The sequence below is a fragment of the Mesonia aquimarina genome (assembly GCF_003667275.1).
Classification (GTDB): domain Bacteria; phylum Bacteroidota; class Bacteroidia; order Flavobacteriales; family Flavobacteriaceae; genus Mesonia; species Mesonia aquimarina.
In genome coordinates, this window is record NZ_RCNV01000004.1 from 1 (window position 1) to 115,343 (window position 115,343).

A 115,343-nucleotide genomic window follows, 5' to 3' on the forward strand; every position below is an offset into this window, starting at 1 on the left:
CCAGAAGAAGACATTCTTATTTAGGAAACAGAACCATTAAAGAATTTGAAATAGATATGTATAATCAAAAACTAGCAGCATAGTCACTCAACTTAAAGTCCAGTTTTTTGTTGCAAGTCCAAGGTTCAGCTCTTGACATGCTTGGGAAAACCAATGAGTCTATTAAATTATTTGAAAGAGCAATTAAAAAAACTGATGGACATTACTTACTCTATTACAATTTAGGACTGAACTATTACAAGATAAATGATTTTGAAAACGCTGAAGAAAATGTAATTAAAGGGATTGAATTAAATCCAAATCATTCAAGTAGTCATTTGATGTTAGCCAACATTCATAACCAAAAAGGAAATGCGGTTCAAACTTTACTTTCTTCACATTATTTTCTCTTTTTAGAGCCAAATTCGCAAAGGTCATTAGATGCTTATTCAATGTTGCAGCAAAACTTTGGCGGAAATGTTTCAAAAGACAATGACAAGCCGAATACTATAAACATTTTACTTTCACCCAATAACGATAGTCAATTCGGAGCAGCAGAATTAATGGTTTCAATGCTTGAGGCTTCTAAATCTTTAGAAGAAAATGAGGGTAAAAGTGACGATGAGATGTTTGTTGAAAATACCGAGAAATTTTTCAAAGTCCTTGGAGAGTTGAAAAATGAGAAAAACAAGGAAATTTGGTGGACTTTTTATACCGTATTCTTTTATGAGTTGGCTAAAAGCGAACATTTAGAAGTATACTGTAAGTACATAACACAAATCGGAAATGAAAATTCTAAAAAATGGCTTGAAGAAAATACTGACGCACTGAGTAAATTCGATAAATGGCTGAGAGATAATTAGAAACGTTAACCAACAATGCTATAAATAATTACTTGTTCTTGCCTATTTCTGAAAATCTGCGAGAATTTTAAGCTTGGTGTGTACTTGAAATATTTACCTTTAATCCACGGAACTCTTGATAGTTGAAACTCTTAGCTGCAAGTTAAAAAAAACGACTGTTAAAAATATAATAATGAGTTAATTATGAGGAAAAGGGTTTATCTGAATTTAATTCTTATCATAAAATATCTCTTATCATAATATTAAGTTTTGGACTGATTTTGATTATAAAAAACAGGCGAATAATAAATAAACGGAAGTATATAATTGATTGCTAGTGCAAACTTACTTAAGAAAATCCTTGCAGATTTTCTATTCAGTTTTTATTTGCTAACTTTCGTGCAAAACACACGCAACAAACAAAAAAAACACTTTGTCACACATATAAAAAACGATGAAGAAGATTATAAAAATTGTTATTTGGATTTTAGGAATCTCATTGATTTTATATGTTGGTTTTATTAGCATTGGGTTTTATGTATATCACAGATTACACGGAGAAGCCACTGGAGCGTATGACAAAGCCTACTCTGAGTATGTTGAAAATGGTGACATTATTTTTCAGACTTCAAAATCCAATCAAAGTAAAGCCATTCAATTAGCGACTGGCTCGAAGTACAGCCATATGGGAATTATTTATGAAAATGAAGGAGAGTTTTTCGTTTACGAAGCGGTTCAACCCGTAAAGCTAACTCCTCTAAATGACTGGATAAGTCGCGGAAAGAAAAGGCACTATGTTATTAAGCGCCTTGAAAACGCTGACCAAGTATTGACAAATTCTACTTTGATTAAAATGAAAGAAATTGGTGAGCAATTTAAAGGGAAACCGTATGATATTTACTTTGAATGGTCAGACGAAAAAATCTATTGCTCTGAACTTGTTTGGAAAATCTACAAACAAGCAACAAACATTGAAATCGGACAGCTTGAACAGCTTTCTGATTTTGACTTGAGCAATGAAATTGTGAAAGCAACAATGAAAGAACGTTACGGAAGCGATATTCCAATGGATGAGAAAGTAATTTCTCCAGCGGCAATGTTTAATTCGGAAAAATTGATAACAATAGAGGAAAAATAAAAAAATAGTTGTAGCAATATCTCGTAAAATACATGGCCTGCGGGACACTCAACATACACAATCTCACATATTAAAAAAAGATGTATAACTTAAAAAAGTGATTGTTATCTCGAACGAATAATCATGAATTTCTAATTTTCAAATTACTTCTATGATAAAATTGAAAGATATAATAATTGACAGAATAAAAGATGTAATACCTCTTATTTTAATTTTATCACTCCCCTATTATTTTGAAATTATAAATTTGACATTGAGTCCTTTATTTATATTTTTTTTCTTCTTACTCCTTACGTTCTTTCAATTAATAACGTCTGAAAATTATTTAATAGATTATCAAGTGATTAATACCAAAATAACCTTCACTTATAAGATTACTCTTTCCAAAAAGATCCAGAAAAAAGAAATTGATTTAAACTCAGTAAAGAAAGTTGAATTTCAATCAAAATCTAATCTACTAGAAAACTTTAATGGAATTACTGTTAAATATGAAAATATTGATAAAAATCAAGAAAGGTTTAGTCTGAAAATAAAATCTGATACGATATGGCTACAAATTTTAAATAAATTAAAAGTTTGAAAAATCTCAATTAAAATATATAATTGAAAGTATATAGTAAAAAATAAATAAAAACTATAGACCACAACTCAGATAAAAAATAGCTACGTTTTATCTAAATTGAAAATTAACTAATAATTATACATTACTAGTCATATAAGAAATCGTAGCTTCCATTTTGAACAAACATCGATGAAAAATATTTATTACATTGTTATTTTATTAATCTTTATTCAATCTTGTCAAGATGAATCAAAAAATAACGTGATAATCGATAATTTGAAATTAAAAGAAAAGAAGTGCCAGAAATACATTGATAAAAATGGCTTCATTAAAATATCTGAACTTAATTTGTCAGAATTATTATCGGAATTGAGGGTTAGAAATGAACAAAAAAATGAATTGAACATACTAACGACTATTGGACAGACCAAAGCTAATTGGCTAACTGACAAAGACCTTGTATATCTGATTTCAAAAATTGAATCAAAAGAAAGATCAAAATGTATTATGAGAGTCTTATCATCTTTTATTCCTGATTCAAAAAATATGACGATTGGAAATCAAGTAATTTCAATAATTGAAGCTTATCGCAAAAAAGAACCATATCCGAACAATCTTTATATTTGTGAGATTTATGATAAAGAAAAGGTGACTGAAATATTGGAATGGTGGAAAGAAAAGAACTGTAGGGAACAAAGGTAGCGGTTGATCAAAACCCTAAATTTTAAAAATACTTCATCAATATAAACCGCGTTTAGGTTTTTTCATTCTTAGATTTCCTATAATAAATAAAAATTGAATTACTTATGTAGTCCCGTTACCAATCAGAATAAATATATTTGTTAGGATGTAACCAGTGGGTAAAAATTTGAATCAAGTCTATGAAATATATTTTTTTATGCTGTCTATTTTTTCATTTTACAAATACATTTAGTCAAATCAATGAAAAAGAAAAAAATGAAAGCTTCATTAAAATTTGGGGGTTATTAAAATATTACCACCCAGAAATAAGTGATGGAGAGTTTAATTTCAATAAGGAGTTTATCAAAGAATATCAAAAGTTAGAATTAATTGAGACAAAGGAAGCTTTTGATAAAGAAATGAGTGATTGGATAGAAAGTTATGGGATAGATGATTTTGTTACAAAAGAAAATAATACACAGGATAATCTTTTTACCGAAAATTATCATTTTGAATGGATTAATGAATCAAATTATAATTCCAAACTTATTAGTTTGCTAAATAGGTTGAGAAACAATACTAATTACAATAGCTACTATGCAAAGGTTAAAAAATTAAGTAGTTCAGTAGATTTCAGTAATGAAATTCCATTAGAGAATTTTGATTATTCTAAAAAAGAACACCGACTATTATTTCTTGCTTCATTTTGGAATGCCATGAAATATTGGAATGTAAATATTTACTTGACTGACACCCCTTGGGAAAAAGTGTTATATCAATTAATACCAGTTTTTACTGCAAAAGGAAAAGAAAATTTTGAAAAAGCTAAAGAAAATTTGTTTAGCAAGCTAAATGACTCTCATTCAGATTATAAATACAGTTATACACTTAATTTATTAAATAAGTTTCCAAACTTTGGAGGGAAAATAATAAATGATTCGTTAGTTATAACTTCCGTGTTTAACGAAAAAAAGTTTCAGGAGGATTCTTTATCTAAAGGAGATATCATTTACGCAATAAATGATATCTCCTTAAAAGAATATTATCAGAATAAGTTTTCTGAGGTTATAAGTGTTTCAAATCAAAATTACTTAAAAAGAGCTATTGAAAAAACGTATTTATTAGCCTCGGCTAAGGATTCAATTCTTGTTAATATATTAAAAACTAATGGAGAGCATATAAAGAAATATATTCAATTGAGTCCTTTAAAGTATGTTGCCGAAAAATATATGCGTTTACGACCTTCAAAGACTGAAAACTGGAAAAAGTTAAATACAGCAATTGGATATATAAACTTAAACTATATTGACAAGAAGCAGTTAAAGAAAGCATTCAAACATTTTAATCTTTTTAAAGGTATAATTATAGATTTAAGAAACTATCCTAGAAATATTGGTACATCAGATATAGCGAAACACCTTTACCCGGAAAAAACTACATTTGTAAAAGCACTTACATCAATAAAACCTTCTTATGGCGAATATGACTCAACTACAGCTTTAAGTTTCATAAACAATCCTTTTAAAGCAGGAAGGAGAAATAAAGCCTATTTTAAAGGAGAGGTAGTCCTACTAGTCGATAGAAAAACGGCCAGTAAAGCAGAGTGGATAGGAATGGCAATTCAAGCATCGCCAAACTGTACAACTATTGGAGAACAAACTTTTGGCGCGGTGATGAATAGAAATCAAATACCGCTCATCGATGGTACCACAATCGACTTTACAGGAGTTGGAGCATTTTATCCAAATGATGAAGGCGTTCAACGAAGAGGATTAAAGTTAGATTATGAAATCAAAGAGAGTGCATTACACTACAACAAAAATTTATATATAGAAAAAGCAATAGAATTAATTAATCAAGAATAAAAACTTTTGCTGACTTAAGACGTATACCAAAGATTTCGGCTGCATGCCCTGCAGACAAAACCACGCAAGTATAAAAGTCGGTAATTTTAGCTATCTTAGTTTTTAATCAATCGGTAAAGGACTGTTATGAATTAAAAAAAACAGGCATGAAGCAATTATTTATTTTTTTATTAGTTCTTGCGATTTACTTTCCTGCCGGATTAATAGCGCAAGAAGAGAGCATATATATTAAAGCGGGAAAATTATACGATAGTAAAAATAATAAGCTATTAAAAAACAAGATCATACACATCAAAGGATCGAAAATTATTGAGATTGGAGAATTTGAATCTCTACCTAAAAATATTCAAGCAATAGATTTAACAGGTTACACCGTTCTTCCAGGATTAATAGATGCACATACCCATGTACTTTTCTCTCAAGAGGCGAACGAAGATTTTGCGGAACATAGCATTCATTCACTTACAATGGAAAGTGACGCCTTAAGAATACTCCGAGGTTCTAAAAGAGCCAAAAGTTATTTATATCAAGGAATAACAAGTATTAAGGATCTTGGAAACTCCGGATTATATCTTGATGTAGCCCTGAGAGATGCTATAAACGAAGGAACAGTTGAAGGACCACGTATTTTTGCTTCGGGACCTATTTTAGCTGCAAAGGGTGGACAAATTTATGGAGTACTTCCTGAACATCAAAACATAATAAATTTAGAATACCGAATAATAACTGGTCCTGAAGATGCAAAAAATGCTGTTCGTGAACATGTAAACCAGAATGTAGATATCATTAAAATTTGTGCTGACAATCTTCCGAATAAAACCTATTTAACAATTGACGAAATAAAAGCTATTGTCAAAACAGCACACGCATACCAATTAAAAGTGACAGCTCATTGTGTCACAAATCAGTCAGCTTGGAACGCTATCGAAGCTGGTGTTGATGGTATTGAGCATGGGTTTAATTTAGCAGATAGCACCTTAACTAAAATGGCAGAAAACCAAATTTATCTAGTCCCTACAGAAAACAGCAAAGAGTACATGAACACCTATGTTAAACTCGCGGGATATAAAGAAAATGAAATTGGTTGGATTGATAAATATCTAAACAAAATGAGAAACAGACTTAATAAGGCCATTGATAAAGGAGTCCCAATAGTAGCAGGGTCTGATAATTATACAGATATAAAAGTGTCTAGAGGAGAATCGTCTTTTGATATGTTTCAATACTATTTTGATGCAGGGATGAAGCCATTAGATATTTTACAATCTAGTACATACATTTCAGCCAAGCATTTAAATAAAGAAAATGAAATTGGATATATAATTCCTCAAGCAAATGCAGACATCATTGCCGTTAAAGGAGATTTAATTAATGATTTTATCCCTACGATAGAAAATGTTGTATTCATAATGAAGAATGGAAAGGTTTATAAAAATAAAAGCGATTAAAATTTATATTAAAAAACATATATCAACAACGGCCATAATGCATTGAGGTATGATTTTCGGTAGAAAATTCCTTAATTTTATTAATGGCAAGCTTATGGCGGAAAAATTCAGCTGATTTTTTTCTGCAACGAAACCATAGTTAAAAACATAAGTCATTTGAACAAGACGAATGAAAAAATCAATTTTAAAATTAACACTACTATTTTTAATGCTCTGTAGCTGTCAAACCGAAAAAAAAGACAGCGAAAAAAAAGAATATTTACGTTGGGTTGGAGACATTGAGCAAAATGATAAAATAGATGAAACAGAATTTAAAGTTTGCAACGGAGATGCAAACATTCTTCAATATTTCAATTTGGGTAAAGGACCTATTTATAGCGGAGAAAAATCTAAAATTTTAAACACATTTAAAACAAAATATCAACCAATATCAGATAAAAATCAGAATGGACTAATCAGAATAAGGTTTATCGTAAACTGTAAAGGGAATGCAGGAAGATTTCGAGTTTTGCAATCAGATTACGATTATCAAGAAAAAGAGTTTGATAACGAAATTGTTTCTCAGTTTTTAAACATAACGAAAGGAATTGATAATTGGGTAGTTTTAGAAAGAGATGAAGTGCCCGTTGATTATTATATGTATTTAATATTCAAAATTACAGACGGAGAACTAATAGAAATTTTACCTTAATGAAATATTTTAATCTTTTAATAGTACTGTTTCCATTTTCAAGTGTGTTTGCGCAACCAAATTGCGAAGCTTATAAATATTACGGAGATACCTTAAAATATGAAGCTTGTAAAAAAGCAATGGAAATTAAAGGTCATTACCAATTCAGTAAAGAATACCAAACCGTTTTAGACCAATCAATCGAGATAGACCCAACATTCGATTACGCTTATTGGGCAAAATCCATTGCCTATTTAAAAAGTGGAGACTTTGTGACTTGGAAAAAACTAATTGACAAAGCGGTTGCATACAATCCAAAAGGACATTTAGGCTATAGAGGTTGGTGTCGCTATCAATTCTTCAGAGATTATAAAGGAGCAATCAAAGACATTGAAAAATTGGATAGTTTGGTAGGTTATGATATTGGTCAATCTCAAAACGGAACTTATCATTTAAATATCGCCAAAGGCCTGTGTTACAAAGCCATCGAAAAACAAGAAAAAGCAATTGAAATTATAGAAAAACAAATCAAATTAAACGAAGAGGAAGATTTTGTAGGAGCATATGATTATCTACACCTTGGAGTTCTTTATTTAGAAACTAAAAAATTTGAAAAGGCAGTTGAGACATTCAACAAACAATCGCAAAACAATGAAATAGCAGAAAATCAATATTATTTGGCGTTGACTTATCAAGAGTTAGACAAACCTGCCAAGTATAAATCTTGTTTGGAAAAAGTAAAGGAACTTTACATACAGGGAAGAAAAATGTACGATCCATATTCAAATCCTATGGACAAAATATATTTAGAAAATATTGAAAACGAACTAAAAAAGGATTACAAGTAATTGCTGTGCTAAATTAACTGTTAAAGCACCCAATTAAATCGTACAAAAGCCATTTATTAATCATTTGACAAGCATCAATGAAAAACCTTTATTACATTGTTATTTTATTAATCTTTATTCAATCTTGCCAAGATGAATCAAAAAATAATGTGATCTTCGATAATTTGAAATTAAAAGAAAAGAAGTGCCAGAAATACATTGATAAAAATGGCTTCATTAAAATATCTGAACTTAATTTGTCAGAATTATTATCCGAATTGAAGGTTAAAAATGAACAAAAAAATGAATTGAACTTACTAACGACTATTGGACAGACCAAAGCTGATTGGTTAACTGAAAAAGACCTTGTAATCTGATTTCAAAAATTGAATCAAAAGAAAAATCAAAATGTATTATAAGAACCATATCATCTGTTATTCCTGATTCAAAAAATATGACGATTGGAAATCAAGTAATTTCAATAATTGAAGCTTACCGCAAAAAAGAACCATATCCGAACAAGCTTTATATTTGTGAGATTTATGACAAAGAAAAAGTAAATGAAATATTGGAATAGTGGAAAGAAAAAAGCGGTATCGTAAATTAAAAATAATCGCTAACTCAATCCATAACTTAAATTATACCAAACAACTGACTAAAAAGTTTTAAGTTGTTTTCTCATTTTCCTTATGAATAGCACATGCTAAACTTTTATTGTCTTCTTCTAAATGAGTGGTAATATTTTTGATGTCTTTTTTTGAAAAGCCTTGATGATATTTTGCAATAGCTTCAATTTTTGTGGGTCTCAACCAAAAACCGGTGATTTGTCGAAAATTATTTTTAATGATTTTCTCAGGAATATCATCATACAAAAGTGGGCATTCCTTCTCTTTTTCAAAAGTATTTTATACCAAATAAAAATTTCATCGGTATTTTGTATGTATTAATTTTAATAGCGTTAAATATAAAAGCAAATTAGTTAGTCTTGGTAATAAAAGTTACCTATGTTAACAGACTAACTACCACCTATGCAACATATAACTTCTCATTCTATACCTTTAAAGGATGTTATAGATGATCTAGCTACTGAATTCCAAACTGAAGTCCAACAAAATTGTGATGAATACTCCCTTACTATTCCAGCACATTATGGCGAAGGTACAATCAAAGGAATTGACTTTAAGCAAGGGCTAGGCATTCTTATTTATGATTGTACTTTTAAAGAAGATATAGAAATACGATTTGTAATCGACAAAGTACACCCCTTAAAGTTTTTATTTTGTGAAAAAGGAAAATTCTCCCATCATTTTGAAAATGATACAGATCAACACTTGGTAAATTTACTCGAAAATATTATTGTTGCCAGTTGCGAAAATAACGGTCATTTTTTACAGTTTAAGGCAGGCTTGCATACGCGAATAAATAGCTTAGAAATAAATAGGGCTAAGTTTATAACCAATAAAGACTGTACTTTAAAAAGTTTAGGTAAAAATTTAGAAACGCTTTTTCGAGACATTCATGCTGTAGAAGTATTTTATCATCACGGTAATTATTGTATAAAAATGGCAGATCTTTTTATAGAAATAGATGGGTTTCCGGAAGAAAATTTTTTACGGCATATTTTTTTTGAGGGCAGCGCCTACAAAATACTGACACTTCAAATTTTACAATACCAAGATGATAAAGCCTCACCCCACAAAAAATCAGTATTAAGAAAATACGAAATCAAGCAGGTTCAAGAAGCTGCAGCCTTAATAAGTGAGGAAATGCTTAGATTTGAAACTGTACAGAAATTAGCTCTTCATGTGGGGCTTAACGTTAATAAACTTCAAGATGGATTTAAAGAGCTGTATGATTCTACAGTAAATGGGTATGTACACGACAGAAGGTTAGATATTGCCAACCACTATCTTAAAGAAACTGATTATAGTATTTCAGAAATTGTTGATAAGATAGGTCTTTCCAGTAAGAGTTATTTTTCCAGGATATTTAAAGATAAGTATGGAATTTCTCCTTCTGAATTAAGAAAAAATAAAAACAATAATCAAAAGGAAGAATAACTGGGTAAAGAACCAATAAACCTCATTATTTTTAATATCGAACTGCTCTAAATTTTTAAATAAATTTTCCCAATAACTTAGATATTCGTTATAATTATCGCATTTAACTTTAAAAGTGTCGGGGCTGTAACCTGAAGCTATTTTTTCTTTTTCATATGGTGCATAAAAAGCAGCATAAATTCTCCTTTAGAGCCAATTAATTCTTATTAGTCGAAAAAAGACTCTGCTTTAAATTGCTATTTGTTTAACGTATAATTGATTTATGTATGAAAGGTACATTTTCAATTTTTCTACTTCTCTCCCACTATACTAATTTGCTTCGTTTTTATCATTAAAATCTTCTACCATATGATTAATTACCACCCTGTTCTTTACTTTGTGATGGACATCCTTTATTCGTAATTTTTAAAATTGCCAACGTAAATTAAATACTAGAACAGGAAACTAACTTTTTCTTGTAATCGGACTATTATTGGGGTGTAAACCTCCAATATAAATAGATTTACTTCCCATACTAAAATTATCATTTGGATCTTTAGGATCTACACATACTGATGTATCTCATTTTTGTGTATCTATACTCATTATATATTACAAGAGAAAAAATAAATCATTCCTCAGAAAGCTTTCTGTTGTTGCTTTTTCAATCGGAAAAGTGATTATAATTCATTAGAATTATATTACTTTATATATTTTAATATTCAATCACATATCTAATTAACTCAGTATCACTACAACTTAACACTTTCCACATTTTAACTTTATATTATCATTTTTAGAATGAAAGCCTTTTTACCTTAGAAATAAAAATTTGCTATGAAGAAAGAAAAGAATATTCCGGAACAACATCAATCTTCACAACCTGGTAAAGAAGAAAAAATGCATCCGCAGCCCGAGTATATAAGAGAGAATTATAAAGGCTGCGGTAAACTAAAGGATAAAGTAGCGCTCATCACCGGTGGCGATAGTGGCATAGGAAGAAGTGTGGCGGTGCATTACGCCAAAGAAGGAGCTAAGATTGCTATAGTATATTTAGAAGAAGATGAGGATGCTCGTATTACCAAAGATTTAATTGAAAAAGCACATAGCACATGTCTATTATTAAAATTTGATATAACTGATAAAAAAAAGTGTAAACATATTATTGATGCGACAGTAGATCATTTTGGCTCACTCAATATTGTAGTGAACAATGCAGCCATGCAATTCCCGCAACAGCAAATTAAAGCTATCTCTCAAGGACAATTGGAAAAAACATTTAAAACTAATATTTTTTCTATGTTTTACATCGTTCAAGAAGCTATTCCACATTTAAAAGAGAACGATGTCATTATTAATACCGGATCTATTACGGCTTATTTAGGAAATGAAGTATTATTAGATTATTCAAGTACAAAAGGTGCGATCATCTCATTCACCAGAACATTATCTCAAATATTAGTAGAAAAAGGAATACGTGTAAATGCAGTAGCCCCGGGACCTATTTGGACACCTCTTATTCCTTCCAGCTTTGATTCGGTAAAAGATTTTGGAAAAAATACACCGATGAAAAGGCCTGGACAACCGGCTGAATTAGGTCCAGCTTATGTTTTTTTAGGTTGTGAAGATAGTAGTTATATGACCGGACAAGTTTTACACATAAATGGGGGGGAGTTAGTAGGAAGTTAGTGTGTGTATTAAGCTGTCTTCAACTTATAACATATTACTTTTATTACTCATCCAAACTTTTTAAAAGTGTTTGTAGCCCCACTCTAAGTTTTTTGCCCGATAAATGTTCTCCGTGCCCCATTATGGCTTTTTCAGGATTCACCTGCATTAGTTTTTCCAGAGATGCTTTTAAGTTTTCTCTATCAGAAGAAAAATAAGCAGGGGGCATATATACAGACGAATTAGTTTTTTTCTGAGTATTATAAAAGGCATCCAATGACATCGATACAAACGCATCTCCTGCTATTAATATTTTATCTTTTTCTCTATATAATGCTATATGTCCCGGGGAATGACCAGGAACATGGATCCATTTCCAACCTTTTAAAAAGGGAACTACGCCATTTTCAGGCAATTCTTTTAAAACGCATTTAATATTAATAGGTTCTTGATTAAAAATCATATTTTTATGTTCCTTAAAAACGGATTGATATGCTGTCTTTCCTGTTAAGTAATCAAACTCTTTTGGATGAGCATACACAGGAATGTTCCAAGCATTAATCAAATCTACTACCCCACCAACATGATCAAAATGTCCGTGAGTAAGAATAATGGCAGCAGGAGGATTATTTTTTCCAAATCTTCGATGGGCAACACTCATTATTTTATCTGCAGAATTTGGTAAACCAGTATCTATGAGCACCCAATTTTCAGTTTGTGATGTACCTATCATTACAGCATTTACAATATTATTTATATAATAAAGTATATCGTCCTTTACTTCAATTTCGTTTAAATACGTATTAGCCTTGAGTTGTTTTTTTAGTGAGTCCATATTGAAAAAATTTATTTCCCCGCTCTTCGACAAAGTAAGTTCTAGAAATAAGAAGAGATAGTTAATTTTATTGAAACTAGCATATTATCCGAACTTATGAACTATGCTTTTTTGTTGTATGATAATACACCTTTCCTAATTTAATCCATTCTCATAACAATTTATATAGCTTTACAATAAAAAACTAACAAAATTGACAATCCATAATTGTTAATTTTTTTAACAAGCGAACTATTCATATCGATTAAACGAACGTTTTAGTAGTAGATGAAATTTTTTATATTTTTCTTATTACTTATAAAAACTTAAATATCAGTTTTTAACTTAAACTTAGTTTTTAACTTTAATTTAATAAGTGTTTATAATCTTCTGTTAAGCTAGCTATAGGTAAGGTTTCTATTTTGTAAATTCATACCAATATTAAACTCTGAACTAACAAAATTCGCATAAAAATTGATACAATAAGTTGTAATCGCTCTACCTCCTATAAACAGTAAAAGAAATGAGTAATTTTGGAATAAAACCGCTATTGAAACGAATTACTATTACTTCAAATAATCAAGAAGATGTTATTAAAGAAATAGCTCATTCTTTAAGTACCACCTATGCGCAGAACTGTAGTGAATGTTTAGTTGAGATCCCATCGCACACCGGAAAAGGATTTATTAAATCTATAAATTTTGAGGGAGGATTGACAATGATGGATTACCAATGTATTTTTTTTGAGGATACTCAATTTATATTCAAAGGTTCGAAAAACGCTCCTTTAAAGTTTTTATTTAATTTAAAAAGTAATTTGCTTCATTTTTTAGAAGGCAAACCTAATCCGCAAAGTTTAGAGGGATATCAACGGGCGATTATCACGAGTGATGTTAACCATTCTCATGCCTTTTATTTCCCTAAAAAAGACTATATTAATTTTAACAGTTTAGAAATTGAACGTTATCTATTTAAAAATAAAATGAGTACTGAATTGCAAAATCTTTCTCCTGAATTAAATAAGATTTTTGGAGATATCAGTACAGAAAAGTTTTTTTATCATAAAGGCTATTATAATTTAAAAATAGCCGATCTCCTCCATGAAATAAGAAAATTTGAAGAAGAAGATTTTCTCAAAAAAATTTTTTTAGAAGGAAAAGCATATCAAATACTCGGTCATCATTTAAGATTGTTTCAGCAAGATTTACGAAAAAATAGTATCTCTACCTTGAGATCTTCTGAAGTTGAAAATATTAAAAGAATAGCACAACTCATTAAAAGTGATTTAACAAATATAAAAACCGTAAATCGTTACGCACAAGATGCAGGTTTAAATGTTAATAAGTTACAACTGGGATTTCAAGAATTATACGAACTCACGGTAAATCGTTATATACAAAAAGTGCGTTTAGAAAAAGCCCAGGAATTATTAGCAACCACTGATTGTAATATTTCTGAGATTGTGGATAAAATTGGTCTCTCGAGTAAAAGTTACTTTTCAAAACTTTTTAGAGAAAACTATCAAATGAGTCCTTCTGAATTTAGGAAAAAAAATCAGAATTTTTATGGGAAATAAAAAAAGTTGCAAGTTAATAATATACATTCATAATAAATCGTTAAAACATTTACTATATTTAATCTATTAAAAGATATGCGGATAAAGACAGTATTTTTGTTAACAAAATTTTAGCTTAGGAGAAATAAAATTTCTCTGTTATGAAAATATATGGTGCCACTATTCTTTTGCTATGTGTTGCATTTATCCTTAGTTATATTTACCTCCCTATACTTGCAGAAATTTTTTTATTCCTCAATCTTTTTTTATTAATTATTATTGAATTTTCAAGAATCACTATAGGACAAAGGTCTTATCTGCCTACCAAAAAAAATGTTCCTAATTCGTTACAGCCTAAAGTAAGTATTCATATTTCTATTTGTATGGACTCTCCAAAAATAGTATGTAATACAATTCGCTCTATTGTAAATCAAACCTATGAAAATTATGAAGTAATTATACTATGTCATCACACCCACGATCCTCGTCTGTGGTCTCCCCTAAAAAGTTACTGTAACAGCTTAGGTCATAAAGTAAAATTCATTCAAGTTAAAACAATCGACGGCAATAAAACAGGAGCACTTAACCTTTGTCGTAAATTCACGCATCCGAAAACAGAATATATATTTACGTTAAACGGAGATTATTGGCTAAAACATAATGCAATAGAAAAAATAGTTAAACAAATGCAAAGCCTCCAAGTTGATCTGCTACAATTTCCTCGAGATTATATTAACATGGGGAGTTCAACTATAGGACTGCAGGCAGAAATGGATCATCACTTCAAATGTTATACTGCACCTTTTAATTTTTCCTATTCCAGCATTCCTAATGGAAATCTTCTTCTAATTAAAAAGAAAACGCTTGACGCCGTTGGAGGCTGGCCGTATCATTATATAAATGAAGAAACACAATTAGGGATTCTCCTACTCGAGAAAGGATATACTACGTATCAATGTTCTGAAAAAATTGGAAAGGGAATGCTTCCATTTACCTATACCTCTTTACAAATACAACGGGCTAAATGGATTATAGGAAATCTTGAATCTCTTAAGTTTATATGGAAAGATAGTTTTTTCTCTCTTAGAAAAAAATGGGAAAGCTCTATTCAACTTACCGGTTGGATTAATTTATTAGGCTTACCTTTTTTAGCTCTTTTTACCAATTGTGCTTTATCTTTAATGCACTTACCGGTTTCCTCACATATTAGTACTATTGCTATCTCGAGTATTATTTTCCATCTATGTCTTCAGTACATTGTATTAGGAATTACTACTAAACTTGATTTTTTTCGCCATAATTTAGGCTACTACATCCATTTGGGTTATATCTATTTAGGAGCTTTTTGTTGGTGGTCTTATTTATTTAAAAAACCGAAAGCGTTTAAGAAAAATAATCACTCTCATTTTCAAAAGGACTATAGTATATGTGAACCTTTATTTTCGTTGCTGTTATTCGGGTGTGGAATCATAATCTCCTCCTCTTCTCTTCTGTCAGGCATTATTTTATGCGGTATTGCTTTTCTATTATTAACCGCTTATCTTTATCTAAAATTAGAATTAAAAAAATCACGAGAGAACACATACAATTCCTTGTATGAACCGGATATTCCAACTTAAATTTTTTAGCCAAAAAATTTTAAATAACTTACCCATCTTTTATTTCTCTCATAATCTCTTTTTCACTTTTTCCGGTTTTTTCTACGAGATTACCGATCATTTCTTCAAACCTTCCTTCTTGATAAGAAAGTTCCTTCTCTGTTAAATTGGCATATTTCTGCTTGAATTTTCCTTTTACTTTATGCCATTTGCTTTCTAATTTATGTTCTTTCATCATTGTACTTTCTATTTCATTTTACGATGAGGTCGTTTGGTAAACCAATTAACTGCTAATTGTAAAATACCCGTTAAAATAAATATTATAACTGTAGTCAAAAATAATTTTAATTCCCAATTCTGATTCTTATCTAAAAATACATGATCTGGTGCATTAATAAAGAATCCCACAAGTAATAAAGTATTAATTGCGTATAAAGCATAAATAATATAAAAGAACACAGTACTTCTTTTTTTCCATTTTATATAAATGGCCATAGTAATTTTAATGACCCAACAGATCCATAAAACTTTTACATAGCGTAGGGCGTGTTCAATTATTTTTTCAGGTTCAATACTTAGCGATGAAAAGAAAACGACAAGAGCATATCCCCACAATAGAATGTATATTAATAGAAAGTATTTTTTTAAATTCATAATAATTAGATTATGTTATTTTTTTGCATCCATTTGATGGCTTCTTCCAACCTGATCGGCAATTGTTCTGAATTTGTTTTTACTCTTTCAAAAGATTGGGCTTTTATTTGATAATAAGTTTTTGTAGAAAGAATTTTCATGTGTATTGTAGACCAGCTCGTTTTTATATTTAATTTTCTTATGATATCACCTAACCATCCTGCTATACTTAATAGGAATGAAGGAATCTTAATTAAGGTTGATTGTTGCTTAGTGACTTGTAAGCATAATTGAAAAAAATGCTTATAACTTAAATTTTCACCACTTATTAAATATGATTTTTTATTTTTTCCTTTTTCAAGAATTTTTATAATTGATTGACTTACTTGTCTTGCACTTACAAAATTTTTACCTCCCGATGGATAAGCTATTATTTTTTTTCTGTACATCCATTGAATAATTTTTCCTGAGCTAGGCTTGCTATCATACTTACCTATCATAAAAGTAGGATGAATACTATTTACATGTAAAAAGGAAGCATTTTTCATTACTATATTTTCGGCTTCGATTTTACTTTGAGAATAGTAGGTCTTTTCTATCAAACGCTGCACTTTACCTTTTGGATGTTTATTTCTATAATAAGTTGGTGCTGTACTAACAAAAAGAAAACGTTTAACCTTAGCTTGAATCGCTATTGTTAGAAGATATTGAGTACCCAATACATTTATTTGGTAATATTTTTCGTATAAAGGTTCATTTTGAGCAGTAAATGCAGCATTATGAATAATTGCATCCACATTTTTTACCGCAACAACTAAACTTGTTTTATCTTTTAAATCTCCTTTTACTATTTCAAGTTGTGCATGAGAAGAAACAATCATTTTATTCTTCTTTCTTACCATAGCGCGGACATTATAATTTTGCCGCAGTAAGTCTTTAACTAAATGCGTACCCAGCATACTATTAGCCCCTGTAACCAGTATTCTCATTTTGATCTATTTTTTAACTCTTTTCTTGCTATTCTACTCAATAACAAAACACTTATTGGGGTAGGTATAATTCTCATTAGGATATAGGCTAATCTTTGCCAACTATGGAGATAAATAATACTTTTTCTCTTAAATAACTTTCTTACTATAGCTTTAGCTGCATCATCTGGAGATAAAGTTAATTTTCTTGTTAAATAACCTCGATTTTTCAGTCTATTAGATATTTCATTATTAGTTCTCATCGGCCCCGGATGTACCACACTAATTAGAATATCCTTATTTTTAAATTCTTCTTGCAAGCTCAATGTAAATTGATGAATAAAACCTTTTGTTGCCGGGTATACAGATTTATAAGCAATGGGACTAAAAGCAGCTAGGCTAGAAATATTTAAAATATAAGAATTTTTATTCTTTAATAAAAGAGGAAATAAAGATCTAGTACAAAGTACTGCTGCTACTATGTTTACTTCTAGCATAGCATGCATTTCACTTAATTTTTCATTTAAAAAATATTCATTACCACCCATTCCTGCATTATTAATTAATCCTGACAATCTATATTCCTTCTTTACTAGTTGAAGAAAATCTTCACGTTCATCAGTATTTGAGATATCTAACTCTTTAAAGTCGACAATAATTTTTGAGTTGTTTAAATTTCCTGCTATTTTTTCTAAACCTTCATTAGGTAAAGCTACTAAGAGAAGATTTATATTTCTTTGTGCTAATTCAAAAGCAATAGCTTTTCCTAAACCTTTACTAGCGCCTGTAATTAAAGTATATTCCGTATCAAGCTTTTTCATTACAACTTATTCGCGTTCTTGTTCAGTCTTTATCCTAAAAGCATATAACCTAATCCCATTGTAATACCAAACACTGCATGGGCACCGATTAAATGTTTATAATAATGTTTCGGCTTTAAATTAGAAGGTTTTGTATTTAAGACAAACATTGTATTCCAGCCTATTATTCCTATGACACCTATTACAATACCATATAGAAGTGAATTCCAAACAGAAAACTCTAGTATATCATAAAATACAACTAGCTCAAAAGTTATTACAAATACAAGCCCAATAAAATAATGTACAAACCACCCCAACCAATTATTTTTAAAAGGTGATAAGGGAATACTAGAAGAATGCCGTATCAATGAATTTAATAAATGGGGTTCCTTAAACTTACCCGAGTTTATTTCTTCATATAAAAAACTAAATAACGTCATAGCACTAGTGGCTAATATTCCTATGAAAACAATGTTAAACATATTGTGTAAACTTTATGAGAAAAGGAGTTCCTTCTTTATTTAAATATACAGCCTACTTATGAGAGTTAGCATCTATTTATCAGTAACTTAACGAAGCTTGTTAAAACCAAGTTAAGTAACTTTTCTAGAACAAACGTTGATATTTTTTAGCAAACCTAATTAATAGCTTTTATGCTTTAAATCATAACACAAATCACACAATTCTACATCCTTATTTTCTTTTCTTTTAAAAAATTATTAATCTTAATGTGAAGAAAAAAGACTGTTATGAAAAAAAAAGATTCAGGGAAATATCGTTCAGATAAATCTGAAATTCATCGAAAAAAAAGAAAAATGAGAAATACAGAAATGATTGCCATTATTGTAGTCATATTAATCGTTCTATTTCTACTTGGTTTTTTATTTTTTTCAAGTTAATTTTTTGTTAGAGAAAGTTGATTTAATGATTTTTAAAAAGTGTCTGACCTATCCCTATACTCTTTAAAAGTAATAACAGTTATTTTTCGTTATTAATAAATTTTTAACCACAAAAACTAAAGCTATGAGTATTGTAAAAGTAATTGAGGTAATTGCCTCTTCAGAAAAAAGTTTTGATGATGCTGTTCAACAAGCCGTAAAAGAGGCAAGTAAAACCGTAAGTAATATCAAATCTGTTTACGTAAAAGAAATGCACGCAAATGTTGATGACAATAAAGTTACATCTTTTGCAATTAATGCAAAAGTTTCCTTCACCATTACTAACTAAGGGTAAAAAAAAACAGAAACATGTATTAAAAAAAGAGGCTGTCTAAAAAGTCTACTTTTATCAACCTGAACTTGATTTAGGTTCTCATACTGATTTGTATTTCAGTAATATGAGATTCTGAAATAAATTCAGAATGACACTTTTTTAATCTTTTTAGACAGCCTCTTCTTTATCTTACTATCCTAGACTTTCATACTACCTAATTATCTATAGAAACCCTTTCCTAATATATAGATAGAGAATCCTGTTCTTTTATATTTAAAATGCTTCCTATTTTTATCAAAAGTTAGAATAATGATAAAACTTAGGGTTTTCATGCTATAGCTGTGTTAATTACCTTCATTTTCAACCTACTTATATTTAATTTCATTGATGTCTAGTTAATTTCTAAAAAACCTTCTTCAATATGAGTCCAAAAAACAAAAAAAACGCTACCGCCATTGAGAATCAAGAATGGGTAGATTCTTTTCTTTGGATTATCCAAAATAAATCGACCAAACGAGCCAGTGAACTTTTAGAAATCCTTCACAAGGAAGCTAAAAAACATCAAATAAATTTACCACAAGAATTAAGCTCTCCTTACCAAAACACCATCCTCACACAAGAAGAAGTAGATTACCCGGGAGATGAAGAACTAGAAGAAAAAATACTGGCATATATTCGTTGGAATGCGATGGCTATGGTCGTAAAAGCCAATAAAGCAGATGCCGGTATTGGCGGGCATATCTCTACCTATGGCTCTATTGCCCAACTTTGGGAAGTCGGTTTTCAACATTTTTTCAAAATAAATAAAAATGAAATAGCAGATCAGGTGTATTTTCAGGGACATGCCTCTCCCGGGATCTATGCTAGAGCTTACTTAGAAGGAAGGTTAACTAAAAAGAACTTAGAAAATTTTCGGCATGAAGTTCAATCCAAAGACGGACTCACTTCTTACCCTCACCCGCGTTTAATGCCGGATTTTTGGAGCAATCCTACCGTATCTATGGGGTTGGGACCCATTCAAGCAATTTACCGAGCAAGATTTAATAAATATTTATATAATCGCGGACTTATAGAAGAAAATGACAGTAAAGTCTGGGCTTTTATAGGGGATGGAGAAATGGATGAAGTCGAAGCCCGAGGCGCGATAAATATTGCCTCCCGTGATAAGCTAGACAATCTTATTTTTGTAATAGATTGTAATTTACAACGACTTGATGGGCCCGTACGAGGTAACGGAAAAATAATTCAAGAGTTGGAACAACTTTTTAATGGTGCCAGCTGGAACGTCATAAAACTGCTTTGGGGAAAAAAATGGCAACAACTTATTGAAAAGGACAAAAGTGGGAAATTACTGGAAAAGCTCACTAAGCTTACCGATGGTCAACTTCAAAAATATGCCTATAGTGATGGTAAATTCCTGCGGAAAGATTTCTTCGGAAGTGATAAAGAACTAAAAAAACTGGTGGAAGATTATTCTGATGAAGAACTGAACAACTTCACCCGGGGTGGTCACGATTTCCATAAGATTTATAACGCTTATAAAGTTGCTTTAGAAACCAAAAACAAACCCACTATTATTTTAGCGCAAACCATTAAGGGCTATGGTCAAGGCAGCGCAGGAGAAGCTAGTAATGTTTCTCATAAAACTAAAAAATTCAACAAAAAACAATTACAACATTTTCGTGATTTTTTCAATATTCCGGTAGAAGATAAAGACCTAGAAAAAATCCCTTTTATCAAACCTAAAAAAGATAGTAAAGAAATCGAATACCTTCACCAACAAAGAAAAGAACTTGGGGGTTATCTTCTCCACCGAAAAGACAAAAGCACTAATCTGGATGCGCCGGACTCAACAATTTTTGAAAGTTTCTTAAAAGGTTCTGGTGATGATGAAGCTGCCACTACCATGGTAATGATCCAAATTCTTGGAAAACTTATGAAAGATGAAAGCATTGGAAAGTTAATCGTTCCCATTATTCCGGACGAATCCCGTACTTTCGGAATGGAGTCTTTATTTAGGCAAGTAGGAATTTATGCTCCCGATGGACAAAAGTATGATCCGGTAGACAAAGAAAGTTTGCTGTATTACAAAGAAGCAAAAGACGGAGCCATTTTAGAAGAAGGAATAACCGAATCGGGTTGTATGGCTGAATTTATAGCCGCCGGAACCACCCATCTCACCCACGGAATAAATACCATTCCTTTTTATTTCTTCTATTCTATGTTTGGTTTTCAAAGAACAGGAGATTTAATGTGGGCTGCAGCAGATGCAGGGGCTAAAGGCTTCTTAATGGGAGGTATTTCAGGAAGAACCAGTATTCCAGGAGAAGGTTTACAGCATCAGGACGGACAAAGTCATCTCTACGCGTTGGCTTTTCCAAATTTAAGAGCTTACGATCCTGCTTTCGCTTACGAGCTCGCCATTATTATCGAGGAAGGAATTAAAAAAATGTACGTAGAAAAAGAAGAGCTTTTCTATTATGTAACCATTAGCAATGATACTTTCCCGATGCCAGAAATACCCCAAAAAGAGATAAGCCGAGAAGACATCGTGAAAGGTTTATATAAATTCAAAAAATCCAACAAACGTAAACAGACCAAAAAAGCACATTTATTTGGAAGCGGCGCTATTATGATAGAAGTATTAGAAGCTGCCCAACTCTTAGAAGATAAATTTGATGTAGGTGCAGATATTTGGAGCATTACCAGTTATAAAGCACTTTACGACAACGCCATCGATACCGAGAGAAACAACCGCTTGAAAGCGCAGGTGAATAAAGAACCTACTTTTATAGAGCAACAATTAAAAGACGAAAAAGGAACTTTTATAGCCGCATCAGATTATGTAAAAGCCTTACCAGAAGCTATTGCCAGTTACTTTCCAGAAAAACTTATTAGCCTAGGAACCGATGGATTTGGCAGAAGTGATAATCGGGCCGCACTACGTGGTTTTTTTGAAGTTGATGCAGAACATATTGCTTACGCTGCATTATATGGCCTGGCGCAGCAAAATCAAATAAGTATGGAAGAACTGAAAAAAGCAGCAAAAAAATTAACTATAGATCCTAAAAAAATAAATCCCAGAACTGCATAAACAATTCATCATGGCAAAAGAAATTAAAATACCACAAATCTCAGAAGGTGTAGATACCGCGACTATTTCAGAAATATTGGTAGCTAAAGGGGATAAAATAGAAGAAGAGCAAGCAGTGGTATCGGTAGAAACCGATAAAGCAACAGCCGAAGTCCCAGCCACTTCTGGCGGAACAGTAAAAGAAATTAAGGTAAGTGAAGGCGACGAAGTAAAAGTTGGTGATGTGGTACTAATCCTAGAAGAAGGCGATGAAGAAGAGGATTCAGCAGAAGATAAGCAAGAAGAAGCTGCTTCTGAAGAAGAGGAACAACAGGAAAATAAAGATGAAAATGAAGTTGAAGATTCAGCAGAAGACACCAAGGAAGAATCAGATACTGAAGAAGAACAGCAACAGGAAGATGAAGATGAGGATTCCGAAGAAGATGTAAATAAAAAAACACAAGAAAAAAAGGAACAGGAAAACTCTTCAGATGAAGAAGATAAAACGGTAGAAAAAGACAACTCTTCAGAAGAAAAGAATGACTCTAGTGAAGTGCATGCTTCACCCGGAGTTCGCCGCTTAGCTCGGGAATTAAAGGTGGATCTTCAACAGATAAAAGGCAGTGGTGAAAGTGGTCGGATTACCGAAAAAGATGTCAAAAATCATCATAAAAATGGCGATAAAAAAAGTGGTTCTTCGTTAAGCAAATTACCCGATTTTAGTAAATGGGGCACAGTTGAAACGAAAAAACTAAACAGCATTAAAAAAACGACCGCCAAAAATGTGACCACTTCTTGGCAATCTATTCCGCATGTATTTCAGTTTGGTGAAGCCGATATTTCAGGGATTGAAGCTTATATAGAAAAACATCAGGATAAAGTAGAAGAAGCCGGAGGAAAGCTTACCCTAACTTCCATCCTTACCAAAATAGTAGCTACAGCCTTGCATCAATTTCCAATCTTCAATGCAAGTATAGATGTAGAAAAGGAAAAAATGATCCTCAAAAAATATGTGAATATAAGTATCGCCGTCGCTACGGAGAAAGGACTTCTTGTTCCGGTTATTAAAAATGCAGATCAAAAAAGCATTAAAGATCTTTCAGTAGAAATTGCAGAAATCGCTCAAAAAGCTCGTGATGGGGAACTTTCTAAAGAAGATATGGAAGGCGGAAACTTCTCTATTTCTAACTTAGGTGGTATTGGCGGCACTAACTTTACACCTATTGTATATTATCCTCAAGTTGCTATTTTGGGGGTTTCGAGAGTAAGTACAAAACCGGTTTTTGTTGAAGACAAGTTTGAACCCAAAAGCATTTTGCCGCTTAGTCTATCTTACGATCATCGGTTAATTGATGGTGCCGACGGCGCTGCCTTTATCAACTGGATTGAAAAAGCCTTGGAAGATCCTTACGAAGCTTTATTAAGCTAATTACAAAACAAAAAATATGGCAGATAAAAAGAAAGAACTTGTAATATTAGGAGCCGGACCGGGCGGCTATGCAGCAGCTTTTCATGCGGCAGATTTAGGATTGGAAGTCACTTTAATAGACCCTGAAGTAAATCCCGGTGGTGTATGCCTCTATCGGGGCTGTATTCCTTCCAAAGCTTTATTGCATTTAGCTAAAACTAAGGAAGAAGCACTAAATGCTGCCGAATGGGGTCTAAAATTCGAAGAGCCAATAATTGAGCTTAAAAAAATAAAAAAGTGGAAGGATAAAGTCATCCAGAAGTTAACGAATGGCTTAGGAGAATTAAGTAAATCTCGAAAAATTGAATACTTTCAAGGAAAAGCTAAATTTATTGATGAAAATAAAATAGAGATCACTACGAAAGATAAGGAAACTTCCACACTTTCTTTTAAAAACGCTATTATCGCTACAGGATCTTCTGCGGTGAGCTTGTCCAATATTAAAATAGACCATAAAAAAGTGTGGGATTCTACTGATGCGCTTCAACTAAAAGAAATCCCTAAAAAATTATTGGTCATTGGCGGTGGTTATATCGGCTTAGAATTAGGGAGTGTTTATGCCGCATTGGGTAGTAAAGTCTCGGTAGCAGAAATGACCAGCGGTTTTTTACCGGGAACCGATAAAGATTTGGTAAACGTGTTTGAAGAGAAACATCCTTTTAAAGAGGTCTTCTTCGACACTAAAGTTGAACATGTAAAAGTGAATAAACAGAGTATAAGTGTTTCTTTAAAAGGAAAAGACAAAGAACAAACCAAAAAATTTGACGCTGTTCTGGTGGCAGTGGGCAGAACACCCAACACGAAAGATTTAGGTTTGGAAAATATAAACATTTCTCCCAATGAAAAAGGTTTTTTAGAAGTAAATAGTCAACGAAAAACCACCTCAGAAAATATTTATGCCATAGGGGATATTACCGGAGAACCCTTATTGGCACACAAAGCTACTCATGAAGGGAGAGTGGCCGTAGAAGCAATAGCCAATAAAAAAGGAGCAGGTTATGATCCTAAAGTTATTCCTGGAGTAGTATTTACTCATCCTGAAATTGCTTGGTGTGGACTTACAGAAACACAGGCTAAAGGAAAAAATAAAAAGGTGAAAATCGTGAAGTTTCCCTGGTCTGCCTCGGGAAGAGCGATGGCGATTGGAGAAAATTCAGGAATCACCAAATTACTCATAGACCCCGAAAGTGAAGTGATTTTAGGAGGTGGTGTGGCCGGAAAAGATGCGGGAAGCTTAATTCCCGAAATCGGTTTAGCCATAGAAATGGGAACCACGGCAAGTGACTTATCCTTAACCATTCACCCCCATCCTACCCTTTCGGAAACCATTATGGAAAGTGCAGAACTCTTTTTTGGAAACGCTACTCATTTAAAATAACCGTATTTCTTTTAATTAAAAAAGTTTTTTATTTTTTGCCATAAATTTTTGGGTTTGGGATTTTCTCGATAAACGTCCTTTTTTTCTTTCTTTTGATATTTTTCTCGTTGACCCTCATCAACAGGGTAGGTTTCATTTGGTTTATCTGTCTTCATAACTTTAAACTTTGTGACAAATTAGTAATAAAGAGTTATTATTACTTTTTTTATATCTTAAATTTACTCTATTATTTTCAATTTAATTTCTTTTCCACCAATTCATTAACAGTTAAATATCAATATTTTACAGTATTTAACATATTGTGTTATTATTATACGAATTCACAAAAATTTAATTCTTTTTTTTTAGATAGTATGTAACTTTAAAGTGAACCAAAAAACAAAAACTATGAAAAAATTAATTCTAAGTGGAATCCTTGGTTTGTTAACCATAGGGTTTACTACGGCCCAAGAAATTAAGGATTTTCCGTCTGCGGCACAGGATGTAGTAAAAACACATTACTCTAAAGAAAGGATAAAGAAAGTAGATGTAGATAAACGAGATCAAGATGAAATGTATCAAGTAAAATTTGAAAATGGAACCAAAATAGATTTTAATTCTAAAGGTGATATCACTCAAATTAAAGGCAATGAAGAAATTCCAGCCGAATTGATTCCAAAAAAACTTAGGGATTATGTAAATTCTCATCACAAGAACAAAAAAATAACAGAGTGGGATTTTGATGGAGAAGAACATGAAATTGAATTAAATGACGGTACAGAATTAGAGTTCACCAAAAATGGGGAGTTTGATGAGGAATATAAATTTTTAGGATTGAATTGGTAGTTTATCATATTATTTCCCTATAAAAAAGCTGGCTTTTGCCGGCTTTTTTTATTTAACGATACTTATCATTAAGTAAAACAAACTGTTAACGTAATAAATATAAAAGATAACACAATCAATTTATTATCAAAATCTTAGCATTTTTTAAACCCTCATTTTTTATAATTCCTGTACCTTATATAAGCTTTATCAAAAATAACACTTATGGAAAAAAGTGATTATCAAAAAAAAGAGACTTTTCAAAAACAAAAGAACCAAGTGGAAATAAGAGCATAAAAAAAACCACTCATAAAGACCCTATTTTTGTTATTCAAAAACATGATGCCACTAACCTTCACTATGATTTTCGACTAGAAATAGCAGGTACTTTAAAGTCTTGGTCAATACCTAAAGGGCCTAGTCTTGATCCTCGTATTAAACGAATGGCGATTCCTACTGAAGATCATCCTATAGCATATGCTAAATTCGAGGGTGTCATCCCGCAAAATCAATACGGTGGTGGCACGGTTATGATATGGGATAAAGGCACTTTTGAAAATCTAAAAAAAGACCCTTCAATCAATCTTGAAAAAGCTTATAAAAAAGGACGCTTAAAATTTTTTTTAAGTGGAAAAAAATTGCAAGGTGGCTATACACTTATTAAAATGACTAGTGGAAATATGAAAAATAACTGGCTACTTACAAAGATAAATGATAAAAATGCTGATGCAAGGCGAAAGTCTCTAAGTACCCAAAATAAAAGTGTGATAAGCGACAGAACACTCGAAGAAATACGAGAAGATAAAAAAACCCAACTGAAGTAATAAAAGAAGAACCGCAATGAAAATTAATGCAGTAAAGATTACACATCCTGACAAGCTATGGTTTCCTAAAAATAACATTACCAAGTTAGCAGTAATTCAATATTATGAAAAAATAGCAGATCTCATGCTACCTTATCTTAAAAATCGCCCTTTAACACTACACCGTTTTCCGGATGGAATCGATTCTAAAGGTTTTTATCAAAAAAATGCAGCAGATTACTTTCCTGATTTTATTCATGTCATACAAATAAAAACCGAAAAGGCTTATAATTATCAACCAATGTGTAATAATAAAAAAAGCCTTTTATATCTTGTTAATCAAGGCACAGTAAGTTTTCATGTGTGGCTATCCCAAAAAGATAAACTTTACAAACCCAATAAAGTAGTTTTTGATTTAGACCCTCCTGAAAATCCCTTTAAAAAGGTAAAAGAAGCTACTAAAAAAACAGTTGAATTTTTCAAGAAAAAAGGAAAAAAACCTCAACTCATGACTACAGGAAAAAAAGGTTTTCATGTTTGGTATACTCAACGTAGAACAAAAACTTTTGAAGAGTTAAAACCAAATTTAAAAAACTTTGCTGTAGAATTAACTGCTCAAAACCCAAGTCTATTTTACAACCGCTGTTCGAAAAAACAAGCGGAAAGGAAAAGTTTTTATTGATTACCTACGAAATGCTTATGCCCAAACTTCGGTTTGCCCTTATTCATTAAGAGCTACTACAGAAATGGGAATTGCCACTCCTATTAAATATAATGAATTAGACAATGTAAAAAAAGCTAGCCAATATAATTTAAATACTATTGAAAAAAAGATTCAAGGATTAGTAATAAAAAACCGTTAGTTTTCTTCTTTATAGTGAATGGGATCTTTTTTCCATAGGGAACCCCATCCGCCTCCATAAGTTCCTTCGACTTTTCCTTTTACAGTGCTAAAAACAAATACAAGAACACCTACCGTTATATTATTGATTAATCCAATTTCTGAAGAATAATCAAAAAAAAGAAAATAAGCTAAAAGCCAAATAGCTAATGGATAATTCCATTTTCTTACTACACGAGTAGCTTCCCAATAAGCAATTACAGAAAAAGTAATAATTAAAGGTCCAACAATATAAGAATTGTTTGCTAAATCGTTATCATAATTTAATACGGCTGGCGCAATCATTAACCATAAACCTAAAATTGTATTTATAATTTGTGCCCACATAATTAATTTACTTTTTTAATTTCAGATTTTACTCCCCAAAAAACCTTCCACAATGAAAGCTTCTTTTTTTTTGCCCGTTGCATATACTGTAAACTTGCTAGCATTTCATCCATTGCAGGACCAATCATTAAAATAGAAATAACTGCTGAAGCTAAACAAAAAGTACACCATGCAGAAAACAAGACAGGTTGAAAAACCACCAGCATAATACTTACGAGACCTAATGGACCTACCGCCAAACCAAAGACAATAACTACCCAAGGTTTTGTTCTCCATCTATAGGTCCCGCCAATTACCCCGGTGACAGCGTCAACCAAATAGCCAAAAGCTCCTAATACCGCGTCTGGAACCGGTAAAACATTGGATACTTTCGAATTCAAAATTTTTATACTTCCTTTACCAAAAAAAGGCTCCCAAACTTCATCAATAATATTTAATTGATATAATGAAAGGTATACAGCGATACCAAATCCAATTATTGCTAAAATGACAATAGGGATACGTTGAGACCATTGTGCAGGATTATAACCCCAGCCTGGTGGTATGTGATTATCTGTTTTCATGAAAGATTATTTTTTTTGAACCATTTATTAGGATTTCCTTTCAGGTTTTTAATTATAGTAGGCAAGGTTTTCATTACAGAATGAGAGGGCGTCCAATCTAAATATTTTTTAGCTCTACTTATATCTAATTCATAATGATCATCTGCACGATCTATCATCCATGGCTTAATAAAAGGATCGCTCACTAAATCAAGGGCCCACGCTCCTGCTTTGGCAATTTCTGAAGGAATTTGTTGTGTTTCCCATTTTTCATCAAAAAGAAGTTCTCCTATTTTATCTTGTAAATCTTGATAACTCGGTGTGGCAGGTTCTCCTATATTAATAGCCAAATCGTCAGGGAGGTCTTTTCTTCTATCAACCGTTTTTTCTATAGCTTCTAATAAATCTTCTAAATGAATAAAAACATCTCCATGAGATGGGTTACCGGAATACAAATGACTTTTTAAATCTTTCTCATATATTCTTTTAATTTGCTGTGTAATAGGTATGGAATGTCCATAATCATTATATACTCCGGCAATACGTAAGAAAACCGTCTTTAAACCTTCGTTATGCTCTTTAATCATTTTTTCTGTATGTAATTTAGAATCAGGATAGCCCCAATTGGTTTCCATAGGACTATTTTCGGTAATTTTTTTTCCTGGTTTTGTTGGCTTATAAATTAGATTGGAGCTAGAATATATAAATTGGTCTACTTCAAAATCTTTTAGTTGATTTAACAGGTTTCTAGTACCTTTTAAATTAATTTCTTCATAAGCAGGACTATTTTTAGTATTAAAATTATAAAAAGCGGCTAAATGAATAACAGAGGCTATTTTACTTCCATAACCATATCTAATTCTTTCCATTGCATGGTCTATGGCTTTCTCGTCTTTAATATTAAAATTTACACATTCTGCTTCTAAGGGTGGGTATGGTGGCCCTACCCGATCTAGCCCTATTACTCTATATTTAGGAGCTAATTTTTTAATCAATGAAAAACCTATCAATCCGCTACTTCCTGTAATTATTATTACCTCTTTATCTTGGATTCGCGCTCCTTTCTCATCATGATCAATAATTTCATCCATAACTGTTTATTGTTTATTATAATTAGTACTTATTTAGTATTAAAAATTATAGTTGAATCTATTAATTTTTCACCTCTTCAATAATAAAGAAACCATCATCACCTTGTTTCTGATATAATGGCATAAAAATTCGTGCATTCCACTTGCTTTTTATTTCTTTACCATTTAGAATGGCTAAAAGTTCTCCCTTTTTTATTTCTTGAAAATTTTGATATCCTGGTTGCATTTCAAATTTATCTTCTGGTAAAATTCCTTTTCTATAAGATATTTCAAAAGTTTTTTGATTAGGTGCATTGATACTGGCAAAATTTTCCACACAAGCCGGATATATTGAAATGTCTTTTAAATTAAGTCGACAAGCCTTTTCTAAGGCTAGCCAAATCATTCCTTCATGATTTTCTATGGCATGCTTGCTAGTATGTTCTCCGGCTTCAAAAACGAAACCTGTAAAACCACTTCTACTTAGATAGTGATCTATATCTCCTGTAATAATATCACTAAAGCCTTTGACAATATAGGTAGGGAAATTATGTGCCCATTTATTATTATCATTTACGTCTTGAACAGACATATAAGGCAAACTATCTGAAGATGTAGTATGACAATCTATAAAATATCGTTTAGTATACTCTTCTTCTGGAAATTCATCTAGTACATTGATGATCTCATACATTTCTTTTTCTTCGTGACTTTCAATCTTTTTCTTTTCTAAATTTTCTATCGTCCATGTCCGGTTAAGATCTTCATCTATATATCTTTTATTTTTATTGAGTGCTTTTTTATTTCCTGCGAGACCTAAAATTGTACCTTTAATAACAGGTTTTGTTTTATTTAATTCTTTAAAAACATTTAATAGTGCCTGTACACCACTGGGTTCATTACCATGTACTCCCGCGGTAATTAAAAGCAAAGGGCCTTTTTTTTTACTATCATACGTCCCTATAATTCTAGGAATCTGTTTATTTAGTTGTGTATTCATAATTCTCTATTTCATTCCATGGTTGCTAAAACACGATTAGAAAGTTGTTTACCATATAGTCTTTTATAGTGTAATTTTTTTTCAATCGCATCTATTACTTCATCTGTGAAATCAGGATAGCCTATCTCGTGAAAATGATCAAGCCCGCCGGGGCTTAAAACATTAATTTCAATTAATTTATCTTTTACCACATCTAAGCCGACAAAAAATAACCCGTCCTGTATTAATTTTGGAGCGGTTAATTCTATTATTTTTTTCATTTCAGGAGTTAGTTCTACAGTTTCTGCTGTAGCGCCTTGTCTAAAATTACTTCTAAATTCTCCTTTACACATTTTTCTTCGAATCATCGCATGTTTACCATCTCTTTCTATAAGTCTCCCGTTCATTAATAAGATTCTTACATCTCCGTTTTTAATGTCTGGTAAATATTCTTGCGCTATTACATAGCCTTGCTCCGTAATAGTTTTGATAATTTGATTTACATTTTTTTCATGCTCATCTATCAAGTAAACATGTTCTCCGCCAGATCCTTCTAAAGGTTTTAAAACCATTTTTTTCTTCTGTTTTTCCCAAAACTCAAGAATATCTTCTTTTTTTCTTGTAATTATAGAAGCTGGTTTTATACATTGAGGTAGCTCTTCAAAATATAATTTGTCGATAAATGCATGAGATAAGGCATATGCATCATTTAATACTAACACCCCTGCTTGTTGCATCATTCTCCCAAATGCTATTCCGGCTTGTTCTGCCCATTTCCTTCCCGAAGCTTCTTCTGTAGGGTTATTTCTAATAAAAAGAACGTCAACCTCATCAGCCATTATCATTTTTTTCTTTCTTTTTTTGCTCTGTAAATGCTTTAAAAATTTTTTAGACGTAGTTAGTTTAGTTGTTTTTAAAACTTGTATACAGTTTAACCCAATGGGAGAATCATAGTGAAAACTAAACCCTCCAACACTCATTACCAATACAGTGTGACCTCTTTGATGAGCTTTAGTCATAATTGCTACGGATGTACCACAAGTTTCTGTGGCTATATCATTTAATACAAAGCATATTTTCATGTGGCTATCATTTTAGAAAGTGGTAAACCATCTCGAATTAATTTTAATCTATTCTTAAAGTTTTCATATGATATAAAACTTGGTTTTATAACATTCTGTTTTAATATTCTTCTTTCCGTAAGTTCTTTTATAATAGGTGTATGTTCTAACGAAAATTTACCTGCTAGAAGTGGTTCATACTCTCCCCCTTTTTCTAGGTGATTTTTAAGTTCAACCAATCCTTTCAAATAAATTATATCTTTTAAAAAACCACCACCTTGCATTATTCTAGAAGTTATATTAAAAGCTCTTTCTTTAGAAAATCCATAATCTTTACAAAGCAATCGGAAAATTTGAATGAAATCTGCTCCATCCATTAATGCACTTCCTGCGACTACTCTTCCTGCTAATGTACGCAACCGATTAGCCGTTAATCCTCCTACAAGATATTCAGCCATCACTGCTAGTCCTTCTTGAAGAGAATCGTAGCCTGCTAAACCTATACTTAATTGCTCTAAAGGTTGTTGTTTCCCATTAAAATAGGTAAGCACATGGGTTCCTACTTCATGTTGGATGAGTGCTTTTGCTTCATTTTCGTTCATTTTATAATCTTGCGGAATGTAAAGCGCTCCTTGAGAAACCATCATAATATTAACATCCTTACGAATATGTACTTTGCATTTAAAACTAGGATCTTGAGTAGAAAAAAAATTAAATTCATTCTCAGCTAAATATTTAAAATCCTTAGCATTAATCAGCTCTGCTGAAAACTCACTTGTGTCTTCGGACACTTCATTAAGAAGTTTTATTGCTTTATTTTTCAAGTCCTTTTCGACCCCCTTATAAAGCCGGATACTATTGTAAAAAAAATTGCGTGTTCCTCGTTCAGCTAGCATGCTAATCTGTTGATCTAACTCTTCTCTTTTTTGATGAAAAAGGAAAGACATTGTTGGGTCATCGATTTTTTCTAATCTTAGGTTATATAATTTTCTTTTTAAAACATCCGGATCTATTGGTAATAAGCGATAATGATAATTCAAAACGTTTTCATAGTTACTTTTAAAAAAAGTAGTTTTAATTTCATTAATATTTGCAGGAGAAACCAACCAAAGAAACTGATACGAACGTTCTATATTGGACAATTTCCTATCAATTTCAAAGACTTTATCTTTTAAGTTTTTTTTACCTAAAGAACTATAACTGCTTATTCCACTGGAAGTTTGTACCCGAATATATTCATAAATAGCTTTTTGCAATACTTTTATCAATGCATCTCTAAAACTTCTAAAAAAAACGGGGTATAATTTTCCTTTTTCAGTTCTAAAAACCGGGGGTATTTCTAGTCCTACTACTAATGCTCCGCATTTTTTTGCGTCTTCAACTTTAAGTAAAGGTTTATCATTTTCCTTTTGGCGATAAGGTGTATTTACTATTTCAACCTCTAAAAACTTTCCTGTATATACAGGGTTCATTTTATTTAATTCTTTTTGAAGGACTTTTAATGTAGTTGGTAATTTATCTGCAGGTCCTTTAATAAAAAAAGATTGACTTTGCGAACTTCCCGCATAAATCTCAAATACTAAATACGATTTAAACTTATTGGAAAGATGATCTGCAATGGAATATATTAATTGTTGGTATAACTTAAAATTTTCTGTTCCTACTATTAAATAAGAAGTTTGACTTTGAAGCATTCTAGAAATACCACCATCATCTTTTTTTTGTCTGTAAATAAGTAAATAGGGTAAACCTTTTTCTATATATAATATACCTCCATCAGAGAAGTTACAGAAAACTGTATTATTTTTCTTTAAAGAAACTAATAGATCTTTAATTAATTGTTTTGATAAAACTGAAAAAGTAGGCATCGAAAATTTCTTTTTTAACTATTTTTTAAACAACTGATTTTCTTATTTTTAAGAACTCATCTGTTTAGCTTTTTCTTCTACTTCCTGAAGATCAATAGAATAAGGAGCTTCTTTTAATGTTATAGCAAGATGAACTAAGTTTTGTAACATAATTAATAACATATTATTCGTAAATTCATGTTTGTCACCTTCTGCTTCAATATAACTTGGACCGGGTCCAGCTTTCCCTACATAATAGGAAAAAGCATTTACAGGCAATGTAAAACCATGCTCATTTAAATCAAACAAAATATTTGAAATAGCCTTCTTAGCACCATCCTCATTACCATCGACCATTACACCAGCTACTTTATTATATGTAGGGTATTGGCTATTATCTTTTTGGTTTTCCGTCATTATTCCCTCTAATCGTTCTGCAATCTTTTTAGCTATAGAACTTCGATCACCTCTCCATATAGGAGTGGCAATAATTAAAATATCTGTTTTTTTTATGAGTTGTAATATTTTTGGCCATTCATCATCATCCCCTTCATCTGAGGTTATACCATAAGCTATATTATAGTCGGCTATTCTAATTTTTTTAGAAGTGACACCAAGCTTATCAAAAAACTTCTGTGCTTGTCTTATAAAAGCTTCAGTATTTGAAGTTTTTGGTTTTTGCTTTAAAGTACAATTGAGAAATAAGGCATTTAGTTTCATAAAAAAATATTTTAATTATAAAAATGAATTAAGTAAAATGTTAGTATCTGAATATACAAATAGTAAAGGCAGGTTCTAGGATTTAGCTTTGTTATTAATCCTATTTTGAGCTATTTTTTTTAAGTTTTCATCTGTTCTTTTCTCTTCTTCTAAAGTTTGTTTAAGAATTTCTGCTTGACTATCTAAACCCAATTCTTCTGCATAAGAACAAACTGCCCAATAGCCGGCAATTTCATAATGCTCAATTCGTTGAGCTTCTGCAATAAGCCCAGCATTCTTTACATTTTCTGAAGTTTGTTCTTCTAAAAAACTTTTTGTTTCCTTTATAAGCCCTTGCATAGCTTTACAAGTTTTACCTCCTAATTGAAAATGTAAATGCTTGCTTATAATAATTAAGCGTTTTTTATGATCTTTAGTTTCTTCTAAATGATCTCTAAATGTATTTTCCAGATTTTTATCATTTGTACTTTCTGCCATAATTGGCAAAATTTTCAATAACTGATCTTCTGCGCTATACAAGTCTTTTAATTGATGTTCAAATAGGGCTCTTAGTGTTTTCATAGTTGAGGATCTCAATTAGTTTTTTCTTAAAGATAATTAAGAAAATTTTCTTTAAGCCTTATTTACCAATACATTAACGAAGCTTGTTAAGAGGAGGTTAACTATTGTTGAGAGAGCTGTTTTGGTATAAAAGTTTTGCTTTAATCATCATTGAAAATTCTATCTCTGATAATTTTTTTCTTAACTGTATAGCTTAATTTTGGAATTAAAATTTTTATATTTTAATAAGTTTTTGTAATAGGAATGTTGTATGATTGCTTCCATTATTCGACAGTAGTTTCATTCTAATTCTGAAGAAAATTTAACTCAAGAAAGGAGGTTCTATTTCAAATAAACCCAGGGCATCTTAAATTTTAAAACCAAGAAATAAGAGCATAATTGCAGTTGTAAAACTTGATATGTAATACTAATTATTAGTATAGTATAACCTGTATATAATTCTTTTATCCAGCCATGAACGCTATTATAATATTGATTAAGATTGGTGTAAGCTATACGAGACTAAGTGAGGTTGCGTTTGTTTTAATGCGCTTTTGAAAGAGTCCTCATTGCTAAAAGTAGCTATATTTACCAAACGCTGTTCTACAGATAAGCTTATTTTATTTTCTTTAAATAGCCAGGGTTCTACAGTTATTTGATTTTTTTTATTTTTAAATATATAATAGGTTTTATCTAAAATAGAGGTATTAATTTCTAATTTTCTATGGCCTGTCGGAATTTCATTCTTGCAGAGAATTAGAGATAAACGATCACAGAAGCGTAAAATATCATAAGCAGATTTTACCTCTTCAGATGTAAGCGAATAGATGCGTAAAACTTCTTGTTCAACTTTTTTTTGTTGGAGAAAAAAATCTTGAATAAGCTTACTTTTTTTTCGCAAATGACCATATAAAAAATTAAAATGATAAACTACTAATAATGCACTGTATAAAGACTTTGGGTACACTAGATGAAAAATTCTTTTCATTCTTTTTAGGATTTGCCAAACCGTATCAGAACTTTCTGTAAAATCTAACGGGATTCCATTTTTTGAAAGATATTTTTTTTCTGCAAAATTTAACTGTTGATCATCATGAGCACAAATCGCTAATACCAACTCCTCCCAATATTGTGTTCTTACAGAAAAATTTAATTCTTTAGCTATTTTGCTTGCTAAAAAGCCATGAGCAGTATGATAAATTAAGGCATAACCATTTTTTTTCTTATTGACAATCATCCCTTTTCTTGATTTTAATACTCCCTATATAATGTAATGGCGAGTATAAATTAAAATTAGATTATTTAATGATTACGAAGTTTTTTAATTAACTCCTCTTTATTCATCTCAGAATAGTTTTTTATTCCTATTTCTTTTGCTTTTTTATCAAGTTCTTTTTTTGTTCGCTTTTCATACTTTTCCGCCTTCCCTCCTTTTTTACCGGAATTACTAGTATTAGCAATACGAGCTGCCTTTTCCTTACTCATTCCTTTATCACGCAATTCTTCATATTGCTTATCATCCTTAATTTGGTTACCGTGATTCTTAGTCATTATATTAAAATTTAGAATTATCTTTAAAATTAATAGGTTAGTAAAAAAAATACAGCCTAAATAAAGTTAACAATCCTTAAAAAAAGTATAAAGTTAGAGTATTACTATAAGGTAGAGCAATCCTATTGTTTTCTATCTATTTTTTATAAAATTACACATATAATATTTTGATAATCATATCTTTATATAATTTTATAAAATCAATCCTAGAAGATTATTACTTTTTTTCTTTTAATATCCAATACAAGCCCTTAATATCTGTTTGAGGTTTATTCAATTTCTTTATTAAAATAATCTCTTCTAGTGTTTCCAGTACACTTATAATTAAGGTTATATAAAGCAACCATTGTAGTGGTTTAAAGAATATAATAACCGTAAAAAAAACACCTTGAATACCTGCTGCTAATTTGGCAGCATAAGTATGAAAACTACTGGAATTTCCATATTTCAAATAAGCAAAAGCTAATTGAAAAAAATAAAGAAAAACTACGGGTATAATACTGTATAGATGTTCTTTAATAAAGCTAGTTTCGAAATGCACAATTCCAAGAATAACAATTAAAGAAAGTATTGCGTCTCCTGCCGAATCCAACGAAGCACCCCGTGTTGTTACCTGATTATAATGTCGAGCAATATAACCATCTAAAAAATCACTTAAAAAGCCAGTAATCATCAAAATACCAAATATTATTTTTTCACCTTTAAATAATACTATTAATGCTAGTAGAATAGCTATTAAAATTCTTAATAAAGAAAGGTAATCTGGTATAGTAGGTTTATAGCGCATCCTTAGATTTAAATTTATTTTTTCAATTTAACATATTATAATCATTGTTATAAAATGAAACATGTGTTTCATACAAAAACATTATTTAAAAATATTTCTTAAATATTTAACATAAAAAGTATTTTTAATACAATGCAAATAATTATTAACACTCTTCCTTCTATTTTTTTATCTGAATTGCTATTATCTTTCTAAAAAAGTAATTTAGAATTAAAAATTCTTATGAAAAATTCAAGTTTATTAAACAGTCTTTCCAATTGTATTAATCATTGTAATTTTTGTGCTTCTAAATGTTTAGAAGAAGATGACGTAAAAAAAATGATCTCTTGTATACAGTTAGATCGGGCTTGTGCTTCTGTATGTACTACCACCGCTACCCTAATGGCAGCCGAGACTTCCATCAATTTAGTGCCAATCCTAAGCTATTGTCAACAACTTTGTGAAGAATGTGCAGAAGAATGTAAAAAGCATTCTACAACGCATTGTCAACAATGTGCTACAGCCTGCAAAGAGTGTGCTGCAAAGTGTAAAGAATACCTTTCTTAAAGCTTTAGCCTCTTTTTGAAGGCTATATAAATTTCTAAAGGGATTAAACTATTACAAATCAATTACCTTAAATATATTAGTTATGAATAAGAAAAAAGAAGAACATTCAAAAAAGTCAGAAAAGCATACGCCGTATAGCAGTAAGATTGTACATAGTGAAGAGGACAATTCTACGAAAGATGGATTGAAGATTAAAGATTCAACCCAAAAGAAAGGCAAATAATTTTTATAAACAACTTAAACTTTATTGTTATGAACCAAAACGAAACTGCAAAAAAAATTAATGATTTAATTGAAAAAAACAATGATGCTGTAAAAGGTTTTAAAGAAGCGGCTGACAATGCTGAATCACAAGAATTAAAATCATTTTTAATAAATCAATCAAGAGAACGAGCATCGTTTGCTCAAGACCTCTCGGAAAAGCTGAACGTGAATTATCCGGATGAAAAAATTGATACCGATGGAAGCACTACCGGAAAAATCCATAGAGGATGGATCAGTTTTAAATCTGCTTTATCGGTAGATGATGATGAGGCTATTTTAGAAGAATGCATTCGCGGAGATAAAGCAGCTAAAAAAGAATATGAAGAAGCCTTGTCTAATTTTTCTGATTTTCCTCAAAGTATAGCAAATTTGATCTCTACCCAAAAAAATAAAATAGAAAGAACTCTTAATGAGGTAAAAACCTTGGAAGATTTGCATTAATATACTGCTTCACCTTAGTTATAAAAACTCAAGTTTAAATTAAGCTTGAGTTTTTTATAGTATTAGATTTAGCATGTTTGTAAACACATATTTTTTTGGAGATAGTCTTCGAAGGTTGTACTCAATAAAATTGGTTTTTGTTTCTTTCCTTTAGGTATTGCTTTTCCGCTTGCAACCAAATCAGTCATTTTTATAAAGTCTTAGTTGTGTGATCTGATTATCGTTTCACGACATTTTTCTTTTAGGAATCCTTTGACTGATAACTTCTTTGTTAAAATACATTACTCATTATATTTCTTATATCTTCTCGGGAGTACTTTTTTGGCTCCACAGGCTCTATTAATTCTGAAATGTATAGGACTATCTGATCAAAAATTTTATCTTCCTCAAATTTCTGCCATAAAACGCCACAATCCTTAGAAGACTGGAAGACTGATTGTTTTGATGCATAGCCTTTTCTTTTAATATATACCAACTAGAGTAAAAAGCTTCTATTTTCTATTCTATAGTTTTCAATCTTACAATTACATAAAAAAAGGAAACTGTAAACGCATTTAATCTTTGAAATTATAATTAAACAAAACCAGAAAATGGTCATAAAAAAGCTAAGTTAATGACATCTTACCCCTCTATCAAGTGTATAAGTCGTGTATGGCTCCCCCAATACTAACACAAGGCTTAACCAATGCTAGCTCGAAGCTTAGCCGTATAAAGTCCCTATATACGGCTTAACCACGGTTCTGTCTCGAAGGAGTAATGATTTAGCTATACTTGAGCTATGGTTTATCCATACTTTTTCTATGGAAAAACCTGCTTACATGCCATGCGCATTCTAATATTTTTGAAGAAGATTTTTATGAAGCCAACAAACATTAACCATAAAACACTTCATAGCATATGGCACGACTACTCAACAATCCCTTTGGGAATATTAGCGGAAAAGCGGCAAGTATTGTTTTTAAACGAAACAAAAATGGCACATACATTAGCACGCTTCCTACGCCCACCTTAAAGCCCCCAAGTACAGCGCAAAGCTTACAGCAATCTAAGATGACCATAGTGATGCGTTTTTTACAAGCATTGAAGTTTTTATTCAAATCAAGTTACTTCCCTTTACATCCTAAAAAGTCAGCGTTTAATCACGCGAAATCTTATTATTTAAAAGAAGCCTTAACTCATACTCCCGATGGCTATGAAATTAATTACGCAAAAGCTATAGTCAGTTATGGAACTATACGGGTACCGGAGCAAGTGCACGCGCAGCGACCGGCAGCGGATCATTTAGAACTCCAATGGCTGGCACAAACCAGACAAGCTTTTGCATCTGCAAAAGATCAAGTGCTACTGGTTCTGTATCAGGAAAAAACGCAAGAAGTCTATTTTCAAACCCAAGCGGGATTTCGTGAAGATGCCTATATAAATTTTAGCATCCCCAAAAAATGGCAAGTCTTTACTTTTCATCTTTGGATGGCGTATATACAACCGGAAGCCAAACAAGCTTCGGTTAGTGTATATTTGGGGGAGTTTTAATGGAAATCACAAAAAAAGTATATACCAGTAATGCTTGAAAATAAAGAATTTTGAAGCACAAAATATGATACATGCTAATAGCATTTATATATATTCTTTGTTTGCTGTATTTTTATTCTTTTTTCATTTGTGAACCAATAAAAGGTATTCTCGGAGCTAAAAAATAACCTGTTAAACTTGCGAATAAGATAGGGATAAAGTGTCCGAACCCTGTCAAGGTAGCAAGTAAAATGGTAGTACTCATTGGTGTTCGAGTTACACACGCATTAATTGCTGCCATACAACTAACTATTGCTAAGGTCAAATTTACTGTCGGGAAAAGTTGATGGATAATCAATCCTAATGTTGCTCCTACAAAAAACAGCGGAATGATAAACCCACCCCTCCAACCTGAGGTAACGGTTATTGAAATTGCTATTATCTTGAAAACCAAAATTGCAAACAATAAAGTCAATGAAAAATTTCCTGATAGTAGTTCGTTTATCTCGTGATGTCCAAAGTATCTTGTTATTGGTAAATAAAATGCTATAATTCCAAGAAGAATCCCTCCTATGAGCGTTTTAATATAAATAGGTATTGGTCTTTTCTGGAAAATTGATTTGAAAAATTTGGTACAAAAAATAAATGCCCAACCAAAAGCAGCTCCAATTATTGCAAAGAGAACTGCATAACCAAAATCAAAGATTCCTGAATATTCATAAGCTGACAAATCCCAAATAGGACCAAGACCCAAATGAATTATTAAGGCGAAAACCAAGTAACTAAAGCAACTTGCTACAAATGCAGGGATAATTGCTTTATAATACTCGACTGCGTGTTTGTGATGAAGTATTTCTAAAGAAAATAAACTACCCCCTAACGGTGCTCCGAATAAGGCTGTAAAACCTGAAGCCATTCCTGCGATACTTACTGAGCGTAATTCTTCTCCTTTTAATCGGAATAATTTTCCTATCCAGGTTGCCGTAGAACCGGTTACTTGTACTAATGGCGCTTCAGGCCCGAGACTTCCACCTGAGGCAACACATAACAAAGAAGAGAGAACCATTGACGGATTGTTTTTGGGGTCAAGTTTTCCTTTATTAAATCGGATATTGTTTACAATTAAATGTATTTCTCCCGGATCTCCGATGAAATGAATTATTAAACCTGCTAAAAATCCGCAAATTGCCATTGCAGGTATTACTTGCCACCCGCTAAAAAAGCTTAATTGATGAGTTAGAAATTCAAGTCCAATCCAATAAACTCCCGCAATAATTCCGCCTATCAAACCTAGTAAAGCCCATAATAAAAAAGTTCGACTGAAAACGAATGGGTTAAATCGGACAGGTTGGTCTAAAATATTTAAATAGCTTATTAATTTTCTTCTTCGTTTTAATTTCACTGTTTCGTTTCTTTTTTAGTTCGTGTAAAACGGTATAATGCATGAATTTTAGTAAGTTTCACTCACAAAGCTTTCGATTTTATACTGATTTATGAATCATTCTTTCCAATTTTGAAGTCGATCTAGATATAGATAACTTTCCACAAACTCTTTATGTTCAGTACTTGTCATTTTTTCTAATAAATTCAATGCCGAAATATAACTTGCAAGATTTCCATTTGATGAACTAAATTTTCCGTCTTCAACAAACGTTATCAAGCTGTCATTCTGTACTTTTAAATTCGGGTAATCTTTTTGTAGTTGTTTACCACCACCAATCCAAGTAACTATTTTATGTCCATCTGCAATGCCTGATTTTCCAATTAATTGAGCTCCGGCACAATTACTCACAACATACTCAACTTCTTTATTTTTCTCTTTTATAAAATTAACTATTTTTTTGTTATGAATTTGAGCGTACATATCATAAGCACTTGGCACAAACAAAGCTGTTAAGTTAGGACAATTGTCAAAAGTATAATCGGGCACAAAGTGCATACCTTCTTCTGTTGTGATTGGTTTATTAGTTTCAGCTATGGTTATCACATTGAAAAGCTGTTTTCCATCTTCGGTAGGTTTTGCAAAAACATCGGAAGTTGCAATTACTTCACTTTGCAAAACTCCGTTGTACATCAAAAGGCCAATTGTTGGCAATTCAGAATTAAATGGTTTTAGGTGTTTTGTTAACGTATCTGATGACACTATATTTTTATTATTTTCTTTTTTGACAGTATCGTGTATGGTTTTGGTTTTTGAGTTGCAACTGTATAGAAATATGGCAGTACAAAGGATTAAAAAATTTTTCATTTTTTTATTTATTTAAAGATTTATGTGTATTGATTGCTATCCTATTCCAAGCATTTATTGTGGTAATGTTCATTATAATTTGAGCAATATAGCTGGAAGAAGTCTTTGTTTGTGTATCAATGTTATTTTTTCGTGTCATATTCGCAAATTGAGTTATCTAAACTTACTGCCTTAATTGTTTGGGATATCTACATATCTTCTATACAGTGTATACATTTGTATGTTAATTTTCGATGATTTCCAATACAAAATCCGCTCTTTCGCTTACAGATATTTTAGGTATTTCAACAATATTATATCCATATTTTTTGTAGGTTCCACACATTTTCTCAAATGTTAAAACGGCTTCTTTCCAATCTTGTTTACGTTCGTTATCTATTTGATAAATTTCTTGCCAAGGAGGAAGCATAAATATATTCTTATTGTACCTCCAATTCTCGGCAAAATGTTCCATTTCCTCGTCTATTTCTGATTGAATCAGTTTAGCATAACAAATTGTGTCTAAAAACCCACGATCAAAAAAAATAGGCTTTTCTCCATTTAATTTTTTTTCTGTCTGTTCAAAACTATGTAAAGAACGCTTAAACATTATTTCTTTATATAATTCTTTGTTTTTCCATGGTAATGCCTCTCCATTGCTTTCCTGTTGTTCTTTTATTAATTCACGTGCAATTTCAGGAATAATTACATGATTTCTACTTTTTAATTCTTCAAATAAAGTCGTTTTCCCTACTCCAGGCCCTCCTGTTATTACATAGAAATTATTATTATTTTTTAAATTCATAATCCCTTTCCACTTTTGCTATTCTTGTTTTATAGTGTTTATACCATTCAGTTCTTCCTTTATTTTGAGCAATTAAGTGATCGGATTGTTGTTTCCATTTTTTTATCGACTCAAGATCTTTCCAATATGACACGGTTATTCCAAGCTCATTTCTTGCACTTTCTACACCTATAAATCCTTCTTGCTTACTAGCTAGTTGTACCATTAAATCAGCCATTTCAGCATACCCCTCAATTTCTTCTGTTCTTAATGAACTAAAGATTACAGCATAATAAGGAGGTTCAGGAGTGTTTGCTATCATAAATTTCAAATTAATTATTATCTTAAATGATCGTATATAAATACATTAAAAATTTTTTTTCTTTTAGCGCCCTAGTTCTCTAGGAATAAATTAGCATAAAACTGATTTCTAAGGCTGGTTTTCCACTAGCAAATACCTTTAAAAACCTTTCGAATTGTATTTCTTCATAATTACTAATTAAAATTAAAAATAATTTCTATGTAATAACAGTATGATTTTCTCTTCCCTTAATTCTAGGAGGTGTAAATTTTACTCTACAAGGATGACATATTCTATTCGTTAAACTTCATCTATTTTTATAAAATCATTTTTTTAAAATTTACAGGCTATATTATATACTTAGAGACCTTTTAGGAATTTAATAATTTATAAGGCTTATTTTAATGTTATTTAATCTTCCATAGTTTAGAACTCCTGGTATGTCGATGCCATTATTAGCCTCAATCCTTAATACGTTATCGCAATCCTCAAAATCAAAATTGATATGATAATCGGGATATAATTGGTTAAGATCAAAAACTATTTGGTCGGCTAAATTTTGATTCTCTATATCAGTTTTAAATATCTCTACGGTATGTACATTAAATATATTAGACATAAACTTATTCGAGCTTATTTTTCGTTATATCCTTTACCTTTAAAAATATTTGGTATAGACTTTTCAATTCTTGATATTCGTGTCTTAGATTGTTTTGCTTGTGAAAAGTAAAGCAAATACCCTCTTTGCCTACCGGGTGTAAGCTTATTAAATGCTGTTTTTAATTCAGGATTGTTATCTAATGCTTCTTTAAGTTCTTGTGGAATTTTATAGGCTGAAGTCTTTTTCTTTTTAACTTTCAACCCTCTTTTTTCAACTTCAACCGCCTCAAAAATATAAGCTTTAATAGCCGATTTTAAATCAATGATTTCCTTTAGGTTGATAAAACGGATTTGACGAGCAGCCTGTACATTCTCGGTTTGTTGAATTAAAATTTGATGAGTATCATTCAACAATACTCCTTTATGGAAAAGCAAAGCACAATAGTCTTTAAAACCATGTATAAGCACTATGTTTTTACCTTGATAGGTATAACAAGGGTGCATCCATTTAAAATCTTCTTCTAAACCACATTCAAGACAAATTTCTCGCAATAGAATGGTTTCTTCTTTCCAGTTCTTTATCTTTTCGATGTATTGGTCAACTTTTTCCATTTAAGAATGTTTTAATTTTACAATGGGTTTAATGCTTCATTTAGTGAGCTTTTAAAATTAACTTGTGTACCCTTATTACTTTCAAAAATAAAGTCTTTTAGACTTGTACTTGAATAGCTTGAAAAATCTCCTACGATAATTAAAGGCATTTTATATTGAGTGAATTTTTGAAGTATCTCTCCCGCTAATTTGGTTTTTAAATCAAAGAAGTAGGGTGTGATATTTTGCTCGTGAACAATCATTTTCTCATATCCTTGATAATATAAGTTTCCCAGTAAATTAAGCGCATCATCTACAGTATGAATGATGATTTCATCCGAAATGACTTCAGCAGTATTTAATCCATTGATATTATGTTCTTCTATTTTCATCTTATTATCAATTATTGTTGGCTAAGCGCTTTTGAAACGGCATAACTATCTTCAAGCAAACGATATTTTGTGATTAGGTTATTTTCAATAATCATTTCAACACAAAATAAAGAGCTTACAATCTTGCCTGTTAGCAACATTTTAGTTGAAAATTCACCTGTAATTACTGCATTTTCATTATCAATAAGTATATTACTTATTTGTGCTGAAATAGGTTCTGTACTGCTCCACAGTAAATCGTAAAATTGCTCAACCTCTTTTCTATTACTTCTTTTTCCAAGCCATGGTGCTTTAGTTTCGTCACCTGGTATAAACCAATTTATATCATTAGCAAAAAGGTTAGTAATTTGGTTTAAATTTCTTTCTGTCAAGAATTTTAAAAAATTCTCAACAATTGTCTGGGTTTGAGATGTGATATTCGTCATACTTTTTAATTTATACCAATGTAAATTAAACTTCGTTTAGCTTTGCTTGTTGCTTAATCAGTTGCTTAAATTCTTCTGTAGGAATATCTTGGTCAAATTTTATCTGAATGGTCTTTTTACCTGTTTTATATCCCTTTTCTTCCAATATTTTACGCATTTCTTCAGTTAAAGAATCGATACCAAAGCTCACGTGTTTTTTAGCTAAAGAAAAACCAGCAAGAATTCCGTTGTATTTATAAATGGGCACATTCCAACTTATTCCACTTTCTGCATTTGGTGCTGTGGTTTCAATGAGCTTTTTGAGTTTGATCATAACTTCTTGCGCTTCTTCTGGTGAATTATCGATAAACTCATCAACTGTTTTTGGTTTTAACTCTTTCATTTATATTAATTTTCTATTAGCAGGTCTGAAATACCAAGAAATAAATGTTAGTACTAGAAGTAAACTTGGTCCGAACAGTGTTACTATTTCATCTCTAATTGCCAAATGCGAAACGATTGCACCTGACATTACAAAAAAGAAACCTGCGTACGCCCATTCTTTTAATAAAGGAAATTTAGGAATGAGTATTGCTATCACCCCTAGAATTTTCCATACTCCGAGAATACTCAACACATAAGAAGGATAACCTAATAGTTCCATGATTTTAAGATTTTCTTCTATTTGTATCAATTGTACAATACCTGTAGATAACATTCCTAGAGAAAGCCAAACTGTGGCTATCCAATAAATTATTTTGTCTCTTTTTTTCATATTATTCTTTTCGTTTGTAATGTAGTTGAGCTAAACCTGTTTCAAATGTTTTTACTTTCACAAATTCAAGCAGTTGCTCAGGTCTTTTATCTTTAAATAACCTTATTCCACTTCCTAATAATACAGGAACGATCGAAATGATAAACTCATCAATCAAGTCGTTTTTTAATAGTTCATTAATTACTTCAGCTCCACCATCACAATAGATGTTTTTTCCGTTTTCAGATTTTAATTGACTCACTAAATCGGTCAATTTACCTGTGTAAAAAGTAGTTCTACCTACACTTGGTCTTTGGGTTCTTGTAATTACATAAATATCTCTTTGTCCATTATCATAATGAGATGAACCAACTTCTTTAAGTACATAATCATAGGTTTTTCTGCCAATAATCAACGTGTCTATATTATCTGTAAATTCTGCATAACCATAGTCTTCACCCTCCTTTTCTACACGTTTTAAAAAGCTGGACTTCCTATATTAGACTAGACATAAAGATGAGAGAAAATGTTAGTTAGTTTTTATCTTAGCCATTATGAGAAAAAAATCTAAACATTACACCTTAGAATTTAAACAAAAAGCAGTCGAATTAAATTATGCCAAAGGCAATGTAAAACAAGTATGCGATGATCTAGATATATTTCCATCCGTACTTTACCGTTGGCGTAAGGAGTTAAAAGATTATGGTAAGAACAGTTTTCTAGGTCGTGGTAATCCTAAAATGACCGATGAAGAAAAAGAGATAGCTCGATTAAAAAAAGCTTTAAAAAATGCCGAAATGGAACGTGACATCTTAAAAAAGGCCATCAGCATCTTCTCCGCGAGCAACAAGAAAAATACAGGTTTATAAAGCAGCACCTTATGAGATTTCCTGTCGAGATGATTTGTCAAATATTAAAGGTAAGCAAAAGCGGTTATTACCATTGGTTACAATCAGGACCAAGTAAATTATGGTTAGAAAATCAAAAAGTGACAACGCTTATTAAATCTATATTTAAAGGTAGCTTTGAAAGCTATGGCTCACCTAGAATAAAAACAGAGTTGGAGTCATTAGGCTATAAAATATCAAAGCCCAGAGTGGCGCATTATGAATGCTAATTATTTGTTTGCAAAACGAAAACGTAAGTTTAAAGCAACCACAGATAGTAAGCATAATTACCCAATAGCACCTAATTTATTAAACCAAAACTTTGACGTAAGCCGGCAGAATCAAGTGTGGGTAAGTGATATTACCTATATCAAAACTAAACAAGGTTGGTTATATCTTACTGTAATTATTGATTTGTTTAACCGCAAAGTTATTGGATGGGCTTTAAGCAATAATCTAAGTACAGAAGACACTATTATTAAGGCTTGGCATATGGCAGTAAAGAAAACAACTTTAACCCAGCCTTTAATTTTTCATTCCGACCGAGGTGTACAATATGCCAGCCATAAGTTTACCTCTTTAATTAAAAGTTATAATGGCTTAGTAAACCAATCTATGAGTCGTAAAGGAAATTGCTGGGATAATGCTGTTGCAGAATCGTTCTTTAAATCATTAAAGGTAGAATGGGTTTATAGGCACAATTATAAGTTGAGATCTGAAGCGGAGTTATCCATCTTTGGATGGATAGAAACTTGGTGCAATAATAGAAGAAGACATTCCTTTTTAGGAAATAGAACTATAAGAGAATTTGAAATAGATATGTATAACCTTAAACTAGCGGCATAGTCATTCAACTATTTGTCCAGTTTTTTGTTGCAAGTCCAGATTTCGAAAGAGGCGGCTTATTGTCTAATTATTTAAAGTAAAGCTTGTGTTTCCTATCATACCAAGTGAGTCTAGCTCTATATAGTGTTTCTCTTCTTCTCGCGTAGTAAATTCTATTCGCTTTAACATTCCATTTGGGTGAGTTTCAATAACGGTCATGGTTTTAAGAGGTTCATTTATAACCAACTTATTTTCATTATAGATTGTAATATTTCCAACATCACCTTTTATATAACTAAAAATTATATTGCTTTTATCGGATATATAATATTGATTGTTTAGTATAATTTCAGGGTACTCATCGTAATATTCTTTTAAAGTAATACCTTCTCCCAATTTAGTCCTTACCTCATAATTATTAGGGTTTGGTATAGCATACATTATTTTTTTTAATTGTCTATTTTCGAAGTATTTTTGACTATAGTGGGTACCATCCTTAAAGTAAAAATCTATGATACCATCTTTAGTATTAAGTAAGGTGCCATTATTATCGGTAATAGGAGTACCTTGTTTGTCGTAGAAGTATACATTAAATAATTCCAACGTTGTTTTGCCATTATCTATTACCTGCTTTATATATTCCAGTTTTTTCCAAAATTGTGGGTCGTCACCAAACAGTTTTCTAAAAGATTTTTTAATTTGTTCTATGTCTTTACTATAGTCGGATTTTTTTTTGGAAGCTTTATAATATGCTGAATAAATTGCCAAACAATAATCTTCTTGAGTTTGATAAATATTTAGAAGCCGATTGTAAAGAATTTCTGAATAAGCATCACCCAAAATATTTTTCTTTTTTTCTGATGAAAAATCATTGAAAGCCATATCTGTGCTCATATATGAAACATATGGATTTATAGCTTTTTTTAAATTGTTTTTAAATTTTTCTAAATCTTTCTTTGAAGTTGAGGCTACAATTGCAGTCCTTGAATTGTATTTATTATAAGAATCAGACTCATAAGTAAGACCCAATTTCTTGCTTGCAGATAAACAAGCTTTATCCACCATCTTTATATAGCCATGAATAATCTGTGCTTTAATATCGGAGAGATAGAGTTTATTTTCATACTGCCCTGTCTTCCGACTCCTAATACTTGTTCTATAGGATACTTCCATTTTGAATACAATTTGGTTTGCATCTATGGTTATATTGTCAAGCATTTCATCATAAAAAATTACATTACTACTTGAATTGATAGCATCAAGTAATATTTTATCAACAGCCTTAAGCTTTTCACCAAGTCTATTAAAACTTTCTTCACGTTCTCTTCGGCCTCTTTCTTGTTGACGCTCAATTTCCTGCCATTTTCTTTCTTGTGTGTTTCGAATGTTTTGATATTGACTTTCAAAGGCACCACTGATATAATTGCTGGCTTGTTGTTTATTGGCCATCGTTTGTTCATATTGTCGCTGGTTTACTGCTACTCTTCGTTGTACTTCGGCTTCTCTTGATTTTCGTTGCGCTTCTCTTTCTCTTTCAGCTTGCTGGGCCTCACGTTGCCGTTTTTGGTATATGGATTCTTGTGATTGGTTATTTTCAGTATAACCATCACTCTGCCCGCTTGAGGTATGCGCTGTTTTATCTGATACGATACTTAGTGTGTGGGTTTTGGATTGTTCTTTTTCGTGTAATCGGTTAATTTCTGCTCGTTTATGAGCCACATCCTGTTCTGTAGCATTAACATTGTTGTTCATTCCAAAACGTTGATTCATTTCTTTTAGAAGCCCAATGACTTGTTCATTGTACCCTATGTATTCTTCCAAAAAGGCAATTTTAGCTTGCTTCTTTGTATCAAAATTGGAGTCGTCGTCAGTCAAACTTATTTGATACGCGTTTCGTTTGGCCTTATTAGCTTTGTCTATTAACGCATCTCTTTGCGCGTACATATTATCAATTTCTGCTTGCATTTTTCCTTTGCTAGTTTCCGTGGCTGAACTCTGCTTGCATTTGCATTTGGCATAGGCACTACCAGTTTCCTGAGCAACGTCGCACCAGCTTTTTCCATCTGGCAAGACAATACTTCCGTTTAGGTCAGAATCCAAGAGGTGCTCACACGGATCGCCTTGTGCAACCACTGAAGTGCCAAGAAATAATATCAGGACTATCGAGTAAATATTCTTATGGTTCATAATTTATGGTTTTTATTTCGAGCAATGCTTAGTTCGATTTCATACTATTTAAGTATATGATAAATAATTTATTATCGAAATACCCAATAATAAGTATTTTTCAGCTTGTTGCCAACGGCTGTCTGTCTTAAAACTACCTAATTAGTGGTTGAAAATAGTTATAATTTAGTTTCAAACCAAAAACTAGGATCAACCCGTTTTTTATCTTCCAGATTAGTCTCATCTGTATTTTGGGGCTTTATATACGCTAAACATATGCTTATAGTGACTGTTAAGTCAAGTTAATTATTTTCTCAATAATGGTGTCGCTTATTGGCGATTAACCCTTGTTGGCAACTGACGTTTGGAAATCTTAATTAACATAAATCATCTTATCTTGATTTTATTTCACAAAATAATGAATTAGCCTTTAAATTTATTCAATAGATATACTATCGATTTTATTAAATTAAATTATCTTACCTCATTACCCGTTTTATTAATATAGAATTCTCTACCGTTTAATCTAACTCGCGCGAATCCATCTTTAAAAATATGTACAAAATCGTATTTAATAGGTATAACTATTTTACCAGTTTTGTCTATAAACCCATACTTATCATTCAATTCAACTCTAACCAAACCATCTGAAATTGCCGAGAAATAATCATAACTTCTAAATGAAGATATTTTTCTACCATTTTTATCTATAAAACCCATTTTATCGTTTACTTTAACGAATGCTATTTCATCTTTAAATGGATGAGCATATTGATATTCAAATGGAATTATTGTATTACCATCTTTATCGATGAAACCGAATTTTTGATCAATTGCAACGGGTGCTAAACCTTCTGAAAATCCATTTGCTGCATCGTAAATTAATGGAATTACTATTTCTCCAAGTTTGTTTATAAAACCAAATTTCCAATCAAGTTTAACGAGTGCTAAACCTTGCGAAAATGATCCATTATGATGCCATCCAACATGATCATATCTAAAAGGAATTACTGTTTTTCCATTTTTATCTATAAAGCCATATTTGTCATCCGAGCCAACAACGGCCAAACCTTCTGAAAAGCTATCTGCAGAATCATAACTTACAGGTATCACTGTTTTTCCTGTTTTATCTACAAAACCATATTTGTTATTTAACATTACCAAGGCTAATCCTTCTGAAAAATCTTTAGCATAATCGTATTTAATTGGTATAACACTTTCACCAGTTTTATCAATAAAACCATATTTGTTATCTAATTTAACAAGGGCCAAACCTTCTGAAAATGAATTAGCTTCATCATACTTACTTGAAGTTAGAATTTTACCATTCTTATCCATAAATCCAAATTTATTACCCATTATAAACTTGAATAATTCGTCTTCAAATATTATTTTTTCGGAATTAGTATTACTACTTATGTCTGAGACAAGGTTTAGCATTTCCATATAATCCGAATGGCTTTCATCGGCCATTTCAAAATAATTATTAATATGATTTTTGGCATTAAAGAAGTTACCATTATTATGCCATATTTTTACATACATGCTTTCTATTTTTGCATTAGTGCTGCCAAGATGCTCTACTGTTTTATAAAGATTGTTTAGAGATGCAGCAGTGTTGCCTTCGCTATAGTTTTTCTGGGCTTTTAAAAAATAGGATTTTGCCATTACCTCTTCACTTTGGGCGTGGGTGGGCTTTGAAACACTAACGCATAGGAAGATTAAAATACCTATGACTTTTTTAAACGTGTGATTTTTTATATACATAACAAATTATTTAATCTCATTGCCCGTTTTATCAATATAGAACTCTCTACCATTTAATTTTACATAAGCCAATCCTTCTGAAAATGACCCCGCAAGGTCGTATTTAAAAGGAATAACTATATTGCCAATATTATCTATAAAACCGTATTTATTATCCAGCTTTACCGGCGCCAATCCTTGTCTATAGGGCCCGGCTCCATCGTATTTAAAAGTAATTATCGTTTTACCTGTATTATCTATAAAACCATACTTTTCTTTGTGTTTCACATTTGCCAAACCTTCTGAAAATGAGTCAGCATAATCATATTTAAAAGGGGTGATAGGTTTTCCATTTTTGTCTATAAAACCATATTTATCATCCAACATGACACAAGCCAATCCCTCTGAAAATGAATCAGCCTTTTTGTATTTAAACGGGATGATTGTTTTACCTGTTTTGTCTATAAAACCGTATGTATTATTTAGTTCAACTTTTGCCAAACCTTCTGAAAATGATCCAGCAAAACTGTACTTAATAGGAATCACAATTTTTCCAGTTGTGTCTATATAACCAAATTTATACTTCAATTTAACCCTTGCCAAGCCTTCTGAAAAGGCATCAGTATCGTCAAAGGTATAAGGGATTACTGTGTTACGATTTTTGTCAATAAAACCGTATTTACCTTTATATTTAGCGCTAGCCAAACCCTCTTGAAAATTCAATTGTTCATTATCTAATTGATTCAAAAAGAATTTTTCAGCTTCAATTCTTTTCCTTTCAGCTTCTTCTCTTTGTGCAACCTCTTGTTTGAATTCTTCTTTCCTTTTTTGCTTGGCATCTATTTGATTTTTGATATCTACCACGAGACTTAACATTTCCATATAATCTGAATGGTTATCATCGGCCATATCAAAATAATTGTTAAGGTGTTTTTTGGCATTTAGGTAATTATTACGAGCAATCCATATTTTTACGTACAGGCCTTCTATTTTGGCATTGGTGCCCTTTAGATATTCCACCGTTTTGTCAAGGTTGGTCATCGCGGTAGCAGTATTGCCCTCGCTATAGGCTTGTTGCGCCTTTAAAAAATAGGATTTCGCCATAACTTCATCGCTTTGGGCGTGGGTAGGCTTTGAAACACTAACGCATAGGAAGATTAAAATACCTATGACTTTTTTAAACGTGTGATTTTTTATATACATAACAAATTATTTAATCTCATTGCCCGTTTTATCAATATAGAACACCCTGTCATTTAGTTCTACTTTAGCCTTGCCTTCTGAAAATGACCAAGCATAATCGAATTTAATAGGGATTATTATTTGTCCAGTATTATTCAAATAACCCCATTTACCTTCTAACTGGACTAATGCTAAACCATCTGTAAATGATCGAGCACTCTTATATTTAAAGGGAATTACCGTTTTACCAGTTTTGTCTATAAAACCATATGTGCCATCCGATAAATTACCTAATTTGACTGGTGCCAAACCTTCTGAAAAACTATCAGCGTCGTTATATTTAATAGGTATTACTAGTTTACCGTTTTTGTTTATAAAACCACTTTTATAGTCTATAAGAACTTGTGCCAAGCCTTCTGAAAATGACCAAGCTACATCATATTCAAAAGGAATGACCGTTTGCCCCATTTTATCTATAAAACCGAATTTATGATCTAACATGACTAGTGCCAAGCCCTCTGAAAATGACCAAGCCTTATCAAATTTAAAAGGAATTATTGTGCTGCCGGCTTTGTCAATGAAGCCATATTTGTCTTTGTATTTGACTCTTGCCAGGTTTTCGGTAAAATTCAATTTTTCAATATCCAAGTTTTTTAGAAACGTTTTTTCAGCTTCTATTTCAGAATTTACATCCGCTACAAAGGCTAGCATTTCCATATAGTCCGAATGGTTTTCCTCGGCATTGTCAAAATAGTTGTTAAGGTGTTTTTTGGCATTTAGGTAATTATTATTGGCAACCCATATTTTTACGTACAAGCTTTCTATCTTGGCATTGGTGCCCTTTAGATATTCCACTGTTTTGTCAAGGTTGGTCATCGCGGTAGCAGTATTGCCCTCGCTATAGGCCTGTTGCGCTTTTAAAAAATAGGATTTTGCCATAACTTCATCGCTTTGGGCATAAGTAGGCTGAATACAATTGCCTAGTAGGCACATAAAGAGTAATACTTTGTTCATACTAATTTTTATTTAAATATCTGTTTTGCAGTTTTATATGGTATATCTTTTATATTAATCCCAGAAATCATCATCTTTTTTGGATTTTGCTTTTGTGTTAGTCTTTTGGCTACCCCAAAAGTCTTCGCTGTTACCGGTTTCGGTCTGCTTTTTACCAAAATCGATCTGTTTTTCTATGGTAACTTTTATGTAATTATTTTGAGCGGAGCTGTAAAGTTGGTCCACTTGGGTTTGTAACTGCTCATAACTACTATACACTCCGTGGGTACTGAGGTTATTTAAGCTTTTTTGCGTCTTTATTTTTTTTATCACCTCTATTTTATAGGGCAACTGATTATCTGTGTTTTTGTAAAGAGTTACAGGGATGATTTTTATGGTTTCGTTCCCCATTTTACTTACAAAAAGGACATAGGCTTGGGGATGTTCAAAAAACAAAGGGATTTTAACATCGGCTATACTGCTTAAAAAATTGCTTTTGGCGTTTTCAATCCTTTTTTCTTCTGCTGCCTGTCTTTTTCGTTCTTCTTCTTTAAGTCGACTTGCTTCACGTTCTCTTCGGTCTCTTTCTTGCTGACGTTCAATTTCCTGCCATTTTCTTTCTTGCTTGTTTCGAATGTTTTGATATTGACTTTCAAATACATCACTGATATAGTTGCTGGCTTGTTGCTTATTGGCCATCGTTTGTTCATATTGTCGCTGGCTTGCTGCTACTCTTCGTTGTACTTCGGCTTCTCTAGCTTTTCGTTGTGTTTCTCTTTCTCTTTCAGCTTGCTGGGCCTCACGTTGCCGTTTTTGGTATATGGATTCTTGTGATTGGTTATTTTCAGTATAACCATCACTCTGCCCGCTTGAGGTATGCGCTGTTTTATCTGATACGATACTTAGTGTGTGGGTTTTGGATTGTTCTTTTTCGTGTAATCGGTTAATTTCTGCTCGTTTATGAGCCACATCCTGTTCTGTAGCATTAACATTGTTGTTCATTCCAAAACGTTGATTCATTTCTTTTAGAAGCCCAATGACTTGTTCATTGTACCCTATGTATTCTTCCAAAAAGGCAATTTTAGCTTGCTTCTTTGTATCAAAATTGGAGTCGTCGTCAGTCAAACTTATTTGATATGCGTTTCTTTTGGCCTTATTAGCTTTGTCTATTAACGCATCTCTTTGCGCATACATATTATCAATTTCTGCTTGCATTTTTCCTTTGCTAGTTTCCATGGCTGAACTGTGTTTGCATTTGCATTTGGCATAGGCACTACCAGTTTCCTGAGCAACGTCGCACCAGCTTTTTCCATCTGGCAAAACAATACTTCCGTTTCGGTCAGGATCCAAGAGGTGCTCACATGGGTCGCCTTGACCAAACACTGAATAACCAAGTAATAGTAAGAGGATAATCGAAAAGATTTTTTTTTGATGCATAACTAATAGTTTTTTTGAACAAGATGTTTAAAGAACAAGCTGTCTCCAAATTGAAGTTGGTTAAAGGCTTCGTTGTAGTTTGATATTTACAAATTTATTGAAAAAAAACAGCTAAAATCAGTTCTTTTTAACCATGATGCCAATATTTTATATATGAGCTGTGGCGTGTCTCGGGAATTTTCGAGATAAACGATAGCCAAACTAAAATTGGCAAGATGCATCTTTGTGATTAAAATTTTCAAAAATATAATAAAGAACTGATTTTCGAAATACCCATAACGAGGTATTTTTTAGTTTGTTGCCAACGTGTTTCTTTAGTTTGTAATGAATAACTTTAACATAGAAAAAGAGGAGAACTACAACGTGTTTTAGAGTTACAGTTGCACGATACACCAGTCCTCTCTTTCTATATAGGTGCAAAGAACCATTCGGAATACCAGGATTTAATCCCCCGATAAAGGAAGTAGTTTTTGTATCTATTTATTCACTCTAATTGTAAAAATATGAAAAACTATCAAGAAACCGTAGGAATTGATGTTTCAAGCTCAATTATATAAAAAATTCGTTAATGATATAAAGCTTGTAAAATGGGTTTAAAAAGTTGTAAAATACCTCCGAAGTATTTTACTGTTTTGAGAATACAGGCTACTTGAAGACGTCCTTTATAGCTCACTTTTAAAGAAACCAATTTTTACCTAAGGCTATGGAATCTAAGAATAAAAATCGCTAAAAACGGCTTATTATAATGAAGTATTCTTAAAATTTAGAGCTTGTGCAACGGTTATCGTGTTAGGCAACGTTTCTAATACTGCCCTCCTGTCAATTTTTTATCGACTACTTTCAAAACGAACTTATTATTTTCGTTTAGGATTAATTTATGTGTTCGTGTTAATATATATCTATCTCCATTTTTTTTAGACCTCAATAGAAGCCCAGAATGAAACTCATTTTCTGCGTCTTTTAATATTCCAAAACCTTTATAATTTTCCAAGCTATCAGGGATTTTGTAATTTCCGTAATCCTTAATCACTTCATTTGCATTCTTATTTATAACATCTATTGAATAATAAGCGCCATACTGTATTCCAGAAGTTTCATCTAATCTAACATAGATAAAATCATTATTATTTACTTCGAAACATTCAATTTCTCCAATATACGCTCCGCTAGTTTCTAAATTAAAAATCTCATATTTTTTTCCGTTTTCTTTTATATAAAACCTTAAAATTTCTGGCAATATTTCGTTGAAATTGGTAAATTTTACATCATATGATATTTCTTTATTATTTATTGTACATAATTTCTGAATTGTTTCTTGATTATCAATTTCATTACATTTATTAAAATTTTGATTAATAAAAGAATTTGAATTAGATACACTAATTTTATTATGATTGAAACTACCGCTCATAGGCTTTTCCGAGAGAAATGCTAATTGTTCAAATTCCATTCCTTCACATTCTACTATTTTAGTGGTCTTATTTTTAGACTGACATTTATTAATTCTTTTCCAATCAAATAAGTAATTACCTTCTAAATATTTGCCAAAATCAATAAAGTAATCATTATCATAAGTCATATTAGTAATTGTCAAATTCATTGTGGATTTACTGACGATGTTTTTAAGTTGAATAACCAACTTTTGAATCCCACTATTTGTTGGTAATACCACTTTTAAAGTGTTTTTCGAAAATGCATTTTTCTTTAATAAACCTCCAGGATAATGAATGAAATTTGGTTTTTCAAGAAAGTTTAATTCATAGTTAGAATTACCATTAGAAAAATTCAAATCATCAAAATTTATTTGAATTTCAAATTTTCCACATAGACATTGTCCGTATGAATTAGGCAAGCTTAAAATAATTAAAAATATTATTAGAAGTATTTTTTTCATAATGTTGCCTAACGGCAGTCTGTCTTAAAACTACCTGATTAGTGATTAAAAATACTTATAATTTAGTTTCAAACCAAAAACAGGTGTTATCCAGTGGACTTATCCCATATTTTGAGGGTTTATATACTCTTATAGTATCTGTTAAGACTGCCTGTATAACTTTTTGGTGAGCTAAGCTAATACCTATTCCCTATAGATAGTTAACCGGAAATCCTAATGATTATAAGAACCGGTTTAGTCAGCAAGGCGTTTATGTTGGGGCGTACCGACCACACAAACGCTAGTTATTGTAGCACGTTTTTTATTTACCAATAAATTCAATTCCATCGATTAGAGATTTTAAACCTGAAGTTGAATGATTTTCATTATCATAAATTTTCATTCCTACTTTTTGATTTTCAGATTTGTGTTCAGACAAATATTTTTTTAGCCATTCCACATTTTCACGATAACCATTGGCATCATTTAATCCTGCTGTTAAAAACATAGAATTGAATATCAAATTGCCTTTTTTTTCGATTGTCTTAAAAATAAAATGTTGATCATACATTGTACTTGGACTTGCTGCAATATAATTATCAAATATCTCTGGTCGTAAAACAGCAAAAGATAAAGAACCTAAACCACCGAGAGAATGCCCAAATATTGTTTTTTGATTAAAGTTTATTTTATATTTTTCTTCAACTGACGGAATGAGTTCGTTATGAACGAAGTCAGCAAATTCATCGAATTTTCCAGTGCTCGAATATAAATCCTCAAAACCTTTTTCAATTTTAGTTGTATCTTTTGTTGGCGTATAGTAAGTCCATCTACTTTCTCTTGTGCTTGGAAGTGAAATAATTACTGTAGGGCTTATTTTATCACCAAATTCATAAAGTGAAGTAAGATTCTTTGCAATTCCAGAATAATCATCTCCGTCCAACAAAACCAATAAACTTAAACTATCTTTTTTTATTTCTAAATTTTCCGGCAGAATTATTTTATACTGTATATTTTTTTTGAGGCTTTTAGATTGAAAGGTTTCTAATTCAGATAATTTTATATTTTCTTTTTCAATCTCAGATTTTGTTGAATCATTACAAGATATTATTAAGATTGATAGTAAAAGAAATATTATTTTATTCATTGATTTTGCTTTTTTAAATGCACTACAACGGGAGTCTATCCCTAAAATTCTTGATTTGTGATTGAAAATACTCATAATTTAGTTTCAAACCAAAACCGTTTTATTTTCCTCTACTTTTTTGAGGTCCCTAAAAATCAGTAAATTTTAGCTTTCGGATAGCCCTTCTTCCTACTAAAATAGAATTTTACGTCTTATTTAACATATATTTTAACGCGTTATAAACGTACTTATTTAGGTTACTTTAGTAATTTTAATTGAAGAGAAATTACAACTATGTTGTGCTTTTATTGATTAAAGAGAGGTTCAGCATTCAACATAAAAGAATGAATAATGATAAAAGTAAAACAATACCCGCGCTATAAACGGAAAATTCTTCCACCAAAGAAGAGCAGCCTACTAAGCAAAGGGAAGGTAACGGCTCTTTAGCTATACACTTATGGCGAAAGTTTAAAAATATATTTTTTACTAGATAGACAATGGAACTAGAAATAGATATAATAGAATCTTTATTAAGAGGCGGTAGTGCTATTGTTTCCGGGATATGTATGGGGTTAGAACGGCAAATAAAAGGGAAAGCGGCCGGACTAAAAACAAATATTCTTGTTGCATTGGGAGCCACTACCTTTATTATTATTTCTAATTTATATGCACAGCACGAAAACACAGATCTTACTCGGGTATTAGGTCAGATAATTGTTGGAGTTGGTTTCTTGGGAGCGGGGGTTATTTTAAAACAAAAAAGTTCAGAAAAAATTTGGGGCCTTGCTACTGCGGCTACAATTTGGTGCAGTGCTGCAGCCGGATGTTTGGCAGGTCTAGGCATTTATGATACTTTACTTGCCTTTACCCTTATGGTGGTGTTTGTAAATCTACTTTTTGGGTATTTCGGAAAAAAAGTAAATGATATTTCTAAAAATGGAGATTAAACTTTTAACGTGCTCCCTGAAGTAAAAGCAAGGGTTTCAACAATACTGTTCGTTTAGGAGTAAGTTACTTTTAACTACTTTAGCTCATTTATGCTTAAAAATACTTATAATTTAGTTTCAAACCAAAAACCAAACCCCAAAGTTTTTTAAAACCTTACGGACCATTGGCTTAAGCTTAGCCGGAATCGGCGGCACAATTGTAGCAGCCCCCGTTGCCTTACCGAGTATTATAACCACCATAGCCGGTTATTTTACGGTTGCCGGAGGGGTGCTCAGCGGGGTAAGTCAACTGACGGTTGATGATAAAGCTAAAAAACCGAAAAAGCATGAAGAATAATCTTTTTATCTCAGGCACCGCGGGAGGAACACTTTGCAGTATTTTGCCGGTCTTGAGTTCTGAAGATATTCTGAAAACCATCATTCTTGCTGCAATTGGCTCAGTGGTTAGTTGTATGGTCAGTTTTCTTATCAAAACCTATTGGAAGAAAGACGAGTAAGTCGATTATAGACTGAAGTTAGTAAAAGGGCTGTCTCTTAGAGGCGGTCCTTTTTATCTTGTAGAATAAATTAGTTGCTGAACTTTATAATGCGATCCACAAAAACATTAATACTATCAACACTTTAACAAAAAGTTTATTTTTTTTAACAGTAGGATCTTTATAAATTTAATACAAACAATAATTAATTAGGTTATTTTTTAACAACTCGTATTATGAAAGACACTTCCTTAACTTTTCACCCGTATACAGAACCGGCTCAAGATTATTTACAAGAAGTTTGTGAACAGTTGGGTCATCCACAAGAACAGAAACGCGTGATGCGTATTTGGCGCTCTGTCATGCATACTTTTAGAGATCGGTTTCCATTAGAAGGTGCTTTTTTAATAATTTCTCCTTTACCGGTTATTTTTCGAGGAATATATACAGAAGATTGGGATATCCATAAACATCCCGCTTTAACTTACACCTCCATAAAAGAAATGAAAACCCAAGTAAAGGAATTGCAAGCAGAATATGGCGAAGAAGCGTTTTCTTGGAATATTGCTACTGAAAAAATAATTGCTATTACTTTTTTTTCTCTACAGAAATTTATGAAAGAAGAACACTTAGATCATCTTCTTACCCTTTTACCAAATGAAATAAAAGAGTATTTGGAATCGGAGAGAAATAGTAATCAGTAATTTATTTCTACCAAATGATTTTTAATAATAAAAATATATAGCTATGACACAATTTAAAACAGATGATTTTAATGATTTGGCTTCTTACAATTCAAGTCTTTGTATCTCAATATTTCTCCCCACCCATACAAAAGGAAAGGAAGTATTAGAAAAAGAAAATAAAACACACTTAAAATCCTTATGGATCGAAATAAAGAAAGATCTTGATTCGGAGAAAATTTCTAAAGAAGAATACGCTTCGATGGAAGCTAAAATTTCCGACTTATTAGAAGATCCTCAGTTCTGGAGGCATCAAGATGCTGGATTAGCTATATTTATTACTCACGATTTTTTTAATTATTACCAAGTTCCTGTTCATTTTAAACCGGATTATTACATTTTAAATAACTTTTATTTACTTCCGCTTATCCCGCTGTTATCTACTCAAAAAGAGTTTTATCTTTTAGACTTAAGTCTAAAGGATGTAGCTTTTTATAAAGCTTCAAAACAATATATAGAGGCAATTGAAATTGAAGATCTCACCCCTGATCGTTTAGAAGATCGTGTAGGTTTTGATTATAAAGAAAAAAGCTTACAAGCCAGAAGTTTATCTAGTGGAAATGAGGAAACGCAGTTTCATGGACACGGAGGAAGTAACAGAAATGAAAACGTAGAGATCAAACAGTTTTTTAGCGCTGTTAATGAAGGGCTGCAAACTTATATAAACTCAACACAAGAGATCCCGTTAGTGGTGGCTTGTGATAATCATTTATTTCCCATATACCAGGAAGCAAACACCTATACTTATTTATGGGAAAAACCTGCCCCGATGAGTTCTACACACAAGGAAAAAGAACTTTTAGAAAATGCATTAACAGTCATAACTCCTTATTTAAATGAAGAAGTAGAAACAGCCTTAACACAATATACCTCTTTACCTCCCAGCAATACCTCCAGTGCTATCCAAGATATTTTGCCGGCTGCACATCAAGGTAAAATAGAAACCTTTTTTATTACTAAAGGAAAAGAAATTTGGGGCAACTATGATTCCATGAAACAAAAAGTTGAAATTAGTGAACATTCAGTTGAAGAAGGAAACACTAACCACATTCCTTTATTAAATACTGCTGCCATAGAAGTTTTTAATAAAGGCGGAAAAGTTTTTTTGGTAGAAAGCTGGGATATTCAAGAGGATAATCAACCCGCTCATGCTATTTTCAGGTATTAAGATTACTGAAGACATTCATTTATTTTTCAAACTAATTATTAACTTCTTTTTAAATATACATTATGAGTAATTCAAATCAACCGCAGCCTTCCTCTACCAAATCTGATGATTTACAAAAAAACATCGAAGAAGGAAAAGACAAAACAATGACGACCAACCAGGGAGTTAAAGTTAACGACACTAATAACTCCTTAAAAGTTGGCGAACGTGGCGGAACGCTTTTAGAAGATTTTATTTTACGCGAGAAAATAACCCATTTTGATCACGAACGCATTCCTGAGCGGATTGTTCACGCTCGTGGTAGTGGCGCACACGGTTATTTCGAATTGTATAAAAGTCAAGAAAAATATACCAAAGCACGAATTTTTAATGATACCAACCGCAAAACACCGGTATTTGTACGTTTTTCTACGGTGGCAGGAAATAAAGGATCTGCCGATTTAGCGAGAGATGTACGTGGATTCTCAACCAAATTTTATACAGAAGAAGGTGTATTCGATTTAGTGGGAAATAACATGCCTATTTTCTTTATTCAAGATGCGATGAAATTTCCGGATTTAATACATGCTGTAAAACCAGAACCCGATCGTGATATTCCACAAGCTGCCTCGGCACATGATACGTTTTACGACTTTGTATCGTTAACCACGGAAACTTTACATAATCATATTTGGGTAATGAGCGACCGTGCCATTCCTCGAAGCTATAGAATGATGGAGGGTTTTGGAATTCATACGTTCCGGTTAATTAATAAAGATGGAAAATCTCACTTTGTTAAATTTCATTGGAAACCCTTATTAGGAGTTCATTCTGTAACTTGGGATGAAGCTGTAAAAATACACGGTGCCGATACCGATTTTCACCGACGCGATTTATGGGATGCTATTGAAGCTGGTCATTACCCAGAATGGGAACTTGGTTTTCAAATAGTACCCGAAGAAGATGAGCATAAATTTGATTTCGATTTATTAGATCCTACAAAATTAATTCCCGAAGAAATGGTGCCGGTGCAACGTATTGGTAAAATGACCTTAAATAGGAATCCTGATAATTTCTTTGCTGAAACCGAACAAGTAGCTTTCCATCCGGGACATTTAGTTCCAGGTTTAGACTTTACTAACGATCCTTTATTACAAGGACGCTTATTTTCATATACCGATACGCAGTTATCACGTTTAGGTAGTCCTAATTTTCACGAAATTCCAATTAATCGTCCTGTAAATGAAGTTCACAATAATCAACGTGATGCTCATATGCGAATGACGGTAAATAAAGGGAAAACTGCATACTTCCCTAATTCTATAGGAGGTGGTTGTCCACATTTGGCAAAAATGGCAGAAGGTGGCTTTACTTCTTATGAAGAACGTATCGATGCTAAAAAAGTTCGTGAACGAAGCGAAAGTTTCAGCGATCATTTTAGTCAACCTGCTTTATTTTACAGAAGTTTAGAAGAATGGGAAAAAAATCATATAGTAGATGCTTATACTTTTGAGATTGGAAAATGTACCTATGATCATATTAAAAAAAGAATGTTATATGTAATTGCTGAAATAGATAAAGACTTAGCAAAAGAAGTAGGTAAAGGTTTAGGTATGGAAATTCCTAAAGAAATAGAAGAACCCGTAAATCAAGCAATTGGCGCAGATGCTGATGTTAAGAAACATCAACCCGGGAAAAAGAAAAATTACTTAGAAAAATCGGATGCTTTAAGTCAAACACATCTTAAAAGCAATAGTATTGTGAGCAGAAAAATTGCTATTCTTGTTGGTGATGGCTTCGATGGTGAAGCTACTATGAATATGAAAAAAGGCTTAGAAGAAAAAGGAGCAATGCCACAAATAATTGCAACCCATGGAGGAACAGTTAAATGTGATAAAAATAAAGACCATAAAGTTGATGCGGCTATTCTTACCACAGAAAGCGTTTTGTTTGATGCCTTTTATGTACCGGGAGGAGAAAAAAGCGTACAAGCACTTTTAGATGAACCTAAAGCAAAAAAGTTTATTAATGAAGCTTTAAAGCATTGCAAAGCGATAGCCGTAAGTAAAGAAGGTGAACAATTATTGGAGACTACCCACGGTAAGGATTTTAAAGATGATGATGCTATTTTCATCAACAAAAGCCCAGATAAATTTGCCAGAGCGATAGCTCAGCATCGAAATTGGGCACGCGAAGAAAAAGCAAAGAAAATCCCGGCCTAATAGGTTAAGAATTTATTCTATATAAAAGCTATGCATTTTGCATAGCTTTTATATATTTAATTTTCACATGATAATTATGAATATAAAGAACGAAGTATATTATAAAATTATCTCCGGATCTCTATTAATAATAGGCGGGTATTTTCTAATATTAGGACTTATAAAAGTAAAAGCTTTTTTAGCTCCCCTAGTAATTGCAGGTATTTTAAGTTTAGTCATTTATCCTCTTTGTAAAAAAATAGAAAAAAAACTTTTTAAATCCCTAGCTTGTGTACTTTCTGCTTTGCTGCTTTTTATTCTTTCGCTTGGCGTAGTGCTAATCGTTTATTATCAACTTCAGGGGTTTATAGAAGAATGGCCTTCCATAAAAGAAAACATGGCCCCTAAGATAGAAAGTCTTAAAGCTTTTATAATAGCAGAAACGCCTATAACGTCTAAAGATATTTCAAATCAATCGCTGAGTAAAATTGGTTCTCAAATAAAAAAACCAACCGATAAAATATTTGTTTTTTTAACTTCAACCGGTTCTTTTATCGGGAGTTACCTGTTAGTTTTTATTTATATTTTTTTTCTGCTTCGTTATAGAAAGCGGTTCTTACAATTTTTAATCAAGTTATTTCCTGCAAGACACAAAAAAGAAATAGAACATACTGCCAATCAACTTACCAAAGTAATTTCTGAATATTTAGTCGGAAAGTTATTTCTCATGGGGATTCTTGTTATTCTATATAGTGTCGGTTTAGGAATCTCGGGAGTAGATAATTTTATCTTAATAAGTCTTATTGCTTCTCTTCTTACCTTAATTCCTTATATAGGAAATGTAATAGGCTTTTGTCTCGCATTTGGCTATGGTTATTTAGTTTCAGGAGAAGTTAGTGTCCTTATCGGTGTGGTTATCACTTTTACGCTTTCTCAATTTTTAGAAAGTTATGTTTTACAACCCTATGTAATAGGAGGTCGTGTAAACCTTCATCCTTTTTTGGTTATTTTAATGGTTATTGTTTGGAGCGCTATATGGGGAATTGCAGGAATGATTTTAGCCGTACCTCTAACAGCTATTCTTACTACAATTATGTTGCATATTCCTAAACTTAAAATTGTAGGAGAATTATTTCAAAATAAACCGATTGACTAAAAAGTTTTAAGTTGTTTTCTCATTTTCCTTCTGAATAGCACATGCTAAACTTTTATTGTCTTCTTCTAAATGAGTGGTAATATTTTTGATGTCTTTTTTTGAAAAGTCTTGATGATATTTTGCAATAGCTTCAATTTTTGTGGGTCTCAACCAAAAACCGGTGATTTGTTGAAAATTATTTTTAATAATTTTCTCAGGAATATCATCATACAAAAGTGGGCATTTCTTCTCCTGTTCAAAGACCTTTAAAAGATTTCGTAAAGAACCCTCTAATTCTTCGGAAGTTTGAATCTGTACATTAGCATGCATATGCACTGCACTATAATCCCAAGTACTGATGTCTTTATTTTCATACCAAGAGGAAGAAACGTAACCATGCGCACCTTGAAAAATTAAAAACACTTCTGCATCATTTTTTAGGTATTTCAACATTTCGTTATGATTAGCGATATGACCATATAACAATAAATCTTTTGAACCTGCTGAAATTAATATAGGAATATGCGTAGCTGAAAATTTGGACTCCTTTATAATTAAGGTAGCAAAAGGATTATTTTTTATGATATCTTTTTGATACTGCTGATCAGTTTTTCGGTATCTTAAAGGTTTATACATTTCTTTTTTTTACTGAAGATAAGGCTAATTTATAAATCTAAAAATTAAATGCTAATGATGTTATTTTTGACCAGTATAATTGCCACTATTATAATGACTGCCTTCAGCTATATTTATTCTGAATTAAAAAATGAAAAGTTTAAGGAACCACAATTAATAAATATATTAATCAATCGGTATCCAAATATCAAAAGATCCATCGGTAAACGACATTTATTAGGCTGGATACTACATTTTTTAATCGGCTTTATTTTTACTGCTCTATTTTTTTAGTATGGAATAATACAACTCTTGACATTTCTTGGGCAAGCGGTTGCTTGTTGGGATTTATCGCAGGGATTATAGGCGTTTTAGGATGGAAAACTGCATTTTATATTCACCCGAATCCGCCCAAAATTAAGTTTTCAAAATTTTATCTTCAACTTATTGTCGCTCATATTTTATTTGGATTAAGTTGTGTGGCGTTCATTAAATTTTTTTAGCAATAAGATCCTTAATTTTTTTAACCAATAATAAAAATTTCTTTTTTAAACCTTAAATAAAATTATTATGATTCAAAAATTATTTACCATTTCTACCGAGAGTTTTTTCTTTATCTTTTTCTGTGCTGTAGGTATTTATTTCGCTATTATTCTATTCACAAAAATAGCCGGTAAACGAAGCTTTTCTAAAATGTCGAGTTTCGATTTTGCGATGACCGTAGCTATAGGTTCGGTTGTTGCTACGGTTATTTTATCTTCAACTATTAATTTAACGCAAGGCTTATTGGGTTTAGGTATGCTGTATATTTTACAAATGTCAGTAGCTTTATTAAGACGTTTTAATTGGATACAAAAAATAGTGGACAATAAACCCTTATTACTGATGGATGGCGAAAATATATTAGAAGACAACTTGCGGAAAGCTCGAGTAACAAAATCTGATTTACGTGCAAAATTAAGAGAAGCTAATGTAATTGAGTTTAGTGAAATTAAGGCGGTAGTTTTTGAAACGACCGGTGATATTTCTGTACTACATACTACAGAACCCTCAAAAGATTTAAATGATTTTTTAATGAAAGATGTGGAAGTATAACAACTTTTTTTCATTCGTGTTAATGTTTTTATTAATAGAATTAACCTAAATAATAAGTTTTAAAGTTCTTTGCTTAAAAAATGGATAGATTCAGTAGAAATTCTCTTATAGGCGGTATTGCAGCTACTATTATTACTTCTACCGGAATGATTTTAATGGGCCATGTTTCTGGCTTGGAGGCCAAAGATTTAATTACTTCCTCCTTACCGCGTCTAAATACTTTTTTTAATACTGTAGTACTTGCTTCTGCAACTATTTTAACATTATTGCTTACAATTACCAATATAAGTCACGGTTCAAAATCTACTTTAAAAAAAACTTATTATATAAGAATTTTAAAAATAGCAAAGTTAGACGCTACGGTATTTATTATTAGTGTGATAACATTCTTACTTATGAATAATCCGCTTACAGAAGCTGAAAGTATTCATACAAGTTATTATAGCTATCTTTACTATATTTGGTCTTCAATTTCGAGTATTGTTTGTGGAGCAATTGTGGCGGTAATTATCATGCTTTATTATACCATTACTACACTCATTTCAATCGTAGGTCTAAATAAAGACGATCATCCTCTTATACATAATGAAGACCCTGGGGAAAATGTTTAATTTTTTATTTGGAATTTAAATAACTACTTGGGGCTATTTTGTATTTTTCTTTAAATATTTTAGAGAAATAGCTTCTACTGGATAGCCCTATTTCATACACAATTTCACTTATATTTTTTTCTCCTTTATCAAGTAATTTTAAAGATAATTCTAAGCGTTGATTTTTTATATACTCATTAATACTTTGCTGATGTTTTAATTGAAAGCCTTGTTGTAATTTTTGTTTATTTAATCCAAACTTTTTTGAAATTTCATCTATGGTATCAATATTCATTAAATGATCATTAATATAGTCTTCTACATCATTTACAACCTCAAATTCACTTTTACGAAGAATGTTTTGTTTCTTATCTTGTTTTATATCATCTTCATATTGAGCAAGCATTAAAGAAAGTGCTTCTAAGGCTTTTGCTCCCAAAAAATTTACTCTAATAAGGTTATCTTTTTCAAACTCTTGAATATCTTTAATTACTTGCGCTAAATGTAGACTGTAATTACTTCGATAGAAGACCTCTCTTATACCTTCTACATCAGCAAAAATCTTATAAAAGTAATAAGGAATCTCTTCAAGTTTGTAATTAATATGTTCCTTAAAAGCTTTTCTATCAATTTCTACAACTTGAAAATTGAATGCTTCATTAGTTGGAAATTTATAAATATGTCCGTAATGATAGTAGGTAGAAATAATAGCACTTTGATATTTCTGTATTTTTCTACGTTCGCTATCCGGTTTAATCGAGTGTATTAAACTCCCCTCTTGACAGTAGATAAATTTTAAAGGATGTACTTTTTTACTGGTAAAATTTAGCACCACCTGTTTTATGAATTTACCTTTAAATTCCAATAAGCCAACTCCATTAGGAAAATTTATGCCTTGTATAAATCCTTCTCCTAAGTGTTGTGGTATATCTAATTTATATTCAGAAAGATGTTCCGTTAAGGAAGTTTGAAACTGTACAGATAGTTCACTTAATATTTCTGAGACGCTAATTCCTTCAATAGTAAATACTATCATCCTTACAAGTATTTTGTATTTTTAAATTTACACAGAAAGCTGTTATAGCATTCTTTAAAAAAAGTTAAGGTTTATTTTTCTGAAGATGAAATAGTGTAATGAATAGGTTTAAAACTTCCATTGTTACTATCTTCTGCGGAACAAGCAGTAAGTCCCACTACTAAATCCATCAATGCTTCAAAACAAACATAATCGCCGGATTTACTGGTAGGAGGATCCACACTTAAGCTCCCAGTTGAAGAAAACTGAACATTCATGAAAATATTAAAAGCTGTAGGAATATCATCGGGTTCAATACCAAATTTTTCTAAATTTTTAGTAAGATTTTCAAAACAGCTAGGATGATAATACTCGTTCTTATACATAATCTGAAAAGTTTCAGGACTACAAGGTGCAAGTAAAAAATCATTTCTTCCGTTGGTATCTTCCAAAATCTTCATCATTTTTTGACTTCGATTACTCCATAGAAAATTACCTTTTGTAATGAGTAGATTTTCTTCAAAATCAAGTGTTTTACCAGAAGAAATTTTTTCTCTTAAATCCTTTGCGTTAAAAAGTACCATATCACTTACCTGTTCACCTTCCGGATCTATTACCTTTAATATATCTCCTTTTTTTAATCTAAAGGCTGTACCAGTCTGCTTTTCTATTATTTTCATGCGTATAAAATAAAATTATTAGTGAAATGGACATTTCCAATCTTTATCAACCTCTCTCCCACTATATTGCCTTGCCTCACTATTCTCTCCAAAATCTTCTAACATAGGATTAATATAGCCCTGAAGTTTTTCATCTCTCTTACGAATTCTATTTTTCACAGAAGTATATTTACCCATTTCTCTCAACTTTTCAAATTGTTGATGAAGGTTAAAAACTATAGTGGGATAAGGACTTTTTCTAGCTAATCTACTACTATTTGGAAACATTCCTACAATATAAAAAGCTCTGCCGCACAAACTAAAACTAAAATTTTCATGCTCAGGATCAGAGTTAACGCTGGGGTCCCAACTATAATGATCTAATTCTGAAAGCATCTTTAATTGTTTCCATAGAGATTTTTCAAATTCACTTTCCGAAAGGAATTCATCTTTTGAAAAAGTGGCTATAAAACTTTTAAAATTCTTAGAATTAAAATCATAATTCTTTATATATAATTCTAGATCATTCAATAACCCATTTGTGCTATGTATATTCAGCATAGCCTCATAATCATTTATAACAGCATTGTTTAAACTGAATACGCTTTGAGCCATTATGCAGGGATGATTATTTTCTAAAATAAATTTATCAAATTTACGTTTTAAGTCCATAGTTTCCATAGCTTTTTTTTTCAAAGTTCCCCTATTTACATTACATTAAATGCTATAATTGATTTTTTATTTGTCCCAAATGAACTAAAAATCTTAAATTATTATTAATTTATCAATCATTACACAAAATTTACTGTAATCAATTATAGAATTACAAATAATCAACTAAATAAAACCAACACTTACTAAGCGTAATAATATTAACTTTATAAAAATCTCAACAGAATTTAAAGGATTACAATCAGAGATTTTAATGTAACTGATAAAGAAAAAACTTACGCTAATCTAACACAACAATGATGCTTGATTAGATTAAATTTACCTTATAAATAGAAAGCCTAGCGTAATTATTTGATTGTACCTAGTTTACATAAAACTTTCTTACAACATCAAATAAAAGTTCCTTTTTCACATCATAAAAAAGATTTCAAAAAATTATAATAATCGCAAAGGAGCTATAAAACCGACTCGTACTTCATTTTTATTGTAATTGGACACTCCTAGATTTTGGATAGCATAGGCTGTATAATCATAATACCGACCGATATATGCTAAAAAAAAGCGAACATCAATATCCTTAAATGGGCTATAATAAATGGTAGGAATTGCGCCATAACTGGTTCGCGTATGTTTCAATTCATCTTGAATGGTACCATAAGCACTGCTAGTCATTAGCGTTAAAAGACCTTTAAACTTTGGGCTAAAACGATATTCGGCTCTTAACCAATTTTCAACATACAAAACATTTTCAGCTACTTTGTCATCCCCAAGAATAGCCGTCATTACTCCTTTTGTATCTACTTCCTCATAGCTATAATCAAAATCGTACATCAAAGTAAGCCTATCGTGTTGGTAATTATGACCTAAAGTAAAAAAATAAGTTCCTTTATTTTTCACCTGATTGGAATAACTCATACTATAAATAGTTTGAAATTTTCCGTCAAAAAAAGTTCCTCGCCAGTTTCCTACAACCGCTACCGGCCATACAGGCTCTTCAATACCTTCTGCAACTTCATCTCCATAAAGGTCATCATAATGCATGGTACGCGAATTCAATATTTGTAAACCAAAATTATGGTTTTCTGCAGCTTGATGAGTAACTCCAGCTCCGGTTACATAAGCCAACACATTGGATTGAATATCATTATACTCAAGAACATCCATAGCACTAAATTGGTATTGATTTCCTCCATAAAACGCAAACATTTTTCCTAATAAGAGATTAAACGACTCATTGACTTTAACGTTGATGTAAGCTAGTTCTATATTACTACCTAGTTGATCTAGCGTTTGAACATCAGTTCCTCTATTAAATCGGTTTCTAAAGCGAAAGTCTACTTTTTCATGTAATTTACCAGAAATTCCAAGAGCGGTAAACCCATTTTGAAATTGTACCCCATTATAATAATTGTCATCACCCCTAAACGTATACCCTCTTAACTCCATGCGCATATCAAATGTGATATTTATATTTTTTAAGAGTTCCGTCTTTTCAATGGGAATTATAGGGTCACTCAAACTGTCGCTCTGCTGAGAGAAACCTAATAATGGAATTAAAAAAAATACACTTATAAAAACTGACTTTAGCATGAATAACAGGAATTAAAACTTTTATTTGCTGCACTAAGTATAATAAGTAGGCACACTTTTTAAATTACGTAAGTAAACTTACTAAAATTTTATCACTAGTAGAGATACATCCAACAGATCGATTCAATACCCTTAAACTCCAAATTAATATCTTTTTTAAAGAATAATTTTTTCAACTGAAAAATAAATTGCTTTTATTTTATGCAATTTTATGAACCAATAAGTAAAAGTAATTGAGTGATATTACGCAAGTAGAAAGTGTGCAAGAAGGTTTAGAATGTAATATTTTTAAGCATTTACTAGGTTGGTACCACAGCAAAAATAACAGTAAAAGAAGTTGTAGAATACATAAAAGATTCTAATGAAACAAAATAAACCACTTACAAATGTTTTAAGTTCGTAGTGGTTTATTTATAACTGTATTAAAACAACTCTTCTGGAATTTATAATGACCAGTTTATTTTAATGTATCTCTCCTATTCCTATTTAGATGAAATAATTTATTCGAAATAAATAAGAAATTATAAATGTTTTTTTTTAATTCAACTTCATAATCGATTTCGCATTCACAAATTCTTTTACACCAAAACCACCGTGTTCTCTACCATAGCCAGAATTTTTTACGCCTCCAAAAGGCATATCAGGCTGAGCAAGACCAAATGAATTGATAAAAATCATTCCTGTATCAAAATGTTTTTTTGCGATCTCTAGAGCTTTATTTTCATCTTTAGTAAAAATTCCTCCTCCTAAACCAAAACGACTGTCATTTGCAATACTAATAGCGTCATCTGTATCTCTAGCTTTTATTAGAGAAGCTACTGGGCCAAAAAGTTCATCATCATAAGCGGGTTGGCCAGGTTTTACATTTGCCAAAACTGTGGAAGGGTAAAAATAGCCTGTTCCTTCAGGTAATTTTCCTCCACAAAGAATTTCTGCTCCATTTTTTACGCTTTTCTCAACTTGTTCGTGTAATTCTTCACGTAAATCTTTTCGAGCCATAGGTCCCATTTTGCTGTCTTTATCAGTTGGATCGCCGTAAGTGATTCCACTCATACTTTTTACAAAAGCTTCTTTAAAGTCCTCATAAATCTTTTCAGTTACAATAAATCGTTTTGCCGCAACGCAAACTTCCCCATTATTATAAATTCTTCCTTGGGTACACATTTTCACAGCTTTTTCAATATCGGCATCTTCTAGAACTAAATAAGCATCATTAGAACCTAGTTCCATAACGCTTTTCTTTAACTCTGCTCCTGCTTTTTTAGCCACAACCTTACCCGCGTCTGGACTTCCGGTAAGTGTTACGCCTCGTACCCGATCATTTTCAATTACTTTATCAGATTGATCATGGTTAATAATAAGTACGCTAAATAAATGTTCAGGTAAACCTGCTTCTTTAAAAATTTTCTCTAATAAAAGTGCGGTTCCGGTAACGCTTTCGGCATGTTTTAAAAGGACTCCATTTCCTGCCATTAAGTTTGCAATTGCATATCTTATTACTTGATATGACGGAAAATTCCATGGTTGAATTCCGTAAATAACTCCTAAAGGAGAATAGGTGATTGTACCACTACCGCCATTAATTAAACTACGTTTTTCATCTTTTAATTCTTTGGGTGCATTTTCTGCCGTCCAATCACAAATCCCAGCACAAAGATCAACTTCTTGCTTACTGTGTTTAATTAATTTACCCATTTCTTGGGTCATTAACTCAACCAAGTCATCCTTGTGATTTTTTAAATTTTCACCAACACTTTTTATAATCTTGGCACGCTCCTCAAGCGATTTGGTTTTCCAAGTTAGAAAAGCTTGATGACAATTTTCGATGCTCGTATTTACTTGGTCTTGACTCATATACTTATAAGTCTTAATTTCCTGCTCTGTGGCAGGATTAATCGTTTTAAATTCTTTTTCGTTAGCCATAATTTATTTTTTTCTGAATTTAAAAAAATAGTACATCAGTCTATCACAAAACAATGTTATACTTAACTTTATAAAATGTTATTTGAAAGAATAAAAAATAAGTCAATAAAAAAGAGGCTGTCTAAAAAAGTCTATTTTGTCAACCTGAACTTGATTCAGGTTCTCATACTGGTTTGTATTTCAGCAATATGAGATTCTGAAATAAATTCAGAATGACACTTTTTTACTTTTTTAAGCAGCCTCTTTAATTGTATATTATTACTATTAAGCGTGTTGTAAATCGTGTTTACCTTCTTTTATTTCTTCAATTAATTTTGAATTAAAAGCAGGTAAATCATCCGGAGTTCTACTGGTTACAAATGCCTCATCTACTACAACTTCTTTATCTACCCAAAGCGCACCGGCATTTTCTAAATCTCTTTTTATAGATTTATAAGAAGTCATCGTTCTACCTTCAACCACGTCAGCATTAATTAATGACCAAGGGCCATGGCAAATAGCGGCAACTGGTTTACTTTGTTTAAAGAAGTCTCTGATAAAAACTAGCGCATCTTCATTGATTCTTAATTGATCGGGATTAATTACTCCACCGGGTAAAACCAATGCATTATATTGTTTTGCGCTTACATCGGTAATAACTTTATCTACAGAATATTCATTGGACCAATTTCCATCTGACCAACTTTTAATCTTTCCAGATTTTAAACTTACAATTTCAACTGTAAATCCTTCTTTTTCCATCGCTTCTTTAGGCGATTTTAATTCACTTTCTTCAAATCCATCTGTCGCGAGAATTGCAATTTTCTTTTTCATAGCTTTTTTCTTTTTTTGTTTGCTTAAAATTACAATTCATTTAAAAATCAGTGTATTAAAAATTTTATAAAGCTTTTTTTAAAGCCGTTAAACCTTTATTAAATATCTTTTTCATCATCTGGCGCTAATTCATCCAGCACTTTTTTCTTTTCTTTTATGTGTATTTTTCTTGCTTCTAACTCTTCTAATTCTTGATAAATAGCAGGTTCACTAAATCGATTAGGTGAAATATCTTCATTAGTCATCAAAGCATATTGAACTGTAAATTCGGCTCCAAAAAACATAATTAGGCACGTATAGAAAACCCAAAGTAAAATTAGAACAACCGATGAAGCACCACCATAAACAGAAGTCGGTTCACTCTGACCAAAATAAAAACCTAAGGCATATTTTCCGATTAAAAAAAGCAATGTTGTTAACGAAGCACCAATAATTGTAACTTTCCAACGGACTTTTATATCAGGAAGAAGCTTAAATACCGCGGCAAATAAAGCACCTATAAAAATATATGAAAGCAAAAAATTTAAAGCTTCAATACTGATGGATGTTATTCCCGGAGCAAAATTTTCGAATTTTTCACTTAAAAAACTAATCCCAGTAGAAATTACTAAGGAAATTAAAAGCATAAAACCGATAACGAGAATCATTCCAAAAGAAATAACTCGATCAATTAATACACGCTTAAAAGATTCTTTTTTTACGCGTACACTCCAAATTCTATTCATTGCTTTTTTTAATTGAAAAAAGGCTCCGGTAGCACCAAATAACAAAATGGCAATCCCTATAATTATTGCTAAAACAGAGCCGCCATCTAGCATCGCATTATTAATCATGGTTTCTATAGCCTTTGCTGTATCTGCCCCGGTTAGTCCTCTAATTTCTGATGTTATTTTTGTGCGTACTTCTTGCTGATCGAAAAAATAACCTGCGATTCCAACTACAATTACTAATAAAGAAGGTAAAGAAAAAAATGTGTAATAAGCAATTACGGCACTTTGTTCAAATGGATTATTTTTCATCCATTGCTTGTAAGTTTCTTTAAAAAGTGAACTATATTTTTTAATAATTTTCATAGCTAAAAATAAAAAATCCCGACATAAAAATGACGGGATTTAATACATTCTTAATATTATTTTTCTAATTTTTTAAATTAGTCTTCCTCATGAAAATAAAGAGAATTAGCTCCGCTTAGTATATTATTGACAGATGGCGCTATATCGCCTCCTGCTTCATAATCAGAGTTAGAGAAACCTAATACTCTACCGCCGCCGTTAGCAACTTCAGCAATAAAAATAGTTCTTGTTTCCTCATCGTAAGCAACATCTACAGGGTTTCCTAAAAAAGTACTTGCACCTGCAATTCTGGTTTGTTCTCCAACAGCTAATATTTCACCATTTGCAGTAGCATTTAATTTTGAAGTAGCATTAGTAATTACGTGAAAACCACCATCTGAATCTGAACTCGCATCACCGATATCTGTCATTACCAATACATCATTATCATCGTCGTAGGCAATACCATGCGTTCTATTAATTCCTTCAATAGTTATTGTTTTAGTAGCCATTTCTGTTGTAGTTTCTGAAAAACTTGCTGCAAAATTTTCGAAAATTGCTAAGTCACTTGTTTTATCTACAACGGCTAGAAGATCATCGTCTTTAAAAGTAATTCCCCATACCGCGAAATCTACAGTGATTACGTTTCTAAGAGTTAAAGCATTTGCTGTTTTTGTGTAAACAAAAAATCTTCCGTCTGCAGTATTTTCATCTCCATCAACATCTGCGTTGTCGGCAATAACTACAATATTATCGTCTACTGCAATTTTTCTTGGGCTTTCTAAATCACTAGAAGAAGAAATTCCTTCTTCAACCTCCAGCGAAGAATCTTCTATGAAATTCATAATTCCTGTATAGGTATTTATTTGATTAGAGGATCTTGAAACTACATAAAGTTCATCAGAATCATCTTCATAGTAAACACCTTCATTAGAAGAACCTGACGTCTCAATTATTCGTTGCGTTGGTGTATCTGCAGAAAAGTCATATACATTTACATCTCCTGTATTACCGCTAGTTACATAAAGTTCTGCTCTTTCAGTTTCATCTGGAATATCGCTGGCAGAATTATCATCATCATCACTACAAGAAACGAAACTCGCTGCTGCTATTAAGCCTAAGTAAATAAATTTTGTCTTTTTCATAAATTTAAAATTAGTTTTTAATTTTTTTATTGATTTCAAACCTATGAAATATCTTTTCACTCTTAACTTAAAGTAAAGTTAAGGTTAATCTAAAGTTAAGCCAAAAAGCCCCTGCTATATATTGCAGAGGCTTTTATTAAATATCATATTAAAAAATATTAAGAAATACGCTTGGTGAACTGCCCGTCTCTACGCTGTTTTTCTTCTCGTAATAAAGCAAGTTCACGTCCCGTTTGTCCTTTAACCGAAGAATTTTCTTGTGCTCTTCTAATTAAGTAAGGTACTACATCTCTAATTGGACCAAATGGAACTAGTTTTGCCGCATTATAACTATTTAAAGCAAGATTAAAAGTAATGTGGTCACTCATTCCGTAAAGCTGACTAAACCAAATTCTATCGTCTCCTTTTTTTAGTTCTTTTTCATCCATTAATTGCATTGCTAAATAAGTACTTACCTCATTATGTGTACCTATATACAAAGAAATATCATCTAAATGTTGCATTGAATAATAAAGTACAGCGTTAAAATTCACGTCGCTTGCCTCTTTATCTTCACAAATTGGAGTTGGATAACCCATTTTATCAGCTCGCGCATTTTCCTTTTCCATATAAGCACCACGCACAATTTTAGCACCAACTTTAAAGCCTTTATTTTTTGCTCTTTTATGTAAATCTTTAATGTATTGTAATCTATCCCATCGGTAGCATTGTAAGGTATTGTAAACAATAACTTTTTCTTGGTTATATTTTTCCATCATTTCTTCCACCAAATTGTCTGCTGCGTCTTGCATCCATGATTCTTCGGCATCGGCTAAAATTCTGGTATCTAATTCTGCTGCTAAAGCACAAATCTTATCAACCCTATTCATTACTCGCTCCCACTCTTGTTGTTCTTCATTAGAAAGCTCTTCTTGGTTAGAAACTTTTTCCCAAATAGCAAATCTTCCTAATCCAGTAGGTTTAAAAACAGTAAATGGTATTTCCTTTTGTTGATTAGCAAAACGAACAATTTCCATCTTTGTTTTTAAGGCCGCATCAAACTGAGCTTCATCTTCTTTTCCTTCAGAAGAATAATCCAATACGCTATGCACATGCATATCATACATTTTTTTTATGGTAGGCAAGCAATCTTGTTGGCTTGTACCTCCACAAAACATTTTAAAAATCGTTTTTTTAATAATTCCCTCAACAGGTAAACGTAATGTTAATGCTAAATTTGTAAACCTTGTTCCGACAGCAACTAAAGTTGGTCTGTTCATCATGCTAAAAATGAAAAGAGAACGTTTTAAATCTTTATCATCTTTTAGGGCAAAAGCACGCTTAGTGTTGTTAAAAATCTTCCTTACCATAGTTCTTTTAAAAATTTGCGTAAATATAAGTGTAGAATTACTATTATTTTATTTATTCTACTTAATTTCGACTAAGATTTAACGTAAGTTTTAATGAATTCTATTGCATCTGTTAAGAATATTATACATTTTGGTGAATATCAATACGATACAGTAAATAACTTCATCAAAAAAAAATCGCCTTCAAAAATTTTTATTCTTTGCGATACTAATACGCAAGAACATTGTTTAGCCTATTTTTTGCAACACATAGAAACCAATATTACAATTGAAGTTATTGAAATTGAAGCTGGCGAGGAGCATAAAAACCTAGAAACTTGCACTGGAGTTTGGCAAAGTTTAACCGATTTAGATGCCGATAGAAAAGCATTATTAATAAATTTAGGAGGTGGTGTTGTAACTGATCTCGGCGGGTTTGTAGCAGCTACTTATAAAAGAGGAATAGACTTTATAAATATCCCTACCTCGCTCCTAGCGATGGTTGATGCCTCTGTTGGCGGTAAAACTGGCGTTGATTTAGGCAATTTAAAAAACCAAATTGGTGTTTTTCAAAGTCCACAGCTAACTTTAATAGATTGTGGTTTTTTGGGTACTTTACCAAAAAAAGAATTTAGAAGCGGTTTAGCTGAAATGCTTAAACATGGACTAATTGCAGATGCCGATTATTTTAAGAAATTAAGCGACCTTTCTCAATTAAATCTAGCAGATTTAGAAAGTTTAATTCATCATTCTATTCAACTTAAAACAACTATTGTAGAATCTGATCAGTTTGAAAAAGGAAGCAGAAAAATTTTAAATTTCGGGCATACACTTGGCCATGCCATCGAATCTTACTTTTTAAAAAACAATGACCGTAAAACTTTATTACACGGAGAAGCTATAGCTATAGGGATGATTTTAGAAACCTATCTTTCTGTAAAAACGTTAGATTTTTCAGAAAAAAAGTGTCAAGAAATTAAGAAGATAATTCTTAATACATTTTCTCCTGTTAGATTTGATTCTAAAGAAATTCAATCTATTTGTGATCTTTTAAAATTTGATAAAAAAAACAGTCACGGAAATATAAATTTTGTGCTGCTTCAACAAGTAGGAAAACCACAAATAGATTGTTATGTTCCTCAATATAGTATTGAAGAAGCTTTTCAATATTATGCTAAAGCCTTATAAAATTTGCTCTGCGTGAGCTTTCGTTTTTACTTTAGCAATTACTTCTTCAATTTTCCCTTCTTCATCAATGATAAAAGTAGTTCTATGAATTCCTTCATATTCTTTTCCCATAAATTTCTTAGGTCCCCATACTCCAAAGGCATTAATTACACTCTTGTCTTCATCTGCTAATAAAGGAAAAGGCAACTCATATTTATTTTTAAAATTTTGTTGGCGTTTTGGAGAATCTGCGCTTACCCCTAAAATAGCATAGCCTTTTTCTTGAAAGGTTTCCCAGTTGTCTCGCAAGTTACAAGCTTCTGCTGTACAGCCCGGTGTGCTAGCTTTTGGATAAAAAAATACGACCAATTTTTTTCCTTTATAATCGCTTAATTCGTGAGAATTTCCATCTTGATCTTTTGCTGAAAAATTTGGAGCCTTATCGCCGGCTTTTAATGTTGTCATAATTCTTATTTTTGCTTAAAAGTAAGTAAAATGACCAAACAGGAAAAAGTAGAATTTGTTATAAATACGTTAAATGAGATTTATCCGGAAATCCCAATACCGTTAGATCATAAAGATCCATATACTTTATTAATTGCTGTACTTCTTTCTGCTCAAAGTACTGATGTAAAAGTAAATCAAATTACACCATTACTTTTTGAAAAAGCCAGCACACCTTATGAAATGGTAAAACTTTCGGTTGAAGAAATTAGGGAAATCATAAAACCTGTTGGTTTATCTCCCATGAAATCAAAAGGAATCCATGGACTTTCTGAAATTTTAATCGAAAAATATAATGGGAAAGTTCCTGCTAGTTTTGAGGCTTTAGAGTCTTTTCCGGCCGTTGGGCACAAAACGGCAAGTGTTGTTATGGCACAAGCCTTTAATGTTCCTGCGTTTCCGGTAGATACGCATATTCACCGTCTAATGTACCGCTGGAATTTATCTAACGGTAAAAGTGTTGCCCAAACTGAAAAAGATGCAAAACGTCTATTTCCTGAAGAAAATTGGAATAAACTTCATTTACAAATTATTTGGTACGGAAGAGAATATTCTCCGGCTCGCGGCTGGAATCTGGATAAAGACATTATCACAAAAACCATTGGAAGAAAAACTGTTTTACAAGCCTATGCTAAAAATAAAAAAGAAACCCGAACAAAAAAGTAGTTCGGGTTTTTTTAAAGTTTAATTTAAAATTGTTTCAAATGTTTTTTTATTCTTGGTTTCAACTACGTTTAACGCTTTTGAATAATTGAGAAGAAACGCTATAGTTTCTTTTCTAGGTTCTAAATTTTCCACCTTTTTATTGGGTGATTGGTTTAAGTAGAGTTTTGCCATGTAATGTGCGTTTTTTGTTAGTGTTAGTTTAATAACGACAAAAAACGCAACGTATTGTATTAGTTTGTTAAAACAATATTATGTTTCTCAATTACTTTACGTAAATTAATTAGTGCATAGCGCATTCTACCCAATGCTGTATTGATGCTAACATTTGTTCTTTCAGAAATTTCTTTAAAACTCATGTCCTTATAAATACGCATAATTAACACTTCCATTTGATCTTCAGGAAGTTCTTGAATCAAATTTCTAACATCGTTTTCTATCTGATCTTTTACCATTAATTTTTCCGCATCTAGTTTTTCATCTTTTAGCACAGAAAAAATATTAAAATCACCTTTATTTTCAAATTTCGGCATGCGATTGCTTTTTCTGAAATGATCTATCACTAAATTATGAGCAATACGCATAACCCAAGGTAAAAACTTACCTTCTTCATTATACTTTCCGCGCTTAAGCGTTCGTATAACTTTTATAAATGTATCCTGAAAAATATCTTCGGTAATATCTCGATCAAAAACTTTAGAAAAAATGAAGTTATAAATACGTTGCTGGTGACGGTTAATTAATTTGGAAAGAGCCTCTTCATTACCATCTATATAACTTTTTACTAAAGTCGCATCTGTCGTCGTCTTAATTTTCTTCATAACAATTACCTTTCTATAATTAATAATCCAAGACCATGAAGTATGGTTTTGGTAGGGGTTAATAATAAATTTTTAGTCTATAATAAGGTAATTGTGCTAAATAGGCTTTTAAGATTTTTTAGGTTTATTTGTGGTAAATATAACAACATATCTTTGACAATTGCAAATAAGTTAAAAATTTTAACATTATTTCTGCCATTGAGTCAAACTTTGTAAGAAATTATTATTTTATTCTAATATGACCAAAAGCCTAATAAAACTGATTAACATAACATTTCATTTTAGTCCGTTTAGTTTCCTTAAATTTGCTGATTATTCCTTATAAAAAATGAGCAAAACAAAATCTTTTTCTTCTTTAGATCCAAAAGAAAATATACTTATAAAAGGTGCTAAACTCCACAATCTCAAGAATATTAATGTGGTTATTCCTAGAAATAAACTGGTAGTGATCACAGGGTTATCAGGTTCAGGAAAATCAAGTTTAGCTTTTGATACCTTGTATGCAGAAGGACAACGGCGTTATGTAGAAAGTTTGTCATCTTATGCCAGACAGTTTTTAGGTCGTTTAGACAAACCTAAAGTAGATTATATTAAGGGCATTGCTCCCGCCATTGCGATAGAACAGAAAGTAAATTCAACCAATCCTAGATCTACTGTTGGCACTTCTACAGAAGTTTATGATTATTTAAAATTACTATTTGCCAGAATTGGCAAAACCTACTCTCCTATTTCTGGAGATGAAGTAAAAAAAGATACCGTAACCGACGTAATTAATTATATAAAAACTTTTGAAGAACGTGCTAAACTCCTTCTCCTCGCTCCTATTTTAAAAGAAGAAGGAAGAACATTAGCCGAAAAAATTGGTGTATTACAACAACAAGGTTTTAGTAGAATAAAAGCTGATAAAGAAGTTTTACGAATTGATGAAACCGATTTAACTAAACTAGAAAAGAAAAAGGTCATGTTGGTTGTAGATAGAATTGTAAAGAAAGATGAAGAAGATTTTTACAACCGACTTGCAGATGCTGCTCAATCTGCTTTTTATGAAGGTAAAGGAGAATTATTTGTAGAAAGTTTAGCCGATAAAAAAATAAGACAATTCAGTAATAAATTTGAGCTAGACGGTATTACATTTAATGAACCCAATATTCATTTATTCAGTTTTAATAATCCGTACGGTGCTTGCCCTACTTGCGAAGGTTATGGAGACGTTATTGGTTTAGATGAAGATTTAATTATTCCTAACACCGGCCTTTCCATTTACGAAAACGCTATTTTTCCTTGGCGCGGAGAAAGTATGAGTTGGTATAGAGATCAATTGGTTAATAATTCTCATAAATTTGATTTCCCGATCCATAAACCCTACTTTGAATTAAGCAAAGAGCAGAAAAAATTATTATGGACAGGAAATAAGTATTTTGAAGGTTTAACCAGTTTTTTTGATCATTTAGAAGCAAAGTCTTATAAAATTCAAAATCGCGTTATGCTGTCACGCTATCGCGGAAAAACAATCTGTAAAACTTGCGAAGGAAAACGTTTACGCTCAGAAGCAGATTATGTGAAAGTGGATGGTTATTCTATTACAGATTTAGTTGAAAAGCCATTAGATCAGGTTCAAGAAATATTTAAAAAATTAAAGTTAAGTAAGCAAGACACTGCCATTGCAAAGAGAATTTTAAAAGAAATCAATAGTCGTTTACAATTTTTAAGTGATGTTGGGCTAACTTATCTCACATTAAATAGAAAATCAAATAGTCTTTCGGGCGGAGAGTCACAACGCATAAATTTAGCTACTTCTTTAGGAAGCAGCTTAGTAGGATCGATGTATATTTTAGATGAACCTAGTATCGGCTTACATCCACGAGATACCGAAAATTTAATTGAAGTTTTAAAATCTTTGCGTGATCTTGGAAACACGGTTATTGTAGTAGAACACGATGAAGATATTATGAAAGCTTCCGATGAGATTATAGATATTGGTCCCGAAGCGGGAACCTTAGGCGGTGAAGTTGTTGCTACCGGAAATTATAAAAATATTTTAAAATCTGATTCGCTTACCGCAAAATATTTAACGGGAGAATTAGCCATTGAAATTCCTAAAAAAAGACGGGATTTTAAATATTATGTTGATGTAATTGGAGCTAGAGAACATAATTTAAAAAATATTGATGTACGTTTTCCATTAGGCGTTTTTACAGCAGTAACAGGGGTTTCCGGAAGTGGAAAAAGTACATTAGTAAAAAATATTCTCTATCCGGCCATTCTAAAAGAAACCGGTGGTTATGGAGAAAAAATTGGTCAGGTTACTAAAATTGAAGGTAAATTTAGTAATTTAAAAAACATCGAGTTTGTAGATCAAAATCCTATTGGGCGCTCTTCTCGTTCTAACCCGGTAACTTATATTAAAGCATACGATGAAATTAGAAGTCTATTTGCGAATCAAAAACTAGCAAAAGTAAGAGGTTATAAACCAAAGCATTTTAGTTTTAATGTTGACGGTGGTCGCTGTGAAACCTGTAAAGGTGAAGGTGAAGTAACCATAGAAATGCAATTTATGGCCGATGTTCACCTAGAATGTGAAGCATGCAAAGGAAGACGTTTTAAGAATGAAATTTTAGAAATTAAGGTTGAAGACAAATCAATTTTCGATATTCTAAGCATGACCATTTCTGATGCTATTGAGTTTTTTGAAACCCACGGCGAAACCAAAATTCAACGAAAACTACAACCTCTTTTAGATGTTGGTTTAGGTTATGTAACTTTAGGTCAAAGCTCCTCTACTCTTTCGGGTGGTGAAGCACAGCGAATAAAATTAGCTTCGTTTTTAGGAAAAGGAAATACAAAAGATAAAGCTTTATTTATTTTTGACGAACCTACAACCGGATTACATTTTCATGACATTAAAAAATTAATGGCTTCTTTTAATGCTTTGCTAGAGAAAGGACATTCTGTTATTGTAATAGAACACAATATGGAATTGGTAAAATGTGCTGATTATGTAATTGATTTAGGTTTAACCGGAGGCGAAAAAGGAGGGAATTTAATTGCTACCGGAACACCGGAAGAAATTGCAAAAAATAAAAAATCATATACAGCAAAGTATTTAAAAGAAAAACTCTAAACTAAACTTGAAAACCAAGTGTTTGGCATAATACTTGTAATTTAAATAATGATTATCAAGCATTGCTTACGCAATAAGTGATAATTAATTTTTTGGTTGGTTAGTTGGAAAGTCCTCAGATTAATTTTTGGGGACTTTCTTTTTGTAAAAATACAAAAAATATTTTTTTGGCATCTTTTTTGAAAATATATTAATGTATTTATAAAAATATTAGTATTATGAAAAAGCTAACCTTATTATTCGCACTATTTTTTATTTGTCTATTTACTTCAAAAGCTTCAATAGATTTTAGAAATCAGCAAGCTGTAATTTTTACAGAGTCTAATGTTGAGTTTGCCATTTATCCTGATGGACAATTTGACTTTTATTATTTACCCGCGCAACCTATTAGAATTAATACTCAAAGTTCTATGGTAAATATCAGTTTCAACGCAGGCTATAATTATAATCCCTTTATTCAATTTGATGATTATGGAGCTGTCGTTCAAATAGAACGCGTTCCTATTTATTATGATTATTATGGACGCGTAACTAGAATTGGAAATACAAATTTATACTATAACAGGTTTGGACAGCTTAGTCAAATTGGGAATTTAAGAATTAGATATAATCGCTATGGAAATATTTCAAACTATATTGGCTACATAAATTATAATAATCAACAGTATATTTATAGACCGTGGCATCAATTTTATTGTAAGCCTACGCGAGTAATTGTCTATTCGCAACCTTATCGTGCTTATTATCAACCTAGAAGATTGTCATATAATTCGTTTAGAAGCAATTATCAAAATCGCTCTAATTATAGAAACAATTTTTATGAGCCTTCTGCTTCCATAGGAAATTATAATAGAGGTACAAAAACCGCTTCAACAACCAATATAAGATCCAGCGGTATAAATAATACAAGTTCTATAAATACAAGAAGGAACAATACTCGTGAATTATCCAGAGAAAATGAACGAAAATTAAGTACTGTAGAACGCTTACCATCAAGTAGAAATGAAGGAAGAAACGAGCGAGTTTCTTCAGAAACTACTACCCGAACTGAAAAAAATACAAGTGTAAGAAAACCAAACACTTATAATTCTCGTAAATCTAATACATCTGCTGCAAGAAGTAGTGCGGCTTCAAGCAGGAGATAGCAATAGTTTTGGTTAGTTTTTTCAAACTCCTTGATAGTTTTATTGGGGAGTTTGTTTTTTTATATACTTTTCTATGGTTTGTGTTATATCATCAGAAAAATTAAATCGGTACACTACCCATAAATAAATTAGGCTTAAAATTCCTGATTTTAAGGGTATAGAAAATATGGGGTTTATCGGAATTTTAATGAAATAAAAAATTAAGCTTAAAATTGTTATCAATAAAAGTACAAGCAAGGTTTTTCTTGTAAATGGATGCAATTTAAATTTTTGATAGACTAAAATTAATTTTGTTGAATTGTATAAGAAAAATGCAACAAAACTCGCTATAGCCGCACCTAATAAACTAAAAACAGGAATTAACCATATATTCAACAAAAAGGCAATTATAACCATTGCAATACCCAGAATAAGAATTAATCGGTAATGATCTGAATTTAATAGTATACTATTGTTATTGCCGATTAAATTATCAAAGAGTTTTACCAAACAAAGTAAAATGACAATAGAAACTTCAATCTCATATTCCTTTGGCATTAATTCATATAACTGATTGATATTGGTGATGATTAAACAAAAAATTAGTCCGCTCACCGCTAATAATGTCACCGAACTTTTTTTATACATCATACCCAATTTTTCTTTCTCTTTATTATTGAGCAATGTAGCCGTAATCGGGTTTAAAATCTGTAGCATTGCTCTTGAAGGCACTGCAATTACCGAGGCTACATAAACTGCAATTCCATAAACCGAAACATTTTCTATGGGTAAATAATGTTCTATCATTACTTTATCTAAATCTAATAAAGCGGTTGCTACGGTTCCAGCAATAAAAATTAAAAATGAATATTTATAAAGTGATTTTTTATTTGAAGGTAATCTAAAATCAAATTTTGGCGGTAGCAAATTAAATGCATAAATCATAATAAGTAAACTTCGCAATGCGTAAACCAGCACTAAGGAATATATAAATCCTGTAACATCAAGTAACTCATAACAAACCAATAGCAGAAGAATCATTACACAAATTCGATGAAAAACTTCTCGCATAAAATTCCCAAAAACACTTTTCAATTTTAATTTTCCCCAGGCAAAAAAAACTTCAAAATAAGCAATGCTGACTGCGATGATAAAAATAACCCAAACATAAGGTTGGACTAGTGCATTTTTGTTGAAGTAAATCAGTAAATTTTCATAAAAAACATAACCGAAAGCTCCTAAAACTATCCCCATCAATAAAGGGAAAATCAATGCAAATGAGAGTAATTTTTGCTGATCTTCTTCTGTTTTATACGAACTATAAAATTTGATTAATGTATTGTGAACACCTAAACCTAAAATTGGCCAGATTAGTGTACTTGCCGAGAGTAGAAATGTAATTAAACCGTAATATTTTGGTGTTAAAAAATTTGGGTAAAGCAGCAAAACATTTATAGCACCAATGGCAAAACCTAAATAGGTGGTCACCATATTTTTAAAAGACTGATTTAAAACAATTCCCATAGTACTAAGTTAAGCGTAGTGCCTTAAAATTTCAGCTAAGTTTTTAGTTAAATTTTTTCGGCTATACTTTTCAATTCCTTCAGAAGATACTTCAAGAGAATTCTGCTGAAAGTCATTAAAATACTTCAAAATTTCTTGCTTAATTTTTTCCTTTTCATCATATAAAAAAGGAGGCGTCATTTTTACTTCTGCTAAGATTTTTGACACATCCCAAGCTTTGGGGCCAATAGCTATAATTGGTCGTTTAGCCGCTAAATATTCAAATAATTTTCCGGGAATTATGGCTTCTGTTTCTGGTCTGTCTATTTCTAAAAGTAATAAAACCTGTGCTTGTTGCTGAAATTCTATAGCTTTTAGATGAGAAACGTAACCAATATTTATAGCATGGTTTTTTAAGCCAGCTTTTTTAATACTTTGAAAAACTTGACCACTCACCTTCCCTATTAATTGAAGCTGAAACAACTTTTTAAAGTCATTATTTTCTTCAATAATTTCAGCCAAAGCTTGCCATAATGCTATCGGATTTCGTTCTGAGAGTAATGAGCCTATATGTGCAATAGTAAATTTTTTAGCTGAATTATTTTTTTTTAGTAAAGCTTGTTTTTCATAGCCATTTGTAATTACAGAAATTTCTGTAGAAGTTAATGCTAAAAATTCTTCTTTAGTTTTAAAACTCGTTGTAATGATATGCGAAGCTTCTTGTAAAACCTGCTTCTCTAATGCTTTATGTTTTGCTGAAGCTTTCTTAGTCAATTTCAACTTCTCATGATAACCAATACTTGTCCACGGATCTCTAAAATCTGCCAGCCAATTCACTCCTAATTTTTGTTTTAGTTGTAAACCTATTAAGTGTAAACTATGCGGAGGACCGGTAGTTATTATGGTGTTAATATTATTTTTTTTGATGTAACTTTCTAAATATTTCACCGAAGGTTTTACCCAAAATTTTCTGGCATCGGGAATAAAAAAATTACCTCGAATAAAAAGCAATAACTGCTGAAGCAAATTTTGTTTTTTTTCATCCTCAATAATTCCACTGCTAATTTTTTCAGTCGATTTTTTTGAGAAAATTTTTGCTATCCCGTAAGGTTCAAAAATAGGTTGCTTAAGTACTTTAATTCCCTCCGGGATTTCATCAACCAAAGATTCATCTACAATTGGGTAATTTGGATTTTCAGGAACAAAAACAATAGGTTCAATTCCGAAATCTCTCAAATATGAAACAAATTTTAACCAACGTTGTACTCCAGGACCACCGGCTGGCGGCCAATAATATGCAATAATGAGTACTTTTTGCATAGTCAATTAAGTTCTGTTTTTCTTGAAAAAGAAAAAGATTCCGCCTAAAATCAACAACACTAATACAATACAACTAATCAATGCTATTGTACTTCCTGTTTTTACAACTTCTGGCTGAAAACTGAAAGTTAAGGTGTGTTTTCCGGCAGGTAACATGGCCGCTCGTAAAACAAAATCTGCTCTAAAATGCTGGATTTCCTTCTCATCAACTTTAGCAACCCAACCTTCAGGATAATAGATTTCAGAAAAAACTGCCAATCTTTTTTTACTTGCTTCATAAGTATAAATCAACTCATTTGGCTGGTAAGATGTCAATTTTATATTATCAGAAGAATTTTCTATAAAATTTTTCTTCGGAAGAAATTCAGCAAAATCTTGATGAACAATTGCGGTCTGTTTTGTATTTAAACTATCCAACGCTAAAATTTCATCATTTGCATTATTCACTACTTTTGCTTGTTCTACAAACCAAGCATTTCCGTTAGCATCAGGATTTAGTTGCGCCATTACTTGCCCTTGATTAGAGCGAATGGTATATTTTGTATTCAGCATATTTAAAACTTCCCTATTGCCTTGATAAATATGAAAATCAAATAATTGTTGCGTACGTTTTGGTTTTGCAGCGTGATAACCACCTAAGGAATTATGAAAATACGAAGCTCTGGCCGAGTTTAACGGACTACTGGAAAGATCTAACACTCTAAAATGTCCATCATCTTCTAAAATTTGCTGATCTGCCGGTGATTTCTGAAAAGGTTGTTCCATTTGGCGCTTGCTCACAAAATCATCTTCGTTAACGTAACGACGATCTACAGAAATTAAATCAGTTAATATTAGAACCAATAATCCACCGATTGCTAAATTTTTTGTCATCTTATTTTTTAAGAATAACCAAATAATTCCGGCAATTAATACCACAAAAATTAAACTTCTAATAGTATCTGCGGTGAACATCGCGATACGATCTTCTTTTAATGCCTTTATAAAATCCGGGCCTAATTGCTCTATAAACATTCGGTCGCTCTCTACCGAAAAATCGAATAACATCGATTTCAATAATAAAAACATTACTAAAAGTCCACCAACAATAATGGCGCTCCATTTTAAGGCGTGCGTTTTGGCTTCTTTCCTTAAGTTCTTATCAAATAACTTTGCCAACCCGACAACCGCTAAAACAGGAACACATAATTCTATAATAATCTGAATGGAAGAAACCGCTCTAAACTTATTATATAATGGAATGTATTCAATAAAAAATTTGGTTAATCCCGAAAAATTATCTCCCCAAGACAAAGCTAAAGCTAAGACCGAACCACCAACAATCCACCATTTTAATTTTCCGCGAACAAGAAATAATGCGAATACAAACAGGAAAATTACACTCGCGCCAATATACGCCGGTGCACCAATAAAAGTTTGTTCTCCCCAATAGGTTGGAGCACCTTCAATAAAACCTTTTGCTTGCTGAGGGCTTGCTCCAAGATTTAATAAGTATTTGTAAGAGGCAGATTCTTCAGTTAATTTTTCTGAACTAGAACCACCCATAAAACGCGGAATAAAAAGATTGAAGCTTTCCCAACCGCCATAACTATATTCGGTAATGTAATCATAATCTAAGCCGGCTTGTTGCGAATTATCGGGTGTTCCATCCGGATTAATACTTACTTCACTTTTTCCGCGTGTACTAAATTTTGTATATTCCTGTGTGGCTAATAAATTAGTTGCATTAGTTCCTATAGCTAATAAAACCGCAATAACCATAACGCCTAAAGCAGAAAAAAACTGCGGAAGCTTTTTCTTCTTAAAGAAATCGATGAAATAAACAATGCCTAAAACAATCACCAGCAACAGTAGATAATACGTCATCTGAAAGTGATTAGCACTAATTTCTAGAGCCATTCCTAAAGTTAATAATAAACCACCGCCAATATATTTTTTACGAAAACATAAAATGATTCCCGCTAAAACCACCGGCATATAAGCAATTGCGTGCGCTTTAGAATTATGCCCGACTCCTAATAAAATGATTAAATAGGTAGAAAAACCAAATGCTAATGCACCCAGAAAAGCAAGTTTATAATCTATTTTTAAGCATAGTAATAATATATATAAACCTATAAAATACAAGAAAAGATAATCTGCCGGACGCGGTAAAAAACGTAAACTTCTATCGAGTTTTTTTATATAATTGTGTGGATAATTTGCACCTAACTGATAAGTCGGCATTCCGCCAAAAGCAGCATCTGTCCAATACGGTTCTGCATCATTTTCAGCTCTAAAATCATTTTGCTGCTTAGCCATTCCGGTATATTGAACAATATCACTCTGATAAATTACTTTCCCTTGTAAAACAGGATTAAAATAAAGTACCGCAACTACAATAAAACCAAGAACTGCTATAATATGAGGAAGAATACGCTTTACATTAAAGGCCATGCACTATTTCTTTTTTTAAGATTGTCGAAAATTAATCAATTTCTTCGTAATCAATATATTCTCCTACCTTTTTATTTTCTCTTCGCTCGGTCTCGATATTTTCACCTTTATGTTCTTGTCGATTAGCAGACTGCTTATTGTAAAAATCTTGTTGTTGCTGAAAATTTTTAGAAACCCGTTGCCCTACTTTTCTTAGAATAAACTTCATAATCTGCGGACCGTACCATCTAAAAATTATTTTAATTCCGAAATAAACCAATAAAATGATAAAAACGGTTTTAATAAACCCCGTAAAAGATGCCTCTTGCATAATTTTTTTCTTACAAAATTATTAAATACTATGCTTTAAAGAAGACTTTAGATCAAAAAATAATAAAATTCATCTATATTTGAGATAAAAATTATTTTATGCTTAAACATTTTTTACCTGCTCTAGGCTTATTTTTCTTCAGCTTTACGATTTCAGCTCAATATACAGAAACTATAAATTCCAATCGTCCAGGGAATTCAAGTGGTGCTTTTGCCGTAGGGAATCAAGTATTACAATTTGAAACAGGTTTACAATACGGTCAAAATAATCATGATCTTTTAGAAACTGAAACAGATCAACTTGGTGTTGATTATGAAGTGCGTTATGGTTTTTTAATGGAACAGTTAGAAATTAATTTAAAAGGAACCTATTTAAGTTCTACACAACAACAAATTATTGGCGGGCAAGAAATTGAATATAAATATAGAAATTTCCGAAGTAACACATTAGGTGTGAAATATTTAATTTACGATCCTTATAAAAATGATTATTTCGAAAAACCAAACCTTAAAAGCTGGAAAGCAAATAACAGTTTTAAATGGAAAGATTTGATTCCGGCAGTTTCAGTTTACGCGGGTGCAAATTTACTTTTTGGTGATAATCCTTATTTAGCACCAAATGAACCCAATATCAGCCCTCAATTTGTTTTGTTAACTCAAAATAATTGGGGAAGGTGGGTTTTTGTGATGAACTTTGTAGTAGACAAAGTAACTACAGATTATCCGAGTTACGCAGGAATTTTTACGATGACGCACAGTATAAATTCTAAAGTTTCTGTCTTTGGAGAATATCAGGTTATAAAAAACGATTTATACAGTGATAATTTATTACGTGCCGGTGGAGCTTATTTACTTACTAAAGATTTACAATTAGATGCTTCTGCTATGGTTAACTTTAAAAACACACCATCGCGTTGGCAAGCTACCCTTGGTGTTTCTTACCGAATTGATATGCACTCATCAGATGAATTAATTTTTGATCCGGCTAAAAAGGAAAAACCGGAAGAAGACGCTAAGAAAAAAAGAAACAGCGAACTTGTTAATCCTGACGGAACAATGAATGATTAATTTATCTTGATAATAATTCATAATAAAGAAGCCGATACAAAATTGTATCGGCTTCTTTTATGCTTGAAAATTTATGTTTTATTCCTTTACTGCTTCAGAAACTGCAGCAGACATACGTTTGTATAATCCACTTTCTAACCGCTCTCTAATCGCTGAAAACGCTACTAAGGTTTCTTCGACATCTTGTAAAGTATGTGAAGCTGTCGGAATCATTCTGAGTAAAATTAAACCTTTAGGAATTACTGGATACACTACAATAGAACAAAACACGCCATGATTTTCTCTTAAATCTTTTACTAGCGCCATTGCTTCAGGAATACTTCCTTTTAAGTAAACCGGTGTTACACAGCTTTGCGTTGTACCAATGTCAAAACCTCGATCTTTTAAACCGTTTTGCAATGCATTTACGTTTTCCCAAAGCTTTTCTTTTAGTTCGGGCATGGTTTTAAGCATTTCTAAACGTTTTAAAGCACCTTCTACTAATTGCATTTGTAGCGACTTTGCAAACATTTGCGAACGCAAATTATACTTTAAATAATCGATTACCTCTTGATCTGCCGCAATAAAAGCTCCTGTACTTGCCATTGATTTTGCAAAAGTGGCAAAATAAACATCTATATCATTTTGAACACCTTGCTCTTCTCCAGCTCCTGCACCAGTTTCTCCTAATGTTCCAAACCCGTGAGCATCATCAACAAATAAACGGAAATTAAATTTTTTCTTTAATTCAACTATTTCTTTTAATTTTCCTTGTTCACCACGCATTCCAAATACACCTTCAGAAATCAAAAGAATTCCGCCGCCGGTTTGTTCAGCAATTTTAGTTGCACGCTCTAAGTTTTTTTCTATACTCGCAACATCGTTATGTTTATATGTAAAACGTTTTCCTAAATGTAAACGAACACCATCGATAATACAAGCATGAGCATCTACATCATAAACGATAACATCATCTTTACCAACCAGGGCATCTATGGTAGAAACCATGCCTTGATACCCGAAATTTAATAAATAAGCGGCATCTTTATTCACAAATTCTGCCAATTCATTTTGAAGTTTTTCATGTAAGTCTGTGTGACCGCTCATCATTCTTGCTCCCATAGGATATGCTGAACCATACTTTGCTCCTGCTTCTGCATCTACTTTTCTTACTTCCGGATGGTTTGCCAAACCTAGATAATCATTCACACTCCAGGTAATAACTTCTTTTCCTCTAAATTTCATTCGGTTACTAATTTCACCTTCCAATTTTGGAAAAACAAAATAGCCTTCCGCTTGATCTGCCCATTTACCTAGTGGTCCTTTATCCTTGTATATTTTATCAAATAGATCTTTCATAAGATTTTTGTTTTTAAACCAAGTCGCAAAAGTATGAAATTTCTACAAACTCTTCTTTTACGATTTTGAATTTCGCTTAATTTTTTCGTTATAAATAGCAAAAAGCATCCTAATATAGGATGCTTTAATTATTTAATTGCTAAAAAGCTACTTAATATATTCTATTTTTTCTGCTCCAACATTATTTTCACTATCTGAAAAACCTTGTTCTTGCATCCAATCGTCGCTATATATTTTACTCATATAACGAGATCCGTGATCAGGAAAAATAATAACTACTTTACTATTTTCATCAAACTCTCCTTCTTCTACTAATTGTTTAACTCCTTGAAAAGCTGCTCCACTAGTATAACCAACAAATAAACCCTCTGTTCTTGCAATATTTCTAGCTGTATGTGCACTTGCTTCATCAGAAACTTTAACGAACGTATCTATAATATCAAAGTCTGTAGCCGTTGGAATTAAGTTTTTCCCTAAGCCTTCAATTCTATAAGGATATATTTCGTCGGGATCTAACTCTTTAGTTTCGTGATATTTTTTTAGCACAGATCCATAAGCGTCAATTCCAATAATTTTAATATCAGGATTTTTTTCCTTTAAAAAACGCGCTGTTCCAGAAATTGTACCTCCGGTACCACTACAAGCAACAAAATGAGTAATCTCTCCTTCTGTTTGTTTCCATATTTCAGGCCCTGTTGAATTATAATGTGCATCAATATTTAATTCATTAAAATATTGATTGATATAAACCGAACCTTTAATTTCTTGATTTAAGCGTTTTGCAACTTGATAATAAGAACGTGGATCGTCTGCCGAAACATTTGCTGGACAAACATACACCTTGGCTCCCATTGTACGAAGCATATCAATTTTATCGCCAGAAGATTTTGAACTTACAGCAAGAATACAATCATAACCTTTTATAACACTTACCATAGCAATACTAAAACCGGTATTACCCGATGTAGTTTCTATAATGGTGTCGCCGGGTTTTAAAATTCCTTTGCGTTCTGCTTCTTCTATAATGTAAAGCGCTATCCGGTCTTTAGTAGAATGACCAGGGTTAAAAGCTTCTACTTTTGCGAAAAAATCGCCTTTAAAATTCTCAGTAATTTGGTTCAACTTTATTAATGGAGTATCCCCTATGAGTTGTAATACATTGTTGTAAACCTGTAAGTCTTCTCTCATAAATTGATGTTCTTGTTAACATATAAATGTTTGCCGAAGTATCAACTAAACATTAGTACAAAACAGGGCAAATTTACATTATTTTTTTTAATTATTCACTTATTCCTTCTAAGTCTAATATAAAAGCATAATCTTCAGCTACTTCTTTTAAGGCTTCAAACCTTCCCGATGCCCCGCCGTGCCCAGCTTCCATATTTGTATGAAATAATAAAATATTTGAGTCTGTTTTTAGTTCTCTTAATTTTGCTACCCACTTTGCTGGCTCCCAATATTGTACTTGAGAATCATGAAAACCCGTAGTTACTAAGATATTTGGATAATCTTGTGCTTGAACATTGTCATAAGGAGAATAAGATTTCATATACTCATAATAATTCTTATCATTCGGATTACCCCATTCATCATACTCTCCTGTTGTTAGAGGAATACTATCGTCCAACATAGTAGATACAACATCTACAAATGGTACTGCAGCAATAACACCATTGTACAATTGTGGCGCCATATTTAAAATACCGCCCATTAACATTCCTCCTGCAGAACCACCAAAAGCATATAAATATTTTGCAGATGTATAATTTTGTTGAATTAAAAATTTACTGCAATCTATAAAATCTGTAAATGTGTTTCTTTTATGAAGCAATTTTCCTTCCTCATACCATTCTCTACCCAAATATTCTCCTCCACGAACGTGAGCAATCGCAAAAACAAAACCGCGGTTTAATAAACTTAATCTAGATGTTGAGAAAGAAGGATCGGTGGTATGACCATAACTTCCGTATGCGTATTGCAGTACAGGATTATTACCGTCTTTTTTTAGACCTTTTTTATAGACTAATGACATTGGAACTTTAGTTCCGTCTTGTGCTGTTGCCCAAATACGTTCTGATGTATAATTTTCTTTTCTAAAACTGGGATCTTCAACAGATTGTTCTTTCTTAACCTCACTTTCTTTTGTTTTCATGTTAAAATCAATAACAGAGGCTGGAGTGGTTAGCGAATTATACCCGTATCGTAAAATATTAGTATCAAAATCCGGGTTGTTACCGGTGTAAGCTGTATAGGTTTCATTATCAAAAGGCAAATAATAATCTTCCTGTTCATCCCAACGCATAATTCTGATCTTATTTAAGCCTTGGGTACGTTCTCCTAAAACTAAATAATCTCTAAAAATATCGACATCTTCTAACAAAACATCTTTTCGATGTGGAATAACTTCTTCCCAATTGTCTTTAGCAGTTTTTTCGGTCGGGGTTTTCATCAATTTAAAATTGGTAGCATCATCAGCATTTGTTAACACATAAAAAAAGTCTTGGTAATGAGCTATTCCATATTCTAATCCGCGAATGCGTTCTTGAAATAGGTGAAAATTTCCTCTGGGAAAATCGGCATTTAAAATTCTATATTCATCGCTAACAGTACTGCTAGAACCAATGATGATATATTTTTTTGATTTTGATTTGTAAACGTAAGCATTAAAAGTTTCATCTTTTTCATGATAAACTAATATATCATCATCTGGATTTTCTCCTAAAATATGCTGATATATTTTATCTGACCGAAGCGTTTCTTCGTCTTTACGAGTGTAAAAAAGCGTTTTATTATCGTTTGCCCAGGTAGAGCTTCCGGTGGTGGTTTCTATTTTAGTTGGAAGAATTTCTCCTGTTTCTATATTCTTCACCTGAATGGTGAATTTTCTTCGGCTCACCGTATCAACTCCAAAAGAAATTAAATTATTATCGGGACTAATACTTAGCCCGGTTAATTTAAAATACGAATGCCCTTGTGCCATTTTATTACAATCAAATAAAATTTGCTCTTCTGCTTCTAAAGTTTCTTTTTTTCGAGCATAAATTGGATAATTTTTTCCGGTTTCAAATCTTACATAATACCAATAACCATTCATCTTATAAGGAACAGAAGTGTCATCCTCTTTGATACGTGCTTTTAATTCTTCGAATAAGTTTTCTTGAAAATGCTTTGTATGCGCTGTCATTTCATCATTATAAGCGTTTTCTTCCTCTAAATATTTAATTACTTCGGGGTTTTCTCGTTCATTTAACCAGAAATAATTATCTATTCTTTCATCTCCATGAATTTCCAATTTTTTAGCAATTTTTTTTGCTTTCGGCGCGGCTACTGATATTTTCAAAATTTATGCTTTTAATTTCTTGATTGCCACAAAGGTAAAATTCTAACCTAAATTTACTAAGAAAGCTTCAAGTATTTATGAAATGAACACTTCTGTTTTATAACTTTGTAGCTTAACTTAAAACTAGATGATCATGTTTGGAGATATGATGAATAAATTAAAGGAGACACAACAAAAAGTTGAAGAGACTAAAAAAAGATTAGATACGGTTAGTCTTCAGGAAGCCTCTAACGACGGACTTTTAAAAGTAACTATTACAGCAAATAGAGAAATTAAAAATATTGAAGTTGCTGATAAATTAATGGAAGATAAAGAACAATTAGAAGATTATTTAGTTCTTACCTTAAATAAAGCTATAAAAAAAGCGAGCGATGTAAATGAAGCTGAGCTTGGAGCAGCTGCTAAAGAAGGAATGCCAAATATTCCAGGAATGGATATGTTTAAATAAGTGTATGTCAATATTCAAAAAAATCCTGATGAAAAATTTATCAGGATTTTTTTTGCATCAAGTTTTTTGTTTCTTTTTCTTAGCAGCTGGAAATAATACATTATTCAAAATTAAACGATAACCGGGAGAATTAGGATGCAATGACAACTCTGTTTTAGGATCTCCTACCATATGTTGATAATCCTCAGGATCGTGACCTCCATAAAATGTAAAAAAACCTTTTCCTTTTATTCCATGGATATAACGAGCTTCACCATTACTTTTATTTTTTCCCATTACTAGAACAGTTGGTTTTATTTCTCGTGGATCGTAAGAAGTAGTTTGCCCCATAAAGCCTTTCACTAAACTAGTATGGTTTTGACATAGCATCGTAGGAATAGGATCCCATTTAGCCGAATAGGTTTTCAGAGTAAAATAATCTACCTCTTTAGAAATCTTTCTTTTTGTTGTCATATCAATAGAAGAAAACTCATATTTCATAGGACTTCTCTCCAACGTGAAATCAGTAAATGCAAATGTATTATTGTAATCAATTTTGCTCTGATAACCAGCCTCACTTGGGTCGCCATCGAACATAGGTTCACAAATATCAACACCATCTGCAGCTAGAGCTATATCAAAACTATCGGTTGCACTGCACATAGCGAACATAAAACCACCACCTACTACGTAATTTCTTATTTTTTTAGCGACAGCTAGTTTTTCTTCAGAAACTTTATCATAACCCAAATCTGTCGCTAATTTTTCAGCATTTTTCTTATCTTCAATATACCACGGAGTTGCGCGATATCTGGCATAAAACTTACCATATTGACCTGTGAAGTCTTCGTGATGTAAGTGCAGCCAATCGTACAATAAGAGTTTTTCTTCTAATACATCTTTATCATAAATAGTTTCATAAGGTATTTCGGCATAAGTTAAAACCATTGTTACAGCGTCATCCCAAGGTGCTTTTCCGTCTGGAGTATAAACAGCAATTTTAGGTGCTTTTTCTAAGACCACAGCTTCCATGTTTTGTGAAGGACTACTAATCTCTTCTAAAACAGAACTAGTTTTAGCATCGCTTAAAACCTCAAACGAAACTCCTCTAATTTTACACTCTTTACGTAATCCCTCTGTGTCTGGTACTAAAAAAGCTCCTCCTCTATAATTGAGTAACCATTTTACTTTTTGTTGCTTTTTTAGCACCCAATACGTTATTCCGTATGCTTTTAAATGATCTTTTTGAGAATCAGCATCCATAGGAATTAAAACATAAGATGCAAATGAAAAAAACGGAATTAGTAATAAAATTAAAATGCAAATTAACTTTTTCATAGTTGAAAGATAATCAAAATTTATTCCATAACTAAATTAGCGTTCTTCAATTTAGAAAGGCACATCATCTTCTCCTGATGAACTATTCATGGAACTACCAAAGGCTTCATCTGCTGAAGGAAGATTTGCCGGATTAAAATTGTCTTTTTCACCGTCGTTCTCTTCATTCAATTTAGAGTGAAATTCAAATGGTGAATCAAAAGTTTCAAGATTATCAAATTTACCAAGATGACCGATAAATTTCAGCCTAATATTTTCTAATCCCCCGTTACGGTGTTTAGCTACAATAAATTCTGCCTGACCTTCGGTCGGACTTCTTTCTTCATCATCCCATTCATCAATTTTATAATATTCAGGACGGTAAATAAATGAAACAATATCGGCATCTTGCTCAATTGCTCCAGATTCCCTTAAATCAGAGAGCAGAGGTCGCTTGCTTCCTCCACGAGTTTCTACTGCTCGAGATAACTGAGAAAGAGCAATAACCGGTACATTTAATTCTTTTGCTAAAGCTTTCAGGTTTCTAGAAATAGTAGAAATTTCCTGTTCACGATTTCCACCTTTCTGTGTTCCACCCGCGGTCATTAATTGTAAATAGTCAATTACAATTAACTTTATACCGTGTTGTGAGGCTAAACGGCGTGCTTTTGCACGTAAATCAAAAATAGAAAGAGATGGTGTATCATCAATAAATAAAGGTGCTTTTTCCAAGCCTTTAACTTTCACGTTTAGTTGTTCCCACTCGTGTGTTTCTAAATTTCCTGTTCTTAGTTTTTCTGAAGAAAGTCCTGTTTCAGAAGAAATTAAACGTGTAATCAACTGTACAGAAGACATTTCACAAGAGAAAAATGCAACCGGAATATTTTGTCCAACTGCAATATTACGAGCCATTGACAAGGTTAATGCTGTTTTACCCATACCAGGTCTTGCTGCCACAATAATTAAATCACTGGGCTGCCAACCGGAAGTAAGTTGATCTAGTTTATCAAAACCGGAAGGAATACCGCTTAAACCTTCTTTATTAGAAATTTCCTCAATTCTTTTCTTTGCTTGAATTACTAAACTATGAGCCGTTTCTGAAGAACGTTTAATATTTCCTTGTGTTACCTCATAAAGTTTAGATTCTGCTGTGTCTAATAAATCAAAAACATCTGTACTTTCTTCGTAGGCATCTTCAATTATTTCATTTGAAATTTTTATCAAACTTCGTTGAATATATTTTTGAAGAATTATTCTAGCATGAAACTCAATATGTGCAGAAGATGATACTTTTTGGGTTAGTTGAATTAAATAATAATCGCCACCGGAAGCTTCCAGTTTTTCATCTTTCTTTAATTGACTAGAAACCGTTAATAAGTCAACTGGTTCACTATTTTCAAACAAGGTATAGACAGCATGATAAATATGTTGATGTGATTTTTTATAAAAAACTTCAGGATGAAGAATATCTATAACCTCATCTACACCTTTTTTATCTATCATCATCGCGCCTAGCACAACTTCTTCTAAATCAACTGCTTGTGGAGGTAATTTTCCTTTTTCAAGATTAATAACATTTCCTCCTCCAAATTTATATTGTTGTGCCGATTTTGTTTTTTCCATATCACGAAAGTAAAAAAATTGTTAAGGCAAAGGCGAAAAATTACGAACTAGATAGTTCACCATTCATTAACAATTGAACTGTTGATAACTAAATTTTATTGTTGATAAGCATAAAAAAACCGAAGTAAAAAACTTCGGATTTTTTAAATGTTATGGATTCAGCGGATCTAGCCTTTAAACACTCCCATGTTTAAATATTTTTCCATTCTAGTTTCTACTAATTCTTCTGGTGATAAGTTTTTAAGCTCATTATAAGATTCGGAAACTACTTTAGAAAGTGTTTTAAACATTTCCTCTTTACTACTATGCGCTCCACCTAAAGGTTCTTTTATAATAGAGTCTATTACTTTAAGACGTTTAGCATCTTTTGCGGTAAGCTTTAAAGCTTCTGCAGCTTGTTCTTTATGATCCCAACTGCGCCATAGAATTGATGAACAGTTTTCTGGAGAAATCACAGAGTACCAAGAATTTTCTAGCATCATTACCTTATCTCCTACACCAATTCCTAATGCTCCACCACTAGCTCCTTCTCCAATTACAACAACAATTATAGGAACTTTAAGACGTGTCATTTCTAAAATATTACGAGCAATCGCTTCTCCTTGACCTCTTTCTTCTGCTTCTAAACCGGGATAAGCTCCGGGTGTGTCTATAAATGTAAGTACAGGAAGATTAAACTTTTCAGCAGATTTCATTAAGCGTAATGCTTTACGATAACCTTCTGGACTAGCCATTCCAAAATTTCGGTATTGACGTGTTTTAGTATTATATCCTTTTTGTTGACCGACAATCATAAAGCTTTGACCATCAACTTTTCCTAAACCACCGACCATTGCTTTATCATCAGCAACATTTCTATCGCCATGAAGTTCTAAAAAGGTATCGCCGCAAAGTGCCTTTATATAATCTAAAGTATAAGGCCTGTTTGGATGTCTTGAAAGCTGAACACGTTGCCAAGCAGTTAGGTTTTTATATATTTCCTTTTTAGTTTCTTTTAGTTTCTTTTCTATTTGCTTGCAGGTTTCAGATACATCAACTTCACTATCTTCTCCTATTTTACAAGCTTTTGTATATTGTTCTTGTAAATCTTTTATCGGTAATTCAAAATCTAAATATTCCATAACTTGGCTATAGCTTTTGTTTTTATAGCTTACAAATATATAAAACTTCTCTAGTTGTTTTCTCGCTTCAGTTTAATTTTTTAAAAAAATTGGATCCATTAAATTCTAAAAAGATCTTAACTATTTATTTAAGAAATTATCGTCTTGCTTTACGTAGTAATATAACAGCTAATACTCCAAAAACGATATTTGGAAACCAAACCGCTAATAGCGGTGAAAAAGTTGATTGCTCTGCAATAGTACCAAATACTTTATCGAAAAAGACAAAGATAAAGGCAATAGAGATTCCTACCGCTAAATTTACACCCATCCCGCCTCTGCGTTTCATCGCGGAAACTGACACTGCTATTATAGTAAGAATATAAGCAGAAACAGGCAAACTTAATCGTTTATATGCAACTACTTGGTAACGATTAATATTGGCGGAGCCACGACGTTTTTCTTGTTCGATAAAATCATCTAATTCAGCATAATTCAGGGTTTCTGCGATGTAAGAAACCGGTGTTAATGCATCAAACTCGAATGGTAAAATTGTATCTAATTTAGTTTTAGAAATCAGCTTATCTCCGCGAGCACCCACAAATCTTTTTTCATAACGAATAAGTGTATAAGAACTGTCTTCTTCATTAAATTGTAATCGATCTGCTTTGATTTTAAATTTTAACTGATTTCCTTCAAAATGTTCTAAGGTAAAATTATTTGCTGTGTGTTGCTTTGGTCGAAAATGTGTAGCATAAATATATTCATTATCATTTATCTGCCTATAGACATCTTTAGTTTCTTGTACATCCTCGTGTTTTAAATACTTATATTTAAACTCATTATAACCTTCGTTAGCTTCAGGCGCTAAATACATACTCATAATTAAGGCAGCAACACAAACTATAGTTGCACCAATAATATAAGGCCGTAAAAATCTATTAAATGAAACACCGGAACTTAAAAAAGCAATAATTTCTGTATTATTAGCAAGTTTTGAAGTAAACCAAATTACTGATAAAAATAAGAATAATGGAAATAGTAAATTGGCAAAATAGACCGTAAAGTCTATATAATAATAAACTACCTCTATAAAAGGAACATCTTTTTCAAAAATCTTATCAATTTTTTCAGCTAAATTTACTGTAATTCCAATAGGAATAAAAAGTAAAAGCAACATAGTAAATGTACCCAAATAGCGTTTTAATATGTACCAATCTAATATTTTCAAACTATAAACGTTTATCCATTTGTTTAACCATTTTATCTTTCCAGGTTCTAAAATCTCCAGCTAAAATATGTTTTCTAGCCTCTCTAACCAACCAAAGATAAAAACCAAGATTATGAATAGTAGCAATTTGCCTGCCAAGCATTTCGTTTACAGTAAATAAATGTCTTACATACGCTTTAGAATACTCTGTATCTACCCATGTAATTCCCATTTCATCTATAGGAGAAAAATCGTCTTCCCATTTTTTATTCTTTATATTTATAGTTCCGTGAGCAGTAAATAACATTCCATTTCTACCATTTCTTGTTGGCATTACGCAATCAAACATATCTACACCTAATGCAATATTTTCTAATAAATTAATTGGGGTACCAACGCCCATTAAATAACGTGGTTTGTCTTCAGGTAATATGTTTGTTACAACCTCTGTCATAGCATACATTTCTTCAGCAGGTTCTCCAACTGAAAGCCCACCAATTGCATTTCCTTCTGCACCAGCATTTGCAATGTATTCAGCTGATTGTTCACGAAGATCTTTATATGTACTTCCTTGAACTATCGGAAAAAGTGTCTGTTCATATCCATAAAGTGGAGATGTTTTTTCAAAATGATTTATACATCTATCTAGCCAACGATGTGTCATATGCATAGATCGTTTTGCATATTTATAATCGCACGGGTATGGTGTACATTCATCAAAAGCCATAATTATATCGGCTCCTATTTCTCGCTGAACTTCCATAACATTCTCGGGCGTAAAAAAGTGATATGAACCATCTATATGCGATTTAAACTTAACGCCTTCTTCTTTTATTTTTCTATTGGCCGAGAGCGAGTAAACTTGGTACCCGCCACTATCTGTCAAGATATTCCGGTCCCAATTCATGAATTTATGTAAACCCCCAGCTTTTCTTAAGATATCAGTTTTAGGACGTAGATATAAATGATAAGTATTCCCTAAAATTATATCAGGATTTATTTCTTCTTTTAGTTCTTTTTGATGAACTCCCTTTACTGTAGCAACTGTACCAACAGGCATAAAAATAGGAGTTTCTATTGTGCCGTGATCTGTGGTTATACTTGCAGCTCTTGCACTGCTATTAGGATCTTTAGCTTGGAGTTTAAATTTCATATTATGGTTTAAAGCGCACAAAGATAAGCATAAGCTACGAGTTTAAAAGTATAGCTTTAAAATCCTTATTTTATTTAATATAAAAAATCATTTTACTCCCTATATCAATTATTATCTTTAAAAACTCTTTTAGAATATACTAATCGAAATAAGGTTTAAATATGACAAGCTTTTCTATATTTGAAGATATAAAACATTAAATTTATTACACTTTTAAATCATGAAAAAAATCTACTTTATATTCTTCAGCTTTTCAATATTCCTTAGTGCTTGTCAAAACGAACCTAAAAAAATAAAAAGTGATAAAGAAGCGGTTGCCTTCGCTGAAAAAATTGAAAAAACACACGAAAAAAAATCCTTTGCAAAAAAGCAAGCAGTTTCTTTTCATATCGATTTAAATTTTGGCGGAGAAGAAAGATTAAATGCTACCATTACACAACTCACAAATTCCGGAAAGATTAAAATTAAAAAAGATGACGGTACTACAATAATTTTTGATGGTAAAGAAGTTTATCTCTACCCAGAAGTCACCAATTATTCCGGTGCTCGATTTGATATTTTTACTTGGTCTTATTTTTTTATGATGCCACATAAATTAACCGACCCAGGAACTGTTTGGAAAAATAAAAAAGAACGTGAATTAAATGAAAAAAAATACAATTCAGCTAAATTAAGCTTTCAGCAAAACATAGGCGACGCCCCAGATGATTGGTATGTAGTTTATGCTGATAAAAATACAAACTTACTAAAAGCAGCGGCCTACATTGTAACCTTTGGTAAAGATATAGAAAAAGCCGAAAAGAACCCACACGCAATTGTATACGAAAACTATATTACAGTAGACGGTATACCTTTCTCCAATTATTGGAAATTTTTTAATTGGAGTGAAGAAAAAGGAATTTACGGAAAACCCATTGGGGAAGCACTCATTAAAAATATCAGTTTAAAAGAAGTATCAGAAGGAGAATTTTCTGTACCAAAAACTGCCATAAAAATCGAGCAATAAAAACAATATTTAAGCACTTTTGTTGCTTGTAAAGAAAAATTATCCTTTTATCTTTGCCACTTAAACTAGACGCATGATCAAAATTACTTTGCCAGATGGCAGCATCAAAGAGTTTGAAAACGGAACAACCGTTTTAGAAGTAGCCCAAAGCATAAGTCAAGGCTTGGCTAGAAATGTTATTTCTGCAAAATTCAACGGGCAAACCGTTGAGACTAAAACCCCATTACAAACAGATGGATCTTTAGTGTTGTTCACTTGGAAAGATGATGAGGGCAAAAAAGCATTTTGGCATAGTTCTGCTCACGTTTTAGCGCAAGCAATTCAAGAATTGTACCCTGGTGTAAAACTTACCATTGGTCCTGCAATCGATACTGGTTTTTATTACGATGTAGATTTTGGCGAGCATAAAATTTCTGAAAATGACTTCAAAAAAATTGAAGATAAAATGCTAGAAATCTCGCGCCAAAAGCACGAATTTGAAATGCGAGAAGTTTCAAAAGCAGATGCTTTAAATTTCTATAAAGAAGAAAAAAATCCTTACAAAGTTGAATTAATTGAGAACTTAGAAGACGGAGATATTACATTTTGTGATCATGCTAACTTTACAGACTTGTGTAGAGGTGGTCATATACCAAATACCGGAATTATTAAAGCGGTAAAGTTAATGAGCGTTGCCGGTGCGTATTGGCGCGGAGATGAAAACAATCCACAGTTAACGCGTGTTTACGGTGTCTCTTTTCCAAAGCAAAAAGAATTAAAAGAATATTTAGTTCTTTTAGAAGAAGCAAAAAAGCGTGACCATAGAAAACTTGGTAAAGAATTACAACTCTTTACATTTTCTCAAAAAGTCGGACAAGGTTTACCACTTTGGCTGCCAAAAGGTGCTGCATTAAGAGAACGATTAGAAAATTTCCTTAAAAAAGCGCAACAAAAAGCAGGTTACGAGCAAGTCGTTTCACCACATATTGGTCAAAAAGAATTGTACGTAACTTCTGGTCACTATGCAAAATATGGCGAAGACAGTTTTCAACCAATAAAAACACCAAGTGAAGATGAAGAGTTTTTATTAAAACCGATGAACTGCCCTCACCACTGCGAAATATACAATGCAAGTTCTTGGAGTTATCGTGATTTACCAAAACGCTTTGCCGAATTTGGTACCGTTTATCGTTACGAGCAAAGTGGTGAATTACATGGATTAACCCGTGTAAGAGGTTTCACTCAAGATGATGCCCATATTTTTTGCACACCAGATCAATTAGATGATGAGTTTAAAAAAGTAATTGATTTAGTATTATATGTTTTCGGTTCCTTAGGTTTCGAAAACTTTACGGCACAAGTTTCATTAAGAGATCCAGATAATAAAGAAAAGTACATCGGCTCCGATGAAAATTGGGAGAAAGCAGAAAATGCAATTATTAATGCCGCAAAAGAAAAGAATTTAAATTATATAATTGAAACAGGTGAAGCAGCATTTTATGGTCCTAAATTAGACTTCATGGTAAAAGATGCTCTAGGAAGAAGCTGGCAATTAGGAACTATACAAGTAGATTACAATTTACCTGAACGTTTCGATTTAACCTATAAAGGTAGTGATAATGAAATGCATCGCCCTGTAATGATACACCGTGCTCCTTTTGGAAGTATGGAACGCTTTGTGGCAATTTTACTGGAACATACTGGTGGAAATTTCCCATTATGGCTAATGCCAGAGCAAACTATAATTCTGTCTTTGAGTGAGAAATATGAAAATTATACAAAAAAAGTTTTAAATTCACTAGAAAATCACGAAATTCGCGGCGTATCGGACAATCGAAATGAGACCATGGGTAAGAAAATTCGTGAAGCCGAAGTCAACAAGATACCATATATGGTCATTGTTGGTGAGAAAGAAGAGCAAAATGGCATCATTTCTGTACGTAAACACGGTGGTGAAGATTTAGGCACAATGAGCGTTGAGCAATTTGCAGAAATCATTAATACAGAAATTAGCCAAAGTTTAAAAACATTTGAAGTTTAATTTAAAATTATATAGTCATAGCAATACGTAGAAAAAAATCCAAGAATTCATTTAGACAGAAAAAGGAGGATCCGCACAGAATTAACGATAAAATTCGTGTGAATGAAGTTCGCTTAGTAGGAGATAATGTAGAGATGGGTGTTTACCCAACTAGAAAAGCCTTATCTATTGCTGAAGAATTAGGCTTAGATTTGGTAGAAATTTCTCCAAATGCTAAACCGCCTGTTGTTAAGGCCATGGACTATAAAAAGTTTCTTTATGAACAAAAGAAACGTGAAAAAGCCATGAAAGCAAAAGCTTCTAAGGTAGTGGTTAAAGAAATTCGATTTGGTCCTAATACAGATGATCATGATTATGAATTTAAAAAGAACCACGCACAAAAATTCTTAGAAGAAGGAGCAAAGCTTAAAGCTTATGTCTTTTTCAAAGGTCGTTCTATTGTCTTTAAAGATAAAGGTGAAATTTTATTACTTCGCCTTGCTACCGATTTAGAAGAAGTTGGTAAGGTAGAACAAATGCCTAAGCTAGAAGGAAAGCGTATGACCATGTTTATGGCGCCAAGAAAATCAAAATAAACGAGATTTCTCGTGAAAATAATAAGTTGAGATAACTAAAAACAAGGACAGACATGCCTAAAATGAAGACAAAATCTAGTGCCAAAAAACGTTTCAAGTTAACCGGTACTGGTAAAATCAAAAGAAAGCACGCGTTTAAAAGCCATATTTTAACAAAAAAGTCTAAAAAACGTAAGCTTGCATTGACTCATAGTACATTAGTACATAAGTCTGATGAAGATAACATTAAACTTCAATTACGTTTAAAGTAAGAAGTTTAATAGGTTAAGTTTTATTTTAATAACCCTGGAGTTAGGCCTGTAAAAAGTATTAAGAAATTAATCGCCTGCTACAAAAAACAAATTAATTATGCCAAGATCAGTAAATTCAGTTGCTTCAAGAGCTAGAAGAAAAAAAGTAATGAAGCAAGCAAAAGGTTATTTCGGACGTCGTAAAAACGTTTGGACAGTAGCCAAAAATGCGGTAGATAAAGCAATGTTGTATGCTTATAGAGACCGTAAAACCAAAAAAAGAAATTTCCGTACATTATGGATTACTCGTATTAACGCGGGTGCTCGTTTAAACGGAATGTCTTATTCTCAATTTATGGGGAAAGTAAAAGCTAATAATATCGATTTAAACCGTAAAGTTTTAGCCGATTTAGCGATGAACCACCCAGATGCTTTTAAAGCAATTGTAGATAAAGTTAAATAAAGTACAACAAAAGTTGTCTCATCTTATCAAGAAAACCTTCTCTTAATTGAGAAGGTTTTTTTATTTTTAGGCTTTATGAAGACAATTTATACATTCATCTTTTTTCTACTCTGCTCTACTCCATTGTTTTCTCAAATAGAGTTTGAGGAAATGGACTTCAAAAAATTCTATAAAGTCGGTGAAAATAAAGAAATATTTATGCCGCTTGGTAAAATTTCCTTTGCTGACTCTGTTATTTCTTTTAAAGAAGGTTCTCCAAAAGCTTTAAAAGAATTTGCAGATCCTAAAAATTGCTTAGGAGAAACAGACTTCGTACGCTATTTAGAGCCTAATTATGTGTCTATTGGTTGTGGCGGAGAACTAGTTGTTCAGTTTAAAGACAATGGATTTATAGATATTGATGGACCAGATTTATATTTTTTCGAAATCGGTCCTTCCGTAGAAGCCTTCGAAGTTCATATTTCTGAAGATGGAAAAACCTGGTATCCAGTAGGAGACACTCATGGCGGTTCGTCTTATGTGGATATAGCTTCTGCTGAAAAAGAAATAAATTATAAACGAATTTATTATTACATTAAAATTAAAGATTTACATTTTTTCTGTCGCGGACCAACTCCCGGAGCAGATATTGATGCAATTGCTACAATTGCAGGTGTACTAAAAATAGACTTACAGGCAAATCTTCTTTTTGACACGGATAAATACAATCTTAAGGAAACTGCTAAAAGTGCCCTAGATAGTTTAAAAAATGGATTAGGACAAATCCCTAAAGCTGAAATTATAATCGAGGGCCATACCGATGCAGACGGAAGCGATGAGTACAATCAAACTTTATCTAAAAATCGGGCTGAAAGTGTAAAAAATCACTTAGAAAAAACCTTAAAAGAGGTTGGAGAATACACTTTTGAGACGAAATTTTATGGAGAAGAAAAGCCGATTAGTGATAACACTACAACTCAAGGAAAACAGCAAAACAGGCGTGTTGAAATTGTTGTAATTCCCGATGAAGAATTCTATAAACCACCTAAAAAGAAATGAATTAAATACTAATAGCTCGAGAAAACAAAACACTTAAATTCAAATTAAAATAGAGACAATCGAATATTAGCATTTATAAAATCTTTACTTCAGGTAATAAAAATAGATCTTGGTTATATTACTAAAATAAAAGCTGTCTAAAAAGACAGCTTTTATCGATTAAATTTTGAAAGTTTTTTAAGCCGAAACCTTTTCTGTTTCTTCAGCTTCACTTTCTACCGTAGCTAAATAACGCTCAGCATCAAGTGCTGCCATACAACCTGTACCGGCTGCAGTTACTGCTTGCCTATATTCTTTATCTTGAACATCTCCACTAGCAAAAACGCCAGGAATGTTTGTTTTGGTAGATTTTCCTTGAGTAATTAAATATCCCGTATCATCCATCTCTAACTGATCTTTAAAAATATCAGTATTTGGTTTATGACCAATAGCAATAAATAAACCGGTAATTTCTATATCTTCTTTCTCTCCAGTTTCATTATTAATCATACGCAAACCTTCTACAACTTGTTCACCAATAACTTCATCTACTTCGGTATTGTAACGTAAATCAATATTTTTTGTACTCGTTACACGGTGTTGCATTGCTTTTGAAGCACGCATTTCATCTTTACGAACTAACATGGTTACTTTTTCACAAATATTTGCTAGATAAGTAGCTTCCTCAGCTGCAGTATCTCCGCCACCTACAATAGCAACTTGTTGATTTTTATAGAAAAAACCATCGCAGACTGCACAAGCTGAAACTCCCCCACCTCGTAAACGCTGTTCACTAGGCAAACCTAAATATTTAGCAGTAGCGCCGGTAGAGATAATTACAGTTTCGGCTTCTACCCAAGTAGAATTATCAATGCAAGCTCTATGAATTCCGCCAACTTCCTTACTAAACTCAACTTCGGTTACCATTCCCATGCGGACTTGCGTACCAAAACGTTCTGCTTGTTTTTGTAATTGTATCATCATCGTTGGTCCATCAATTCCATCGGGATAGCCCGGAAAATTATCTACTTCTGTCGTAGTAGTTAATTGCCCACCAGGTTCCATTCCTGTGTACATTACCGGATTCATGTCGGCTCTAGCGGCATAGATTGCTGCAGTGTAACCTGCAGGACCAGATCCGATTATCAGACATTTTATTCGTTCAGTTTTTGTTGCTGTCATAATTTTTTCAATTTTCAGATTGTAAAAATAGGAAGAACTTCAAAATTCCCCTAGAAAAATAATGAAGTCTTCTTATAAAAGTATCATTTAAACTAATTATTTTTATAAAATCTACTAAATTAGAATAGATAAAGTTCATTAGTTTTTGATATTTTTGTGGGAAATATACCCAACTCATGAGTAAGAAAGAACTATTATCTGCACTGGATAAAAAATATGAAGCATTAGGAGAAAATCCCGAAACTTATTTAAAAGGCTTACTTCAAGCAAAACCTATAAATTATTGGGATTATATAGACGTAGATGCATTGCTTTCTTTACAAAAACCAAGAACCGATTTTAAGGACGAGGAAATTTTTATCATGTACCATCAAATCACAGAATTGGTTTTGAAACTCATGATTAACGAATTGAAACAAATTACCTTAGAAGATTTAGAAGAAGAAGTTTTTATTGATAAAATGAAGCGTTTAAAACGTTACACAAATTTATTAATGACTTCTTTTGATGTTATGCGTTTTGGCATGAGTTATGACGACTACAATACCTTTAGAGCAACCTTAGCTCCGGCAAGCGGTTTTCAGAGTGCTCAATTTCGGTTTTTAGAAATTTACAGTACACCTTTAGAAAACCTTGTTAATATAAAAGGAAAAGAACGCCTACCGGACAATCCCACTACCGAAGATTATTTTGATAATATTTATTGGAAAGATGCCGGACACAACCGTAAAACCGGAAAAAAAACCTTAACGCTACGTTTATTTGAAGAAAAATATTTAAATGATTTTATAAGGCTTGCCAATCATATGAAAGGAAAAACATTAGCCGAAAAACTTCAAAAATTCACTAACCCCTCTAAAGAATTAATTAACGCTGCAAGAGATTTTGATCACTATTACAATGTTGAATGGCCTTTAGTTCACCTAAGAACGGCGCAGCATTACTTAGACAAAAAAGGAGAAAACAAAGCCGCTACCGGTGGATCTGAATGGAAAAAATATTTACATCCAAAATATCAACAGCGTAAATTTTTCCCACAACTTTGGACAGAAAAAGATATGCTAACCTGGGGAGAAAAAACAGAATAAAACAAACATAAACCAGTTCTACAGAGTTAACTTTTCGTATTTATTTAACAGAAAAGCCCCTTGATTTTTTTAACTTTAAGTAAATAAAAAATCATATAAGCACCTCTATGGATATAAGGGACAATCTTCAACTAAAAACTTTTGCAGAATATAAAAAAGCATACAAAGCCAGCGTAGAAAACCCTGAAAAATTTTGGGATGCTATAGCAGATAAATTTGATTGGAAAAAAAAGTGGGATAAAACGCTGGAATGGGATTTTGAAAAACCCGAAGTAAAATGGTTTCAAGGCGGAAAACTTAATATTACAGAAAATTGTTTAGATCGTCATGTTAAACATCACCCTAATAAAGAAGCTATTATTTGGGAACCTAACGACCCTAGTGAAGAATCTCGCCACATTACATATAAGCAATTACAAATTAAAGTTTGCAATTTTGCGAATGTTTTAAAACAAAATGGAATAGAAAAAGGTGATCGTGTTTGTATTTACATGCCGATGATTCCAGAATTAGCAATCGCAATGCTTGCTTGTGCAAGAATTGGCGCTATCCATTCTATCGTTTTTGCAGGTTTTTCCAGTAAAGCGATTGCTAACCGAATTAACGATGCTGAATGTAAAATGCTTATTACCGCAAACGATTATTATCGAGGAAGAAAATCGATTGAATTAAAAGCAATTTGTGATGAAGCCTTAAAAGAAACACCTTCTATTGAAACGGTTATCGTTTATCGAAGAACAGTAAACCCCACACCGATGAAAGAAGGACGCGATAAATTTTGGTTCGATGAATTGCAAAAAGCTTATTCTGAATGCGACCCGGCAGAAGTAGATGCTGAAGATCCGCTATTTATTTTATATACTTCAGGTTCCACAGGAAAACCAAAAGGAATGGTTCATACTACCGGTGGTTATATGGTAGGAACTACTTATAGTTTTCAGAATGTTTTTCAACCAAAAAATGATGATGTTTATTGGTGCACCGCAGATATTGGGTGGATTACCGGCCACTCTTATATTATTTACGGACCACTGGCAGCTGGAGCTACAACTGTCATGTTTGAAGGGGTCCCAAGCTATCCTGATTATAGTCGCTTTTGGGAAATAGTTGAAAAATTCAAAATCACGCACTTTTACACCGCACCAACAGCTATTCGTTCGTTAGCAAAGCAACCACTCTCACACGTTGAAAATCACGATTTAAGTTCATTAAAGGTTTTAGGATCTGTGGGAGAACCGATTAACGAAGAAGCTTGGCATTGGTTTAACGATAATATTGGTAAGGGAAATTGCCCGATCGTAGATACTTGGTGGCAAACAGAAACCGGTGCGATTATGATTTCTCCTTTAGCTGGAATTACTGCTACGCGACCTACATTTGCTACTTTTCCGCTGCCCGGCGTTCAACCCGCTTTAATGGATGAGGAAGGAAATGAAATTGAATTCAATAATCAAAAAGCAGAAGGAAGATTGGCTATAAAAGCGCCTTGGCCATCAATTGCCAGAAGCATTTGGAATGATCACGAGCGTTATAAAAATGTTTATTTTTCAGCTTATAAAAATATGTATTTTTCCGGCGACGCTGCTTATCGTGACGCTACCGGAAATTACAGAATTACCGGTCGTGTAGACGATGTAATAATAGTTTCCGGTCATAATTTAGGAACTGCTCCTATTGAAAATATTATAAATGAAAATGAAAAGGTAGCCGAAAGTGCGATTGTTGGCTTTCCGCATGAAGTTAAAGGGACGGCACTTTATGCCTATGTAACCTTACATAACGGTAAAGAGGCTACTGATGAATTAAAACAACAAATAAGAGCAGAAATTTCTAAAAGCATAGGTGCCATTGCGAAGCCTGAAAAAATTCAGTTTGTAAATGATTTGCCAAAAACACGAAGTGGAAAAATTATGCGTAGAATTCTTCGGAAAATTGCTTCAAAAGAAACCGATAATTTAGGCGACACTTCCACCCTATTAAATCCAGATGTTGTTCAAGAAATTATAGATAATGCTTTATAAATAGTTAAATGAAAAAGGAGATTAGAAAATCGCTAAATCTCCTTTTCCTTTTCTTATAACTTCGGGTTCACCTGTAGTCAAATCAATCACTGTAGAAGCAACGTTATCACCAAAACCACCATCCACAACAATATCAACCAACTTATCCCATTTTTCAGCTATCAATTCCGGATCAGTTGTGTATTCTATAACCTCATCATTATCTTTTATAGAAGTTGAGACAATAGGATTTCCGAGAGCGCTTACTATTGCTTTGCTTATAGAGTTGTCAGGAATACGAATTCCTACTGTTTTTTTCTTTTTAAAAACCGATGGTAATGTATTGCTGCCGGGTAAAATAAATGTATATGGACCGGGAAGATTTCTTTTTAAAATTTTAAACGTCTGGTTATCGATCTGCTTTGCGTATTCTGAAAGGTTACTTAAGTCTTCGCAAATAAAAGAAAAATTAGCTTTCTCTAATTTTACGCCTTTAATTTTTGCTATTTTCTCTAAGGCTGAATTATTTGTAATATCACAGCCTAAACCATACACAGTATCGGTTGGGTAAATTACCAACCCTCCTTTTTTTAAAACATCAACTACCTTTTTTATTGCTTTTGGAGAAGGGTTTTCTTCATAAATTTTGATCAATTCTGCCATAAGTTTTGGTTTTTAGGAGTGAAAATTTACGAAAAAAAAAGAAGATGAGCTTTGCGTCTTTTATAAATCTAATCTTAAAATTTCAAAAAGTTGAATGGCTGCTTTAAAATATTCATTTTGAATTTTATTTTCTTTTAATTGAGCATCTATTAATTTATTTTCACGAGAATTTACAAGAAATATAGAACTTTCTCCCACTTCAAATAAGCGGTTTTCTGAAGTAACCATTATTTTACTTTCTTCAACTATTTCTTCAATAATATCAATTTGTTCTTGTAAGCTTAAAATTTCTGTTTCTGTAGCCCTAATTTTATTTTTTAATTGCCATTCTTTTTGATCTAATTTATAGGCGGTAGTCTGTCTTTTTACTTTTGCAATTCGTAAATCACCTCGTTCTTTTCTTAGGAAAAGTGGAAATTCAACTTTTATTCCGGCTTTATAATTGGCCGTGTTTATATAACTGGGCTCGTCTACTGTCTCTGTTAAGAAATTATATTCAAGATTTACTTTTGGCAAGAGATTATTTTTTCCCAAACGTATATCCAGATCATAGACTTCAAGTTCATATTCTAATGAACGTAATTCAGGATGCTCGGAAATATCTTGAGCATTCCCCAAGAAATTTTGTATGCCCAAACTAGTAAAAACTTGTTCTTGTGAAGCCTGTGGAATGAGTTGGTCTTCTAATTCTACCGGAATTTCTTCTATCCATAAATAATTGGAAAGTGCCAATTTTGCTTTTTGAAGTTTTAATGTAGCTTGTTTTAGATCTAAATTTCGTGTTCGTAAAAATATTTTTGTTTCAACGGTATCTATGGCCGGGGTTTGCCCAAGTTCACTAGTTCTAGAAACACCATTAAAACGGACTTGTGCATTCTTTAAAAAATTCTCAAAAACAGTTTTGTTTTCATAATACAACTTCCAGTCGGCATAAGCCTTGGCCGCTTCAGCTAAAATAGAATTGATTAAAATATTTCGTTCAACTTCATTTTTTTCCTGAAGAATTTTTGCTTGTTTTACCGCATTCATTCGTTCATTATACAACAAGCCCCGCAATACATTTATACTTACACCCGCACTCCAAATACCATCGTCAGGTGTTTTATTTTGGGGATTTAAATAAAAGCCTTCATTTTGCTCGTAATCTGCTTTTAGATCGATCCCATACCAAGTTGGAATTTTAAAACTCCCCTTCCAAAGCGAATAATACTCGGTGTCTTTAAAGTTTTTTTCCTTTACTCCACCGGATAATTTAGGATCAAAAGCACCTCTGGCTTTTAACAGTTTTGCTTCAGCCTCCGTAAGCTTTAAATCTGCTTGAGCCACTATAGGATGGTGCATTTTCACCATGGCTAGAAATTCTTCTAGCGTAAAAACCTCTTCCTGTTCTTGAGCTATAAGCGTTGAAGAAAAAACAAGTGCGATAAAGAGTGAAATTACTTGCTTCATTTTTTCAAATTTGACTTGTATACATCGTTATTAATCTCGTCCTTTTTCTTATAATAATTAGGAGGAAACCCGTTTAGTTGACGCCAAATTTCATACCACACAGGCACATCGTCTAATAAGGCTAATGTTCTTGCTCCAGAACCAACGCGCAAATCCTTTGGCCAGTCATAATCACTATTATGGTCTGGTGACAATAAAACTCTATACTTACCATTACTACTTATAAAGTTCTCTATAGCAACAACTTCTGCTCCGTAGGTTCCGTAAGAAGCATTTGGCCAGCCACTAAATACAATTGCAGGCCAACCATCAAATTGAACTCTAACATGATCTCCAATTTGTAATAATGGCAAATCTATAGGTCTTACGTAGGTTTCTACAGCAATCTGATAATTTGAAGGCATTATATTGACCAGTTTTTCACCTTCCTTAAAAGTTTCTCCGATACCCGAAATTAATGCTTTATTAATGTAACCATCTTGAGGTGCTTTTATATAATACATCCCTCTTCTTACCTCATAATTACTTCGCGAATTTTCAAGTTTAGAAACTTGTGCTTCTGTATCATTTAATGATGATAATGTTGAAGAAACCTCGCTTTCGGTTTTACTGATTTTATTTTCATATTCCGCCTCAATTCTATTGATTTCCATTTGAGCGTTTAACAGCTCATTTTCACTCGTTAGCAATTTATTTTCTAAATCAATTACTTTGGCTTGAGCCTCTTGAAGTTTAGACTGTTTAATTTCATAATCTAAT

At 32.0% G+C, this 115,343-nt stretch carries 112 protein-coding genes and 2 pseudogenes (1 of these 114 running past the window's edge); 49 read left to right on the forward strand and 65 right to left on the reverse strand.

What is annotated here, in order from left to right; genetic code table 11:
* The first annotated feature begins 107 nt into the window (after positions 1 to 107).
* The 9 genes from D9R05_RS07035 to D9R05_RS15695 all read left to right on the forward strand — a co-directional run bounded on the left by D9R05_RS07035 (position 108) and on the right by D9R05_RS15695 (position 8,589).
* Positions 108 to 842: a tetratricopeptide repeat protein gene (locus D9R05_RS07035; RefSeq protein ID WP_121666518.1), complete on the forward strand. Its 735-nt coding sequence runs from the start codon at positions 108 to 110 to the stop codon at positions 840 to 842.
* A gap of 433 nt (positions 843 to 1,275) precedes the next feature.
* Positions 1,276 to 1,959, forward strand: a complete 684-nt coding sequence (locus D9R05_RS07040) for a YiiX family permuted papain-like enzyme (RefSeq protein ID WP_121666519.1) — start codon at positions 1,276 to 1,278, stop codon at positions 1,957 to 1,959.
* Positions 1,960 to 2,110: 151 nt separating this feature from the next.
* Complete coding sequence (locus D9R05_RS07045) at positions 2,111 to 2,539, forward strand: hypothetical protein (protein ID WP_121666520.1); 429 nt, start codon at positions 2,111 to 2,113, stop codon at positions 2,537 to 2,539.
* 171 nt (positions 2,540 to 2,710) lie between these two features.
* The gene (locus tag D9R05_RS07050) at positions 2,711 to 3,223 is read left to right on the forward strand and encodes a hypothetical protein (protein ID WP_121666521.1); all 513 of its coding nucleotides are present in this window, start codon (positions 2,711 to 2,713) and stop codon (positions 3,221 to 3,223) included.
* Between the two features lie 179 nt (positions 3,224 to 3,402).
* A complete protein-coding gene (locus D9R05_RS07055) occupies positions 3,403 to 5,067 on the forward strand; it encodes a S41 family peptidase (protein ID WP_121666522.1) in 1,665 nt (554 codons plus the stop codon).
* Between the two features lie 146 nt (positions 5,068 to 5,213).
* The gene (locus D9R05_RS07060; protein WP_121666523.1) at positions 5,214 to 6,515 is read left to right on the forward strand and encodes an amidohydrolase family protein; all 1,302 of its coding nucleotides are present in this window, start codon (positions 5,214 to 5,216) and stop codon (positions 6,513 to 6,515) included.
* Between the two features lie 169 nt (positions 6,516 to 6,684).
* Complete coding sequence (locus D9R05_RS07065; protein ID WP_121666524.1) at positions 6,685 to 7,206, forward strand: hypothetical protein; 522 nt, start codon at positions 6,685 to 6,687, stop codon at positions 7,204 to 7,206.
* The gene (locus D9R05_RS07070; RefSeq protein ID WP_121666525.1) at positions 7,206 to 8,033 is read left to right on the forward strand and encodes a tetratricopeptide repeat protein; all 828 of its coding nucleotides are present in this window, start codon (positions 7,206 to 7,208) and stop codon (positions 8,031 to 8,033) included. The genes D9R05_RS07065 and D9R05_RS07070 overlap by 1 nt, the downstream gene beginning before the upstream one ends.
* A 433-nt stretch (positions 8,034 to 8,466) precedes the next feature.
* Positions 8,467 to 8,589, forward strand: a complete 123-nt coding sequence (locus tag D9R05_RS15695) for a hypothetical protein (RefSeq protein ID WP_262696567.1) — start codon at positions 8,467 to 8,469, stop codon at positions 8,587 to 8,589.
* A gap of 88 nt (positions 8,590 to 8,677) precedes the next feature.
* On the opposite strand, the gene D9R05_RS07080 is transcribed toward D9R05_RS15695, so the two are convergent.
* Complete coding sequence (locus tag D9R05_RS07080) at positions 8,678 to 8,884, reverse strand: hypothetical protein (protein WP_121666527.1); 207 nt, start codon at positions 8,882 to 8,884, stop codon at positions 8,678 to 8,680.
* A gap of 156 nt (positions 8,885 to 9,040) precedes the next feature.
* On the opposite strand from D9R05_RS07080, the gene D9R05_RS07085 reads away from it, so the two are divergent.
* Positions 9,041 to 10,072 (forward strand): helix-turn-helix domain-containing protein, encoded by a 1,032-nt coding sequence (locus D9R05_RS07085; protein WP_121666528.1) that lies wholly within the window; start codon positions 9,041 to 9,043, stop codon positions 10,070 to 10,072.
* An 816-nt stretch (positions 10,073 to 10,888) separates the two neighbouring features.
* Complete coding sequence (locus D9R05_RS07090; protein WP_121666529.1) at positions 10,889 to 11,740, forward strand: SDR family oxidoreductase; 852 nt, start codon at positions 10,889 to 10,891, stop codon at positions 11,738 to 11,740.
* Between the two features lie 43 nt (positions 11,741 to 11,783).
* On the opposite strand, the gene D9R05_RS07095 is transcribed toward D9R05_RS07090, so the two are convergent.
* Positions 11,784 to 12,554 carry an MBL fold metallo-hydrolase gene (locus D9R05_RS07095; RefSeq protein WP_121666530.1) on the reverse strand — a complete coding sequence of 257 codons (771 nt, stop codon included), beginning with the start codon at positions 12,552 to 12,554 and terminating at the stop codon, positions 11,784 to 11,786.
* 502 nt (positions 12,555 to 13,056) lie between these two features.
* On the opposite strand from D9R05_RS07095, the gene D9R05_RS07100 reads away from it, so the two are divergent.
* A complete protein-coding gene (locus D9R05_RS07100) occupies positions 13,057 to 14,109 on the forward strand; it encodes a helix-turn-helix domain-containing protein (RefSeq protein WP_121666531.1) in 1,053 nt (350 codons plus the stop codon).
* Between the two features lie 140 nt (positions 14,110 to 14,249).
* Positions 14,250 to 15,707, forward strand: coding sequence for a glycosyltransferase (locus D9R05_RS07105; RefSeq protein ID WP_121666532.1), 1,458 nt, complete (start codon positions 14,250 to 14,252; stop codon positions 15,705 to 15,707).
* A 28-nt stretch (positions 15,708 to 15,735) separates the two neighbouring features.
* Here the strand turns inward: D9R05_RS07105 and D9R05_RS07110 are convergent, their stop codons facing one another.
* Genes D9R05_RS07110 through D9R05_RS07130 form a run of 5 tightly spaced genes read right to left on the reverse strand, consistent with a single transcriptional unit; the run spans position 15,736 to position 18,572 of the window.
* Positions 15,736 to 15,924, reverse strand: coding sequence for a CsbD family protein (locus D9R05_RS07110; protein ID WP_317124594.1), 189 nt, complete (start codon positions 15,922 to 15,924; stop codon positions 15,736 to 15,738).
* Positions 15,925 to 15,932: 8 nt separating this feature from the next.
* Positions 15,933 to 16,340 carry a hypothetical protein gene (locus D9R05_RS07115; RefSeq protein WP_121666534.1) on the reverse strand — a complete coding sequence of 136 codons (408 nt, stop codon included), beginning with the start codon at positions 16,338 to 16,340 and terminating at the stop codon, positions 15,933 to 15,935.
* A 5-nt stretch (positions 16,341 to 16,345) separates the two neighbouring features.
* Positions 16,346 to 17,308 (reverse strand): SDR family NAD(P)-dependent oxidoreductase, encoded by a 963-nt coding sequence (locus D9R05_RS07120; RefSeq protein ID WP_121666535.1) that lies wholly within the window; start codon positions 17,306 to 17,308, stop codon positions 16,346 to 16,348.
* Positions 17,305 to 18,108 (reverse strand): SDR family NAD(P)-dependent oxidoreductase, encoded by an 804-nt coding sequence (locus D9R05_RS07125; RefSeq protein WP_121666536.1) that lies wholly within the window; start codon positions 18,106 to 18,108, stop codon positions 17,305 to 17,307. Before D9R05_RS07125 ends, D9R05_RS07120 begins: the two co-directional genes overlap by 4 nt.
* A 29-nt stretch (positions 18,109 to 18,137) precedes the next feature.
* On the reverse strand, positions 18,138 to 18,572 hold the full coding sequence (locus D9R05_RS07130) for a hypothetical protein (RefSeq protein WP_121666537.1): 435 nt from the start codon (positions 18,570 to 18,572) through the stop codon (positions 18,138 to 18,140).
* Positions 18,573 to 18,839: 267 nt separating this feature from the next.
* On the opposite strand from D9R05_RS07130, the gene D9R05_RS15470 reads away from it, so the two are divergent.
* From D9R05_RS15470 to lpdA, 5 genes are all read left to right on the forward strand, one after another.
* Positions 18,840 to 18,989 (forward strand): hypothetical protein, encoded by a 150-nt coding sequence (locus D9R05_RS15470; protein WP_162984917.1) that lies wholly within the window; start codon positions 18,840 to 18,842, stop codon positions 18,987 to 18,989.
* A 124-nt stretch (positions 18,990 to 19,113) separates the two neighbouring features.
* On the forward strand, positions 19,114 to 19,317 hold the full coding sequence (locus D9R05_RS07135; RefSeq protein WP_121666538.1) for a dodecin family protein: 204 nt from the start codon (positions 19,114 to 19,116) through the stop codon (positions 19,315 to 19,317).
* Positions 19,318 to 19,723: 406 nt separating this feature from the next.
* Positions 19,724 to 22,396, forward strand: coding sequence for a pyruvate dehydrogenase (acetyl-transferring), homodimeric type (aceE, locus tag D9R05_RS07140; RefSeq protein ID WP_121666539.1), 2,673 nt, complete (start codon positions 19,724 to 19,726; stop codon positions 22,394 to 22,396).
* A 10-nt stretch (positions 22,397 to 22,406) separates the two neighbouring features.
* On the forward strand, positions 22,407 to 23,804 hold the full coding sequence (locus tag D9R05_RS07145; RefSeq protein ID WP_121666540.1) for a 2-oxo acid dehydrogenase subunit E2: 1,398 nt from the start codon (positions 22,407 to 22,409) through the stop codon (positions 23,802 to 23,804).
* A 16-nt stretch (positions 23,805 to 23,820) separates the two neighbouring features.
* A complete protein-coding gene (gene lpdA, locus D9R05_RS07150; RefSeq protein ID WP_121666541.1) occupies positions 23,821 to 25,221 on the forward strand; it encodes a dihydrolipoyl dehydrogenase in 1,401 nt (466 codons plus the stop codon).
* Between the two features lie 11 nt (positions 25,222 to 25,232).
* Here lpdA and D9R05_RS15475 read toward each other — a convergent pair whose 3' ends face one another.
* Positions 25,233 to 25,376, reverse strand: coding sequence for a hypothetical protein (locus tag D9R05_RS15475; RefSeq protein WP_162984918.1), 144 nt, complete (start codon positions 25,374 to 25,376; stop codon positions 25,233 to 25,235).
* 232 nt (positions 25,377 to 25,608) lie between these two features.
* On the opposite strand from D9R05_RS15475, the gene D9R05_RS07155 reads away from it, so the two are divergent.
* The 4 genes and pseudogenes from D9R05_RS07155 to ligD (D9R05_RS15745) all read left to right on the forward strand — a co-directional run bounded on the left by D9R05_RS07155 (position 25,609) and on the right by ligD (D9R05_RS15745) (position 27,691).
* Positions 25,609 to 26,046, forward strand: a complete 438-nt coding sequence (locus D9R05_RS07155) for a PepSY-like domain-containing protein (protein ID WP_121666542.1) — start codon at positions 25,609 to 25,611, stop codon at positions 26,044 to 26,046.
* Between the two features lie 236 nt (positions 26,047 to 26,282).
* Positions 26,283 to 26,849, forward strand: a pseudogene (locus D9R05_RS07160) (DNA polymerase ligase N-terminal domain-containing protein); the annotation flags it as partial.
* Positions 26,850 to 26,865: 16 nt separating this feature from the next.
* Positions 26,866 to 27,510 (forward strand): non-homologous end-joining DNA ligase LigD, encoded by a 645-nt coding sequence (gene ligD, locus D9R05_RS07165; RefSeq protein ID WP_121666543.1) that lies wholly within the window; start codon positions 26,866 to 26,868, stop codon positions 27,508 to 27,510.
* Positions 27,506 to 27,691, forward strand: a complete 186-nt coding sequence (ligD, locus tag D9R05_RS15745; RefSeq protein WP_394340560.1) for a non-homologous end-joining DNA ligase LigD — start codon at positions 27,506 to 27,508, stop codon at positions 27,689 to 27,691. The genes ligD (D9R05_RS07165) and ligD (D9R05_RS15745) overlap by 5 nt, the downstream gene beginning before the upstream one ends.
* On the opposite strand, the gene D9R05_RS07170 is transcribed toward ligD (D9R05_RS15745), so the two are convergent.
* From D9R05_RS07170 to D9R05_RS07220, 11 genes are all read right to left on the reverse strand, one after another.
* Positions 27,688 to 28,056 carry an SPW repeat domain-containing protein gene (locus tag D9R05_RS07170; protein WP_121666544.1) on the reverse strand — a complete coding sequence of 123 codons (369 nt, stop codon included), beginning with the start codon at positions 28,054 to 28,056 and terminating at the stop codon, positions 27,688 to 27,690. The two genes, ligD (D9R05_RS15745) and D9R05_RS07170, sit on opposite strands and share 4 nt — an antisense overlap.
* A 2-nt stretch (positions 28,057 to 28,058) precedes the next feature.
* Complete coding sequence (locus D9R05_RS07175; RefSeq protein ID WP_121666545.1) at positions 28,059 to 28,619, reverse strand: vitamin K epoxide reductase family protein; 561 nt, start codon at positions 28,617 to 28,619, stop codon at positions 28,059 to 28,061.
* On the reverse strand, positions 28,616 to 29,689 hold the full coding sequence (locus tag D9R05_RS07180) for an NAD-dependent epimerase/dehydratase family protein (RefSeq protein WP_121666546.1): 1,074 nt from the start codon (positions 29,687 to 29,689) through the stop codon (positions 28,616 to 28,618). The genes D9R05_RS07175 and D9R05_RS07180 overlap by 4 nt, the downstream gene beginning before the upstream one ends.
* A 61-nt stretch (positions 29,690 to 29,750) precedes the next feature.
* Positions 29,751 to 30,668, reverse strand: coding sequence for a succinylglutamate desuccinylase/aspartoacylase domain-containing protein (locus tag D9R05_RS07185; protein ID WP_121666547.1), 918 nt, complete (start codon positions 30,666 to 30,668; stop codon positions 29,751 to 29,753).
* An 11-nt stretch (positions 30,669 to 30,679) separates the two neighbouring features.
* Positions 30,680 to 31,729: a glutathione synthetase gene (locus D9R05_RS07190; protein WP_121666548.1), complete on the reverse strand. Its 1,050-nt coding sequence runs from the start codon at positions 31,727 to 31,729 to the stop codon at positions 30,680 to 30,682.
* Positions 31,726 to 33,576 (reverse strand): flavohemoglobin expression-modulating QEGLA motif protein, encoded by a 1,851-nt coding sequence (locus tag D9R05_RS07195; protein WP_121666549.1) that lies wholly within the window; start codon positions 33,574 to 33,576, stop codon positions 31,726 to 31,728. Before D9R05_RS07195 ends, D9R05_RS07190 begins: the two co-directional genes overlap by 4 nt.
* Positions 33,577 to 33,624: 48 nt before the next feature.
* Positions 33,625 to 34,275, reverse strand: a complete 651-nt coding sequence (locus D9R05_RS07200) for a flavodoxin family protein (RefSeq protein ID WP_121666550.1) — start codon at positions 34,273 to 34,275, stop codon at positions 33,625 to 33,627.
* Between the two features lie 75 nt (positions 34,276 to 34,350).
* The gene (locus D9R05_RS07205) at positions 34,351 to 34,836 is read right to left on the reverse strand and encodes a YciE/YciF ferroxidase family protein (RefSeq protein WP_121666551.1); all 486 of its coding nucleotides are present in this window, start codon (positions 34,834 to 34,836) and stop codon (positions 34,351 to 34,353) included.
* Positions 34,837 to 35,311: 475 nt separating this feature from the next.
* On the reverse strand, positions 35,312 to 36,052 hold the full coding sequence (locus D9R05_RS07210; protein ID WP_121666552.1) for a DUF3891 family protein: 741 nt from the start codon (positions 36,050 to 36,052) through the stop codon (positions 35,312 to 35,314).
* Between the two features lie 65 nt (positions 36,053 to 36,117).
* The gene (locus D9R05_RS07215; protein WP_121666553.1) at positions 36,118 to 36,366 is read right to left on the reverse strand and encodes a DUF7218 family protein; all 249 of its coding nucleotides are present in this window, start codon (positions 36,364 to 36,366) and stop codon (positions 36,118 to 36,120) included.
* A 217-nt stretch (positions 36,367 to 36,583) separates the two neighbouring features.
* Positions 36,584 to 37,153 carry a CDP-alcohol phosphatidyltransferase family protein gene (locus tag D9R05_RS07220; RefSeq protein WP_121666554.1) on the reverse strand — a complete coding sequence of 190 codons (570 nt, stop codon included), beginning with the start codon at positions 37,151 to 37,153 and terminating at the stop codon, positions 36,584 to 36,586.
* Positions 37,154 to 37,375: 222 nt separating this feature from the next.
* Between D9R05_RS07220 and D9R05_RS07225 the strand changes: the two genes are divergently transcribed.
* From D9R05_RS07225 to D9R05_RS07240, 4 genes are all read left to right on the forward strand, one after another.
* Positions 37,376 to 37,699, forward strand: coding sequence for a four-helix bundle copper-binding protein (locus D9R05_RS07225; protein WP_121666555.1), 324 nt, complete (start codon positions 37,376 to 37,378; stop codon positions 37,697 to 37,699).
* 82 nt (positions 37,700 to 37,781) lie between these two features.
* Positions 37,782 to 37,922, forward strand: coding sequence for a hypothetical protein (locus tag D9R05_RS15480; protein WP_162984919.1), 141 nt, complete (start codon positions 37,782 to 37,784; stop codon positions 37,920 to 37,922).
* A gap of 29 nt (positions 37,923 to 37,951) precedes the next feature.
* On the forward strand, positions 37,952 to 38,404 hold the full coding sequence (locus tag D9R05_RS07230) for a ferritin-like domain-containing protein (RefSeq protein ID WP_121666556.1): 453 nt from the start codon (positions 37,952 to 37,954) through the stop codon (positions 38,402 to 38,404).
* A gap of 897 nt (positions 38,405 to 39,301) precedes the next feature.
* Positions 39,302 to 39,934, forward strand: a complete 633-nt coding sequence (locus D9R05_RS07240; protein WP_121666558.1) for a DUF6266 family protein — start codon at positions 39,302 to 39,304, stop codon at positions 39,932 to 39,934.
* A gap of 112 nt (positions 39,935 to 40,046) precedes the next feature.
* Here D9R05_RS07240 and D9R05_RS07245 read toward each other — a convergent pair whose 3' ends face one another.
* From D9R05_RS07245 to D9R05_RS07300, 10 genes are all read right to left on the reverse strand, one after another.
* On the reverse strand, positions 40,047 to 41,315 hold the full coding sequence (locus tag D9R05_RS07245; protein WP_121666559.1) for a chloride channel protein: 1,269 nt from the start codon (positions 41,313 to 41,315) through the stop codon (positions 40,047 to 40,049).
* A 96-nt stretch (positions 41,316 to 41,411) separates the two neighbouring features.
* Positions 41,412 to 42,161, reverse strand: coding sequence for a DJ-1/PfpI family protein (locus tag D9R05_RS07250; protein WP_121666560.1), 750 nt, complete (start codon positions 42,159 to 42,161; stop codon positions 41,412 to 41,414).
* A 223-nt stretch (positions 42,162 to 42,384) separates the two neighbouring features.
* Positions 42,385 to 42,945 carry an AAA family ATPase gene (locus D9R05_RS07260; protein ID WP_121666561.1) on the reverse strand — a complete coding sequence of 187 codons (561 nt, stop codon included), beginning with the start codon at positions 42,943 to 42,945 and terminating at the stop codon, positions 42,385 to 42,387.
* The gene (locus tag D9R05_RS07265; protein WP_121666562.1) at positions 42,929 to 43,246 is read right to left on the reverse strand and encodes an antibiotic biosynthesis monooxygenase family protein; all 318 of its coding nucleotides are present in this window, start codon (positions 43,244 to 43,246) and stop codon (positions 42,929 to 42,931) included. The genes D9R05_RS07260 and D9R05_RS07265 overlap by 17 nt, the downstream gene beginning before the upstream one ends.
* Before the next feature lie 612 nt (positions 43,247 to 43,858).
* Positions 43,859 to 44,437, reverse strand: a complete 579-nt coding sequence (locus D9R05_RS07275; RefSeq protein WP_121666564.1) for a YdeI/OmpD-associated family protein — start codon at positions 44,435 to 44,437, stop codon at positions 43,859 to 43,861.
* Positions 44,438 to 44,454: 17 nt separating this feature from the next.
* Positions 44,455 to 44,808 (reverse strand): DUF4180 domain-containing protein, encoded by a 354-nt coding sequence (locus D9R05_RS07280; RefSeq protein WP_121666565.1) that lies wholly within the window; start codon positions 44,806 to 44,808, stop codon positions 44,455 to 44,457.
* Between the two features lie 11 nt (positions 44,809 to 44,819).
* Positions 44,820 to 45,233, reverse strand: a complete 414-nt coding sequence (locus tag D9R05_RS07285; protein ID WP_121666566.1) for a nuclear transport factor 2 family protein — start codon at positions 45,231 to 45,233, stop codon at positions 44,820 to 44,822.
* Positions 45,234 to 45,258: 25 nt separating this feature from the next.
* Positions 45,259 to 45,615, reverse strand: a complete 357-nt coding sequence (locus D9R05_RS07290; RefSeq protein ID WP_121666567.1) for an iron chaperone — start codon at positions 45,613 to 45,615, stop codon at positions 45,259 to 45,261.
* The gene (locus D9R05_RS07295) at positions 45,616 to 45,987 is read right to left on the reverse strand and encodes a DoxX family protein (RefSeq protein ID WP_121666568.1); all 372 of its coding nucleotides are present in this window, start codon (positions 45,985 to 45,987) and stop codon (positions 45,616 to 45,618) included. It lies immediately after the preceding gene.
* Position 45,988: 1 nt separating this feature from the next.
* A complete protein-coding gene (locus D9R05_RS07300) occupies positions 45,989 to 46,381 on the reverse strand; it encodes a dihydrofolate reductase family protein (RefSeq protein WP_240462990.1) in 393 nt (130 codons plus the stop codon).
* A 139-nt stretch (positions 46,382 to 46,520) separates the two neighbouring features.
* On the opposite strand from D9R05_RS07300, the pseudogene D9R05_RS07305 reads away from it, so the two are divergent.
* A pseudogene (locus tag D9R05_RS07305) lies at positions 46,521 to 47,699 on the forward strand (IS3 family transposase).
* A 63-nt stretch (positions 47,700 to 47,762) separates the two neighbouring features.
* On the opposite strand, the gene D9R05_RS07310 reads toward D9R05_RS07305, so the two are convergent.
* The 7 genes from D9R05_RS07310 to D9R05_RS07340 all read right to left on the reverse strand — a co-directional run bounded on the left by D9R05_RS07310 (position 47,763) and on the right by D9R05_RS07340 (position 58,297).
* Positions 47,763 to 49,865, reverse strand: a complete 2,103-nt coding sequence (locus D9R05_RS07310; protein WP_121666569.1) for a CCDC34 family protein — start codon at positions 49,863 to 49,865, stop codon at positions 47,763 to 47,765.
* A 453-nt stretch (positions 49,866 to 50,318) separates the two neighbouring features.
* Positions 50,319 to 51,611: a WG repeat-containing protein gene (locus D9R05_RS07315; RefSeq protein WP_121666570.1), complete on the reverse strand. Its 1,293-nt coding sequence runs from the start codon at positions 51,609 to 51,611 to the stop codon at positions 50,319 to 50,321.
* Positions 51,612 to 51,617: 6 nt separating this feature from the next.
* The gene (locus D9R05_RS07320; protein ID WP_240462992.1) at positions 51,618 to 52,793 is read right to left on the reverse strand and encodes a WG repeat-containing protein; all 1,176 of its coding nucleotides are present in this window, start codon (positions 52,791 to 52,793) and stop codon (positions 51,618 to 51,620) included.
* A 6-nt stretch (positions 52,794 to 52,799) separates the two neighbouring features.
* Positions 52,800 to 53,786, reverse strand: coding sequence for a WG repeat-containing protein (locus tag D9R05_RS07325; RefSeq protein WP_121666571.1), 987 nt, complete (start codon positions 53,784 to 53,786; stop codon positions 52,800 to 52,802).
* A 54-nt stretch (positions 53,787 to 53,840) separates the two neighbouring features.
* Positions 53,841 to 55,202, reverse strand: a complete 1,362-nt coding sequence (locus D9R05_RS07330) for a hypothetical protein (RefSeq protein ID WP_121666572.1) — start codon at positions 55,200 to 55,202, stop codon at positions 53,841 to 53,843.
* 802 nt (positions 55,203 to 56,004) lie between these two features.
* A complete protein-coding gene (locus D9R05_RS07335) occupies positions 56,005 to 57,096 on the reverse strand; it encodes a hypothetical protein (RefSeq protein WP_121666573.1) in 1,092 nt (363 codons plus the stop codon).
* Positions 57,097 to 57,397: 301 nt separating this feature from the next.
* Entirely contained in the window at positions 57,398 to 58,297 is a 900-nt protein-coding gene (locus tag D9R05_RS07340) for an alpha/beta hydrolase (protein WP_121666574.1), read from the reverse strand.
* Positions 58,298 to 58,698: 401 nt separating this feature from the next.
* Between D9R05_RS07340 and D9R05_RS07345 the strand changes: the two genes are divergently transcribed.
* The 6 genes from D9R05_RS07345 to D9R05_RS07365 all read left to right on the forward strand — a co-directional run bounded on the left by D9R05_RS07345 (position 58,699) and on the right by D9R05_RS07365 (position 64,871).
* On the forward strand, positions 58,699 to 59,148 hold the full coding sequence (locus D9R05_RS07345; RefSeq protein ID WP_121666575.1) for an MgtC/SapB family protein: 450 nt from the start codon (positions 58,699 to 58,701) through the stop codon (positions 59,146 to 59,148).
* Between the two features lie 326 nt (positions 59,149 to 59,474).
* Complete coding sequence (locus D9R05_RS15485; protein ID WP_205589277.1) at positions 59,475 to 59,645, forward strand: hypothetical protein; 171 nt, start codon at positions 59,475 to 59,477, stop codon at positions 59,643 to 59,645.
* A gap of 215 nt (positions 59,646 to 59,860) precedes the next feature.
* Complete coding sequence (locus D9R05_RS07350; RefSeq protein ID WP_121666576.1) at positions 59,861 to 60,328, forward strand: DUF2267 domain-containing protein; 468 nt, start codon at positions 59,861 to 59,863, stop codon at positions 60,326 to 60,328.
* 43 nt (positions 60,329 to 60,371) lie between these two features.
* Positions 60,372 to 61,535 (forward strand): baeRF7 domain-containing protein, encoded by a 1,164-nt coding sequence (locus D9R05_RS07355; RefSeq protein ID WP_121666577.1) that lies wholly within the window; start codon positions 60,372 to 60,374, stop codon positions 61,533 to 61,535.
* 62 nt (positions 61,536 to 61,597) lie between these two features.
* On the forward strand, positions 61,598 to 63,736 hold the full coding sequence (locus tag D9R05_RS07360; protein ID WP_121666578.1) for a catalase: 2,139 nt from the start codon (positions 61,598 to 61,600) through the stop codon (positions 63,734 to 63,736).
* 76 nt (positions 63,737 to 63,812) lie between these two features.
* Positions 63,813 to 64,871, forward strand: a complete 1,059-nt coding sequence (locus D9R05_RS07365; protein WP_162984920.1) for an AI-2E family transporter — start codon at positions 63,813 to 63,815, stop codon at positions 64,869 to 64,871.
* Between the two features lie 6 nt (positions 64,872 to 64,877).
* Here the strand turns inward: D9R05_RS07365 and D9R05_RS07370 are convergent, their stop codons facing one another.
* Complete coding sequence (locus D9R05_RS07370) at positions 64,878 to 65,486, reverse strand: FMN-binding negative transcriptional regulator (RefSeq protein WP_121666580.1); 609 nt, start codon at positions 65,484 to 65,486, stop codon at positions 64,878 to 64,880.
* A gap of 549 nt (positions 65,487 to 66,035) precedes the next feature.
* On the opposite strand from D9R05_RS07370, the gene D9R05_RS07380 reads away from it, so the two are divergent.
* Together D9R05_RS07380 and D9R05_RS07385 are read left to right on the forward strand one after the other, a co-directional pair.
* Entirely contained in the window at positions 66,036 to 66,560 is a 525-nt protein-coding gene (locus tag D9R05_RS07380) for a DUF421 domain-containing protein (RefSeq protein WP_121666582.1), read from the forward strand.
* 80 nt (positions 66,561 to 66,640) lie between these two features.
* Positions 66,641 to 67,171 carry a hypothetical protein gene (locus D9R05_RS07385; RefSeq protein ID WP_121666583.1) on the forward strand — a complete coding sequence of 177 codons (531 nt, stop codon included), beginning with the start codon at positions 66,641 to 66,643 and terminating at the stop codon, positions 67,169 to 67,171.
* A gap of 4 nt (positions 67,172 to 67,175) precedes the next feature.
* On the opposite strand, the gene D9R05_RS07390 is transcribed toward D9R05_RS07385, so the two are convergent.
* The 9 genes from D9R05_RS07390 to D9R05_RS07430 all read right to left on the reverse strand — a co-directional run bounded on the left by D9R05_RS07390 (position 67,176) and on the right by D9R05_RS07430 (position 77,368).
* The gene (locus tag D9R05_RS07390; RefSeq protein WP_121666584.1) at positions 67,176 to 68,186 is read right to left on the reverse strand and encodes a helix-turn-helix domain-containing protein; all 1,011 of its coding nucleotides are present in this window, start codon (positions 68,184 to 68,186) and stop codon (positions 67,176 to 67,178) included.
* A 71-nt stretch (positions 68,187 to 68,257) separates the two neighbouring features.
* Positions 68,258 to 68,845, reverse strand: a complete 588-nt coding sequence (locus D9R05_RS07395) for a DUF1989 domain-containing protein (protein ID WP_121666585.1) — start codon at positions 68,843 to 68,845, stop codon at positions 68,258 to 68,260.
* 18 nt (positions 68,846 to 68,863) lie between these two features.
* Positions 68,864 to 69,520: a guanitoxin biosynthesis heme-dependent pre-guanitoxin N-hydroxylase GntA gene (gntA, locus tag D9R05_RS07400; RefSeq protein WP_240462994.1), complete on the reverse strand. Its 657-nt coding sequence runs from the start codon at positions 69,518 to 69,520 to the stop codon at positions 68,864 to 68,866.
* 411 nt (positions 69,521 to 69,931) lie between these two features.
* A complete protein-coding gene (locus D9R05_RS07405; RefSeq protein ID WP_121666587.1) occupies positions 69,932 to 71,086 on the reverse strand; it encodes a porin in 1,155 nt (384 codons plus the stop codon).
* A 537-nt stretch (positions 71,087 to 71,623) separates the two neighbouring features.
* Entirely contained in the window at positions 71,624 to 73,009 is a 1,386-nt protein-coding gene (locus D9R05_RS07410; RefSeq protein WP_121666588.1) for an NAD-dependent succinate-semialdehyde dehydrogenase, read from the reverse strand.
* A 264-nt stretch (positions 73,010 to 73,273) separates the two neighbouring features.
* Entirely contained in the window at positions 73,274 to 73,822 is a 549-nt protein-coding gene (locus tag D9R05_RS07415) for a type 1 glutamine amidotransferase domain-containing protein (RefSeq protein ID WP_121666589.1), read from the reverse strand.
* Between the two features lie 98 nt (positions 73,823 to 73,920).
* Positions 73,921 to 74,895 (reverse strand): YihY/virulence factor BrkB family protein, encoded by a 975-nt coding sequence (locus D9R05_RS07420; protein ID WP_121666590.1) that lies wholly within the window; start codon positions 74,893 to 74,895, stop codon positions 73,921 to 73,923.
* Positions 74,896 to 74,972: 77 nt separating this feature from the next.
* Positions 74,973 to 76,019, reverse strand: coding sequence for a hypothetical protein (locus D9R05_RS07425; RefSeq protein ID WP_121666591.1), 1,047 nt, complete (start codon positions 76,017 to 76,019; stop codon positions 74,973 to 74,975).
* A gap of 158 nt (positions 76,020 to 76,177) precedes the next feature.
* Positions 76,178 to 77,368 (reverse strand): proline dehydrogenase family protein, encoded by a 1,191-nt coding sequence (locus D9R05_RS07430; RefSeq protein ID WP_121666592.1) that lies wholly within the window; start codon positions 77,366 to 77,368, stop codon positions 76,178 to 76,180.
* A gap of 93 nt (positions 77,369 to 77,461) precedes the next feature.
* Here D9R05_RS07430 and aroB point away from each other — a divergent pair, with 93 nt between their 5' ends.
* The gene (aroB, locus tag D9R05_RS07435; protein ID WP_121666593.1) at positions 77,462 to 78,535 is read left to right on the forward strand and encodes a 3-dehydroquinate synthase; all 1,074 of its coding nucleotides are present in this window, start codon (positions 77,462 to 77,464) and stop codon (positions 78,533 to 78,535) included.
* Here aroB and bcp read toward each other — a convergent pair.
* Positions 78,530 to 78,979, reverse strand: coding sequence for a thioredoxin-dependent thiol peroxidase (bcp, locus tag D9R05_RS07440; RefSeq protein WP_121666594.1), 450 nt, complete (start codon positions 78,977 to 78,979; stop codon positions 78,530 to 78,532). The genes aroB and bcp overlap by 6 nt on opposite strands.
* A 30-nt stretch (positions 78,980 to 79,009) precedes the next feature.
* Here bcp and D9R05_RS07445 point away from each other — a divergent pair, with 30 nt between their 5' ends.
* Positions 79,010 to 79,684 carry an endonuclease III domain-containing protein gene (locus D9R05_RS07445; protein ID WP_121666595.1) on the forward strand — a complete coding sequence of 225 codons (675 nt, stop codon included), beginning with the start codon at positions 79,010 to 79,012 and terminating at the stop codon, positions 79,682 to 79,684.
* A gap of 18 nt (positions 79,685 to 79,702) precedes the next feature.
* Here the strand turns inward: D9R05_RS07445 and D9R05_RS15490 are convergent, their stop codons facing one another.
* Complete coding sequence (locus tag D9R05_RS15490; protein ID WP_162984921.1) at positions 79,703 to 79,855, reverse strand: hypothetical protein; 153 nt, start codon at positions 79,853 to 79,855, stop codon at positions 79,703 to 79,705.
* A 59-nt stretch (positions 79,856 to 79,914) separates the two neighbouring features.
* The gene (locus tag D9R05_RS07450; RefSeq protein WP_121666596.1) at positions 79,915 to 80,502 is read right to left on the reverse strand and encodes an RNA polymerase sigma factor; all 588 of its coding nucleotides are present in this window, start codon (positions 80,500 to 80,502) and stop codon (positions 79,915 to 79,917) included.
* 328 nt (positions 80,503 to 80,830) lie between these two features.
* Between D9R05_RS07450 and uvrA the strand changes: the two genes are divergently transcribed.
* Positions 80,831 to 83,623 carry an excinuclease ABC subunit UvrA gene (gene uvrA / locus D9R05_RS07455; RefSeq protein WP_121666597.1) on the forward strand — a complete coding sequence of 931 codons (2,793 nt, stop codon included), beginning with the start codon at positions 80,831 to 80,833 and terminating at the stop codon, positions 83,621 to 83,623.
* Positions 83,624 to 83,841: 218 nt separating this feature from the next.
* Positions 83,842 to 84,768, forward strand: coding sequence for a hypothetical protein (locus tag D9R05_RS07460; protein ID WP_121666598.1), 927 nt, complete (start codon positions 83,842 to 83,844; stop codon positions 84,766 to 84,768).
* Positions 84,769 to 84,807: 39 nt separating this feature from the next.
* On the opposite strand, the gene D9R05_RS07465 is transcribed toward D9R05_RS07460, so the two are convergent.
* The 4 genes from D9R05_RS07465 to D9R05_RS07480 are packed head-to-tail and all read right to left on the reverse strand — an operon-like array spanning position 84,808 to position 90,316.
* Positions 84,808 to 86,271 (reverse strand): lipopolysaccharide biosynthesis protein, encoded by a 1,464-nt coding sequence (locus tag D9R05_RS07465; protein WP_121666599.1) that lies wholly within the window; start codon positions 86,269 to 86,271, stop codon positions 84,808 to 84,810.
* A 9-nt stretch (positions 86,272 to 86,280) separates the two neighbouring features.
* On the reverse strand, positions 86,281 to 87,570 hold the full coding sequence (locus D9R05_RS07470; protein ID WP_121666712.1) for a glycosyltransferase family protein: 1,290 nt from the start codon (positions 87,568 to 87,570) through the stop codon (positions 86,281 to 86,283).
* Between the two features lie 6 nt (positions 87,571 to 87,576).
* Complete coding sequence (locus tag D9R05_RS07475; RefSeq protein ID WP_121666600.1) at positions 87,577 to 90,006, reverse strand: YfhO family protein; 2,430 nt, start codon at positions 90,004 to 90,006, stop codon at positions 87,577 to 87,579.
* A 31-nt stretch (positions 90,007 to 90,037) separates the two neighbouring features.
* The gene (locus tag D9R05_RS07480) at positions 90,038 to 90,316 is read right to left on the reverse strand and encodes a DUF4834 family protein (protein WP_121666601.1); all 279 of its coding nucleotides are present in this window, start codon (positions 90,314 to 90,316) and stop codon (positions 90,038 to 90,040) included.
* A 98-nt stretch (positions 90,317 to 90,414) separates the two neighbouring features.
* Between D9R05_RS07480 and D9R05_RS07485 the strand changes: the two genes are divergently transcribed.
* Positions 90,415 to 91,383, forward strand: coding sequence for a transporter (locus D9R05_RS07485; protein ID WP_121666602.1), 969 nt, complete (start codon positions 90,415 to 90,417; stop codon positions 91,381 to 91,383).
* 78 nt (positions 91,384 to 91,461) lie between these two features.
* Here D9R05_RS07485 and D9R05_RS07490 read toward each other — a convergent pair whose 3' ends face one another.
* From D9R05_RS07490 to D9R05_RS07500, 3 genes are all read right to left on the reverse strand, one after another.
* Complete coding sequence (locus D9R05_RS07490; protein ID WP_121666603.1) at positions 91,462 to 92,721, reverse strand: aminotransferase class I/II-fold pyridoxal phosphate-dependent enzyme; 1,260 nt, start codon at positions 92,719 to 92,721, stop codon at positions 91,462 to 91,464.
* Between the two features lie 147 nt (positions 92,722 to 92,868).
* A complete protein-coding gene (locus D9R05_RS07495; RefSeq protein ID WP_121666604.1) occupies positions 92,869 to 93,909 on the reverse strand; it encodes a PLP-dependent cysteine synthase family protein in 1,041 nt (346 codons plus the stop codon).
* A gap of 91 nt (positions 93,910 to 94,000) precedes the next feature.
* Positions 94,001 to 96,064 (reverse strand): S9 family peptidase, encoded by a 2,064-nt coding sequence (locus D9R05_RS07500; protein WP_121666605.1) that lies wholly within the window; start codon positions 96,062 to 96,064, stop codon positions 94,001 to 94,003.
* 130 nt (positions 96,065 to 96,194) lie between these two features.
* Here D9R05_RS07500 and D9R05_RS07505 point away from each other — a divergent pair, with 130 nt between their 5' ends.
* On the forward strand, positions 96,195 to 96,509 hold the full coding sequence (locus tag D9R05_RS07505) for a YbaB/EbfC family nucleoid-associated protein (protein WP_121666606.1): 315 nt from the start codon (positions 96,195 to 96,197) through the stop codon (positions 96,507 to 96,509).
* A gap of 57 nt (positions 96,510 to 96,566) precedes the next feature.
* Here the strand turns inward: D9R05_RS07505 and D9R05_RS07510 are convergent, their stop codons facing one another.
* The 5 genes from D9R05_RS07510 to tgt all read right to left on the reverse strand — a co-directional run bounded on the left by D9R05_RS07510 (position 96,567) and on the right by tgt (position 102,891).
* Positions 96,567 to 97,826 carry an asparagine synthetase B gene (locus D9R05_RS07510; RefSeq protein ID WP_121666607.1) on the reverse strand — a complete coding sequence of 420 codons (1,260 nt, stop codon included), beginning with the start codon at positions 97,824 to 97,826 and terminating at the stop codon, positions 96,567 to 96,569.
* Between the two features lie 51 nt (positions 97,827 to 97,877).
* Positions 97,878 to 99,428 (reverse strand): replicative DNA helicase, encoded by a 1,551-nt coding sequence (dnaB, locus tag D9R05_RS07515; RefSeq protein WP_121666608.1) that lies wholly within the window; start codon positions 99,426 to 99,428, stop codon positions 97,878 to 97,880.
* Positions 99,429 to 99,595: 167 nt separating this feature from the next.
* Positions 99,596 to 100,549 carry an acetyl-CoA carboxylase carboxyltransferase subunit alpha gene (locus tag D9R05_RS07520; protein ID WP_121666609.1) on the reverse strand — a complete coding sequence of 318 codons (954 nt, stop codon included), beginning with the start codon at positions 100,547 to 100,549 and terminating at the stop codon, positions 99,596 to 99,598.
* Positions 100,550 to 100,685: 136 nt separating this feature from the next.
* On the reverse strand, positions 100,686 to 101,759 hold the full coding sequence (locus D9R05_RS07525) for an LptF/LptG family permease (protein ID WP_121666610.1): 1,074 nt from the start codon (positions 101,757 to 101,759) through the stop codon (positions 100,686 to 100,688).
* A gap of 1 nt (position 101,760) precedes the next feature.
* Positions 101,761 to 102,891 (reverse strand): tRNA guanosine(34) transglycosylase Tgt, encoded by a 1,131-nt coding sequence (gene tgt, locus D9R05_RS07530; protein ID WP_121666611.1) that lies wholly within the window; start codon positions 102,889 to 102,891, stop codon positions 101,761 to 101,763.
* A gap of 220 nt (positions 102,892 to 103,111) precedes the next feature.
* Between tgt and D9R05_RS07535 the strand changes: the two genes are divergently transcribed.
* The 6 genes from D9R05_RS07535 to D9R05_RS07560 all read left to right on the forward strand — a co-directional run bounded on the left by D9R05_RS07535 (position 103,112) and on the right by D9R05_RS07560 (position 108,223).
* A complete protein-coding gene (locus D9R05_RS07535) occupies positions 103,112 to 103,897 on the forward strand; it encodes a DUF6503 family protein (protein WP_121666612.1) in 786 nt (261 codons plus the stop codon).
* Positions 103,898 to 103,970: 73 nt separating this feature from the next.
* Positions 103,971 to 105,917 (forward strand): threonine--tRNA ligase, encoded by a 1,947-nt coding sequence (gene thrS, locus D9R05_RS07540; RefSeq protein ID WP_121666613.1) that lies wholly within the window; start codon positions 103,971 to 103,973, stop codon positions 105,915 to 105,917.
* Positions 105,918 to 105,940: 23 nt separating this feature from the next.
* The gene (gene infC, locus D9R05_RS07545; protein ID WP_162984926.1) at positions 105,941 to 106,492 is read left to right on the forward strand and encodes a translation initiation factor IF-3; all 552 of its coding nucleotides are present in this window, start codon (positions 105,941 to 105,943) and stop codon (positions 106,490 to 106,492) included.
* Between the two features lie 53 nt (positions 106,493 to 106,545).
* On the forward strand, positions 106,546 to 106,743 hold the full coding sequence (rpmI, locus tag D9R05_RS07550; protein WP_121666615.1) for a 50S ribosomal protein L35: 198 nt from the start codon (positions 106,546 to 106,548) through the stop codon (positions 106,741 to 106,743).
* Between the two features lie 97 nt (positions 106,744 to 106,840).
* Positions 106,841 to 107,185 (forward strand): 50S ribosomal protein L20, encoded by a 345-nt coding sequence (gene rplT, locus D9R05_RS07555; RefSeq protein WP_121666616.1) that lies wholly within the window; start codon positions 106,841 to 106,843, stop codon positions 107,183 to 107,185.
* Between the two features lie 75 nt (positions 107,186 to 107,260).
* Complete coding sequence (locus D9R05_RS07560) at positions 107,261 to 108,223, forward strand: OmpA family protein (RefSeq protein ID WP_121666617.1); 963 nt, start codon at positions 107,261 to 107,263, stop codon at positions 108,221 to 108,223.
* Between the two features lie 177 nt (positions 108,224 to 108,400).
* On the opposite strand, the gene trxB is transcribed toward D9R05_RS07560, so the two are convergent.
* Complete coding sequence (gene trxB, locus D9R05_RS07565) at positions 108,401 to 109,384, reverse strand: thioredoxin-disulfide reductase (protein WP_121666618.1); 984 nt, start codon at positions 109,382 to 109,384, stop codon at positions 108,401 to 108,403.
* Between the two features lie 176 nt (positions 109,385 to 109,560).
* Here trxB and D9R05_RS07570 point away from each other — a divergent pair, with 176 nt between their 5' ends.
* Both D9R05_RS07570 and acs read left to right on the forward strand, forming a co-directional pair.
* Complete coding sequence (locus D9R05_RS07570; RefSeq protein WP_121666619.1) at positions 109,561 to 110,472, forward strand: tryptophan 2,3-dioxygenase family protein; 912 nt, start codon at positions 109,561 to 109,563, stop codon at positions 110,470 to 110,472.
* Between the two features lie 107 nt (positions 110,473 to 110,579).
* A complete protein-coding gene (gene acs, locus D9R05_RS07575) occupies positions 110,580 to 112,493 on the forward strand; it encodes an acetate--CoA ligase (protein ID WP_121666620.1) in 1,914 nt (637 codons plus the stop codon).
* Positions 112,494 to 112,514: 21 nt separating this feature from the next.
* Here acs and D9R05_RS07580 read toward each other — a convergent pair whose 3' ends face one another.
* The 3 genes in view from D9R05_RS07580 to D9R05_RS07590 are tightly spaced (at most 60 nt apart) and all read right to left on the reverse strand, a layout consistent with a single transcriptional unit that may run on beyond the window.
* On the reverse strand, positions 112,515 to 113,135 hold the full coding sequence (locus D9R05_RS07580) for an L-threonylcarbamoyladenylate synthase (protein ID WP_121666621.1): 621 nt from the start codon (positions 113,133 to 113,135) through the stop codon (positions 112,515 to 112,517).
* Positions 113,136 to 113,195: 60 nt separating this feature from the next.
* A complete protein-coding gene (locus D9R05_RS07585; protein WP_121666622.1) occupies positions 113,196 to 114,584 on the reverse strand; it encodes a TolC family protein in 1,389 nt (462 codons plus the stop codon).
* Positions 114,581 to 115,343, reverse strand: partial view of an HlyD family secretion protein gene (locus tag D9R05_RS07590; RefSeq protein WP_121666623.1) — the 3' portion only. It continues 608 nt past the right edge of the window; 763 of the gene's 1,371 nt are visible here — the last part of the coding sequence; its start codon lies beyond the right edge, outside the window; its stop codon occupies positions 114,581 to 114,583. Before D9R05_RS07590 ends, D9R05_RS07585 begins: the two co-directional genes overlap by 4 nt.

Excerpts from the sequence above, each read along its gene's own strand:
- D9R05_RS07195 (WP_121666549.1), bottom strand. The coding sequence starts at position 33,576 with ATGCCTACTTTTTCAGTTTTATCAAAACAATTAATTAAAGATCTATTA.
- D9R05_RS07570 (WP_121666619.1), top strand. The coding sequence starts at position 109,561 with ATGAGTAAGAAAGAACTATTATCTGCACTGGATAAAAAATATGAAGCA.
- D9R05_RS07445 (WP_121666595.1), top strand. The coding sequence starts at position 79,010 with ATGACCAAACAGGAAAAAGTAGAATTTGTTATAAATACGTTAAATGAG.
- D9R05_RS07130 (WP_121666537.1), bottom strand. The coding sequence starts at position 18,572 with ATGTTTAACATTGTTTTCATAGGAATATTAGCCACTAGTGCTATGACG.
- D9R05_RS07100 (WP_121666531.1), top strand. The coding sequence starts at position 13,057 with ATGAGTAATTTTGGAATAAAACCGCTATTGAAACGAATTACTATTACT.
- D9R05_RS07135 (WP_121666538.1), top strand. The coding sequence starts at position 19,114 with ATGAGTATTGTAAAAGTAATTGAGGTAATTGCCTCTTCAGAAAAAAGT.
- D9R05_RS07405 (WP_121666587.1), bottom strand. The coding sequence starts at position 71,086 with ATGCTAAAGTCAGTTTTTATAAGTGTATTTTTTTTAATTCCATTATTA.
- D9R05_RS07260 (WP_121666561.1), bottom strand. The coding sequence starts at position 42,945 with ATGAATTTAAAAAATAATAATAATTTCTATGTAATAACAGGAGGGCCT.
- D9R05_RS07510 (WP_121666607.1), bottom strand. The coding sequence starts at position 97,826 with ATGAAAAAGTTAATTTGCATTTTAATTTTATTACTAATTCCGTTTTTT.
- D9R05_RS07480 (WP_121666601.1), bottom strand. The coding sequence starts at position 90,316 with ATGCAAGAGGCATCTTTTACGGGGTTTATTAAAACCGTTTTTATCATT.
- D9R05_RS07535 (WP_121666612.1), top strand. The coding sequence starts at position 103,112 with ATGAAAAAAATCTACTTTATATTCTTCAGCTTTTCAATATTCCTTAGT.
- D9R05_RS07050 (WP_121666521.1), top strand. The coding sequence starts at position 2,711 with ATGAAAAATATTTATTACATTGTTATTTTATTAATCTTTATTCAATCT.
- D9R05_RS07370 (WP_121666580.1), bottom strand. The coding sequence starts at position 65,486 with ATGTATAAACCTTTAAGATACCGAAAAACTGATCAGCAGTATCAAAAA.
- D9R05_RS07355 (WP_121666577.1), top strand. The coding sequence starts at position 60,372 with ATGACACAATTTAAAACAGATGATTTTAATGATTTGGCTTCTTACAAT.
- D9R05_RS07430 (WP_121666592.1), bottom strand. The coding sequence starts at position 77,368 with ATGGTAAGGAAGATTTTTAACAACACTAAGCGTGCTTTTGCCCTAAAA.
- D9R05_RS07475 (WP_121666600.1), bottom strand. The coding sequence starts at position 90,006 with ATGGCCTTTAATGTAAAGCGTATTCTTCCTCATATTATAGCAGTTCTT.
- D9R05_RS15490 (WP_162984921.1), bottom strand. The coding sequence starts at position 79,855 with ATGGCAAAACTCTACTTAAACCAATCACCCAATAAAAAGGTGGAAAAT.
- D9R05_RS07105 (WP_121666532.1), top strand. The coding sequence starts at position 14,250 with ATGAAAATATATGGTGCCACTATTCTTTTGCTATGTGTTGCATTTATC.
- D9R05_RS07280 (WP_121666565.1), bottom strand. The coding sequence starts at position 44,808 with ATGAAAATAGAAGAACATAATATCAATGGATTAAATACTGCTGAAGTC.
- D9R05_RS07490 (WP_121666603.1), bottom strand. The coding sequence starts at position 92,721 with ATGAAAGATCTATTTGATAAAATATACAAGGATAAAGGACCACTAGGT.
- D9R05_RS07390 (WP_121666584.1), bottom strand. The coding sequence starts at position 68,186 with ATGATAGTATTTACTATTGAAGGAATTAGCGTCTCAGAAATATTAAGT.
- D9R05_RS07465 (WP_121666599.1), bottom strand. The coding sequence starts at position 86,271 with ATGGGAATTGTTTTAAATCAGTCTTTTAAAAATATGGTGACCACCTAT.
- D9R05_RS07095 (WP_121666530.1), bottom strand. The coding sequence starts at position 12,554 with ATGGACTCACTAAAAAAACAACTCAAGGCTAATACGTATTTAAACGAA.
- D9R05_RS07380 (WP_121666582.1), top strand. The coding sequence starts at position 66,036 with ATGATTCAAAAATTATTTACCATTTCTACCGAGAGTTTTTTCTTTATC.
- D9R05_RS07350 (WP_121666576.1), top strand. The coding sequence starts at position 59,861 with ATGAAAGACACTTCCTTAACTTTTCACCCGTATACAGAACCGGCTCAA.
- D9R05_RS07170 (WP_121666544.1), bottom strand. The coding sequence starts at position 28,056 with ATGTGGGCACAAATTATAAATACAATTTTAGGTTTATGGTTAATGATT.
- D9R05_RS07485 (WP_121666602.1), top strand. The coding sequence starts at position 90,415 with ATGCTTAAACATTTTTTACCTGCTCTAGGCTTATTTTTCTTCAGCTTT.
- D9R05_RS07230 (WP_121666556.1), top strand. The coding sequence starts at position 37,952 with ATGAACCAAAACGAAACTGCAAAAAAAATTAATGATTTAATTGAAAAA.
- aceE (WP_121666539.1), top strand. The coding sequence starts at position 19,724 with ATGAGTCCAAAAAACAAAAAAAACGCTACCGCCATTGAGAATCAAGAA.
- D9R05_RS07110 (WP_317124594.1), bottom strand. The coding sequence starts at position 15,924 with ATGATGAAAGAACATAAATTAGAAAGCAAATGGCATAAAGTAAAAGGA.
- D9R05_RS07200 (WP_121666550.1), bottom strand. The coding sequence starts at position 34,275 with ATGAAACTAAATGCCTTATTTCTCAATTGTACTTTAAAGCAAAAACCA.
- D9R05_RS07090 (WP_121666529.1), top strand. The coding sequence starts at position 10,889 with ATGAAGAAAGAAAAGAATATTCCGGAACAACATCAATCTTCACAACCT.
- thrS (WP_121666613.1), top strand. The coding sequence starts at position 103,971 with ATGATCAAAATTACTTTGCCAGATGGCAGCATCAAAGAGTTTGAAAAC.
- D9R05_RS07070 (WP_121666525.1), top strand. The coding sequence starts at position 7,206 with ATGAAATATTTTAATCTTTTAATAGTACTGTTTCCATTTTCAAGTGTG.
- D9R05_RS15470 (WP_162984917.1), top strand. The coding sequence starts at position 18,840 with ATGAAAAAAAAAGATTCAGGGAAATATCGTTCAGATAAATCTGAAATT.
- D9R05_RS07285 (WP_121666566.1), bottom strand. The coding sequence starts at position 45,233 with ATGACGAATATCACATCTCAAACCCAGACAATTGTTGAGAATTTTTTA.
- bcp (WP_121666594.1), bottom strand. The coding sequence starts at position 78,979 with ATGACAACATTAAAAGCCGGCGATAAGGCTCCAAATTTTTCAGCAAAA.
- D9R05_RS07040 (WP_121666519.1), top strand. The coding sequence starts at position 1,276 with ATGAAGAAGATTATAAAAATTGTTATTTGGATTTTAGGAATCTCATTG.
- D9R05_RS07520 (WP_121666609.1), bottom strand. The coding sequence starts at position 100,549 with ATGGAATATTTAGATTTTGAATTACCGATAAAAGATTTACAAGAACAA.
- D9R05_RS07265 (WP_121666562.1), bottom strand. The coding sequence starts at position 43,246 with ATGATAGCAAACACTCCTGAACCTCCTTATTATGCTGTAATCTTTAGT.
- D9R05_RS07275 (WP_121666564.1), bottom strand. The coding sequence starts at position 44,437 with ATGGAAAAAGTTGACCAATACATCGAAAAGATAAAGAACTGGAAAGAA.
- rpmI (WP_121666615.1), top strand. The coding sequence starts at position 106,546 with ATGCCTAAAATGAAGACAAAATCTAGTGCCAAAAAACGTTTCAAGTTA.
- acs (WP_121666620.1), top strand. The coding sequence starts at position 110,580 with ATGGATATAAGGGACAATCTTCAACTAAAAACTTTTGCAGAATATAAA.
- D9R05_RS07505 (WP_121666606.1), top strand. The coding sequence starts at position 96,195 with ATGTTTGGAGATATGATGAATAAATTAAAGGAGACACAACAAAAAGTT.
- D9R05_RS07420 (WP_121666590.1), bottom strand. The coding sequence starts at position 74,895 with ATGAAAATTATTAAAAAATATAGTTCACTTTTTAAAGAAACTTACAAG.
- aroB (WP_121666593.1), top strand. The coding sequence starts at position 77,462 with ATGAATTCTATTGCATCTGTTAAGAATATTATACATTTTGGTGAATAT.
- D9R05_RS07085 (WP_121666528.1), top strand. The coding sequence starts at position 9,041 with ATGCAACATATAACTTCTCATTCTATACCTTTAAAGGATGTTATAGAT.
- D9R05_RS07385 (WP_121666583.1), top strand. The coding sequence starts at position 66,641 with ATGGATAGATTCAGTAGAAATTCTCTTATAGGCGGTATTGCAGCTACT.
- D9R05_RS07210 (WP_121666552.1), bottom strand. The coding sequence starts at position 36,052 with ATGATTGTCAATAAGAAAAAAAATGGTTATGCCTTAATTTATCATACT.
- D9R05_RS07425 (WP_121666591.1), bottom strand. The coding sequence starts at position 76,019 with ATGAAAAAGACAAAATTTATTTACTTAGGCTTAATAGCAGCAGCGAGT.
- D9R05_RS07225 (WP_121666555.1), top strand. The coding sequence starts at position 37,376 with ATGAAAAATTCAAGTTTATTAAACAGTCTTTCCAATTGTATTAATCAT.
- D9R05_RS07120 (WP_121666535.1), bottom strand. The coding sequence starts at position 17,308 with ATGAGAATACTGGTTACAGGGGCTAATAGTATGCTGGGTACGCATTTA.
- D9R05_RS07125 (WP_121666536.1), bottom strand. The coding sequence starts at position 18,108 with ATGAAAAAGCTTGATACGGAATATACTTTAATTACAGGCGCTAGTAAA.
- D9R05_RS07315 (WP_121666570.1), bottom strand. The coding sequence starts at position 51,611 with ATGTATATAAAAAATCACACGTTTAAAAAAGTCATAGGTATTTTAATC.
- D9R05_RS15485 (WP_205589277.1), top strand. The coding sequence starts at position 59,475 with ATGAAGAATAATCTTTTTATCTCAGGCACCGCGGGAGGAACACTTTGC.
- D9R05_RS07215 (WP_121666553.1), bottom strand. The coding sequence starts at position 36,366 with ATGACTAAGAATCACGGTAACCAAATTAAGGATGATAAGCAATATGAA.
- D9R05_RS07205 (WP_121666551.1), bottom strand. The coding sequence starts at position 34,836 with ATGAAAACACTAAGAGCCCTATTTGAACATCAATTAAAAGACTTGTAT.
- D9R05_RS07320 (WP_240462992.1), bottom strand. The coding sequence starts at position 52,793 with ATGTATATAAAAAATCACACGTTTAAAAAAGTCATAGGTATTTTAATC.
- D9R05_RS07295 (WP_121666568.1), bottom strand. The coding sequence starts at position 45,987 with ATGAAAAAAAGAGACAAAATAATTTATTGGATAGCCACAGTTTGGCTT.
- D9R05_RS07240 (WP_121666558.1), top strand. The coding sequence starts at position 39,302 with ATGGCACGACTACTCAACAATCCCTTTGGGAATATTAGCGGAAAAGCG.
- D9R05_RS07175 (WP_121666545.1), bottom strand. The coding sequence starts at position 28,619 with ATGAAAACAGATAATCACATACCACCAGGCTGGGGTTATAATCCTGCA.
- D9R05_RS07190 (WP_121666548.1), bottom strand. The coding sequence starts at position 31,729 with ATGAAAATATGCTTTGTATTAAATGATATAGCCACAGAAACTTGTGGT.
- D9R05_RS07580 (WP_121666621.1), bottom strand. The coding sequence starts at position 113,135 with ATGGCAGAATTGATCAAAATTTATGAAGAAAACCCTTCTCCAAAAGCA.
- D9R05_RS07450 (WP_121666596.1), bottom strand. The coding sequence starts at position 80,502 with ATGAAGAAAATTAAGACGACGACAGATGCGACTTTAGTAAAAAGTTAT.
- D9R05_RS07290 (WP_121666567.1), bottom strand. The coding sequence starts at position 45,615 with ATGAAAGAGTTAAAACCAAAAACAGTTGATGAGTTTATCGATAATTCA.
- D9R05_RS07325 (WP_121666571.1), bottom strand. The coding sequence starts at position 53,786 with ATGAACAAAGTATTACTCTTTATGTGCCTACTAGGCAATTGTATTCAG.
- D9R05_RS07220 (WP_121666554.1), bottom strand. The coding sequence starts at position 37,153 with ATGCGCTATAAACCTACTATACCAGATTACCTTTCTTTATTAAGAATT.
- D9R05_RS07185 (WP_121666547.1), bottom strand. The coding sequence starts at position 30,668 with ATGAATACACAACTAAATAAACAGATTCCTAGAATTATAGGGACGTAT.
- D9R05_RS07560 (WP_121666617.1), top strand. The coding sequence starts at position 107,261 with ATGAAGACAATTTATACATTCATCTTTTTTCTACTCTGCTCTACTCCA.
- D9R05_RS07180 (WP_121666546.1), bottom strand. The coding sequence starts at position 29,689 with ATGGATGAAATTATTGATCATGATGAGAAAGGAGCGCGAATCCAAGAT.
- D9R05_RS07250 (WP_121666560.1), bottom strand. The coding sequence starts at position 42,161 with ATGAAAAATTTTTTAATCCTTTGTACTGCCATATTTCTATACAGTTGC.
- D9R05_RS07060 (WP_121666523.1), top strand. The coding sequence starts at position 5,214 with ATGAAGCAATTATTTATTTTTTTATTAGTTCTTGCGATTTACTTTCCT.
- D9R05_RS07330 (WP_121666572.1), bottom strand. The coding sequence starts at position 55,202 with ATGCATCAAAAAAAAATCTTTTCGATTATCCTCTTACTATTACTTGGT.
- D9R05_RS07115 (WP_121666534.1), bottom strand. The coding sequence starts at position 16,340 with ATGAATTTAAAAAAATACTTTCTATTAATATACATTCTATTGTGGGGA.
- D9R05_RS15475 (WP_162984918.1), bottom strand. The coding sequence starts at position 25,376 with ATGAAGACAGATAAACCAAATGAAACCTACCCTGTTGATGAGGGTCAA.
- D9R05_RS07345 (WP_121666575.1), top strand. The coding sequence starts at position 58,699 with ATGGAACTAGAAATAGATATAATAGAATCTTTATTAAGAGGCGGTAGT.
- D9R05_RS15695 (WP_262696567.1), top strand. The coding sequence starts at position 8,467 with ATGACGATTGGAAATCAAGTAATTTCAATAATTGAAGCTTACCGCAAA.
- D9R05_RS07395 (WP_121666585.1), bottom strand. The coding sequence starts at position 68,845 with ATGAAAATAATAGAAAAGCAGACTGGTACAGCCTTTAGATTAAAAAAA.
- D9R05_RS07155 (WP_121666542.1), top strand. The coding sequence starts at position 25,609 with ATGAAAAAATTAATTCTAAGTGGAATCCTTGGTTTGTTAACCATAGGG.
- D9R05_RS07415 (WP_121666589.1), bottom strand. The coding sequence starts at position 73,822 with ATGAAAAAGAAAATTGCAATTCTCGCGACAGATGGATTTGAAGAAAGT.
- dnaB (WP_121666608.1), bottom strand. The coding sequence starts at position 99,428 with ATGGAAAAAACAAAATCGGCACAACAATATAAATTTGGAGGAGGAAAT.
- tgt (WP_121666611.1), bottom strand. The coding sequence starts at position 102,891 with ATGAAATTTAAACTCCAAGCTAAAGATCCTAATAGCAGTGCAAGAGCT.
- trxB (WP_121666618.1), bottom strand. The coding sequence starts at position 109,384 with ATGACAGCAACAAAAACTGAACGAATAAAATGTCTGATAATCGGATCT.
- D9R05_RS07145 (WP_121666540.1), top strand. The coding sequence starts at position 22,407 with ATGGCAAAAGAAATTAAAATACCACAAATCTCAGAAGGTGTAGATACC.
- D9R05_RS07065 (WP_121666524.1), top strand. The coding sequence starts at position 6,685 with ATGAAAAAATCAATTTTAAAATTAACACTACTATTTTTAATGCTCTGT.
- ligD (WP_121666543.1), top strand. The coding sequence starts at position 26,866 with ATGAAAATTAATGCAGTAAAGATTACACATCCTGACAAGCTATGGTTT.
- D9R05_RS15480 (WP_162984919.1), top strand. The coding sequence starts at position 37,782 with ATGAATAAGAAAAAAGAAGAACATTCAAAAAAGTCAGAAAAGCATACG.
- D9R05_RS07470 (WP_121666712.1), bottom strand. The coding sequence starts at position 87,570 with ATGCAAAAAGTACTCATTATTGCATATTATTGGCCGCCAGCCGGTGGT.
- D9R05_RS07055 (WP_121666522.1), top strand. The coding sequence starts at position 3,403 with ATGAAATATATTTTTTTATGCTGTCTATTTTTTCATTTTACAAATACA.
- D9R05_RS07360 (WP_121666578.1), top strand. The coding sequence starts at position 61,598 with ATGAGTAATTCAAATCAACCGCAGCCTTCCTCTACCAAATCTGATGAT.
- D9R05_RS07460 (WP_121666598.1), top strand. The coding sequence starts at position 83,842 with ATGAAAAAGCTAACCTTATTATTCGCACTATTTTTTATTTGTCTATTT.
- D9R05_RS07365 (WP_162984920.1), top strand. The coding sequence starts at position 63,813 with ATGAATATAAAGAACGAAGTATATTATAAAATTATCTCCGGATCTCTA.
- D9R05_RS07335 (WP_121666573.1), bottom strand. The coding sequence starts at position 57,096 with ATGAAAAAAATACTTCTAATAATATTTTTAATTATTTTAAGCTTGCCT.
- D9R05_RS07045 (WP_121666520.1), top strand. The coding sequence starts at position 2,111 with ATGATAAAATTGAAAGATATAATAATTGACAGAATAAAAGATGTAATA.
- D9R05_RS07585 (WP_121666622.1), bottom strand. The coding sequence starts at position 114,584 with ATGAAGCAAGTAATTTCACTCTTTATCGCACTTGTTTTTTCTTCAACG.
- rplT (WP_121666616.1), top strand. The coding sequence starts at position 106,841 with ATGCCAAGATCAGTAAATTCAGTTGCTTCAAGAGCTAGAAGAAAAAAA.
- uvrA (WP_121666597.1), top strand. The coding sequence starts at position 80,831 with ATGAGCAAAACAAAATCTTTTTCTTCTTTAGATCCAAAAGAAAATATA.
- D9R05_RS07495 (WP_121666604.1), bottom strand. The coding sequence starts at position 93,909 with ATGAGAGAAGACTTACAGGTTTACAACAATGTATTACAACTCATAGGG.
- D9R05_RS07340 (WP_121666574.1), bottom strand. The coding sequence starts at position 58,297 with ATGAGTATTTTCAATCACAAATCAAGAATTTTAGGGATAGACTCCCGT.
- D9R05_RS07310 (WP_121666569.1), bottom strand. The coding sequence starts at position 49,865 with ATGAACCATAAGAATATTTACTCGATAGTCCTGATATTATTTCTTGGC.
- lpdA (WP_121666541.1), top strand. The coding sequence starts at position 23,821 with ATGGCAGATAAAAAGAAAGAACTTGTAATATTAGGAGCCGGACCGGGC.
- D9R05_RS07410 (WP_121666588.1), bottom strand. The coding sequence starts at position 73,009 with ATGGCTAACGAAAAAGAATTTAAAACGATTAATCCTGCCACAGAGCAG.